This window comes from Acinetobacter sp. V89_4 (assembly GCF_029967875.1).
Lineage (GTDB): Bacteria > Pseudomonadota > Gammaproteobacteria > Pseudomonadales > Moraxellaceae > Acinetobacter > Acinetobacter oleivorans.
Map to the genome: position 1 here is coordinate 1 of NZ_JASCAI010000001.1, position 115,343 is coordinate 115,343.

Genomic DNA, 115,343 nt, shown 5'->3' on the forward strand with positions numbered 1-115,343 from the left:
CTGACGTAACTGGCGCAATCCAATTACAAGACGGCGTTGAAATGGTTATGCCAGGCGACAACGTTGAAATGTCAGTAGAATTAATCCACCCAATCGCAATGGACCCAGGTCTACGTTTTGCGATCCGTGAAGGTGGTCGTACTGTAGGTGCTGGTGTTGTTGCGAAAGTAACTGCATAATCACTTTCAGTGAAAAAAAAAGCGCTCTTTTTAGAGCGCTTTTTTTATATTTAATTGTCTAACAATCACTATTAAAGCTGGCCTTAACTGATATTTCAATGTCCTTATTTACCCTTAATCCTTTTTATGAAATTTGTATGATAAGAATCAAGAAAACGAACAATAAAGTTTGAGTAATTTGGATTACTTAATAAGGAGCTTTGGGTATGAATGCTAAAGTGAATATTACGAATCGCGCAGGGGCGAGCTTTCCTGTACGTCGTATGAACTTTGACTTTAATGATGTACCAGAATATTGGATGAATGGTTCTGCTGGACTCACACACTTTATGACAGCATTGTCGGCCTTGTTCCCGGCAGGTGAAAAATTCTTCATAGATAGTGTACGTGCTGTACGTTATCACCCATCTATTAAAGATGATGAAGCATTACAAAAAGAGATTAGTGCCTTTATTGGGCAAGAAGCAATGCATACTCAAGAGCATGTAAATTTTAATGCTTCTGCTCAAAAGTTTGGCCACGATGTAGAAACATTAGAGAAGTTTACTGACACGGCGATTCAAACAGCAATTAAAGCTTTTGTAAAAATTGTTAAACCTTTCGGTATGACTAAAGAAATGGTTGACCTGACAGCTACAACAGCACTTGAACATTTTACCGCTACTATAGCTTCACAGTTATTAGTTAATAAGCACATTCAAGAGTTGATGACAGACGAAACAATGTCAACCATGTGGTATTGGCATGCTATTGAAGAAAATGAGCATAAAGCCGTAGCTTTTGACGTGTACGAGGGTGTATTTGGTAAAGGTGTAAAAGCTTATGCTTTACGTACGAGTTCACTAGTATTTGCGATGACTTTAATTTTTTTGATTCAATCATCTTTTGTACTTCGTTTATTAAAACAAGACAATAAGTTGAATTTAAATGAACTATCAGTAATTTATAAATATGGATATAGCCCATCTAAAGGCATTATTACTGGTATGGCTAAAGAAATGTTAGCTTACTTTAAGCCTGGTTTTCATCCAAATGATTTGGATACAGTTGGTCTATTGAAAACATGGAAAGCAAAATTAGGTTTGTAATTTAAATCTATGTTGATCTGAAAGGGCTCATGAGTAGCCCTTTTTTCTTTTTAAGTATTATTTGCTAACCATAACTATAAGTAAGTCTATGCCCTTTTATGGGGTTATTAATGACCTCATCTGATAATTCTCTGTCCTCATCTGCACTTAATTGGTACATCGAAAGACGTATGATTATAAATATTAAGAAAATAAATAAAGTTATATGTGAATTAGCTATTCACTTAAAAGGAGTCTGAGATGAATGCTAAGGTAAATATTTCTAATCGTGCTGGTGCTAGTTTCCCTGTGCGTCGTATGGACTTTGAATTTACTCAGGTCCCACGCTATTGGGCGAATTATGATGCGGCATTAACACATTTTATGACAGCATTATCGGCCCTTTTCCCAGAAGGTGAGCAGTTCTTTGTAAATAGTACTCGTGCTGTTCGAAATGATCTAAAGCTTGCTGATCCAGATCTTCAAAAAGAAATCAGTGCTTTTATTGGTCAAGAAGCGATGCATTCGAAAGAGCATTTAGCATTTAATGCTTCAGCGCAGGCTTATGGCTATGATGTCCGCCATATGGAAAAGCAAACAGGAAAAGTCATTAAAATGGGTACGGCTGTTGTAACCAAATTAATGAAACCTTTTGGCTATACTAAAGAAATGATTGATTTGACGGGAACATGTGCGCTAGAACATTTTACGTCTACCATTGCAGCTGAACTTTTACAAAACCCTGAAATTCAGGCGATGTTCCAAGATGACACGATGTATCATTTATGGATGTGGCATGCAGTTGAAGAAAATGAACATAAAGCTGTGGCATTTGATGTGTACACAAGCATGTATGGGCAAGGTCCGAAAGCTTATTTTATGCGCTCAGCAGCTTTGATTATTGCAATGGCATTAATCTTTGCAACTCAATCTTATTTTACTGCCAAGTTACTCAAGACTGATGATAAATTAACTTGGAAAGATACGAAGTACATGCTTAAGTTTATGTATGGTCGTAAAGGTTTTATGACACGTCAAATTCCAGAGTTACTTGATTTCTTAAGACCAAAATTTCATCCAAATGATTCTGACACTACAGCGCTGTTAGCAACTTGGCGTGAAAAACTAGGTCTCTAAAAAAGATGATGAAAAAAGGGCAATTTAATTGTCCTTTTTTTTACTCGTTTTTTCTTGTGAAGTTTTTATAATACGCATTACTTTAGAACTTTGATTGTGCTGAACCCCATGATTCGTATTATGCAAAACACTGATGTTGATATTGTTGTACAAATCGAAAAATCAGTACAAACACATCCATGGTCAAGACAGCAATTTGTAGAATCTTTGAATTCTTATCAATGCACTGTCATTGAGTCGCAAAATAGAGTCGTTGGGTTTTGTATTTTACAACCAGTATTAGATGAAGCAAATTTATTGCTCATGGCCGTTGATCCTAAAATGCAAGGTCAGGGCTTAGGATATGAATTATTAAATGCATCAATTGATCAATTAAAAAATCAACCAGTACAAATATTTCTAGAAGTTCGTGAAAGTAATAAAGCTGCTATCGGTTTATATGAAAAAACAGGTTTTCACCAAATTGACCTGCGTCGCAATTATTATCCTACCCCAGAAGGGGGGCGGGAACATGCAGTCATTATGGTAAAAACCTGTACAGATGATTTTGCTTCTTTATTCTAAATTTTGATCTGAGTGCTTTTCATAAGAAAGTCAGATCAAAATTATTTAATAATTAAATTATTCCATTCAGAAGGTAATGTTGTCATAAGCGACGTACCTAACTGTTGAATTTCGTCGGGTGATAAGGATCTGTTTAAGCGGCGCCATTGCCCATCTAGTAAAAGTTCTAAAGGGGTATATTGCGACTTATAATTCATTTTAGCTGAATGTGGCACCCAGTAACCTAAATAAAGATATTCTAAACCAAGTGATTTCACGTATTCGATTTGGTTCAAAATAGAGTACACACCAAGTGATCTACGATGTTCATCTGGATCAAAGAAAGTATAAACAGCCGACAGTCCATCATCCATTAGATCGCATGTAGACACACTGATTAAACGGTTATCTTTCCAAAGCTCTAAAAAGAAACTATCTGTACAACTATGTACTAAAAATTTTTCAAACTGATCTAAGCTAGGTGGAAACATATCGCCATCAGCATGGCGTTCATTAATATAGCGCTCATATAAATCATAATGAATTTGAGCAGCTTGCTGAGTTGGCAAAACAGTCATGGTCAGATCTTGATTTCTTTTCCACGCTTTTTTCTGCATGCTGTTCATTTGGAAATCGGCAACTGGAACACGGCAAGATAAACATTGTCTGCATAAATGGCATTCAGGACGATAAACGAAGTCACCGCTACGGCGAAATCCTAAACGAGAAAGTTCTGAAAGAGTGACCACATCAATCCGATGAATAGGGTCTAAAAACACCATGCGCGCCGATTTATTTTCTAGGTAGCTGCAATCATGAGGTGGAGTAATATAATACTGCAGATCATTTAAAAGGGACTTCGGGTGATATGATTTCATGATTGGTCCCTCCTGTTATCATTCCATTAATTTTGCATCTAACGCTATTGTTTTACTTGAAAATACACGTTCTTGATACTTTTTCCAATTGATAGAGGGGTGAATAATTACATCTTGTAACGATTTTAAGTAGTCTTGACGAGAAAGTGTACAGGCTCCCAAGCTAATTAAGTGACTATTTACAAGCTGGCAGTCTACCCAAGGGAGCTGATTTTCTTGTCCAATCAGCATTAATGTATAAAAAGCCATTTTTGAAACATCAGTTTCATTACTAAACATTGACTCACCGAAGCATCCTTTGCCAATCGTAATGCCGTATAGCCCTCCGACAAGTTCGTTTTGATCCCAGACTTCCACACTATATCCATAGCCAGCATTAAACATCTCACAATAGCCCTGAATAATATCTTCGCTAATCCAAGTTTCATCTGCATAACTTCTTGGTAAAGAACATGAGCGAATAACTTCTTCGAAGGCATGATTAACCGTAATTGTATAATCATGTTTTTTCATGTTTCTAAGGAGTGACTTGCTTGGCTTGTAATTTTGAGGATAAATCACACACCGAGGCTCAGGGCTCCACCAACAAATGGGTTCATCTTCATTGAACCACGGAAATAATCCGTGGGTGTATGCTTCATATAGAGTAGAAGGGGAGAGATCAGCTCCAATACAAATTAAACCATGACCATCCGGATCGGCTTCAATCGGGTCAGGAAAAATGAATTGAGAAAGTGGAAGTGTATTCATAAAAATAAAATAAGATCAGCTTTAAGGTTATGCTATAAAAATTAATATATGTCAGCTAGTCATTATTCTAAAAAAACAGCCGTTATAAGAACGGCTGTTTTTTAAACTCTAGAAATCTATTAATTAAAGATTATCTAGATATTTTTCAGCATCTAGAGCAGCCATACAGCCTGACCCAGCAGAAGTAATCGCTTGACGATAAATGCTGTCAGCGACGTCACCAGCAGCAAAAACACCAGCTACAGAAGTTGCTGTTGCATTACCAGAAGTACCGCTTTGTACTTGGATATAGCCATCACGTAAGTTTAATTGACCATCAAACATTCCAGTATTTGGTTTGTGGCCAATTGCAACGAATAGACCATGAACCTCTACGTCTTGCTTAGAGTCATCTTGAGTTGATTTAAGGCGAACACTTGTTACACCAGTATTGTCACCCAATACTTCTTCAACTTCGTGATTCCAGATAATGCTGATTTTGCCTTCTTTTTCTTTGGCAAATAAATGATCTTGCAAAATCTTTTCAGAACGTAAGCTATCACGGCGGTGTACTAGCGTTACATGTGAAGCAATATTTGATAAATAAAGCGCTTCTTCAACAGCAGTGTTACCACCACCTACAACCATTACTTTTTGGTTTTTGTAGAAGAAACCATCACATGTTGCACATGCGCTTACGCCTTGACCCATAAAGTTTTGTTCAGACTCTAGGCCAAGATATTGAGCTGTAGCACCAGTTGCAATAATCAAAGCATCACATGTGTACTCTTCCATATCACCTTTTAGAACAAAAGGACGTACGTTTAAGTCCACTTCGTTAATATGGTCATAGACGAGTTCTGTACCAAAGCGTTCAGCATGTGCTTGCATACGATCCATTAATGCAGGACCTGTTAAACCTTCAGGATCGCCCGGCCAGTTGTCAACTTCGGTTGTTGTTGTAAGTTGCCCACCTAGTTGTAAACCTGCAATCAAAGTAGGTTTAAGGTTTGCACGTGCTGCATAGACAGCTGCACTATAGCCCGCAGGGCCAGAACCGAGAATAATTAACCGAGAATGACGAGCACTCATTGAGGGTATCCTTCTTTATTTCGAGAATTTTGAAAATTATACGTGAATTTGCCGATCAATAGCGTTAAATCAATGTGGATAATATTGATCAGGTCAATCGAATTAAGTTATATAACAATATAGAAGTGCCTCATGTTAACAACAACTGTAAAGAATCATGCACCTTTTTTGTAAGAACAGGTGCATAATATAAAGTTCATTCGTTGAAGATCTAGAATGTAGTTCTTCACATCTCTAAACCAATAATTAAATGGGTTACAGGACAGTATATGACTGCGGTGTCGAGTGTTTATGCACAGCGCTTATTGATGACATTATTCTTGGTTTCTTTTGGGATTTATATGTTTCTGGCAACAGTAACATATACACCATTTGATCCGGGCTGGATGCATATTTCCAGTGATACTCAGCAAGTATCCAATGCAAGTGGTATTGCTGGCGCATGGATTGCAGATTTGCTGTTTGGTTTTTTAGGATGGGCAAGTTTGCTTATTCCAATTTTCCTTTTTATTGAAGCAATACAGGTGTGGTGGCCACGTAGTTTTTTAAACCGCCCATTTCGTTATGCTGCACAATTCTTTTTAATTTTGGTTGTGTCTAGCCTGCTTTATTTACATTGGAATGTGCCGGCAGATACTTTAGATAATGCGGCTGGGGGAATTATTGGTTACGAGTTAGGTCAAAGCCTATCTCAATTGCTAACAATTTACGGCGCGACTTTATTCTTACTCGTTTTCGGAGTGGTTTTGTTTACTCTTGCATTTGGGGTGCAATGGAGCAAAACATGGGTTACGCTCAAAGCGACACCAAGCTATTTACAAGATTTATTTTATAAAAACGTATCACCAAACGAATCGGATTATGACTTAACAACTCAGCCTGCTAACAAAGCAGCGGCAGTTAAAGTTGCACAAAACACTGAGGCCAATGCTTCAGATGAAAAAGAAGTGCCAGTTCAATCTGAAACTACTCAATCACAACCTACAGCAACACGACATGATGCGGTTGCTGAAAGGTTATTTGCAGATGTATTAGCGAAAGAGCAGAGCCGACCTGAACCTGTAGCAGTTGAGCCAGTTGCAAATGCTCAAAACTTTGAACATACGCTTGAGCAAGCCCATAAGCTTGAAAAAGATAGCCAACGTTTAGTGGCCACGGGTGAAGTATGGCGTGCTTTACAACGTGATGATGCGAGTCATAAGCAAGAAATTGATGCACTTTTAAGAGCAGCTGATGATTCAACAGAACAAGCTCCTGCTCATGATCAATTCCAGCAAACTCTTTCACAAGTTCATCAAACTCAACCTACAGCTAAACAAGACCTACATGGTCTTGACTGGAATGATGATGAAATTTTTGATGAGTTGCTTGCTGCGGTTCCAAACAGTAAAACTGCAACAGATGTGCATACACCATTTGTTCAAGATCAACATGTAGAAGCAGAACTAACTTCGCAATCTGTGAATATTGCGAATGAAACATCTTCACCTTTATCAAATGTAAATCAGTCACCTAAAAATTTAGCAAATGAACAAGTTTTTGAAGACTTTGATGATTTATTAATAGATGAAGATATTGCGCCCGCTGAACCTGTCAGAGCAAGTAGTTATGCGCAATCTTCAGCATTTGTAAAAGCTCCTATTCAAACGACTATTCAAGCCGATAAACTTTCAAAAGAAGAGTTTATTGAGGCATGGCAGGAAACTGCTGGGAAACCTCAAGAAAATCTTGATATTGATGAAGATGATTTCGATTTAGATGCGCCATTAACAGATGCAGCTGGTCGACCAATGTCTCGTGCAATGCAGGTTGCCAAGAAACGTTTGGATTTACCAACTTTGCCAGGTCTTGATCTACTTGATAAGGTTGATCCAAATAAGAAAGTTAACTTCACTGAAGAGCAGCTTTCACGTTTATCTGAATTACTTGAAATTAAGTTACAAGAATTTAATGTTAAGGCTCAGGTGGTTGAAGCTCAACCAGGGCCAGTAGTTACCCGTTTTGAATTAGATTTAGCACCAGGTGTTAAAGCATCTAAGGTAACCAATATTTCACGTGACTTAGCCCGTTCAATGTCGATGGCCTCTGTTCGTGTAGTGGAAGTAATTCCCGGTAAACCATATATTGGTATTGAAGTACCAAACAGTGCCCGTGAAATGGTGCGTTTGATTGAACTTTTGGAAACACCAACATATCGCGATCCAAGCGCATTAATCAGTATGGCGATGGGTAAAGACATTTCAGGTAATCCAGTATTAACTGATTTAGCGAAAGCCCCACACATGCTAGTTGCGGGTACAACGGGTTCTGGTAAATCGGTTGCGGTAAACTCGATGATTTTATCGATGTTGCTTAAATATACACCTGACCAGTTGCGTTTGATTTTAATCGATCCAAAACAGCTTGAACTTGCAAACTATAATGATATTCCACATTTATTAACTCCTGTTGTTACTGACATGAAAGATGCAGTAAGTGCGTTGAACTGGTGTGTGAATGAAATGGAGCGTCGTTATAAGCTGATGTCATTCTTAAAGATTCGTAAATTAAGTGACTACAACCGTAAAGTTGAAGAAGCAATTGCGAATGGGGAAGATCTAATTGACCCAACTTGGAAACCAAGTGATTCGGCGACACAAGAACGCGCACCTCGTTTAACACCATTACCATCTATTGTGATTGTTGCGGATGAGTTTGCCGACATGATTATGCAGGTGGGTAAAAAAGCAGAAGAAATGATTACGCGTTTAGCGCAAAAATCTCGTGCTGCTGGTATTCACCTATTGCTTGCAACTCAACGTCCATCTGTTGATGTCATTACCGGTTTGATTAAAGCCAATATTCCAACGCGTGTCGCATTGCGTGTAAACAGTAAAATTGACTCGCGTACTATTTTGGATGCAGGTGGTGCCGAAGACTTGTTAGGTCATGGTGATATGCTGTTCTTAGGGCCTGGTAAAATCGAACCAGAGCGTGTGCATGGTGCATTCATTAGCGATGATGAAGTCAACCGCATTTGTGATGCGTGGCGTGAACGTGGTGAGCCAGATTATGTCGACGAAATCTTGACTCCATTTGACGAAGAACCGACTTCACGTGGTTTTGAAGAGGGTGAGGGGGGGGCTGACCGTGATGCACTTTATGATCAATGTGTGTCATTTGTTTTAGAAACTCGCAAAGCTTCTACATCGTCACTACAGCGTAAATTTAGCCTTGGTTATAACCGTGCTGCCCGTATCATTGACCAAATGGAAGAGAACGGCATTGTGAGCGCAATGGGGCCTAATGGTAAGCGAGATATTTTAGTTTAAGAACTTATCTTTATAAAAAAAGCCTCTCTGGAGGCTTTTTTTATAATTTAAATAAACTGAATCTATTTATAAAATGACTTAGAGATTTTAACGTATAGTAAAAAATGCTAATGTATTTTTCCTAAATAACAACGAATTCAATCTGGAGGAAAACATGTTAGTTGCGTTAATTACGTTAGCTTTTATCCATTTTTGTGCACTTATTACTCCAGGACCTGATTTTTTTCTTGTATCTCAAACAGCGATTAGTCGATCACGTAAAGATGCTATGTTAGTGGTTGCAGGGATAACAGCAGGGGTTATGTTTTGGGCTTGTTTGGCACTGATGGGATTAAATCTTATTTTTGAAAAAATGGCTTGGTTAAAGCAAGGTTTACTCATCGCTGGTGGCTTATATTTATGTTGGTTAGGCTATCAGATGTTGCGTTCAGCATTTTCAAAAAATCAGCAAGAAGATAATGTTGCTGTAGAGCTACCAAAAGCACCTTACTTATTTTTTATTAAAGGCCTGATAACCAATCTATCAAATCCTAAAGCTGTTATTTATTTTGGTAGTGTTTTCTCTTTATTTTTAGCCAATCCTCAACTTGATCAAGTTCATTGGCTGCTCTTTATTATTGTCACAGTCGAAACAATTTTATGGTTCTGCTTTGTGACTTTTATTTTTTCATTACCAAGTTTTAGATCAGCTTATCGTAATTTTTCAAAATGGATTGATGGTATTTCAGGTGGTATTTTTACCGTATTTGGTATTTTCCTCATTGGAAATCGATAAATTGAGATAAGAAAAAAGCCTCTTGAAGAGGCTTTTTAAATTACTAAATTTTAATATTTTTAAAATATTAATAAGTTAAATTTTAGATCACTTAGGTAGGATTCATATAATAAAACTGATAAGAATCAGCAGCCACATGATAGAACCTATAATAATTAAAATGATTTGAGGTGTATTGAATTTTTCTTGCTCAATCGTTGTTTCTATTTGTTTTTGTGTATAGTTCAACGCTTTAAAGGCTGGGATTAAAAATATAATGCTGCAGAGAGAGATAAGCCAGTAAGGATCAGGTAGGCGAACCAGTAAAGATGTAATGAGATATCCTAGATACATCCAACCTGAAGAGAAGTCATGAGGATATTCTTGTTCTTTTGAATAGGTTTTTATTCGATTAAATAGTGAATATAAAAATAATATAGAAAAAATTGCACGAGCAGCGGGCATAATATTTAACTTATCTTTGATTAGAAAAAATCGCCATGCTTTAAACATCCACCAAATTTGGTATAGACCAAAAGAAATGAAGGATAGAAAGATAAACTTATTAAGGCTAATAACTTTTAAATTTTCTATATGGTTTGATTGGATAGATTGTGTTTGATTTAAATTAATAGGTTCTGGATTCATGAATTTATATTTAGAATGAAATAATGCTGATGACTTTAAGATTATTTTTTATAAAAGTAAATAATTTAGATATTTGAATGAACCACATAATCTATCTACTAAATTTTACTAAGATAGATTATGCAGTCTTATTCAAATAAAAAAAGCTTAAGCAAACTTTGCTAGAACTTCTAAAAATGGTGCTGATTGACGTGGAAACTTAGCAATCACATCATGGATGCGTTGGCCTTCAGGGTCTTTGGCATTAATATCGCGTCCGTCCGCAATAAATTGAGTCAAAAGACGTTCATAGTCTGTTGGACGCATATGTTTGAATGCATGGTAGAGCACATGAAAATCTGCGTTCACACCCGCTGGCGGAAGTTGGTTGAGGTAGGCAAAAACACGCTCATCGGACCATTCTTCATTGAAAGTTGCTGGCTGTGATAATGCCATGACAATCTCCTCAGTTTTAAAAAAGGCAAAATAACTTGCGTTATTTTGCCTTGATTCTGTTTTATTGAATAGTCAGAAATAGAATTATCGTTCTTCAGGTAAATTGATATTCATTTCTAACATTTCGATATTAGCTTCAGAGCGAACCTGCATTTGGATATGCTGTTCGCCTACACCGCTGACATAACGACTAACCACTTGCATGATTTCTTTCTTCATCTGATCAATCTTGTCTTGGCTTAAACGACGGCCTAAACCTTGTTCAGAAGCAACAATAACTTTCAAACGATCTTTGGCAGTTTGAGCACTTGATGGTTTTTCTTCACTGCTAAATAATTTACTCCAGAATCCTGCCATATCTACGCTCCAAATAGTCGTGCTAACCAGCCTTTAGGTTGAGCTGTGATGTGTCTATAAGGACGATCTTCACCAAGAAAGCGAGCAACCAAATCATCATACCCCTGACCAGCTTTAGTTTCTGAATACAGAATTACTGGCTTACCTTCGTTTGATGCTTGTAATACACTTGGACATTCTGGAATAACACCTAATGTCGGTACGCGTAAGATATCTTTAGAAATATCATCAATGGTCAGCATTTCCTGACGGTCTGCGCGTTCAGGGTTGAAGCGTGTAATACATAAATGTTTACGTATACGTCCTTCGTTTTGTTCAACCTTTTTGGTTTTGCTATCTAACATACCAATAATACGGTCAGAGTCACGTACTGAAGAGATTTCAGGGTTTGTTACAATGATTGCTTCATCTGCATGATACATGGCTAAAATTGCACCACGTTCAATACCAGCAGGTGAGTCACAAATGATGTAATCAAATTCTTGAGATAGCTCATCAATAACACGAGCAACACCATCGTCGCTCAACGCATCTTTATCACGTGTTTGTGAAGCTGGTAAAATATAAAGGTTTTCGATATCTTTATCGCGAATAAGGGCTTGCTGCAGACGTGCTTCGTTGTTAATTACATTGACAAAATCATAAACAACACGACGCTCACAACCCATAATTAAATCAAGGTTACGTAAGCCTACATCAAAATCAATCACAACAGTTTTATGACCACGAAGGGCTAAACCTGTTGCAAAAGATGCGCTCGTTGTAGTTTTACCTACACCACCTTTGCCTGATGTTACGACAACAATTTTGGCCACCGAATCCACTCCTATTATGGTCATTCACCCTTAAAAGGGCTGTTTTTTGGTGATTTGCTTAATAAACTAAAGTTCAATCGCTTCAAATTCAAGCTCTTGCTTTTCATTTAAATAAATATGTACTGGTTTTTTTACCACATGTTTAGGGATATCATCTGCGACACAATACGTTCCGGCAATGGAAACGAGCTCAGCCTCTAAAGATTGGCAAAAAATACGTGCAGCTGCGTGCCCGCCCGCACCAGCAATGACTCTACCACGAACTGTGCCATAAATATGTATATTTCCTGATGCAATCACTTCAGAACCACTATTCATGCCAGCTTTTAAAATAATATCGCCGTTATCTTGTACGAGGGATTGGCCTGTACGTAAAATTTCATCATGATAAGAGGTAATATGAGCAACCGCTATCTTGTTTAGTGGTTTTTTTGTTTCTGCTGAAGATGATGCAGTAGCGGTAGCAGGTTTTTCTACAATTGCGACTTGTTCTGTTGTGGCTTTAATACGCTGTAATGGTTGATCTGCCGGTAAAACAGGGAATTGAATAGCGCGAGCTTCATCTCCTAAAATACCGTCGATTACCGCCATAGGCTGTAGACCCAAGCTCACCAGAAGTTGAATTAATGCAATTAATTCTTGCTCAACTGTACTATCAATAATTACCAAAGTTCCTTGATAGGAACCTTCATTTAATATATTTGATAATTGCTGGCGGATCACATCATGATCATTGGTATCGAAGGTTATCCTGCTAAAGTTAACCATTCTGCCGGTAATCCGGATATCAGCCATAAGTCTTCCTTCAAGGCGTTAAAACGAGCTGTAATATCGTTAAGTTTATTGTAAATAGAGCAAATGCTAGAACAAATCGTGCCAATTCTCTAGCGTGTTTAATAAAAAATTAAGTAAATGCTTATTCTTTGATTCGATCATACTCCGCAAGCGTTTGTTGCCATTGTTTGACCTTGACCTGTTTTCGTACAGATTCCAGTGTCTCGAACACGACAGATTCAACCAATTGCTCAAGCTGACGATTATTAATATTTATTTCACTCACTTTTTGAGAAATTAACTGATAAGTAGAATTCGGACTGTTTGGTGATCCCTCAATTAAAGGTTCAATTAAACCTGCACTAATATTTTCACCTAATCTTTGGCCAATACTCTGAATTTGCTGTTCAATACGACCACCCACTAAAGGAATTAAGCGTAATAATTGGGTTAGCTCAGGTGTGTCTGCTATGGCCTGATCTACAATTTTCCCAACGCCTTTTGTAATTGCCGGTTTTTGTTCTTTTAAAGCAGTCGCTAAAGACTCTTGTAATAATGCTGTTAGGGTAGCAGTAAATTGCTCACGATGATGATTAACTAAGTCGTGAATAATCTGTTTATGGCTAGAACTGGTTTGAAGTTCATATCTAATGCCATCAATCACTGTAATAACAACACGATCGGAAAGTTCTTCCATGACAACACGATAGTAAAATAATCCAGTCTTTCGCCAGCTTTCTGGAATAACTCGATAGCCCATTTCGTGTAAACGATAAGCAATAATCCCAGCTCGGAACAAACGTAGAAAACGAAGCTGAGGAATAATGGCTAAAATTTCATACCAGTGAATAAAAGGGAAAAAGAACCAACGTTTATGGTGTTTATTGATGATTGCAATGCTCCAGCGCACAAGCAGCTCAACAATTAAAAAACCAATAAACCAAGCTTCTGATGTGATCACCCACGGGTGTAATGAATTACGGTAAAAGCTCAATATCTGGGGCAAATGAATGTGTTCAAAGAACCATGCCCCAATACTGCTCATTAAAAAGAAATTTGTAGCAAGACAGAACAGGTTAAAAATAATAATAAACACCATAAAGATGTCATAGATCAAAAACAGCTTAAACGAAAGGCTGTTTGGATCTACATGATGATATTTCGTTTTTTTCCCAGCGCTGTTTTGCATAATAACGGATGCTTTCTTAAATATTTGTAGAGGTATATTGAGATTTCATTTGCTCAATAAGTTGATCTTTTTCGGTCCAGATTTCATGCACCCATTGTTGGAAACGTTCACGGTAAACCGCATCGTCTTCATAGTTGCCGCCAAGAACCCAGTCTGGAATTTCAATTTTACGCAAATTTACTGCAATTCTTGAAACATCACCGAGCCAGAAATCGCTATATCCAGGGACACCATTTGGATAGACAATTGTCATATCAACTAAGGCATCAATTTTGTCACCCAAAATATTCAAGGCAAGTGCCAAGCCACCTGCTTTTGGTTTAAGCAAATGCTTATATGGCGATTTTTGCTGGTCATGTTTTTCTTGAGTAAAACGAGTACCTTCTAAATAATTCAATAATGTGAAGGGCTGACTTAAAAGCTGCTCGCAGGCTTTACGTGCTTCCATCATGTCACGGTCTTTGAGCTCAGGATTCTTTGCAACCTGTTCTTTAGTGTGACGTTTCATCATCGGGAAACCTAGAATTTTAAAAGCTTGCCCAACGAAAGGAATAAAGATGAGTTCCCATTTGGTAAAAAAACGGGTGAGTGGCATACGGGTTAAACCAAAATATTGATTCACCGTTGTATCAACCCAACTTTGGTGGTTACATGTCATGAGGTAACGACCTTGCATATTTAGGTCAAGTCCATCATCAATCGTGATATCCCATTTTAGATTTGGTAAAACATGGTCAATTAACCAATTATTTACCCCTAACCAGCTGTTTGTAATTTGAATATTAGTTTCATCTATTTTAGATGATTTTTTTAAAAGCTTAGTCAGACCTAGTGCAAGAACAGGTGGACCATGGAAAAACGTACTTCCTGTAATGACTGTACCTACAGTGAGTCCACGTGTAATTTTTTTTAGCGCAGATTGCTTATTGGGTGCAGTTGACATATGAATGACCCCGAATGTCTAAAATCCATAGAAAAGTTGTTCAACTATAACTGTCATAATATGAAATACAACGATATCTTAGACAACAATGAAGAAATTGTGATGAGGTAGCATCTTAAAGTGCATCAAAATATTACAAAAACATAACTAAACTGTTTATTATTAACAAAATATCAATGTTTTATACTTCCTTTTTGTTTCATTATTCACTCAACAACAAAACACTCAAAGTGAGGAGGCATGCAATGCGTGCATTAGTTATTTCAACAGTGGTAGGGGCAGCAGTAGTACTTTCTGGTTGTCAAACAACAGGTAACAACCTTGGTGGCGTTGAATACGATAAAGCCGCATTAGGTACATTAATCGGCGCAGCAGCTGGTTACGGTATTTCTAAATCAAGTGCAAACTCTAGCCGTCAAAACAACCGTGCTGCAGCAATTGGTGCAGTTCTTGGTGGTGCTAGTGGTTTATACCTTGACCAAAAAGAGAAAAAATTACGTCAACAAATGGCTGGTACTGGCGTAGACGTTGGCCGTAATCCAGATGGTTCTGTTCAATTAATTATGCCTGGTAGCATTACTTTTGATACAAACAAATCAAACATCAAGCCAAACTTCTACTCAACTTTGAACAAAGTTGCTCAAACTTTGGCTGAAGATAACAAGAGTGCAATTCTTGTAACAGGTTATACTGATAACACTGGTAATGATTCAATTAACATTCCATTATCACAAGCACGCGCTCAATCAGTACGTAGTTATTTAGCTAGCCAAGGCGTATCTGCTAGCCGTATCGACGCGCAAGGTTTTGGTTCATCTAACCCAATCGCAGATAACTCAACTGCATCTGGCCGTGAACAAAACCGTCGTGTAGAAATCAGCATTTATGCTAAACAATAAGATTTAGTTTATTGTTTCAAAAACCACCTTCGGGTGGTTTTTTTATGGGTGCAGTATAGGAAATAATCACGACATTCTGCGGCGCATAAATTGCATTATTAGACATCATTTATACATATCCATAGATTTACTATTGGGATTCTAAAACAGAGATGACTATAATCATGCTCGAAAAATTAAGAGGTAATACACGATGTCATCTGCCAGTCAATTGAACAACAAGCAAGAAGAAGCCATGAAATATACTCAGGGCCCTTTATTGGTGCTTGCTGGTGCTGGTTCAGGTAAAACATCGGTAATTACGCGTAAAATTGCCTATTTGGTGCAGCATTGCCGTATTCCAGCGCATCGTATCACTGCGATGACCTTCACAAACAAAGCTGCCCGTGAAATGAAAGAGCGTGTGACCAAGCTCTTGTCACGTGAAGAATCAAAAGGTTTATCAGTCTCGACTTTCCATACTTTTGGTTTAAACCTTTTACGTTTAGAACTTAAAAATTTACCTTTAAAAGCTAATTTTTCGATTTTAGATGCAGATGACTGTAAGCGCATTTTGATGGATTTGATGCATCGCGACAATTTGTCAGGTGCAGAAAGCAAAGAATTAATTGCTAAGGCAATGAAGAAAATTTCAGACTGGAAAAATGATCTGATCGTGCCAGAGCAAGCACATTCAACTTGTGAAACACCTGAAGATGTACAGTTTGCCCATCTTTACCAGCTTTATGAACGTAATTTACGTGCCTACAATGCGGTCGATTTTGATGACTTGATTGTTATGCCAACACGTTTACTGCAAGAGAATGCAGAAGTACGAGATAAATGGCAAAACCGTGTTCGCTATTTATTGGTCGATGAATATCAAGATACCAACACCGCTCAGTATATTTTGGTGAAACTTTTAGTTGGGGTAATGGGGCAGTTCACCGCGGTAGGTGACGATGACCAGTCAATCTATGCGTGGCGTGGTGCTAAGCCTGAAAATATGGCTTTGCTTAAGCAGGATTTCCCAAATTTACAAATTATTAAACTTGAGCAGAACTATCGTTCAACGAGCCGTATTTTAAAAGCAGCGAACTGTGTGATTCAAAATAACCCGCATATTTTTGATAAGAAATTGTGGAGTGATAAAGGCCATGGTGAAGTCATCAGAATTATTACCTGTCGTAATGATGACGATGAAGCAGAGCGCGTGGTCAAAGACCTACTTACTCATAAGCTCATGAACGGTAAAAACTGGAAAGATTATGCCGTTTTATATCGTGGTAACTTTCAGGCGCGTGTATTAGAAACACAGCTTCGCCAAATGCAAATCCCGTATAAATTATCTGGTGGTACTTCGTTCTTCGCTCGTGCAGAAATTAAAGACGTGATGAGTTATTTACGTCTCATTATTAACCCAGAAGATGACAGTGCTTTCTTGCGTATTATTAATACACCTAAACGTGCGATTGGCCCAGTTACTCTTGAGAAGTTAGGTTTATTCTCACAAGAAAATAATTTGTCTTTACTTGGTGCTTCTGCTGATCAACGTTTAAGCATGGTGCTTCCTAAAAAGGCAGAAACTCAGCTTCATGAATTTGCTGACTTTATCGCGACATTTACGCGTGAATTGTTGGAAGACGATGAACCTGTGCCTAAAGTTCGTCAAATGATGAACGAAGCGGGTTATATGGATTACGTTCGTGAACAGTCTGCAACACCTGCACAAGAGAAAAGTAAGCTCGATAACATTGAGAATTTATTCACCAGTATTCAAAATCTCATTAACCGTGCAGAAGACGTTGATGAAAAGAATATTGAAAGTGTCATTCGAAAACTGGTTCTGCTTGACCTTTTAGAACAGCAGCAGGAAGAAGAAGATACGGACAAAGTTAACTTACTGACTCTACATGCTGCAAAAGGTTTGGAATTCCCATATGTGTACATTATGGGACTCGAAGAAGAACTATTGCCGCATAAAAACTCGATTGCAGCAGAAACCATTGAGGAAGAACGCCGTCTCATGTACGTGGGAATTACCCGTGCACGCCAAGGTTTAACGTTAACACTGGCAGAACAGCGTAAAAATGGCGGACAGATGAAACAGATGACACCTAGCCGTTTCCTTGATGAACTTCCGCAAGATGAGCTGGAGTGGTTAGGGCGTAAAAAGAAAATTGCGGCTAATGTTGACCCTAAAGAACAGGCTCAACAATATCTGGCAAATTTAAAAGCTTTATTAAAGCGTTAATTTTTTAATTTTTAGGAAATCCCATGAAAGTTCAAGTGAAATTGCTCGATCCGCGTTTAGGTAAAGAATGGCCTTTACCTTCATATGCAACAGCAGGTTCAGCGGGTTTAGATTTACGTGCCTGCGTCGATGAAGCAATTGATATTGAACCAGGACAAACTGTTTTAGTTAAAACAGGTATGGCAATTTATATTCATGATGTAAATTTTGCTGGTTTAATTTTACCGCGTTCAGGTTTAGGTCATAAACACGGTATCGTGCTTGGTAACTTAGTTGGTTTGATCGATTCAGATTACCAAGGTGAATTGATGGTTTCGGTTTGGAACCGTGGTCAAACAACATTCCGTTTAGAACCAGGTGAGCGCTTGGCACAATATGTTTTAGTGCCAGTCGTACAAGCTGAATTTGAGCAAGTAGAAGAATTTGAAGAAACTTTACGTGGCGCTGGTGGCTTTGGTCACACAGGTAAACAATAAGTTTTTCTAAAATATTAACGAAAATCAAACGCCTGTTGAACAGGCGTTTCTTTTTATATCTTGAATGTTACAATGGATTATATTACAACACGCTTTACTCATATTCTTTTAACTTTTTTAGCAAACAAACCTTTCAAAAATTTTGAATAATCTATGTTTTTGCGATAGATCGGATTGATCTTTAAATAGAAGATACGCTATGAATGTAAGACACTCATTTCCAAAAAATATTTTTCGTGCTTACGATATTAGAGGCAAACTTTCTTACTTAACCGCGGACGTTGTTCGTTCGATTGCCTACGGATTGGCACAACAATACAAACAAGCAGAACAAACTCAATTAGTGATTGGCTATGATGCCCGTCTCACAAGTCCAGCCTATGCACAATTAATTGAAGAGATTTTAGTAGAACAAGGTTTAAACGTTACCAACATTGGCTGTTGTTCATCACCAATGATGTATTACATTGCGAGAGATTTTGGTGGCAATGGCATTATGGTGACTGCAAGCCATAATCCAAAATCGGATAATGGTATTAAGTGGATTTTAAAAGGTGAACCTCCATCTCCGGAAATGATTCAGCAGGTGGGTGACGAAGCTCAAAATTATGTACCAGCTCATTCCATTTCTGTACTTGAGTTAACATTACCTCAATTTAAAGCTGAATTTTGCCAGAAATACCAGCAAGCCATTTTTAAAGATATTCAATTAAAACGTCCTTTAAAAGTTATTTTAGATGGTTTACATGGCTCTGCTGGGCACTGCTCAAAATTAATATTGGAAAAAATGGGCTGTGAAGTCATTGCTTTACGAACCCATCCGAATGGGGAGTTTCCAGATCATGCACCAGACCCTTCGCATGCAGCTCATTTAACTCATTTACGTAAAGCAGTGGTTGAGCAGCAAGCAGATATTGGTATTGCTCTGGATGGTGATGGAGACCGTGTCGTTTTAGTCGATGAAAAAGCCCAGATATTGACAGCAGACCGTTTGTTATCACTTTTTGCGCAAATGTGCTTAGAACAACACCCCGAGCAAGAAATTGTTTTTGACGTGAAATGTTCACGCATGGTTCAAAAAACGGTCGAACAACTCGGCGGAAAAGCAAAAATGATTCGCACGGGAAGTAGCTTCTTAAGAGCTTATTTATCTCAGTCAAATGGACGCGCCATTTTTGGTGGAGAATATGCAGGCCACTACGTATTTAATGATGGGCGTGGTTTCGGATACGACGATGGTCTATATGCTGCATTACGTGTAATGGAATATTTTACTCAATCGAGTGCGACAACAATTTCTGAATTGTTTGCTCCTTATCCAGAAAGATGTTGTACAGAAGATACCTATATTGGTACGTATCAGTCTGATCCAAAGTATGTATTACAAGATATTGAAATTTTAAGTCATCGTTTAGGTGCTCGCATCAGTAAAATCGATGGCGTACGTCTTGATTTTGATGATGGTTTTGGCATTATTCGAGCATCAAATACTGGTGAATATTTTACAGTAAGATTTGATGCAGATAATCCTTTACGATTAAAGGAAATCCAGCAAAAATTTGTAGATATGTTGCAAGAGCACTATCCGCAAATTGCACAAGAACTTTCAGAGGCCTAAGTAAGGAGAGGCGTAATGCCCCAACATCAGCATATCGGTGTCGACAAAGCAAAAATCTTGATTGAAGCTTTGCCGTATATTCAACGTTTTACTGGTAAAACGCTGGTGGTGAAATACGGTGGCAACGCGATGACTGATCCGGAGCTCGAAAGTTCATTTGCCCGAGACATCGTTTTACTTAAAACTGTCGGGTTAAATCCGATTGTTGTTCACGGTGGTGGACCACAAGTAGACTCATTTTTAAAGCAGTTAGGCCGCGAGTCTGACCGTATTGACGGTATGCGTGTAACTGATGCTGCAACCATGGAAGTGGTTGAAATGGTATTAGGTGGTAGCGTAAATAAATCAATTGTTAACCTGATTAATAAACATGGTGGCCGTGCAATTGGTTTAACAGGTAAAGATGGTAATTTACTTCGTGCCCGTAAATTACTTATGGAAAAGCAAGAAGAAGACGGTTCTATCAAACATATCGACTTGGGTATGGTTGGTGAAGTAACAGGCGTTAAAACCGATGTATTGGAAATGTTCACTCAAAGTGACTTTATTCCAGTGATTGCGCCATTAGGCGTAGATGAAGAAGGCAATACTTATAATATTAATGCTGATTTAGTTGCAGGTAAGGTTGCAGAAGCACTAGGCGCTGAAAAGTTAATTTTGCTTACCAATATTACTGGCGTGCTTGATGAAAATAAAAATCTATTAACTGGTCTTACTACGCAAGAAGTTGATCGCCTCATTGAAACAGGCGTGATCTATGGCGGTATGATTCCTAAAGTAGGCTGTGCACTTGATGCTGTTAAAGGTGGTGTTGTGAGCGCACATATTGTTGATGGTCGTGTACCACATGCAACATTGCTTGAAATCTTCACTGATCATGGGGTTGGAACACTCATTTCTAATCGCACTAAAACAGCTTAAGAAATCCGTTATTCTGAATAAAAAGATCACCCTAGGTGGTCTTTTTTTATACCATTTTAATTTGGTCATTTTTTTGTCATGAGCTTTGACTAGTGTAAGGGGTGTCACTAGGAGCGTTCATTATGCTGGAAAAATTTAATCAATATCGCCAAACCTGGACTTTACCTTTAAATCGTCATAAAGCAATAAATCAGACACAATTTCGTTTTGAATGGGTTGATAATTTAAAAGAATTACAAGATGTACAGCGGTTTCGTGCACAACAATTTAGCCAACAATTTGGAATTCATTTTGAAGATAACTTAGACCAAGACATTTATGATTTTGGTTGTGAGCATGCGGTCTTACGTGAAAAGTGGACTGGAGAGATTGTCGCATATACCCGTCTAAAATTATTTCAAGGTCATGAGATTGCACAAAGTTACAGCGCACATGAGTTTGATATTGTTCCTCAGTTATCACATCTTCCTAATGTGTTGGAAATAGGGCGTACCTGTGTTCATCCTCGCTTTCGTAATGGTAAAGCATTATCGACACTGTGGTTGAACCTTGCACCGAAAGTGCTATGGTCAATGCGCGCTAAATATTTGATGGGCTGTGTCAGTATTCATCTACAAGATAATTTGGCTAGAGCGTACTACACGCATCGCCAGATTCAGCAATTACCTGAAAGTAAAACCATTGATATCCGTTCGAAAAAAATTTACGAACCTGAATATCCTGAGTTTAGCTTTCCACAAGATGAACGTATGCCGAAGTTGTTCCAAATGTATTTGAGTATGCAATCAAAACTATCGAAACAGTCTTATTTTGATGAAGAGTTTAACTGTCTAGATTATTTTGTATTTCTGGAAGTGAATAAAGTGGCGACTTCATTTGTCATGAATAAAATGGGTCAGCGTTAATCATATGTTCTATTTTCTAATAGCCAGCACATATTGAGATTTGCAAGCAATTTTACTCTCATGCACAATAGAGCAGATGGGGTAATTAGAAGTAGTTTAAAAGCGATATGTGCCAGCTATTAGGAATGAATTGTGCAACACCAACGGATATTACTTTTTCTTTCCGTGGTTTTTCACAGCGTGCAGGAATTACCTCAGACCATAGTGATGGATTTGGTATTGCATTTTTCGAAGATAAGGCTTGTCGTTTATTTGTCGATAACCAGTCGGCGGTTGAATCTCCAATTGCCGATCTTATCCGTAATTATCCTATTAAATCACGTAATGTGATCGCGCATATTCGTAAAGCGACTCAAGGTAAAATTACTTTAGAAAATTCTCATCCGTTTATTAGAGAATTGTGGGGGCGTCATTGGATTTTCGCCCATAATGGTGATTTACATGACTTTGATCCACCACTGAGTGGACGTTTTACGCCTGTGGGCAATACAGACAGTGAACGCGCATTTTGTTATTTGCTCGATCAACTCGTTGAAGCTTTTGGCTATGAAGAACCAAGCCTTGAACAGATATTTGAAGTATTAGAAAAAATTTCGCCACAAATTGCTGAGTACGGCACATTTAATTATTGCTTATCGAATGGCAAGGCATTATTTAGTTATGCGATTACTAAATTACATTGGTTGGTTCGAGAATATCCATTTAATCAGGCTCATTTAATTGATTTAGATGTTGAAGTCGATTTTAGTCAGGTAACAACCCCTGAAGATCGTGTGGCAGTAATAACAACTGAACCTTTAACACATAATGAAAACTGGACAGCTTATCAACCCGGTGAAATGATTTTATTTCAACATGGCGAACCAATTAAAAAAGCAATTACTTATGTAGAGAGATTAAAGCGTGAGCAGGAAAATCCTGAACTTAAACGTATTACTCGTGCAGATCAATATTAATATAAAGTATATTTAAAATATATAAATAGGAATATTTATATATATTAAACGCTTAATAATAAAGTATTTTGTTTAAAAAATACTTTATTATTTTAGTTGGTTAAAATTTTAAAAAATAAATAAAAACAATAATTTATGTTTAATATAATTTTTATATGATAAACCCGACAAAATAGCTTTGTTTTTATTTATATTCTTTAAATATATCATGAGGTTTATGCAACAGTCATTGAACATCATTGGGGAGATGTATGAAAATGAAATGGGCTTCAGAATATAATACGGGTATTGATGTTATTGATGAGCAACATAAACGAATACTTGATTATATTAATGAAATTGATGATGTAAAAGATGATGAAGATAGACGTCGAATTAAAGATGTTTTAGATAATATTATTGATTACACGCAATCACATTTTACTTTCGAAGAAAGTTTGCAAGAGGAAGCTGATTATAAATATCGTGTACCACATAAACGTGTACATGACTTGTTTATTAAAAAAATAGAGTTATATCGTGAGCGTTTTGAAATGGGACATACTGTTGAAAAAGAGCTACAAGAAATTTTAGCAAAATGGTTAATTAACCATATTCAACATGATGATGCTGATTATGTGGGGGCTGTAAAAGAAAATATGATGGGAATTATTAGAGAAAAAGAAAAGAAGAAAGGGAAAAACTGGTTTGCTCGGTTTTTCGCATAACTTAAATAACAAAACTTATAATTTTAGTTAGCGCAGCAAACTATCGTTTCGGTAGTTTGCTTTTTTTATTGAGCAAACTTTGATTTTCAGGCATGAGACGGGCAAAATATCTATAGTCTTTTTCAAGGAATGCATAATGCAGGACATACCTATGTCACGATGGTTATCGCCCCTGATGGCGTTTTGCTTGTCTTTCATCATTATGGCGACATTGGCACCCGCTATGGGCATCCAGATTGATCGTCAAATCGATTTCTGGTTATTGTGGTTGGGCACAATGCTGTTATTGGCTCTGCCAGTTTGTTATTTAGAAATTGCCTTAGCAAAACGGTCGAAGACTACTGCTTTAAATGCTTTATCAAGTTTAACTCGTGAAGCAGATAGTTCACCAAAATGGCGTTTGGCTGGTTGGCTTGCAGTTATTTTTATTCCATTTTTAGCCGGGAATGTACTGAGTACTGCTGGCAATTTACTGACAGTACAGCTCAATAACAGTGTTTCTGGGCAAATTGTTTTTGCTGGTCTTGCAGTTGCGGCTTTAATTTTATCTTTTATTCCGCGTCAGATTTTAATTGTGTTAATGACAGTCGGTGTAATCGCTTCTCTTGTGCTAGCTAATACAGTGGGAACGACTTTACAGCCTTGGCATTGGACAAATGTTGAGTTTAAAGAGTGGGGTAATGCAACTGTACTTGCTCTTGTTGCGAGTGGTTTAGGCTTAGGACTTTACTGGCAAAATAGTTTATCTGTAATTCATTCTCAAGAAGGCGCTACCCGAACTGTACTTCCAATCTGGTTAGCTCAGTTAATTGCTGTCGTTGCGTTTGGTTTCTTTTCTCTTCAAGCACAGCTTCCTGTTTTTACCTGGATTTTTACGGCGCTAATGACAACAGCTCTGTTTATTCAACTTGCTAAAGAACAGCTCGCTCAACGTCAACTGATGTACGTTTTACAGTGGGTAATTATTGTTATAGCAATTGCTGTTTGGGCTGTGCCTGAACTTCACGGCATCTTTACGCTAATTTTGATGCTTTGGGGATTACTCATTTGCCTAATCTATGCAATTTTTGCTGGCTGGATTATGAAAATTAGCCACTTGCGTAAATCAATGAATTTTAGCAATGAGTTGTTCTATAACTTGTGGCGTATTGCGGTACGTATTGTTTTACCGCTTTCAATTATAATTGCCATGATTGCGGTAGTTGGACAAATTATCTGATGGAAAAAGCTCAGCAAGTGTGGGTTGCTTTTGCAGCCCCAGAGCAACAGTTTCTAGTTGCTATTCCATTTGAAGCTGGAATGACAGCATTACAAGCAGTTGAAGCGAGTGGGTTGCGAACACAGATAAGTTTGCCGGAGCCATTACAACTTGGCATATTTGGTGCAAAAGTAGAAGCTGATGCAGTACTACAAACAGGTGATCGGGTAGAGGTCTATCGGCCTTTAACGATTAATCCTAAGGATATACGTCGTAAACGCGCCGAGAAAAATCCTGTGGGGCGATATGTTAAAAGTAATCGCTTAAAGCAATAAGCCCCATAAATAAAACCCCTCGAAGTATTTCACTTGAGGGGTTTATTTTTATTAGAAAAAACGATTATAGTGGTGGGGCAGTTAAAATCGCTTCTTTAGAAGCAGGTAAACCTGGTTGCGATTCTGGAATAGTTTCTAAACCTTCAATTTTAGTTACTGTGCCAGTGCCATCAAAGTAAATTTTTAAATGCTGACCATGTGCTGCGGGGATTTTTGCCTTTTTAGCATAAGTTCCCGGGATATAGTTGTAAATGTAGTCCCAACGCTGAGGATTGAGTGGATCAGTCACAGTTGGACTACCAAGCAAAAAACGCACTTGCTGGAAATTCATGCCGACTTGTACTTGAGAGGCCTGAGCTTTGGTCAAAGGAGTCCCTTGAGGAATATCAACCTTATATACACCAAAGATTGAACAACCAGCAAGGAGTGAAGTGACTAATAACGTCAGCACGAGTTTTTGCATTTTGCTACACTATCCCAATAAATTATGATGCATTTGATCAAAGGATAGATCATACTTCATCTAAATTCTATTGCCTATTCCAACTTGAGATTTGTTGAGAGACCTTTTTTCATGCCTATTTCCAATCAAGATTTGCGCAAAGCTGGACTTAAAGTTACCCTTCCACGAATTAAGATTTTGGAATTATTAGAAAATTCAAAGCAACATCATCTTAGTGCTGAAGATATTTACAAGACTTTGTTAGAACAAGGGGAAGATGTCGGTCTTGCGACAGTTTACCGTGTGTTAACACAATTTGAAGCTGCAGGTATCATTCAGCGTCATCATTTCGAAAATAATCATTCTGTTTTCGAAATTATGCAAGAAGATCATCACGATCATTTGGTTTGCCATAATTGCAACAAAGTTATTGAATTTACTAATGATGTTATCGAGAAGGAACAGCATGCTGTAGCAGACCAACATGGGTTTACCTTAACGGGGCACTCATTAAACCTCTACGGTTACTGTAACGAACCTGAATGTCAGGAAGTTCTGCGCAAGAAATAATCGTTTTCACACAAAGAAAACAAATAAAAAAGGAAGGTTACGTTTAACCTTCCTTTTTTTATGAAGAAATTACTGTCGATCGAAGGTTAAATGCTGATTTGTGCCTGCAATTTGATCAGGTCCTTCTTCAGCAAGCTTAATCGTCAAACGTAAATCATTTGGTGAATCGGCATGTTTTAATGCATCTTTGTAGGTAATTTGGCCTGCTTTATAGAGATCAAACAATGCTTGGTCGAAGGTTTGCATACCGAGTTCACGTGATCGTTTCATTAAATCTTTAATTTCATGAATTTCACCTTTACGAATGTAATCTGAAATTAATGGTGAGTTAATTAAAATTTCAATTGCGGCGCGGCGCGATTTGCCATCAGGTGTTGGAATAAGTTGCTGAGCAATCATGGCCTTTAAGTTAAGAGATAAGTCCATGTAGAGCTGACTGTGGCGGTCACTTTCAAAGAAGTGAATAATACGGTCAAGTGCTTGGTTAGCGTTGTTGGCGTGCATTGTGGCTAATACAAGGTGACCTGTTTCAGCAAAGCCAATCGCGTAGTCCATTACTTCACGAGATCGAATCTCACCAATCAAGATGACATCTGGTGCTTGTCGCAAAGTATTTTTTAAGGCAATTTCAAATGAGTCCGTATCGATTCCGACTTCACGTTGGGTAATGATGCAGCCCGCGTGTTCGTGAATAAACTCGATTGGATCTTCAATGGTAATGATATGACCTTTAGTATTGTGGTTACGATAGCTAATCATTGAAGCCAAAGACGTTGATTTACCTGTACCTGTCGCACCAACAAAAATAATGATGCCGCGTTTGGTCATGGATAAATCTTTAAGAACGGGCGGTAACTGCAAGTCATCAATTGAAGGAATTTTAGTTTCAATTCGACGTAGTACCATGCCTGGCATGTCACGCTGCTGAAAAGCGCTCACACGAAAGCGGGCCGTTTTATCACGGTTCATAATGGCAAAGTTACATTCACGAGTGTCTGCAAATTCTTTGCGCTGTTTTTCGCTCATGATGGAATGTAAGAGTTGACCAATAACGTCCCCAGAAAGACTATTTTTTGAAATTGGAACAATTTGCCCGTTAATTTTCATAGATGGCGCAACACCATCTGTAATAAAAAGATCGGATGATTTTTTTTCAACCATGAGGTTGAGTAGGTCATTAAAATCCATATTTATTCTCTAATTATTTTTATAGGAATGATTCGGGCTGTTTTGCAGCAGTACGTGCAGTTTGTGGGCTAATCACACCACGAGATACCAAACCTTTTAAGCTTTGGTCGAGTGTCGTCATGCCATGATTTGCACCAGTCTGAATTGATGAATACATTTGTGCGACTTTATTTTCACGAATTAAGTTACGAATGGCAGGAATACCAATCATGATTTCATGTGCTGCCACACGCCCACCGCCGTTCTTTTTAAGTAGAGTTTGAGAAATAACAGCCTGTAAAGATTCAGATAACATGGCACGAACCATGTCTTTTTCTTCGGCAGGGAATACGTCAATCACACGGTCAATGGTTTTTGCAGCAGAAGTCGTATGGAGCGTACCAAATACCAAGTGACCCGTTTCGGCAGCAGTAAGTGCTAAACGGATGGTTTCAAGGTCACGCATCTCGCCGACCAAAATAATATCGGGGTCTTCACGCAGTGCCGAACGAAGTGCTTCGTTAAAGCCATGTGTATCACGATGTACTTCACGTTGGTTAATCAAACATTTCTTCGATTGGTGTACAAATTCGATAGGGTCTTCAACCGTTAAAATATGGTCATAACGATTTTCGTTAATATAGTCCATCATCGCTGCAAGTGTCGTAGATTTACCCGAACCTGTTGGACCTGTAACCAGTACAATCCCACGTGGATAGTCGCAAATATCTTTAAAGATTTGACCTAAGCCTAAATCTTCCATGGTCAGTACTTTAGATGGAATGGTACGGAATACTGCACCAGCACCGCGGTTTTGGTTAAATGCGTTAACACGGAAACGAGCAACATTTGGCACTTCAAAAGAAAAGTCGGTTTCAAGTTTTTCTTCATAGTCTCGACGTTGTTTATCATTCATGATGTCATAGACTAGACGGTGAACATCTTTATGATCTAGAGCCGGTAAGTTAATGCGACGGACTTCACCATCAACGCGAATCATTGGTGGCATGCCAGCAGATAAATGTAAATCGGACGCGCCATTTTTCACAGAGAAGGCGAGTAGCTCTGTAATATCCATAATTTCCCCAAGTAAATCAAAATATGTCATTATTTTGTAGAATAATATACGGCTTTCACCGAGGCTTACCAACACCTCGCTTTAGGTGAAAAGCAAAAAAGTTTTTTGAAAATGAGAACCTTGTCAATGAATTACCTGCAAGATGCGCGGCAGCACGTATTACAGCAAATCAGAGTTGCTTGTGAACATGCTCAGCGTGCGCCTGAAACTGTGCAACTTTTAGCCGTATCAAAAACACATCCGAGTGAAAGTTTGCGTGAAATGTATGCAGCAGGGCAAAGAGCATTTGGTGAAAACTATTTACAGGAAGCTTTAGACAAAATCGAAGCTTTACAAGATTTAGAAATTGAATGGCATTTTATTGGTCATGTTCAGCGCAACAAGACTAAACATTTGGCTGAAAAGTTTGATTGGGTGCATGGTGTAGATCGTTTGATTATTGCTGAGCGATTATCTAATCAAAGACTTCAAGATCAATCTGACTTGAATATTTGTTTGCAAGTGAATATTGATGGGCAAGACAGTAAAGATGGTTGTGCACCAGATGAGGTTGCCGAGTTAGTTGCTCAAATTAGCCAATTAGCAAAAATCAAACTACGTGGTTTGATGGTAATTCCAGCACCAGACAATACAGCTGCTTTTGCAGATGCTAAAGCCTTATTTGATGCTGTGAAAGAAAAACATGCCCACCCAGAACAATGGGACACATTAAGCATGGGAATGTCAGGAGATTTAGACGCTGCAATTGCCGCAGGTTCAACCATGGTACGTGTAGGAACGGCTTTATTTGGAAAGCGCGATACAGTTGAGAAAAAATGACTTTTACAATTTAGATAAACGTTTTGTCGGGTAACTGTAATTTGTTAATTTAAATTTAATTTTCCTGGCTTATAACCCAAATATTTTAATATTTGAGTGTGTAATGTATGGATTTATTGCATGTTTTCATTCTGGCAATCATTCAGGGATTCGCTGAGTTATTGCCAGTTTCTAGTTCCGCACACGTTATTTTAGCTGAAAAGTTAATGGGGTATGATCCATCTGCACCTGATATGACCTTCTTACTTGTTATGTTACATACAGGTACGATGTTTGCAGTGATCGTTTATTTTTGGAAATCTTGGAAAAAAACCTATTTTTCTTCATGGGAAAGTTTTAAGAAACAAGCCTTCTATATTATTTTAGCAACGCTTATTACAGGCGTGCTTGGTTTAGCGCTTCAATCTTTGATTAAACATGTGTTTTTTGGCGGCGCTAGCAGTTTCGAAATTGAGCATTTATTTAGTAACTCAAAACTCATGGCAGCCGCGCTAATTTCGGCAGGTGTTCTTATTATTTTATCTTCACGTTTAGATCGTGGTCAGCAGGGTGAAATTAGTTTGCGTAGTGCTTCTATTATTGGGGCGGTGCAGGCTTTATGTTTGCCTTTCCGTGGCTTTTCACGTTCTGGTGCAACCATCTCTACAGGTCTATTTTTAGGGGTATCACGTCAAAAGGCTGAAGAGTTCAGTTTTGCGTTGGCTGTGGTACTAACACCAGCAGTAATCTTAAAAGAGTTATATCGGTTAGTTCACGCTCAAGGCTTACAAACAGTGGCTCATGGACAAATATTCCATTCGATGGTTCCAAGCTTGTTGGGTATGTGCTTTAGCTTTGGTGCTGGTCTTTTAGCGCTAAAATGGTTGTCTTCATGGTTAGAACATGGCCGTTGGCATTTGTTCGGTCTGTACTGTATCGGTTTTGCAGTTGTCGTACTCTGCGTGAATTAATTTTTTGATGTTTTAAAATAAAAAATTAGTAAAAGACCATACAAGAAAAAGGGGCGTAAATGAAACGCCCCTTTGTTCTATAAGATTCATTAAATTCCAGATAGGAAATCTTGGTAAGTTAACCCACGACCTCAATTGTACTTGCACCCGCGCCGAGTGGTTTCACCTGAATTTGTACTGGAATACGCTCATGCATTTCTTGAATGTGTGAAATGAGAATGACCTGACGACCCTGATTTTGCAATTGGTCTAAAGCATTCATGACCATGTGCAAAGAAGAAGCATCCAAAGTACCAAACCCTTCATCAATAAATAGAGATTCAATTTTCATTGAACCTGAGGCCATATTGGCAATGGCTAAAGACAAGGCAAGGGCAGTTAAGAATGATTCACCGCCAGATAAAGATGCAACAGAGCGGGTTTCTCCATCCATATCATGGTCAATAATCGCAAGACTTAACGATTGCTCTAGACGTTTAAGCGTATAACGCTGAGACAGCATCGCCAGTTGCTGGTTAGCATGTTCAACTAAAATATCTAGGTGATATTGCTGGGCATAGTCACGGAACTCTTTACCTTTGGCATCACCAATTAGACCTGAAATTTTGCTCCAGCGATGTTCTTCTTGCTGAATGTTTCGAATTTGCTCGGCGTATTGCTGCTGTTTGGCAAGGTTTTGCTGGTGCACTTCGAGCTTAAGCTTCAGTCGATCACGTACTTCAAGCTGTGCTTTAAGCTCTGCAATATTGTTTTGAATAAGGTGAACAAGCTTTTCATGTTCAATATCTGGCTGAGTTTGCAAATGCTCGCTCAATTGCTCTTGCATGGTTTTAAGGGCAGATGAGGCTTCACTTAATAGACGCTCGGCATGATTAAGTCGGTTACGAATGTCTTGCTCTTGGGTTGAATTAATCTGCATGAGCGCCGTAAGAGCAGATGCTTGAAAATCAGCGTGAGCCTTTAACCAGTTTTGAATTTGTTCATCAACCTGCTGCTGATGTTGCGAGGTGTGTTGATGTTGATGCTTGAGCTGATCAAGTGCCTGTTTTTGTTGTTCAAAGTGCTGTCTGGTTTGTTCGAAACGTTGTTTAGCTTCGTGGTACGCCGTTTGTTGCTGCTGACGTTTAGCATCGTGCTCAATTAACCATTCGTGCGGTTTAATGTCAGCGCGGCCAGTCATTTGTTGAATGAGCGACACCGCTTTTTCATTATTCTGTTGGCCTTTAAGCGTAATCTCTTGGAGATTTTGATCGATCTCATCAATTTGCTTGGTCATTTGCTCAAGATTGGCAGCTAACATTTTCAGTTCTTGTTGCTGCTGTTCGAAACGTTGTGAAAGCTGTTCTTGTTGTTCAAGTTGCTTGGCGCGTGCATCAAGAATAGTCCAAGTTTGTTTAGCCGTTTGGCTACTTGCTTGCTGCCATGCCTGTTGTTCAGTTTCCGATAAACACTCAACAATATGTTGAACCTGTTGTTGCCATTGCTGTGCCGTATTGAGCAAGCTTTCATTACGCTGAATAGATTGAACGAGCTGATTGTGTTGTTTAATGGCTTGGGTTAAACGCACGTTTTCTGAGTCAAATGAACTGATAGCAGTTTGCGCGGCTTGTCTGAGTTCGTTCAGCTTTAGCAAGATTTGTTCAGGAGACTGATTAAGCTCAATGTGTAACTGATTGAGGCTAAACTGCTGCTCAAGTTCTTGCTGCAAGCTTGATTGTTTGGCTTTAAGTTGAGTTAAGTATTTCTGAACTTGCTCAAGCTCAGCAAGACACTGGGTAAGCGCATGTTGTTGGTTTTGCCATGCATTAAATTTAGTTTGTTCTAGCGCTACTGCCTGTTGCTCTTGTTGTTGCTGCAAATCGAACAAGGCCTTGGAAACTGCACTGTCATCAACACGATAGGGATGATGTGTGCTGCCACACACTAGGCAAGCTTCGCCGTCTTTAAGATTGGCCCGTAACTGCTCAATATTTTCGGTGTGTAATAAACGCTGCTGTTGCAGGATGTGCTGTAACTTTTCACGTTCAGTTTTTGCTGTTTGGTACTCTTGCTCAGCTAACTGACAAATGGTTTTAAGCTGCTGCTCTTGGGCTGAGGTCTGTGTCTGTTTTTCGGTGAATTGCTGAAGCTCAGCATATAGCTCATGATAAATTTTTATTTTCTGTTGAATCAGATCTAACTGAGTGATTTGAGCAAGTTTTTGATCTTTATCTTTACGCTGTTGTTCAAGCTTTAACTCAATCTGTTCAACTGTGCCTACAGAAACAGTGATCTGTTCGAGTTCACTTTTAGCTTCTGATAGCTTCTGGCGAGCAAGGGTAGGGTTGCCGAGCTGCTGTTCAATTGCTTGGTAATTTTGAATAAATTGCCCAAGTTGATTTAAATGGGCTGAAAGGCCTTTATCCAACACAGCATATTGCTGAGTTTGGGTAAGCTGTTGTTGCAGATGAATTTGGTTCTGCTCAAGCTGTGCAATGTGCTGTTGCACAGTGTTTTGCTGTTGGTGCAGTGGACTGAGTTTCTGCTCAAGAGTATGTCTTTTTTCTTTGCACTTTTTATATTCATCGGCAATAAAAGCACGTTCCTGAATGGACTGTCGAACTTGATTTAAGGCTTGTTGATGTTGTTGCTCAAAATCGAGCGTCTGTTTGAGTTCTTGTTCTGCAAGTTGATATTGTTTTTGGCCCGTTTCAAAAATTTGCACCAACTCATTAAACTTGGTTTGCGCTTGCTGAATTTGCGGCTCAAGTTGTTGTAGGGTTTGTAAATTTTGAGATTGCTGAAAAACTTGTGGGCGTATTTCAGAGAAAACTTCGAGTCGTTTTAATTGCTCACGCTCACCAGCCAATTGTTGATGATGATTTTGTTGAGTTTGAAACTGTTGCTGTTTAGCTTGAACTTCTTGCTCAAGTTTCGCCTTACGCTCAAACCATTGTTGCTGTTTATCTAAGACATTTTTTTGTTGTTCTAACTGTTGATGGTTTTGTTCGGCTTGCTGATATTGTTCGGTAAATGCAGCAATCTCTTCATCAGACAAAATTTCGATATGGCCTAAGAACTCTTCAAGCTGTTTACGCTGCTTTGCAATATCTGCTGTTTTACGAAAAGCCAGCTCACCAATTTTGGCGAATATGCTGGAGTTGGTCAGGTACTCGAGTAATTCACCGCGTTCGCTGTCTCGTGCTTTTAAAAATGCGGTCACTTCTGACTGGGCAAGTAATACCGCACGAGTAAACTGTTCAAAAGAAAGCTGGGTAATTTGTTTGATTTTTTCATCAACTGCTTTGGCTTTGTCGGCAAGCACGACGCCATCGGTCAGGCATTTTAAATGCCGTTGTACGCTTTGTAATTTACCATTTGGGTTTTCACGCGCACGTTTAATTTCCCAACGTGCCAAATAGCGTTTTTGATCTTGTGCGATAAAGCAAAGTTCCGCAAAACCATGTCCTGTACCACGGCGTAATACAGTCAAAGGTGAGTTAGTGAGTAACTCTGAACCATCGACATCTTTTAATTTGCCGTCGCTGTCTTTAAGGCGAGGAACCCGATTAAACAAAGCCAGACACATCGCATCTAAAATGGTCGACTTGCCTGCACCCGTTTTTCCCACAATCGCAATAAGACCAGCATGGGCGAGGGGCGCACTTTCAAAATCAATAAAGTGTTCATCAGAAAGAGATGCCAGATTTTTTATTCGAATGGATAAAATTTTCATGACATATCCTTAGGGAGTTGCATCATTTTCAAGATTTTTTTGTGCTTCTTGTACTAGACTCAGAAAATCTTTTAAAACCGCATCATCGGCGCTGTAACCTTGTTTTTCCCAAATATTCTGAAAGAGTTTTTCTGGGGTTGGCGGTTCAAGAGCGATTTGCTGAGTGGTATTTGAATCGGTAGTGTCTTTATTCACATATTGACGTGAAATACGCACTAAACGGTAGCGGTCAGGTGGTAGGGCCGCTTCAAACTGCTGACGTAAATTCGGCTGTGGCGGCGTTAAACTATAATATTCAATATCGACATATTCACGGTGGTCAATATTTTCAATCACGCCGTGAGGTAAGGCTTTGAGTTGTTGTAGCACTTCATTTAACTCACCACGGATACGGTGTAATTGTATGCAACGTGGAATTTCTACAGCTTCAAATTGCAAACGGCTGTCTGCCTCTTGAGCTGGGTCAATTTTGACCTCAACCACTTGGTGCTTATAGTTAATTTCACTAAAAGAAAGTGGGATTGGTGAGCCACTATAACGAATGTGTGGCTGACCTACTTTTTGTGGTTTATGTAGATGACCTAACGCGACATAGTCGACAGCATCTTCAAATAAAGTCGTTGAAAGTGCTTCTTCATTACCAATAATAATTGGGCGTTCAGAGTCAGATGTTTCCCCACCTTGCATGTGTGCATGCGACATCAAAATAAGCGCTTGGTCTGGCGTTTTACGACGTTTGGCTTCGGCAATGAGTTGCTGGTGCAAATAGGCAATCGCGTTTTTGCTATTGGTGGTATGTTCGTTAAAGCCCGTAATTTCGGCTGAACGTAAAAAAGGCAGGGCAAGGCACCACGCTACAATATCTTGATTTTGATTATAAATGGGTAAAAGTAGTCGATCGAGATCTAGGGTTTTATCTTCATTCCAGCGAACCACGCCCACGGTTTTTGCATTGTATTTTTCTAAAAGTGGTTCGACTTGTTCAATACGGTAGCCTGAGTCATGGTTACCCGCAATCATGAGCGTTTGCATGTGTGGTGCAATGCGATGTGCATCTGCTAAAAATTGGTAGAGTTGTTTTTGTGCTTGAGAACCGGGGTTAATGACATCAAAAATATCACCCGCAATGAGCAGAGCATGCGGTTGTTTTTCTTGAATTTGAGTAAGTAACCAGCTTAAAAATTGTTGGTGTTCGTAGTGCCGTGAGTGGTTATAAAAAAACTGCCCCAAATGCCAGTCAGAAGTATGTAGAAAATGTACGGACATAGAAACAGACATCAAGCCAAAATAAACACAGATACGTTAGCATAAATTGACAGGAGATTTTATCAAGACATTTTAAAGTGCTCGTTATTTAAGCCTACAGTAAAACTTGAATTAATTTTTTTACTTTAAACGCTGCTTTGTTACTATCGACTTAAACCATGAACTTTGAGAACAAAATGACCATTCATGAATACGAAGTAAAAATACAGTGGGAAGGGAATACGGGTACAGGCACTTCTTCTTATCGTTCATATAAAAGAGACTTTAGTATTCAACATCCGCAAAAAACCACGATTCAAGGTTCATCAGACCCCGCCTATTTAGGTGATGTGACCAGATGGAACCCAGAAGATTTATTGGTTGCATCAGCTTCAGCTTGTCATAAGCTTTGGTATTTGCACCTATGTGCAGTCAATCATATTCATGTGCTGAGTTATGTCGATCATGCACTTGGCTTTATGGAAGATGCAGATCCAGTTAAACGTGGTCACTTTACCCAAATTATTTTAAGACCAGAGATTGTTTTGGAAAAAGGTGCTGACCCAGAGCTTGCTGCAAAATTGCATGAAGAAGCGCATCATGAATGCATGATTGCCAATTCGGTGAATTTTCCAATTACATGTGAGGCCAGCTTTAGCTTTGCTGAATAATTAATATGAAATAGCCACCGATAACAAGGCGGTGGCTATACAGTAAAAAATAAAAGAGTCGTTGAATAAAATCTTTAAGCTGCATTCTCATCGACTTGGAAAATACCAAAAACGTTGTGGTCTAAATCGACAAAGTAGCCATGCCAAGCACGACCGGGAATGGCGAATTTATCCATCGCGACAATGCCACCTTGCGCTAAAATTTTTGCAGCTACCTCATCGAAGTTTTCGACCTGAACCGAACAGGTAAATGCATTGGTACCATATTCCATTGGCGGCGTTTGGGCTGGGCGTTTTAATAGTCCACCCATAATTGAAGGCGTTTCGATACGGTAATATTCAATCGGTAAGTTTTCATCGAGTTTAAATTGCCAGCCAAACACAGCTTGGTAAAACTGCGCATCGCGGGCAGGGTTTGAAGACTGGATTTCAAAATAGGCAATATTGTTCATATTATTTAAAACATATTTTTATGGTGCAAAAAGTATACGCATAGCCTTTATAGCCACGAAAGGACTATTGTGTATGCTGAGCGTAAAATAAATGAAAGTGCTAGAAAATAAAAACCGACGATTCGAGTGATGAGAGAATCGTCGGTCAAAAACTTCATCAAGGGTTTCGGCTGCTAACAAAACCTAATCCGAAGGAAGGAAAGAGTCGTAATGAAAGGTCACCGAAACAATTTTGCGGATGCCGTGCAAAGGAAGTATTCGGTTGCTGCGACCTTATTACCCTATATAACGTCAAGAGATTCGAATTGGTTGACAGAAAAATGAAAAAAAATCGAAAAAAATTTATAATTATTTTTTGAACCCATAAATTAGGCAAAAATATGACCAAATTACGTTCTTACTTTCTCTGGTTTTTTTGTTTATGCATCGTACTTACCTTAATTGTAGGTGTGGTTGCAGCACTATTACCAGCGAGTGTAGGCGGTATTTTAACAGCCGTTCCATATTTAGGCGCAATGATTTTTGTCTTATTTAAATTTTTAAAGAAAGAACGCCGTGCACCGACTGTACAAGAAAAAAAGAAATTTACTTTAGGTTTTACCCTGATTTTTTGGGGCTATAACTTATGTGGTGTTTTATTTGGTCTGTTTTTATTTGCTAGAAAAGACCCAGAGATTTTGCAGAACTTTATGCTTTACCTCAAACAACCTCAGTTCTTGAGCATTATGGTGATCATGCTTTTAATGTTAGCTATTCCACTTTATTTAATTACCTACTGGTTTTATGGTAAACAGGCACAGCGCATGGCTGACAAAATGTTGAATGTGCAATAGATCACTACAAAAACAGCTACGATTAAATATAAATGAGTTTTATATAATGGAATAAAACAGTTGTCCTCAGCTTAGGAGGAAATATGAATAAGAATGTATTAATCACGGGTGCTAGTGGTTTTATCGGAACGCACTTAATTAAGTTCCTACTACAAAAAAATTATAATGTGATTGCTGTAACACGGCAGGCTGGGAAGACATCTGACCATCCTGCCTTACAGTGGGTACAAAAGTTTGAAGATATTACGACCCGTCAAATTGACTATGTGGTGAATTTGGCTGGTGCAAATATTGGCGAGAAACGCTGGACCGAGTCACGTAAAAAACAACTCATCGAAAGCCGTGTCAATACGACCCGAAAATTGTATGCATGGCTCAAACAATCTGAAATTTTTCCTGAAGCAATTGTTTCTGGCTCGGCCATTGGCTACTACGGTATAGACGATCAAGAAAAGTGGGCAGAGGCGTGCACTGAACAAAGCTTACCACAGCCTGTTTTTATGTCTCGACTTTGCCAAGAATGGGAACAAGCAGCTTTAGCAGATGCTCAGCAAAATACTAAAATTATTCGCTTAGGCGTAGTGTTTGGGCAGGGCGGTGGCATTTTGCCTAAAATGTTATTTCCGATTCGACTCAATTTAGTGGGGCAAATTGGTCATGGGCGTCAGCCTGTGGTTTGGGTACATATTGAAGATGTGTTAAATGCCATCGAGTTTATATTTAAGCATCCTCAATCTACTCAAATTCATAATGTGGTGGCACCAGAAAACGTGACTCAAAAGGTATTTGTTGAACAAGCAGCAGAGGTTTTAAATAAGAAACCACTGTTGCCAGCACCAAGCACGGTTTTTCGCTGTTTGTTAGGGGAGCAATCGCAATTGATCTTAAATGGGCAATACGTCAAACCCGTAGCCTTACAAGCTGAAGGATTTGAGTTTGCTTATCCGCAATTAAAAATGGCTTTAGAGAATGTACTCGCGTCAGGCTAAGATTTTATTTTGCAAACGCTCTGGTGAATATGCTTTGGCATCAACTAAAGTCGGTTGACCTAGCATAAGTTGACGGAGTAATTGCGCAGAGCCTGCGCCCATACATAACCCATTTCTAAAGTGCCCAAAGTTTGCCCAGAGGTTGTCCATTTCAGGCATTTTGCCAATGTACGGAACGCCATTTGGTGAACTTGGTCTGAGGCCTGCCCAGCGCTGTACGATCGGGAAATCGGCCAGTCCAGGCACCATTTCTAAACATGCTTCTAAAATATTGTACTGGGTGGTTTCATCGGTAGAGGTGTCAAAACCTCGATGTGCCATGCTAGAGCCACACACAATATGACCGTCCATACGAGGAATCAAATACATCACTCGATTCATGCACATGGTCGGTAGCCAGTGAGCAGGGGTTTTAAATAACAGCATTTGACCTTGAACAGGTTCGACTGGAATTTCGAGTTGTAATTGTGAGTTCCAGTAATGGCTCCAAGCTCCCGAAGTTATTACAAAATGGTCTGCTGTATGTTTACGTCCATCTTCGGTTTGGAGCGCTTGTATCACATCGCCTTGTTGAATCAGTTTTTTAACAGGAGTGTGTTCAAAAAACTCAACATTTGGATGTTGCTTTAAATAGCTAATCAGGGACTGCAATACACGCGGATTACGAATATTAGACAGTTCGGGGAAATAAATCGCTTCTTGGAAGTGATCTGAAATATGTGGATTAACTTGTTCTAAGGCATCTCTTTGTAAATATTCACAGCGCTGCATCGGTTCTTGATGCTGCTCGGCGTAGGAAAGCCCGATGTCAAAATCTTCTTCATCAAAAATTAGCATGCCTGTGTCATGAATTTCAAAATCAATCCCTGTAACAGGGTAGAGCTTTTGGTTCCATGCTTGATAAGAGGCTTTACCAAATTGAGCAAGTTGGTTCACTGCATGCACATAGCGCCACGGGTACATCGGAGAGAGAATGCCTCCGCCAGCCCAAGAGGCTGCTTGTCCCGCTTGTTGTTGATCAAAAATACTGACGGTACAGCCTTGTTCAACCAACTCCAGCGCAGACATTAATCCACTTATGCCCGCGCCAATAATTGCAATATGCATGCAGTGTTATCCTTTCTCTGCGAACTTAGTTCATTTCCTTGAGTTTTTCAGCAGCGGTTTCTGCAAAGTAAGTCCAGATTCCGTCTGCACCAGCGCGGCGGCAGCACATGAGTGATTCTAAAATGACTGAGTCTGATAACCAGCCATTTTGAATTGCACCCGCTAACATTGCGTATTCGCCACTCACTTGATAAATGAATGTCGGAACACCAAAGGTATCTTTCACTTCACGTACCACATCCAGATATGGCATGCCCGGTTTTACAATCACCATGTCGGCGCCTTCTTGAATATCAAGCGCGATTTCATGTAACGCTTCGGCACGGTTGGCAAAGTCCATCTGGTAGTTATATTTATTACCACCTTTTAGGTTGGATGCAGAGCCAACGGCATCACGGAACGGACCATAGAAGCTAGATGCATATTTCGCAGAGTAGGCCATAATGTTGGTATAGATGTGACCATTGGCTTCTAAAGCCTGACGAATCGCGCCAATACGGCCATCCATCATGTCACTTGGTGCAATCACTTCGGCACCTGCTTCTGCGTGACTTAACGCTTGTTTAATCAAGCACTCTACAGTCTCGTCATTTAGCACATAGCCTGTTTCATCAATAATGCCGTCTTGACCATGAGTTGTGTATGGGTCGAGCGCACCATCAGTAATTAACACCATTTCTGGTAATTCTTTTTTAAGCAAACGGCAAGTGGTTTGTACTAAACCATCTTCACGCCATGCAGCTTCTGCAGTGAGGCTTTTATCTTCTTGCGGGGTAACTGGAAAAAGAGCCAGTTTTGATACGCCCAATTCCAGAAGTCTTTCAGCTTTTTTCAGTAACAAATCTGCCGACAAACGCTGAATGTTTGGCATACTTGGAATATCTTGGGTCTGATTTTGTCCCGGTAATACAAATACTGGATAAATCAAGTGATTGGTAGTGAGCTGTGTTTCGCTGACCATCGCACGCAACTGGTCATTTTTACGGATACGGCGCATGCGAGTGGCTGGAAATGCAGGACGATTGAACGTATAAGTCATAACAATCTCGATGTTCGGTATTACACTAGGATAGGTTGGCGGATATTCCATTACTGTCAACCGACTGCTGTATTGTAGCCCCATAATGCTGGATTTGTACAAAATTATGGGTGTTTATCATGCTTTTAAATTTAGGCAATGTATGAGTGATGAAAAGAAAAATTGGACTGGGAACATCCATTTAGGTGCTAAAACTGACCTAACTGTGGTTCTCAACCAGTTATGTAAGGCGTTTAATAGCTCTCCTTTTTTTAAGCATAGTGGAATGATTATGCGTGTGGTGGACGGGCAGATTGAAGGCTATATCGAGATGCAACCTGACCTCATTGGTAATCTGGCATTTCAGATTTTGCATGGTGGAGTTGCTGCAACCTTGCTCGATAGCATTGGCGGTATTGTGGCAATGGAACACTTATATCGCCGTTCAACGCCGGAAACTTTAACCGAGACCATTAAGCAAGTATCGCGTTTGGCAACTGTCGACATGCGTGTCGATTATTTAGCGCCGGGGCGTGGTAAATACTTTATTGCACGTGCCGAAGTTCTGCGTTTAGGTCGCAAGGGCTGTACCATGCGCATGACCATGGTCAATGATGAAGGCAAAGCAATTGCTGCGGGTATTGCTTCATACGCCTATTAAATTGCTCATTTAAGTAGTTAAAAAGCGCCAAGTGCGCTTTTTTTAGTGTTTGAAAAGCGGGAATTTTCACAAAAACTTTGAGATAAACATTAATTTAATTAGAACGAACGCATTAGTTATAATTTTTTATTCTCATATCATGAGGTTTTAGCGTTAAAATTAGCTCCTTTGACAATGCGGTATGTCTTGTTTATAGAAAAATAAAAACTCTATAACAAGGTGTAGTGCGAGATTGATGGCAAAGCCAACCCATCTTTAGGAACATACCATGACTGATGCACAAAGCAATGTACAAGAAACAGTGCCAACAACATCTGCCTCGGATGACAACAATCAAAACAAGCGCAAAAAATTTCTTGGTTTTTTTGCGCTGATTTTATTGATCGCCGCTATTTTATATGCAATCTGGGCATTATTTTTAAATCATTCCGTGAGTACGGATAATGCCTATGTCGGTGCAGAAACGGCTCAAATCACTTCAATGGTAAGCGGGCAGGTCGCTCAGGTTGTGGTAAAAGATACCCAAACAGTACATCGTGGTGACGTGCTGGTTCGTATTGATGATCGTGATGCCAAAATTGCACTGGCTCAAGCCGAGGCAGAACTCGCCAAAGCAAAACGCCAATACAAACAAACTGCGGCAAACAGTAGCTCTTTAAACTCTCAAGTTGTGGTGCGTGCCGACGAAATTACCAGTGCCAAAGCACAAGTTGCTCAAGCACAGGCCGACTACGACAAAGCTGGGTTAGAACTCAACCGCCGTGCACAACTTGCCGCGTCTGGTGCAGTGTCTAAAGAAGAACTCACTAAGGCACAAAGTGCTGTTGAAACAGCCAAAGCAGGGCTAGAGCTTGCCAAAGCAGGTTTAGCGCAAGCATCTTCAAGCCGTAAAGCTGCCGAAAGCACTTTTGCAGCAAACGAAGCTTTAATTCAGGGTGTAAGCGAGACTTCAACACCCGATGTACAAGTTGCACAAGCACATGTTGAACAAGCTCAGCTTGATTTGGAACGTACCGTAATACGTGCACCAGTCGATGGTGTGGTGACGCGTCGCAATATTCAAGTCGGTCAACGTGTTGCACCGGGCACCAGCATGATGATGATTGTGCCGCTGAATGATTTATATGTAGATGCGAACTTTAAAGAAAGTCAGTTGAAAAAAGTCCGTCCGGGTCAAATCGTTACGCTTACTTCAGATTTATATGGCGACGACGTTGAATATCACGGCAAAGTGATGGGCTTCTCTGGTGGTACAGGCTCTGCCTTTGCCTTAATTCCGGCTCAAAATGCAACAGGTAACTGGATTAAAGTAGTTCAACGCTTACCAGTTCGTATTGCACTTGACCCGAAAGAACTTGCTGAACACCCACTGCGTGTTGGCTTGTCGATGGAAGCAAAAGTCGACTTATCTGCGAAGTAAACGCTTATGAAAACGCAAACACCTTTTGCCGAACTAAGCGGTGGCCGTTTATTACTGGCAGCGTTTGTTATTGCCTTGTCGAACTTTATGGTCGTGCTCGATACGACCATTGCCAACGTATCTGTACCGCACATTACCGGTAACCTTGCTGTTTCAAGTACACAAGGCACATGGGTTGTTACGTCGTATGCAGTTGCAGAAGCGATTTGTGTACCTTTAACGGGTTGGCTAGCAGGGCGATTTGGAACTGTTCGGGTTTTTATTTTTGGCCTGATTGGTTTTACCATTTTTTCGTTTTTGTGCGGTCTAGCAAACTCGTTAGGCATGCTGGTGTTTTTCCGTATTGGACAAGGTCTATGCGGTGGCCCGCTCATGCCACTCAGCCAAACTTTGCTGATGCGTATTTTCCCTCAAGAAAAGCATGCACAGGCGATGGGCCTATGGGCAATGACGACCGTCGTTGGGCCAATTTTAGGGCCAATTTTGGGTGGTCTGATTAGTGATAATCTGTCTTGGCACTGGATTTTCTTTATTAACATTCCGGTCGGCATTGTTTGTGTTTTAGCGGCAATTCGTTTGCTTAAACCAGCCGAAACAGAAACGATTTCTTTAAGAATCGATACCGTCGGTTTAGGTCTGTTAATTTTGTGGATTGGTGCACTACAGCTCATGCTCGATTTAGGGCATGAACGAGACTGGTTTAATAGCACCAGCATTGTGGTGTTAGGCTTAACTGCCGCCATTGGCTTTGTGGTGTTCCTCATATGGGAGCTGACCGATAAACACCCCGTCGTGGACGTCAAAGTCTTTAGGCATAGGGGCTTTGCAATTTCGGTACTGGCCTTATCGCTTGGCTTTGGCGCGTTCTTTGGCAGTATTGTACTGATTCCACAGTGGCTGCAAATGAACCTTTCCTACACTGCCACATGGGCCGGCTATTTAACCGCAACCATGGGCTTTGGTAGTTTGACCATGTCACCGATTGTGGCAAAGCTTTCGACCAAACATGACCCAAGAGCACTAGCGAGTTTCGGTTTAATTTTGCTGGGTGGTGTGACCTTAATGCGGGCATTCTGGACCACAGATGCCGACTTTATGGCACTGGCTTGGCCGCAAATCTTGCAAGGTTTTGCTGTACCATTCTTCTTTATTCCACTGTCGAATATTGCACTCGGTTCGGTACTCCAGCAAGAGATTGCATCTGCGGCGGGCTTAATGAACTTTTTAAGAACCATGGCAGGGGCGATTGGTGCCTCAATTGCAGTGACCGTGTGGGACGACCACGCCAAAGTTGCACGCAGTGAAATGGTGTCAAACCTAAATACTGCCGAAGTTCAAAATAACCTTGCACAAAATGGTTTTTCGGCTGACTCGACCTTAGGCATTATTTCAAACCTCGTTGATAAAGAAGCGATTACCATGTCGGCAAACCATGTATTTTTGCTGTTTGCAATGGTGTTTGTCTTTGCTGGGCTGGTCATTTGGCTGTGTCCGAAACCCAAAGGGGATGTTAGCGGAATGCCATCTCACTAAACACAAAAAAGCATCTCCTCGGAGGTGCTTTTTTTAGCTCTATTAAAAAATAGAGCGAGTCTATAAATGGTAGATTTTGCCTGTATTTCACTAAATAAAGCATGCCAGAATCGGGCGGATCAAATATAAAAGCGTGTAATATCAAGCAAGGAGGCTTAATACAGGGCACAGGATAAAACGCCCTTAAACATTCAATATTATAAAACCTTATTTTTATCAAAGATTAAAAAAACTTAATACCTGAAAACAAAGAAGCTTGCATGGCAATTGCATGGATAGGCAGGCGTATATATTGGAGTTATCACGTGAATAAAAGATATTCATTTTTGTTCAGTAGTTTATTAGCAGTCGGTTTATTACAAGGATGTGGAGATGACTCCTCGTCAGATCAGCCCAAGGATGATTCAAATACAACCCCGCCCAATTTAATTGTTGATAATGACCCGACCAGTTGTAGCAAACTGGCACAAGACGGTTCAAGTGTGGTGGTCGGTTCAAACCAAAATGGTGACCCAGCAGCGCCTGAGGGGGCATCGGGTTATAGACTCGGTAACACGGTCAAATACGCAGATAAATATATGGTGGTGGCAAATACGCCACTTGCGGTAAAAGCGGGTTGTGATGTTTTAAGAGCAGGCGGTAGCGCAGTCGATGCAGCCGTTGCGGTACAAGCGGTGTTGGGTTTAGTCGAGCCACAATCGAGCACCATTGCTGGTAGTGGTTTTATGATGTATTACGATGCTAAAACCAAAAAAGTTACTGCTTACGATGGCCGTGAAACTGCACCTGCCGCAGCCAACGAATTTTATTTAATTCGCCAAGATATATATGACCCAAATTCACCTGCACCTGTACCAAGTGCGCGCCGTAGCGGTCGCTCGATTGGTGTGCCGGGTGTGATGCGTTTACTTGAAGAAGCGCAAAAAGAACATGGCAAGCTCAAATGGAACCAGCTTTTTGGTGAAGCGATTGGTTTGGCTGACAATGGTTTCCGCATTCCGGGGCGTTTGGCAGATGCAATTGCAAGCAATGCAAACAATTTAGCTCTCGATGCAAATGCAATGGCAACCTATTTCTATCCAGATGGATCACCACGTAAAGTCGGCGAGACCATGACCAATAAAGCCTATGCCAGAACACTTGAAGCACTCGCTTCACAAGGAGCAAACGCACTGCACACTGGTCCAATTGCGCAAGCCATTGTGGCAAAAGCAGGGCAAACCGTGGGTGATGACCCAGCAAAAACTCCAATTACCCCAAGCTTAATGACCTTGCAGGATTTATCGAACTATCAGGTTAAAAAACGCGACCCGATTTGTACGACGTATCGTGATCGTTATTATGTATGTACCATGCCACCTCCATCTTCGGGAGGGATTGCGGTTGCACAGACGCTAGGTATTTTAGAAAACTTTGATATGTCGCTGTATCCACCTAAAAACCCTGAAAATGAAGGTGGTGTGCCGGATGTGATGGGTGTGCATTTAGTGTCTGAAGCGGAGCGTTTGGCCTATGCTGACCGTGATAAATATGTGGCAGACACTGACTTTGTTGCTTTACCAGCACAGGGCATCCCAAGCTTTATTGATAAAAATTACTTGAAGCAACGTGCAGCACTGATTAACCCGAACCAAAGTATGGGTGTTGCGCCAGCGGGTAATTTCAACCCAGCTTCGGGTGTCGACACCACTGTTGAACATGGTACGACTCAGTTCACGATTGTAGATGCCTATGGCAATGTGGTTTCAATGACATCGACTGTTGAATCGAGCATGGGTTCATTCCACATGGTAGATGGTTTCTTGCTGTCGAACCAGTTGACTGACTTTAGCGCCAACCCGTTAGACAGCACGGGAGCACTGGTTGCCAACCGTGTAGAAGGGGGCAAACGCCCAAGAAGTACCATGGCGCCAACTTTAGTGTTTAAAGGCACTACGCCAGATGAGTTTTATATGGCAACAGGTTCACCAGGTGGCGGTACGATCATTCAATATGTGGTTAAAACGTTGGTGGGTGCGCTGGACTGGAACTTAAATGCACAGCAGGCGACCTCGCTTGTTAACTTTGGTGCGACCAATAGCAAAAACACCAATTTGGATAGCTCGAATGTGCAGCTTTCTTTGCTTGATTTGATTGAAGGCTTAAAGGCAAAAGGGCATGGCGTTGTCAACACTGCGCAAACCAGCGGTATTTCAACGATTATGAAAGTAAATATTAATAATCAGAGTAAATACGCAGGTGGGGTAGACCCACGCCGTGAAGGTATTGTTTTAGGCAATGGTGCTTTATAGACCCAACTTAAAAAAAAGCTGTCAGTTTTGGCAGCTTTTTTATGTGGCCCTTGAAAAAAACAAAAGACACTCAATTATGTAAATATGTTCATCAGTAGCAGACTGTTGATAAAATGCACAGTATTTTATTTTAGTTATGCTATGATGTTCAGACATTCATGGGGATGTTATTGGCTTCGACGCTGGTGATGAAACTCATAGATGCATGCCGAGAGCGCATTTTCTCTCGTAAATCAAATTTGCATATTTTAGTCGCAAACGACGAAACTTACGCTCTAGCTGCCTAAGGGCAGTTTGTCCGCTTCCTAGAATACTTGTGGTTTAGGAACCCGACCGTAGCGCACGCACACAAGTCCGTATAGAGTCAAGCCTCGGGGCTTTATACCAAACTTAGAGGATCGCAACTTGTACCCTGTTCGTCGGGTCACTTGGTGTTAAAACAATAGACGATATCTAAGCATGTAGTATTCTCGAGCGTAATGCTGGCGGACGCGGGTTCAACTCCCGCCATCTCCACCAAATACTAAGATCAAAGTTAATCACATATGATTAGAGTTGATCAAAAAGCCTTAAATCTTAATGATTTAGGGCTTTTTTAATGCCTTCGATTTAATCATTCTTGATTCAGCTTAATCATTGATAATCAAACTTTATCACTATAAGCTGTTATACAATTGTTATACGGTATAACACTATGCTTTCGGATGCCCAAGTAAAGTCATTAAAACCTAAAGAATCTAGATACTCAGTTGCAGATGGGGAAGGGTTAAATATTTCTGTCTTTCCCAACGGGAAAAAGAAATGGGTTCTGTCATACCGTCAAAATGGAAAGCAAAATCAAAAGATGCTTGGTGAATATCCCGTTATGGGATGTAAGGAAGCACGTCTACAAGCAAGACAATTAAAATTAGAATATCAGGGCAAAGTAGCCAACTCTCCACCAGTCCATAAAGTAGTTGAGGAGTGGTTGAGTATTATGAAATCACAGTGGACCAGCAAAAAATACTATGACACAGTCGAATATCGACTTGCATATCTAACAGAAGACTTTAAAAATCTTCCAATTAATGAAGTTGAAAGAAAGCACATATCAAAGAAAATTAAAGAAATTGTTGCAAAGGGCACTTTAGAAACAGCAAGCCGTGCATTAAGACTTGGTAAGCAGGTTTTTGATTTTGCAATTGCCTCAGATTATTCAGATCGTAATCCATGTACATTGGTGGAAGATGTAATTCCTGAATATGAATCTGACAGCCATCCTTGTTTACCAGCAAGTGAAATGCCTGAATTTTTTAGACGTATGCAAGCGAGCCATTCAAGTTCCATAGTTAAAATGGCAATGCTTCTAGTTTGTTATACAGGAACGCGTATAACAGAATTATTAAAAGCCAGATGGGATTCTGGCGAATTAGATTTTGAAAATAAGGTTTGGATTATTCCAGCTGATCGAATGAAAAGAAGAAAGGAATTAATGGTTCCATTAGTGCCGCAGATTTATACACTATTTAAGGAACTTGAAAGCGTAAAAACTGATGATGGTTATATTTTTAAAAAACGTGGAAAGCCTTATGAATATATGACGTCTGAGTCGGTACTTACCATGATAAAAAGAATGGGTTACGAAGATAAAATGGTTACCCACGGTTTTCGTTCACTTTTTTCGACTCATGCAAATGAAAGTAAATTATTCCGTGGTGAAGTGATCGATTATCAAATTGCCCATGTGAATAAATCTACAAAAGCAGATAAGACAAGTAAAATTTATAACCGTGCAGAGTATTGGGATGAACGGGTAGAATTAATGACTTGGTATGCAAATGAGGTGGAGAAATGGTTAAATGATTCCAAAAAATAAAATAAAAGAGTTTAAAAAATATTTAAAAGGTGATTTTGAGAATAATCTATTAGATTCAGCTATCTTGAATTTAGAAACCTATAACAGTCTAACATTTAATAATTTTGCTTATGCAATGAGAGAAATGCTAAGAATAGTTTTTCATAGACTTTCTCCCGCTGAAGAAATTGTTAAATGTTCATGGTATCCAAGTTTAAGAGAACCTGACGATAAAATTACTCGAAGACAAAGATATAAATATGCTATTCAGGGCGGGATTGGTGAATTTCTTTTAAAGCAGTTTCGATTAGATAAATCAATTGAAAAGGCTTGTACTTCTCTATTAGATCAAATAGAAGTTTTAAATAGCTTTACCCACATTCAAGAGCATACATATAATTTATCAATTGAAGACACAAGACAACGAGCAATACAATGTTTTGATGATGTTTTGAAAGTAGTTAGGCTTATTAAGAGAGTTCGAAATAAGCTTTTCAAACATATAATCAAATATCTTGATGAGGAGCTGTTCAATTCATCAGTAATGGATTATGTGGAAAATATTGATCAGATTGCTGATATTGCATCTGTAAATCATATTAGTGCAAATAAATTTATAAATATGGAAATAGATTCTTCTAATGTGAGTTTTACCGTCTCTGGAGATGTATTTTGCTTATTAGAATACGGTAATAAAAGTGATGTAGAAAGAGGGGATGGTTGGTCATGTTATATGGATTTTGAATTTGAAGCACCTGTGGAAATAAAAATTAAGAAACCCTTTGGAAGTCATATGAAAATTGTAAAGATTGTTGTGAATATTGATAAATTTTTTCAATAAAGGCGCTTACTTAGCGCCTTGAATTGCAGTTTTGATTTTTGCTACTGATTGTGAAGTCCATCCCTTATAAGTTTTGGATTCACGATCAGGTGGGAACTCCTCCAAATAATATTTTTTAAATGTATTTGGAGCCATACCGAGTTCTTTAGCTAGTTGCCTTAAAGAATACCAAGACATTTAAACACTCCCCTTGTTTTCTAAATTAATGAAGTTTTGAGATCTTTGAAGACGTCTTACCAAATTGCTAAGTAAAATTTTTACGTTAGTATCAAATTGATTAATGTTTGTTGATTCAGAATAAAGAGAGAGGCTTAATCTCATTACATCATAAGCAAATATGCTGAATGCTTGAGGATCCTTCTTTCTGAGCTCATCCGCTTTAGGACAAATAATGTCTGTGAAAATAGTTGTAGAAATATCTATAGGTGAATCCTCTATAGGTTTTGACTCAATAATTTCCACGCCATCACCAGGTGTAATTTGTCTTTTGATGAGCATGTAAACATCGCCGTTTTTCTCTACATCAAGTTCGGCCAATATCTGCTTTATAGTTTTTGCACTTAGCTTGCATACAGTCGCCAATTGAGAAACTGTTAAACCGTAAGTATCATTTGCCAGAGCTTCAAAAACTTTAGCTTTGTATTTTTTGAAATTAGTTATTTCATTGGCCTTTTTAAGTTCAGCTGCTGTACTCATTTTCACTTTCTCCATGTGGCTTCTTTAAACTTTACATTTACTAAGCAAGCATCGATTTCTGAAGGGTTAACATTGTCGAACTGGTGGTTCATGTGAGCGCCTATCACGAGAAGAATGCGCGTCATTGTTGAGTAGTGATATTTCATTGGCTTATCTCCAATGGTGCACCCGGTAATTGAGCTTCGCGGTTTTTATAGGCTGTCATCGCGTCATACTTTAGAGTTCCATTTTCAAGTAAACGGATCTCAGCGAATAAGGTGCGTAGAACATCAATATTCTGTGCAGCATGTATACGCTCAATTAAAGGTCTGTTTTGAAGTTGTCTAAGACGGTGATGTGATGCCTCTAATAAGGGCTTGCGCTGAGCTTCTGACCATTTACGTGTGCGGTCAAAGATTGCATTAACTTCTTCAGCATTCCTAGCCATATCCATTTCAACAACTAAACTGTCTACAAGATCTTTGGTGTATGTGAATCCAGGATAGGCAGGTTCAGGGTCTATTAAATCAAGCTGTGAAAGTTGTTCTTTTCGTTGCTCATAATGAATTTTTAAATCTCGTAAATCCTCAGTTGAAAGATTATTTTTGCTTGCCAGGATTGTGTCATTAGCTTTGGCTAATTCTTCAGTTGTACTAGCACGATCAATTAGACCCTTAAGTATTTCTTTTGGGGCAGATTCTTTTTTGTCGCTGAAAGTTGTCTCTTGAATAACTTTCATTAAATTGTCGCGTTCTAGTTCTTCTAGATGGCCATTTGCGCCAATTTTCCGCTTAACCGCTTGTAGTTCTTCAGCTGAGGTGCAACGTTCAATTTCACTAATAAATGAATCATGTAAAACAGAAAATACTTGCTCACTAGCTGTATCAGCTTCATCCATTTCAATAAAATCGAGCTCAGTTAATCGAGCTTGTTTAGCAATCTCAATTTCATCCAATTGCTCTTGCGTAAATCCTTCTTTTTTAAGACCTGAACAAACGTTTTCTACTTCTTGCTCTGTATTTGCAATTTTCAAAGCATCTAGTAAAACTTGGTATTGAACATAGTTTGAATCTTCAGATGTTGTGGTTTTATCAGTCGAAGAGGGTTCCACAACTTCTAAATGAGATGGATCCTCAGCTTTAACCTCCTCAACTTGTTTAGGAGTAGCAGCCTTTGAAGATTTTTTCTTAGCACCTTTTTGCTTGTCTGCACCACCTATAGGCACGACAAGTGCTTCGCTTGTATCAACATCACGGCCAACGGCTGCACAAAATGCTTTTAACTGGAGTCGAGCATTTTCTATGTCTGCTTGAGCAAATCCATTTGAAATTGCTGTTTTTAGGGCTGAAGTTTCATTGTACTTGTACCAATAAATACTACCCGTATACTCAACAAGATAAATGTCTTGTTCTGGCTTAACATCATCAAGGGTGAGGGGTTGAGTAAATATAATCCCAGCCAATTCAATCTTTGGCAGTTGGATACAATATTCATAGCCTGGCAAAGAAAATACTGTAGCTGGGAACTGATCCAAAGTATCAAACTCACCATCGATGTGGCGGCAAAGAATAACTTTGCCGGACATCAAAGCATTAAAGGCTTCTTGGTTTGAAATTAAATTAGTCATGTTTATTTCCTGCCTTTAATTAATGGTGGAGGGGTTGAGTTTGGTTTTGTTGCTGGCTGAGGCTAGGGTTTGTTTTCCAGCCCATTTGATCTGCACGTGCGCGACATGCTCTTTTAATGCCTGTCTCATAGGTTGTGCCTTTAAATCGATTTGCAGCAGCTTTAAGGATTGTCGTGTCGGGAGCATCTTTAATAGCTTTTAGTGCATCTTGATAAAGTTGATCTTGTGAGCGTTTTGGCGGAGTATTCGGCTTAGTATTATTTTGAGTTGCGGGTACTGAAGTATTTTGTTCAAGATAAGCATAGTCGTAGTTATATAAATATTTGCTGCCATCAAAATTACCTAGGTAAACATCAGCTGCTACACCAACTGCTTTAAAAGCTACACCAAGTGCATCCGTAACCGCCTTTTTATAACCTTCATCAATAGCAACTAATTTACCTTTTTGAATTTCAACAATAGCCGATCCGCCATTACCAAAAAATTCCTCGCCCCAAACACCATCAATCTTTGTTTTAACCGCCACCTCAGCAAAGGCCATCAAGGTTCCATCTGGAGCTGTTTCAGACCATAAGCGCACATGTCTATATGTCCATCCGTGACCAACTGGACCGAAAGCCTGAGTCATAGCCATTAATCGCCATTGAGGATTAATATCTGACTTTCCTTTTAAGTAGCCAAACTCAATTTTTTTAAGAAAATTAGTAGGTGTTTGCTTAACAGCATTCCAGATATGTAAATTGTCTTTTAAGTTTTCAGTAGTCATGATGCCACCCAATTAATAACGAGAGTTTTTATAAGCGATACGTTGCTCTGCGCTGTATCGTTGGGGTTGAGTACGGTTCTTTTGCTCAATAGCACGGTGATAATTAACACCGCCCTTAAATTCAGGCTTGAACCATTTTTGTGATAATTCATCCGTAGTAATTGGACGCGGCTCACTTTCTTGTGAATCCTTAACAAGTACGTTGTACCAGTTGAATGGCTGAGCTCTTTTGCCACCAGTAAACTCTTTATCAAAGTCTGGCGTAAAATCTAGAGTCAGCTTGGCCAAATAGATTTTTGGACCAAGACGTACATGGTAGAAACCTTCCTGGTCTTTAAAAAGAAACTTACGAAAAGGTGTGGTGAAGGTCTTTTTCATTACTTATTCCTCCACCAGGCGATTTTTTTCGATGAAGCCTTTAAGAAGGGCATTGATATTGCGGTGATCGTTGTAATCAGTGAAATCGTTGTATGACTTACCGTTTACATCGGTAATTTCATTGATTGTGAGCTGGGTAACATCAACAGCAGTAAATTCCGAACCTGGTACGCCGTAGCTATCCGGATGAGCCTCAAAGTCAAAGCTTACGTTTACTCGGAAGCCATCAAGTTTGACCACTGCAATACCTGATGTCTTACCTGTGATCTGGGCCGTTTGAACACCGTATGAACTTGGTTGAGTTTGCGGTGTAAAGGTCTGGGTTTTTGTTGCTAAACTAGATTGAGCTGTCTTGTATTCACAGGAAGCTAAACCAGCAATCAAAACAAGAGCGGTAACACCAGTTACTTTGATATGGTTGAATGGAATTGCATTTACATTCATAATCGTTTTACTCACTGAGTATTAAGCAGCTAGGACCTTCGAACTTCATAGCTGCTTTTTTATTGTTAAAACAAAATGTGTTATTAGAATATAAAACATAATGTTTTATTTGGTCAAGAATTTTTAAAACAAAATGTGTTATTTTTATTAGGCACAAAAAAACCGCCCTAAGGCGGTATTTGGTTTTTTCTTAATTAATCGTAATGAATATCCTGCAATGGAATTGTTGGATATTCTTGTACGTGTCTACTAGGTGGAACAATATCTGTTACTGCAACAATTGCATCTACTTCATCCATATCAAAAGTAGTTCGTTTCTCGCCATTCACTGCAAGAAGATGCAAAACATCATTCACGATACCGATAAATTCTTTGATTGTTCTTCGTCCATCTTTTAGTTGAACTTCAACAAATTCGGTTGGTGTTGGAGTGGCATCAGGATCGCAAACAACATACCATCCATTTCGTATGGCAGGGTACATAGAGTCGCCAGTACCTTTAACAGCATAAGCATGAATTCCAGCTGTAAGTGAGGGTACGTAACCATCTCCTCCATTTCCGCCGTAACCCATTTCAGTGTAGAAACCGTCATAACCCATCTTTGAGTAGGACTTCACTGGAATCCATCCTCCAATTCTTGGAGATACATTTAATGTCTTCTCATTATAAAGTTTTTCAATATTTGGTTTGCCTGCACCTGTAAGAATCCAAGCGTAATCTAGTTTCAATTTTTGTGAAACTTGTAAACCACCTTGCTTGGAAATCCCACGCTTATCCCAGTTATAGACCTTTTGTGAATCTACATCTAAAAGCGAAGCTAATGAATTGGCGTTTAAGCCAGTTTCATTATAAATACGCTGCATTGTTGGGTGTATCTCTTTATCACTCATAACAAAACAACCTAAAACAATTATTAGAATTTTCTCAAAATTAAAACAATCTGTGTGAAACAAAGTGATTGACCAAATAAAACAAAATGTTTTAGTATTCATGAAACATTTTGTTTTAGGACATTGTTTATGACAACGCTTCAAGAAGATAAAAAACTCATTGCAGATAATGGCGGTGCTTCTGAATTAGCCCGCAAATTGAACTATCGCTCTCATCGTGTTCAGAACTGGACCGTTCGCGGTATTCCGCCAAAAGAAAAACTGAAATTTCCAGAAATCTTTTTAACCCCCAAGACTGAAGATAACAAAGCTTCAGTAGTTTAGAGACAAGCTTATGAGCCTTGAAAAAAAATCTATCCATATACGCATTGATCAAGACATGCACAGCCGTTTGGTCGTACTTGCTGAATTGGAAGGTAATGAAATTGCTGCACAAGGAAGCGTTCTCCTAGAAAAAATGATTATGGGTGAATGGCATACGGTAACTGTAGCAGCGGAGAAGATGAATCGCTTGGGATTAACAGGGAATTTAGGGCAGGGCATTGGAAGCATGGTCAAGCTTCGGGAAGTCGAGGATTTCTCAGTAATTGGAAATAAAAAAGCCTGATGGTCGAGATCAGGCTTCTTAATTCATCAATTTGGGATCAATGAATATGCAAACTAATTTATCAAATCAATCAACCAAAGACAAACTTTTAGAACAAAAGCGTCAGCAAAGTTATCAATCGTGGCATGAACCAGCTTTGAGAACTCTCTCTGGTTTACTTGATGGACGTAAGAAAAATTTAGCTCGTCAAAACCGTGATGTAAACAACGCTGCCGTAACACGTGATGAGTTTATGCAAGCCTTGGTGGATCAACATGGAAAGCATGGTCTTTATCTGCTCCATGCAGGTCAAATCATTTCAAGTTTATATCGGGCTAAACGGATCCGCTATTTGGGCAGCACTTTCATTCAAATCATTGAGGAAGGTGAGCAGAAGTGAGTAACTCAAAAGGTATTAAAGTCATGAGGTACTTACATCATGAGTAAATTTACGCCCAATTCCTTTATGGTGGCCAACGCATTTGTTGACGAAGCCATGAATAAAATTAGTGATGCTTCAGTGAAGATCTATCTGTTAATTATTCGCAAAACACGTGGCTGGACAAAGGAGAGTGATGCGCTCTCTTTGCGCCAATTAGAAAGTTTATCTTTGAAGAGCAGACCCACAGTAATTAAATGTTTAACTGAATTAGAAAATGTTGGGTTAATAAAAAAACACCATCAATCTAAGTACGGTAATGTTTATTCACCAGTTGATGCTTACTATTTAGGAAATCTAATTAAATTTCCTAATAAAAAGATCTTGGTTAAAACCTTTATTTTATTCGATAAACAGGTGGTTAAAAATTTTAACCACTTTGGTTATGGTCTTAAAATAGATCGCAAAGTAAACGGCTTTTACTTAAAAACTAATCACGAAACAGCTTTACTGGTTAAAAATTTTTACCACCTTCATGTTGTGGGTAGTGGTGTGGATAACTCGCCAAGGTGGTTAAATTTTTTTACCACTACAAATGGCAAGTGGTTAAATATTTTTACCGCAAGTGGTAAAGAATTTTTACCTCAAGTGGTTAAAATTTTTAACCTACAAAATACAACTATCAAAAGACATTATCAAAATAAAAAAAATACGTGGTTTGTTTTGGAAAATTTGAAATCTGAAATTTGTTCTATCAATCCATCAATTGATACCAACGAGATTTTTAAAGCTTCATGGTTTGAGAGAGAGTTAAAAGCGTTTGAAGGCTTTAACCAGGATCGCAATCACTCCGATGATTTCATGGTTAAGTTTTTTGCAGAGTGGATGCTTAAAGCACGTGCTAAATACGCAAAGATGAAAACACCGGCACCACGCTCTTTTGAAAACAAAAACTCAAGTGGCCAACAATCCAATTCTGAAAACACATTGCCGGAGGTAATAACTTTTGCCTCTGACAAACAGCTTTTTATGTTTGCTCGTCTACTTGTAAACCATCCTGATTTCAAAGATTCATTTTGTCATACCGGGGAGTCTTGGATGGATGCTGGTAAGCGTATGGCACAAAAGCTGGTAGATCCTGAGCAACAAAAACCATTTATTCCGTATTTGATTGAGATGGGTTTTAAAACTCCATCCAAAGGGGTGGCAGCATGAATAAATTCGAGATTTTGGGATGGGGGCTACTCATTTCGTTTGTGACAGCAGTACTTTGCGGTGCGGTTGTTTTGTGGTGGTTAGCGCGTAAAGAACATGAGACTAAGCAAAAGGGGGGAGATGAATCAGAAAAACTTTTTAAACCATGTACATGTGGTTCTAAATATTTTGTCGATCAAGATGGGTTCCTCGGTCGGATCTGTTACAGATGCGGCGGTGAAAAATCATTTGATGAGTTTAAGCAATCCCTCAAGGGTGTTAAGAAATGAGCAAAGTTTTAATAGGGATTGATACTGGTGTGAATACTGGTTTTGCAGTGGCCATTGATCAGGGGAATGGGGGACAACTTCAGGATGTTGGCTCACTCACGATTACCCAGGCAATGAGCAAGGTGTTAGAGCTAGTCGAAATCCACAGCAAACAAAACATGAAATTATTTATTGAGGATGCACGTAAACGCACTTGGTTCGGCAACGCGGATGCACGACAAGCCAAAAGTGGAGCTGGTACGCGTGAGGGTGTTGGATCTGTTAAGCGTGATGCACAGATTTGGGAGGATTGGTGCAAGGAGCAGGGTTTGAATTATTCGATGATTCACCCAGCAGCAAATAAAACCAAAACTGACGCTAAGTATTTTTTAAAGCTTACAGGATGGGCAAAACGTACAAATGAACATGCACGAGATGCGGCAATGCTTGTTTTCGGGCGATATGCAAAGTTTTGATGTGAATAAAGGTTTTAACAAGTTGTTTTTTAATAATGGTAAAGGGTAAATAGGAAGGCGATTATGTTGATTGAAAAGTTTGATTTTATTGAGTTACTTCGCCTTGCTATTGCTCAAAGCGAAGGTAAGGGGAAAATCACAAAATCCGTTGTCTTAGGGGAGATTGCTTTATTGCCTACCGGGGCAAAAAAATGGGCTGAACTGCTCATTGAGCGAGTTGATTTTGAACGCATTACAGAAGTTACAGAAGCAAAAAAAATTTATGAGACCAGGATAATTGATGGAAAGGAAGTTAAGAAGCGTATTGATGAAGTACCTGGCAAAGTTGAAATCAAAAAAGGTGATATTAATTCTACTGATTTTTTCCGTGTTAGAAACGTTTTGGCTAGTAAGATCCATAAGGAAATGATCAAGAAGAACTTTAAGCCAAATAATTGTCAGGGCGACTTAACTAACGTGGCCAAGGGTTTAGCGGAAGTTGTTTTACGTGGGCGGCTATTTACTAAGGCTATGTGTAGCCATTGCCAGGGATTGGGTAAGCTGGAATTGTTTAATGATAAAGGGTATCCAGATGGTTCAAAATTTTGTGAAAAATGTTCTAGTACAGGAAAGCGTCCATATACATTGCATGAGAAAATTACGATCGCAAAATTAAAAGTTTCTAAATCTGGCTATTCTGAGCGATATGAGCCATACGAATTAATTGCGGAAGCATGTATCGAAAATTGGGAAAATTGTATTAGAAATGGTCTTGCAAGATCGTTTCATTTTGAGCCAGATGAAATTTCCTTAGCTTGACATAGACAGAACGGTTAAGTATAAGTATTTCTAAAATGGGCGCTTTATACATAGATCGCCCGACAAAGTTTTTAAAAGCTCGCCAATTGGTGGGCTTTTTGCTTATCTGGAGCAAAGAAAATGGGCAATACCTGGCATGCTGACCAAGAAAAAACAGAATTACAGCCAGATGAAAAATCTTTGAATTGCCCGTTTTGTGGATCTGATTCAATTTGTACTGATTCATCGCATTATGGAAAGCCGGATGAAGATGGCTCGATTGCTTGGGATGCTTTCACCTGGTGTCATGATTGTGGTTCAAAAGGTCCTAGTGCCTGGGCGATGATTGCTTGGGATGAAAATTTTCATTACGACACTATTTATGAAGAAAGATCAGTTGTTAATTATGCTATTCGCCAGTGGAATACACGCAAATAAGTTTTTTAATCTCGTGAGAGGTGTTTTATAAGCACGCCTCTCTTTTAGCCGAATGGATTACGGCGCAAATGGCCCCGCTAAATATCGATTATTGGCGGGGCTTTTTCTTTTTTTGGAGCATTTATGACTGAATTTCAAAAAATCACTTATGAGATTGGACAGCTCCAAAGAGAGCTAAATCACACAGGCAGTTGCACCACGAAAGGCTTAACCCAAGAAGAGATCGCTCAATTAGATGAGCGATTTTTTTTGGCCATAGCAAAGCAAAACAAATTAATTGCACGGCTTAACAATAAACCTGAGGGGTTCTTATAAATATAGGTGGTGCGATGGATCCTAAAAAGTATTTTATGCTCACCAGGAAAAAAGAAAGAAAACCCAAGCCAAAGAGCACACCATTACCAAAAGCCAAGCAAAACTATTTAGAAGCTGAAGCAACTCTAAAAGAAGAATTAACGGATTTGGCCATTGGCTTTGAAAGTAAGTTTCAACCCATCAATACAAAACATTGGCGCTTTGATTTCCATATTGTGAAATTACGCTTGTTGATTGAGATTGAGGGTGGTCCTTGGTCTGGTGGACGTGGCGGCAAGTTGGCTAATAAAGCTTGGAGCCTTGATAGATACGATCAAGCTGAAGAGCTGGGATATAAGATTGAGCGCTTCCATCCCGATGCAGTTTTATCGGGCTACGTAACTAACTTGATCAAAAATAAATTAGAGGCAATCGAAAATGGAACAAGTAAGACCGTTTCCACCGACTGATTTTATTGATCAGGCTGATGATGAAGAAGCTACACGCTTAACACCGGCACCAGATCTCATGGATTGGGTAATTGAAAATTATCTAACCATAGGTGGTGTGCTTTATAACCCTGACCATAACCATATAGCTGAGTTGATACATGAAAATGAGGGATTTCTTGCATTTGCATGGGCATCACAAGCTTGCACCGTAAAAAAACAAATGGTTTCAGGCCAGTGCGAAAAAGTCATGTTTAATGTGGGCGGCTGGCGTAAAGCTCGTCAAGAGCAACAGATGCGTGATTGGTTTGGTTATGTGCCTGTTTATCTCATCACTATTGATGCTAGTTTTTGCGAACAAGCAACGGACCGAGATTTTTGTGCGCTTATAGAACATGAGCTTTATCACATCGGCGTTGAGCGTGATGAAGACGGTGAGCCTATTCTTGGTGAAATGTCTGGGCTACCAAAACATTATTTGGCTGGCCATGATGTTGAAGAGTTTGTGGGCGTAGTTAAACGATGGGGAGCAGACGAGAACGTGAAGCGACTTATTGAAGTGGCGAAGCAAGCGCCGTTTGTATCAGATGTAAATATTTCCAAGTGCTGTGGAACTTGCCTAATTAGTTGAGCCTTTTGGCTCATTTTTTTTGCCTTGTTTCCTTGATGAGCCTTGATGGATTTTGAATTATGGCGAAGCTAAAAAAAGCCGAGCAACTCTTTATAGTTCGGTCACTTGCGCAATTCATGACACCCACAGAAGTTGTTAAGGCCGTCAAAGAAACTTTCAACATTGATGTGTCAGCGCAGCAAGTAGAAGCGTATGACCCTAATAAAGTTGCAGGGCGTGACTTAAGGAAGGAATACAAGGAAGTTTTTGAAGCAACGAGAAAGGAATATCTCAAACAGCCAATACACAACATTAGCGGGGCTAATGACATTGTTCAGTTAAAGATTTTGAGTGATCTACTTTTCACCAAGAAAAATAACGTGACCATGACAATTAAGATCGTGGACCAAATGCAAAAGATCATGAAAGGTTTTTACGAGAAGCGGGTCGAAATTACTGGAGCTGGTGGTGGGGCAATAAAAACAGAAAATACTCAGATTCCACCACCGCCGACATATACACCTGAAGAGCTTGCAAAACTTACTCCGCAAGAGCTTGCTCGTTTGGCTATTAATGGAAAGTTATGACATATGCATTGGAAGAGATTGCACCGTTAATTAAAGAATGGACGGTTAAAACTCGCTTGCCTGATGTTATCGCTGAGATGACACGGCGCTACTACTACAAAGCTGTAATTGAGCAAAATGAATTAAGCATCCAGGCAGAAATATACAAATGCAGCAAGGATCCAGTGCATTGGTTTAACCACTGGATCTGGACATACGATCCGCGTGGTATGTCGTTTGGCTTACCTGCAAATATTCCTTTTGTATTGCGTCCTAAACAGGTTGAACTTGTAGGGTGGTTGCTGGAGCGTGAAAGCACTCAGACACATGGTCTAATTGAAAAATCCCGTGATGAGGGTATGAGCTACGTTGTACTGGGTTTTTTCTTGCATCGTTGGTTATTCGTTGAAGGCTTTGCGGGTGGTGTTGGTAGTCGTAAAGAGGAATTGGTAGATAAGAAGGGCGACCCTAAAACCCTTTTTCATAAATTCCGCGACATGTTCAGCAAAATGCCTGGTTGGATGAAACCTAAGGGCTTTGTCGAAAAAGTGCATGATAACTACATGCGCATCATTAACCCAGATAACGGCGCAACCATCACAGGTGAGGCGGGCGACAATATCGGCCGTGGTGGACGTACCACGATGTATTTTTTGGATGAATGGGCATTCGTAGAACGGCAAGAAGCTGTAGATGCTGCAATCTCGCAAAACACAAACGTTCATATTAAAGGATCTACACCTAACGGTATTGGTGATCGTTTTCACCAGGATCGTTTTAGTGGTCGCTATTCAGTATTTACAATGCCTTGGCGAGATAACCCGGATAAGAACTGGACCGTTACATATAACGGCAAAGTTATTTACCCATGGTATGAAAAGCAGCTAGCCACACTTGATGATGTGGTACTTGCTCAAGAGGTCGATATTAATTATGCCGCATCTGTTGAAGGTGTCTTGATTCCTTCAGCTTGGGTTCAGGCTGCAATCGATGCTCATAAAAAGCTTCAGTTAGAGCCGACAGGTGATCGTATTGGTGGCTTAGATGTAGCCGATGAAGGTAAGGATAAAAACTCATTTACAGGTCGACATGGCGTTGTCATGAATTACTTGTCTACATGGTCAGGTAAAGGAGATGACATTTTCGGAACAACTCAAAAAGCGATGGATCTCTGCTTTGAGAAATCCATCGATACGTTGTTCTACGATGCCGATGGTCTTGGAGCTGGGTGCCGTGGTGATGCTAGGGTGATTAATGAAAAACGCCGTGAGTTAGGATTATCCGAAATAAATGTAGAGTCTTTCCGGGGATCTGGTTCAGTTCACAATCCTGAAGGCGAAATGGTCGAAAAGCGTCTCAATAAAGACTTTTTCGCAAATCTCAAAGCTCAGTCTTGGTGGTCATTACGTTTGCGTTTCCAGGAAACTTTTAGAGCTCTTGAGGGGCGTGATTATGATCCGGATATGATCATTTCACTCTCTACTGAAGATATCGATGCTAAGGAATTGGCATTACTCACTACAGAGCTATCACAACCTACCTACACAAAAAATGGTGTTGGAAAAATCCTAGTCAATAAACAGCCTGATGGTACTGCCTCACCTAACCGGGCGGATAGCGTCATGATTTGTTTTAACCCACAAATTGCTGAGCTCAACGTTTGGGGCAAGCTGTAAAAGAGAAAGTTATGGGCTTAATTAAATTTACTAAAGATTCATTCCAGAACTTTGCCGCTCGCGTTGGGTTAGGTACTGGAAATCAGCATGATCAGTCTGTTTATGGCTTTAATTTTTTAAGTCGTGACAGATTAAAGCTTGAAGCGATGTATCGATCATCTTGGGTAGTTGGCCAAGTCGTTGATGTTGTTGCTGACGATATGACACGTAAGGGTGTCAAATTGAATGGCCTATCAGATCCTAAAGAATCGGAAAAGATAGATCAGGAGATGGATCGCTTACAAGTATGGGGGCGGCTTAATAAAACAATTAAGTGGTCACGTCTTTACGGTGGTGCCATTGCTGTCATGATGATTGATGGTCAAAACGTATCAACACCTTTAAATGTCAACACTATTGGTAAAGATCAGTTTAAAGGTTTATTGGTTCTTGATCGATGGATGGTTCAACCAACATTACAAGATTTGGTCACAGAGTTAGGCCCTGATTATGGTACTCCTCGCTATTACGACGTGATTACCGATTCAGTAGGCTTGTGTAATCAAAAAGTCCACTATTCGCGCGTCATCCGTATGGATGGCGTAGAGCTGCCATACAACCAATCAATTACTGAAAACCTTTGGGGGCAATCAGTTATTGAGCGATTGGAGGATCGGCTAACGATTTTTGATAGCGCTACTTTAGGTGCTGGCCAGTTGGTTTATAAAGCTCATCTACGGACTTATAAAGTTAAAGGGTTGCGTAGTCTTATTGCTGCTGGTGGCCAACTTTATGAGGCTCTTGTAAAACAGATCAATCAGATCCGACAGTGGCAGTCTAATGAAGGCTTAACGCTAATGGATGCTGATGATACCTATGAAGCACATCAGTACAACTTTTCGGGTTTAGATAATATTCTGCTGCAATTTGGGCAACAGATTTCAGGTGCTACAGGCATACCACTTGTACGTTTATTTGGTCAGTCACCAGCGGGTTTAAATGCTACAGGTGAGTCTGATCTAGCCAACTATTACGACAATATTAACCAGCAACAAGAAGGACGTTTACGAACGCCGTTGCAGATCCTCTACGCAGTGTTGCATGTGTCTGTACTTGGTAAGCCTTTACCTGATTCATTTAGTTTTAAATTCGCATCATTGTGGCAATTGGATGATGAGAAAAAAGCAAATGTAGCTAAAGGTGTAACAGAAGCAGTGATTTCCGCTGAAGAAGGTGGACTCATTAAACGATCAACGGCATTAAAAGAATTGCGCCAATCAAGTGAAGTTACGGGTGTTTTCTCTCACATCACTGATGAGGAAATTAAAGACGCTGATGATGAAGATCCACCGCCACCGGGTGAAGGTAAAGATGATGAAGAGACAAATAAATCGTATAACACCTCACCTAGCGAGAAAGACCGAGATACGATACAGCCAGCAGCTTAGAAAGATTGCTGGTTATGTCGATACAATCGTTAAGGGCTTTGATGTAAATGACCCTGCCACTTATCCATTAATGGCTGCTTCATTAAATGAGTATGCAAATACTCTCCACCATTGGGCACAAAATGCAGCTGGTCGAATCATTGCCGATGTTGCATTGCGTGATGAGAAAACTTGGCTCATCTATGCAGAAGATCTTTCCCGTGGTGTGCGTGAACAGATCCGGAATACCGAAGTTGGTGCCGTATATCAGCAGCTTCTAAATGACCAGGTAAGGCTTATTAAGTCATTGCCATTAGATGCAGCTCAGCGTATTCATGACCTTTCTACACGTTCGTTAATTGAGGGCAACCGTTCAAGTGAGATTGCTGGCTTGATTATGGCAACTGGCCGCGTCACAAGATCAAGAGCAATCACAATTGCACGTACTGAGGTTAGCCGAGCATCATGCGTATTTACTCAAGCTAGAGCCGAGAATCTAGGCTCAGAGGGTTACATCTGGCGCACAAGTGAAGATGGTGATGTACGGCCAAGTCATAAGGCTATGAATGGGAAATTTGTTGCTTGGGACAAACCGCCAACTTTGGACAATTTAAAAGGACATGCTGGGTGTCTGCCTAATTGTCGTTGTTATGCCGAACCAGTTATTCCAGAGGATATTTAAATGCAAATTTTCTTTACCATTTTTGGTGGTCCACATGATGGTTATAAGTTTTCACTAGGTATGCCAATGGATTGCATTCAACTTATTGAACATTCTCCAGTAGTTGCTGTAAGGGGCCACAGAGAGCCAACTTATCGAGAGCGAGTAAAAACCGTTCGGTACGAAAAACGAAGAATGTTCGTTAAAAAATATGGAAAGGTATTTTTTAAAGATGTTTATGCTTTTGATGAATATGATTTCAGAGAAGCATTAAAAGAGTTTCGGCATTCATTCAATCCAGTTTACAAACACAGCCACCTTCGGGTGGTTTTTTAATGCCTGAAAAAGGTGAACCATGTTTAAAAGCAAAAAAGATAAGGGCAATAAAACAGTAGATCGGTCCAACATTTTTACCTCAGGACAGATTGGCCGTACCCGTGAAATTACGCCAGAAGGTTATTTACTTTGCCGTGATGTTCGATTGGCCAGAACTGGAATTTTAATCTATGGCCATGGTGAGGTGCCAATCGAGCCTGATAACACCGGATTGATTCAAGTTTACCGTGGAGATGATGTTTTATTTTCACCCACGACCATTGCTAGCACAGAAGGTAAACCCGTTACCGATGATCATCCTGAGGATTGGGTAAATCCTAAAAATTGGCAATTACTATCAAAAGGATCTAGTCACAACGTTCACCAAGGTGAAGGTGAAGATGCAGAGTATTTAATGGCTGACTTGTTAGTTATGGATGAGTCGACCATTGAAGCTGTGCAAAAAGGCAAGGTAGAAATTTCTCTTGGTTACGATGCTGAATATACACAAGTCAGCCCGGGCAAAGGGGTTCAGAGCAATATTGTAGTTAACCATATTGCATTAGTTGATAAAGGGCGATGCGGTTCTCGCTGCTCGATTGGAGATAGTTTTATGACGACCAAGGTCAAAAAGAAAAAAATCAGTTTTGCTGACCGTATTCGTAACTTGGTGAAAACTGGTGATGCAGATGAAGCAGAAAAAATTGCCAAGGCTGTAGAAGATGAGGATCTGGATCTTCCTACAGAAGACGAAGAGCCAGAAGATGACGATAAGGGCAAAACTAGTGATGCTGCTATGAATCGTGAAATCCTCAAAATGCTCAAAACTATGGATTCTCGTTTGGTTAAGTTAGAAAAGAAAACCAAAGATGGTGATGATCCTGAAAAGAAAACCGAAGATGATGACGACGATCCGGAAAATAAAACAAAGGATGACGGTGATTTAACTGAGCCAGAACCAGCTAAAAAACTTGATGAATCTGGTACGCAAACTTATACCGGTGACTCATTAAAAGAAGTCATTTCACGTGCCGAAATTCTTTCGCCTGGTTATCGCATGCCTACCTTCGACAGCGCGAATAATGGAAAAGCTGTTTTAAATACTAAACGCGCAGTTCTTAAAACCGCATTTGCTACTGAAGACGGCCAGAAAGCTATCACTCCATTTGTTGGTCAAAATCCTGATTTTGATATTTTGCCAAGCCACACCATTGATGCTGCATTTGCTGGGGCATCGGAACTCATCAAACAACAGAACAATGCAAAGGGCATTCGTTCTGGAATTAAAACCACTGATTTTGGCCGAGCTGCTCCAACGCCAGCTGAAATTAATAAACGCAACCGTGAATTCTGGAACAAGCAAGGATAAGAATTATGTCTAATGCATTTTTATATCGCATGCCGAGTGGCATTCCTGGTGATGTCTCTCGCAAAAGCCAATCAACTATCGAATCACATCCAGTAGGGGCGCAATTCTCTGCATTTGGTTTGTTCGGGAAGATTGATACTGCTACAGGTAAATTTGTTCTCTTAGCTGGAACAGATACAGCAGCAAGTATCTATGGTTTGTTGGTACGTGCATATCCAACTCAATCTGCACAAAACGAACTTGGTAAAGCAACGCCTCTACCTAACGGCATTCAAGATGTTTTACGCCGTGGCTATATGACGGTGAAATGTAATGCAGGCACTGCAAAGAAAGCGGGCACGGTTTATGTACGTATCGCTGCAGGCACTGAGGCTAAACCAATTGGAGGTGTTGAAGCCGCAGCAGATGGAGCAAACAGTATTATCTTACCGAATGCATTCTTTATGCATGATGCTGATGCGCAAGGCAACGTAGAAATCTCATTTAACATTTAAAAATTATTGAACAGCACGGCCACCGATTAGGTGGTTTTTTTGTGCCTGGAGAAAAGACAATATGAGTAAGCTATTAATTGCGAACACTATGGCTCAAGCTTTGGCCATGGGAACAGCAACACCAGTACGAGCACGTACTCGTGACCATATGATGACCTTTGATTCTCGAACTATCGATAGTACCGGCGCTTTCATGGTGGGTGAATTAGAGCGTCTTGATCAAACAATGCATGAGCCTTTGGTAGATGTTACCTGGGGGCGTGATGTTGACTTACGTTCTGATGTATCTATTGCAGATGAGATTTCGAGTTTTTCAAATGCATCATTTGCAGCAGCTGGAGGCGCTTCACCTCAAGGTAAATCCTGGGTAGGTAAAAATGCAGATGCTATCCAAGGTATTGCGTTAGATATTGGTAAAACAGCACAGCCATTAACTCTATGGGCTAACCAGATTGGCTGGACCATTCCGGAATTAGAATCTGCTCGTCAAGCTGGTCGTCCAGTTGATGCCTTAAAACACAGTGGTTTAATCCTTAAACACAATATGGATACCGATGAGCAAGTTTATATCGGTGATGAAGTTATCGGTGTTCAAGGTCTTTTGAACTCTGACAAGGTAGGCGCTACCAACGTTAATAAGAGCTGGAAGTTGGCAACAGCAGACGAAATGCTGGCCGATGTGAATATGATTTTATATAACGCATGGATTGCTTCAGGCTTTGCAGTTTGCCCTTCTAAATTGTTATTGCCACCGGAACAATTTGGTTTAGCAGTAACACGTAAAGTTTCTGAAGCTGGCAATATTTCAGTTTTGGAATATATCAAAGTCAATTGTATTTCCTATGCTAAAAACGGTAAGCCATTAGACATCCAGCCTTCCAAGTGGTGTATAGAGCGAGGTACGGCGGGTACTGACCGTATGATGTGTTATACGCAAAGTGAAAACCGTGTTCGCTTCCCAATGGTTCCTTTACAACGCACTCCAGTTGAATATCGAGATCTACGTCAATTAACTACCTACTATGGTCGTTTAGGTGCAATTGAATGGATTTATCCGGAAACAGCATTCTATGCAGATGGTCTATAAGGGGAATTAAGACATGAGCAAACAAGTACAAATTCTTCTTTCTCGTCCATTGACGGTAAATCTTGGAACAGACGAAAACGGGCAACCGAAATCTCTTAAATTACCTATGGGGCTACAACATGTAGAGGAAGAGGTCGCCAAAAACTGGTTTGTTAAAGCTCACTGCCAAGAGATTTCTAATAATGATATCCAGACAAGTGAGTTGCAAAAGCAACTAGAAATAGTGAATGAAGAATTAAGCATTCTTCAAACTCAGTCTGATGAAGCTACAAAGAAAATCGGACAACTCGAAGGGATTGTAAAAGATCGTGATACCGAAATCTCTAATCTTAAAATCCAGGCCGCTAAAGATCTTCAAACCCAAGCGAGTGAATCAAAGGATGCTCTAGATCAAGCTCAAAAGGTGATTAAGGATCGTGATGCTGAAATCACAAAATTAAAAGCTGATTTGGCCAAGGCTACTTCAGTTAAAGAACCAAGCAAAGAAAAAGACACCCCAAAGGAAACTTAATTAATGATCAGTGAATCCTCTTTTCGTGAAGAAATGCCGGTGTTTGCTGATATTGCGCAATATCCGTCATTTCAGTTTAATTTCTATTTAAACCTTGGGAAAAAGTTACTTCGTGAGGAACGTTGGGGGGATACGCTTGATTATGGTTTGACACTGTTTATTGCTCACTATCTCACGCTTTATAAGCGTGCGATGGGTGCTGCAAGCATTGGTGGTGATGCTGGAAAGATTGTTGGAAATGAAACATCTAAATCAGTTGATGGTGTTTCAAAGTCCATGGATGTTTCGGGTGTGCTTATTGCCGATGCTGGCCACTGGAACCAGACAACATGGGGAGTTCAGTTTTATCAGTTATTGCTGATGGCTGGTGCAGGAGGCATCCAACTATGAGCAGTGGCGTTAAATCAAGTGGTAAAGGCTTAGCTGACATTTTCCAAGCAATGGCTGAATTATCCCAAATGGATGTGCTAGTCGGTATTCCTCATGGCGAAGCACGTACTGATGGCGATGGTTTAACCAATGCCCAAATTGGCTACCTTATGGAAAGTGGCTCACCTTCTCAAAACATTCCTGAGCGACCTTTTCTGGTGCCGGGTGTTGAAGAAGTTCAAGAACCGGTAGGCGATAAGCTCGTTAAAGCGGTTGATGCTGCTTTAGCTGGTAATAGCCAAAGAATGATGATGTTGCTTGAATCCGCTGGGATGATTGCTATGAATTCAGTTCGAGCCTATTTCGTTAATGGTGAATTTGCCCCTCTATCTTTGGCCACAATCCGTGCTCGAGCACGGCGTGGACGTAAAGGCGCAAAACAGTATCTTAAGCAGCTTGAAACTGGTTCAGCTGAGTCTGGCTTAGTTCGGCCGTTGATTGATACCGGTGAGCTGAGAAAGTCGGTTACTTACGTAATTATGAAAAAGGATAAGGAGGTAAAGCGTGGCTAATCTTGATGTTTCTGACGTTTTACTAGATCCCGACTTTATGGAGACGGGCATTATTTGCAAGCGTACTGAGGTCATCGTGGGAAACAACGGACGATCGCAAGAGACGATTACAAATACTTCTTTTTCTGGTGTTGTTACTACAAATAACGGTATCAAAATGGACCGCCGTGCCGATGGTACTTTGATCAAGGGTGCGATCAACATTCACACGCAATTTGCTTTGATTCAGGGTGATGCAAATAACAAAGCTGATGAGATTACTTGGAAGGGTAAAACCTACATTGTGACTCAAGTCTTAGATAACTTGCATTATGGCCAAGGTTTTATAAAAGCTATTTGCGAGCTTAAACCACTGGGGTAAATCATGGGTGACTCTGCTTCAGGGGGATATATCACCCCTAGCGGCGGATCTGCTTATGACCAAGACCTAGAGGACATCTTTCAAGCCTTCATTGTCGGGATTACATCTTTACCAGGTGATATGGTTCGGCCACGTTTTCAAACTGAGCCTCCACCATTTCCCGCCGTTGGTGAGGATTGGTGTGCATTTGCCGTAAAGTCAATAACTCCCGACGATGGGCCATACTTCGACCAGAAAGACGAAACAATGGATTCAATTCGACATGAAGAGTTGATGCTGTTTTTATCGTTCTATGGCGACCACGGCCAAACGATCGCAAACGTCCTCAAAGATGGTCTAGGCATTCCGCAAAATATCGCGCAACTCAAAGCGCAAAAAATCAAATTTATCAAGGTGGGTGAAATCATCACCGCGCCTGACTTTCTCAATAATCAGTATGTACATAGATATGACCTAACCGCTGTCTTTAAGCGGCAAACATTACGTACGTTTGCAGTTAAATCTTTTGTAGATGCTGGACCTATAGAATTTCCGAGGAGTAATCCATGACATTGTCCACCTCTGATGTTGTTAATGTCTCCATTAGTTTGGCGGCTTTAGCAGCGGGGCCGCGTAGCTTTGGCTCTTTGCTTGTATTGGGGGCTACCGATGGCGTAGTAGATCCACTTGAACGTTTGCGTGAATATTCAGACCCTACGCCAGTAGCATTAGACTTCGGTACTGATGCGCCAGAATACAAAGCCGCTCAAAAGTACTTTGGCCAAGTACCTAAACCACGAGTTTTGTATATTGGACGCTGGGTTAAATCTGCAAGTTCGGCCGTTTTAAAAGGTGCGGTTTTATCTTCAGCTCAACGTGATATTGCGAACTTCACAGCTATTGCAGATGGTTCGATGAAAATCACCATTAATGGCGTTGAGAAAGTAGTAACTGCCTTAAACCTTTCAGCAGTAACTAACCTCAATGGTGTAGCGTCAGCATTAACGACAAAGCTTGGTACCGCTTCAGTAACTTGGAACGATGTATATAACCGTTTTGAAATTACATCATTAACCACTGGTGCCACATCAACCATTTCATATGCTATTGCCAATGCAACTGGCACAGACGTTTCATCATTAATGGGTTTAACAGTCGGTCATGCTTCGGTACCAGTCAATGGTTATGCAGCGGAACCTTTAATGGATGCGATTACTCACTTAGCTGATAAATCCCTTAAATGGTATGGGTTAGATATCGCTGAGCCAATCTCGGACGCTGATGTTGAGGCAGTAGGAGATTTTATTCTTGCTGCAAATCCACCACGTATTTATGGCCAGACAATTACAAACGCATTAGCTTTGGATGGTACCAGCACAACTGATCTGGCTTATAAGCTCAGCAAAGCCAACAATGGTCGAGTATTCACAATCTTTTCTGGTGATACCCCACATGCAGCAGCTTCGGTTTTTGGACGAGCATTTAGCGTCAACTTTAATGGCACAAATACAACCATTACATTGAAGTTTAAGCAGCTACCAGGTGTAGAAGCTGAAGACTTGCAAGTCTCACAAGCAAAAGCGCTTAAAGATAAAAACTGTAATGTCTTTGCCGGCTACAACAACGACACAGCAATTCTTCAAGAAGGTGTAATGTGTGACGGCTCATTCATTGATGAGCGTCACGGTCTTGATTGGTTGCAAAACCATTTAGAGACAGCATTGTGGAATCTTTTCTACACCACACCAACCAAAGTTCCACAACTGGAAAGTGGCGTAAATCGTCAATGTACGGTACTTGAGCGAGCATTAGAGCAGGCAGTAACTAACGGTCTTATTGGTCCCGGTCAGTGGAATGGTGATTCTTTTGGGGCCTTAGAAACTGGTGACTATCTTCCAAAAGGATATTACGTCTTTGCCAATAGTTTAGATGATCAAGCTCAATCTGAACGTGAGGCGCGTAAATCTCCAGTATTCCAAATCGCAATCAAATTGGCTGGTGCAACACATTTCTCTGATGTGCTTGTCTCAGTAAATCGCTAATAAGGACAAGAAAATATGTCTACATATTCATTTATGGATACTCAATGCACACTCGCCAGTGATGATGGGGTAATTGACCTTGGTTACGGTGCGGGCGTTGCAGATGAAGGTATTACCATTGCAATGGCTGCTGATGCTAACCAAATGACTATTGGCGCTGACGGTGAAGGGATGCATTCCTTAAGTGCTAATAAGTCTGGTACTGTGACTGTACGATTATTAAAAACATCGCCAGTTAATGCCAAGCTTTCCAATCTTTACCACATCCAGCGTTCAAGCACGAAAAAGTGGGGCAAGAACACAATCACGTTGAACCATACCGGATCTGGTGACAATGCGACCGCCACGAAATGTGCTTTTAAGAAGCATGCTGATCTAGCGTATAAGACAGTCGGTGACTTTAACGAGTGGGCTTTTGATGCAATCAAGATCGATCAGAAGTTAGGAGCATATGACTAATGCTAATTGGTAATCATAATTACGAAATTGGCCGCTTAGATGCTTTTGATCAATTTCACGTATCCCGAAAAATTGCACCTATTGTTCCTACGATTGTTCCCTTCATGACTGAGATCCTGAAAAGCAATGTAATGGATCTCTTAGATAAGTTTGGGGATGATCCCGATAATCCTGATCTAAGCGCTTTAGAGGATTTTGACCTAAATAGTTTTGGTGCGGCGATTCAGCCATTTATCGATGCAATTGCTGAGATGCCCGAAGAAGATGCTAACTACGTTATGAAAAAGTGCTTATCTGTCGTTACACGCGATGGTGCACGATTAGTAGTTAAAGATGCCTTGATGTTTGACGACTTGGGTATCGAGCACATCCTTCCGCTAACAATTGCAGCGATTCGTATTAACTTGGGAAATTTTATTCGAGGGTTGCTTACTCAGGCATTGAGCAAGAAGCAGCCCACATAAAATATATGCATTTACCAGACCACGAAGATTGGCTTTTACGGCCGGTGATTCGTGGTCTTTGTCGTTTTGAGTCTTTAAAAGATGGAACTGTAGATCTAGCTGATATTGCATTGATGAACGATGCATTAGATGTGCAGGCAGATAACCAGCTTTTAATTGAAAGATTTAACGATCAGAAGAAAGGTTGAGATAAACATGAGCGATACAGTTATTCGTGATTTCTTTGTGTCCTTGGGTTTTTCTACGGATAACGAAGGCGCTAGAAAGATGGGTGATGCCCTTAAAGGGGTAGATCTCAAAGCAACATTACTGCATAAAACACTTTTGCTTTTGGCAACTGGTGCCGTTGTTGCTGTTGCTAAGACAGCAAGTGAACTCGATAAGCTGTATTACTCATCTCAACGTATTGGCGCATCTGCTTCAAATATTAGAGCCTACGGTGATGCAATCTCACAGATGGGTGGTAATGCGCAAAATGCATTACAGTCACTTGAGAATGTGGCCCAAAAGATGCGTAACTCCCCCGGTTATGAAGGCATGCTAACAGGCATGGGTGTTGCTACCCGTGATGGTAACGGCCAGTTACGTGACCGTGTGGAAGTAATGAAAGACCTTTCAAAGACTATGAAAGGCATGGATTACTACCAAGCCAATGCATACGCTAGTTCATTGGGTATTGATGAAAATACTCTTATGGCCATGCGTGATGATAAGTTCATCGGCAACATGGAGAAATACCAGAAATTACGGCAGGACGTTGGTTTAACTGATGAGCTAACTAAATCTGGTACAGAGTTCATGGTCCAGTTCCGTGATATCACCATGACAACTAAGGCCATTACGGAAGTTGTTGTAATGACTGCTGGACAGGCACTTATCCCCATCCTCAAGATGATTAATAACTTCTTGCGAAGTGCTATTGCTTGGTTCGCTGAACTAGATCCAAGGTTTAAAGCAATTCTGGCCACTGGATTAAAGTTTGCCTTACTCGCCGTCATCTTTGGTGGTTTTATTGGAACGATTGCCAAATTGGCCTCAGTACTGCCAATGTTGAAAGGGCTTCTTTTCCTGATCAAGTCGTTACGTTTAGCCTTCTTAGCTTCCCCGATCGGTATTGTATTAGCACTTGCAGCTGCTATTGCTGCGTTGTGGGATGACTACCAAACTTGGAAAAATGGTGGTGAGAGCTTAATTGATTGGTCTAAATGGGAAGGGGGTATTGAAACGGCGATTGCACGTATAAAAGAATTGGCCGAGTTAATCAAAAACCTAAAAGATAAGACTGTAGAGTTTGTTACCAAGGCAATTGATGATCCAGCAGGAACCGCAAAAGAAACTGTTGCAGCAGTAACTGAAGCTGCTAAAACTGGTGCAGCTGCTGTGGTTAGTGCAACTCAGACAACAATAAGTAATGTTAAGAGCACAGTTTCTACAGCAAAAAGCGGAAGAGTTTTACAACTTTCTGAACAGGATATTGTTGATATTATGAAAGTTGCATCTACTGAGGTAGTAGGTTCTTTGAAGGGCAAGGACTTTGAGAATCAAGCTGCTGGAGTAGTTGACACAATTTTGAATCGGGTCGCTTCTGGAAAGTTTGGTGAGGGTGTCAAAGGAGTTGTTAATCAACGCTGGGCATTCTCAGACATTAATGCACCTAGAAAAAGCGCTTATGGAAGTGTTGATAAAGTTCCAATGTCTAGGGTGTCTAAGCGTATGGAAAAGTTTGTTCGCGAATATGTTGCCAAACGAGCAGCTGGGCAAGAGTCTATAGTTGGCGAAAATATCTCTTATGCAAATCCTTATTATTTAAGTGAGGCAAGTAGTACAACTAAGAAATGGGTTAGAGAGGTGCAGAAACAAGCTAAAGAAACTGGACAGGTTTTTGGATCAGGTAAAGCTGTACATGTGCATGGTACACCTTCTGCTGACAAGCATAAAATGCCTAAACCTTTTGCCATTTCTTTAGGTGTAAATAATGCTTTGGGAACTAATAACCTTTCGAATCTCAGTATTAAAAATATTGGGGCGCCAAATTCAAGTAATCCTTATAAAGATCAGTTGAATTCGGCAAATTCTAACTCAAAAAATATTACTATTTACCAAACCCATAAAACTGACATGGTTATTAATGAGGCGAATAATCCTAAGGAAACTGCTAGTTTGGTTAAACGTAACAATGAAAATACAATGGTTCAGATGGCTAGAAATGCAAAAGGGCTTATTGGTTAAATAATTCCTTTAAAAATGCAATGCGTTGTTTATAAAGAATAGATTGGCAAGTTAAATCATATTCAACTGTTGCTGGGCTTCCTTGAGTATCCGCTACAACAAAATCACCGCATTGTTTTTCTTTGAAACTTAACCATTGTTTTTGTGCATTATCTAACTCTTCTTTGGCTGAAGTTGTCTCATACGCTTTTTTATAAGTTGCATTAAGTTGAGTTTTTAAGGCTTTAACTTCTTGGTTTAAACACTTTTGTGCTTCAAATGAAGTTTTAGTGTTTGAGCAATCAGCATAAGCACTAATACTTATAAATAAAGAAGTTGAAATTAAAAGTATTTTTTTCATGGAAATGGTCGTTCTATTGGCATTAAGTAAATCTTAGTTAATAAGAGAATTAATTTCCATAATTTATATTAAGTCTACCCACCTTCTAGGTGGGTTTTTTAATGCCCGGAGAAAAGCATGGCTATCACTGAAACAGTTGGCTCCCTCTTACTGGGTGGTCATCGTTCAATAATGGGTTTATTTGCTGATGTAGTTATTGAAGAAAACCTTTCTGATGAGCTTGTTATTACAGAGCATCCAGTAGAAAAGGGTTCACCGATTTCTGACCATTGTTATAAAGCACCACCAGAAGTAACAATGAAAATAGGATGGTCTGAAAGTGCTGGCAGGATGAATGGACTTATTGGGAATACGTTCATTGGTTCTGATTTATCTCTACTAGGGATCTACCAAGGATTACAGGCTTTACAAGGCCAGCGTCTCGTTATCTCTACGGGCAAACGCCTTTATACAGATATGCTCATTAAATCTTTAAAGAACGTCACAGAGGAGACTTCAGAAAATGCATTAATGATCGATATTGTTTTTAAGAAAGTTTTTATTTCAACCACTAAAGAAACATTAGTTTCTATTGCTGATCAGAAGAATCCAGAAGTTACCTCTGATGTGGTTGACTCGGGATCTAAACAGACTAAACAAGTTGAACAGTCTATGTTGTCTCAAATCACTGGTTTAGGGCAGGTTGGTGGTGCTTATACGGTAGGGCTTTAAAATGGCTTTGTATGAAATCCCTTTGCTCGATCGCAACCAAAAGTTTTTTATCAAACTGAACAAGGTGAATTACCAGCTCAAACTTGTTTATCGAAAACGATGGTATCTAGATATTTTTCAAACTAATTCTGAACCTGTTGCTTTAGGTATTCCCTTAATCTCAGGTATCGATATTTTAAGCCCTTTTAGTCATGTAATTACCGGCTCTATGTACGTTCAAAACCTCAATGAAGATGAGAGCCAATCATTTAGTGATTTAGGTACCAACATAAAGCTTTTTTGGCAGGATCCTTAAATGAGTGAACAATGGAAGCGAAATTGCCGGCTAACCGTTCAGCTTAAATATGGTGAGCCCGAGGCATTAGATTTATCAGAAATGCGGATTGTATTTCGTATTAATCAGCCTACAGCTGAAACACCCAAAGCAGCTGAGTTTTATATCTATAACTTATCAGTCGATACCATGAATCGACTTGCTGGCGAGGATAATTCAAACGTGGGGGCAATGGTGACTTTTGAAGCTGGTTACGGTGAAGAGTTGGCCACAATTTTTAAAGGTTCAACATTCCAATATCGCCGTGGACGAGAAAGCCCGACTGATACCTTTTTATGCATTCTGGCTCAGTCAGGTGATAAAGCTAAAAACTATGCGCTGGTTAATAAAACCATTGCAGCTGGTACCTCAGTCGATCAAGTCAAGAATGAGCTCGCAAAAGAGTATCAAGCGAATGGGGTGGAAACTGGTGAGCTGCCACAGCTTAGTGATCAAAAATATATTCGCGGCAAAGTAATGTTCGGGTCATTAGACGACCAGATCAGACAGTTTTGCAAAGACACAAACACCGAGTACTTCATTGACGATGAATACTTATACATGGTGGGTATCAGTAGCTATTTACTTGATTCAGTTTTTGAAATGGATGCCAGCTCGGGCATGATTGGAATGCCGCAGCTTACAACCGAAGGGCTAATGGTGAATTGCTTGCTTAATCCTCAGTTACGGCGTGGTGGTCGAATTCATGTTGATACTACAAGCATCCAAACTCAGGCATTTGATATCGACTACCAGACTCAAGGACAAGACCAGGCACAAAAGGACCTTAAAACAGCTGGTGGCATTAATGGCATTTACATCATTAAAGCAGTCGAGCATTACGGCGATACACGCGGCGATGATTGGTATACAAGCACAGTTTCAGTTGGTCAGGGTGCTGTAGTTCCTAAATCGGGTATTACAATTACGGCGGTGGATTGATATGGCTTTAAGTAATAACGAAAGAGCGCCACATTTACTCAACATCATTAATGATGCGATTAAATCAGCCTTAGCGGTGCTATGGACCAATCTTCCTTGTATTGTTGAATCTTATGATCCAGATAAACAAACAGTATCTGTTACCCCAGCTATTCAAATACCGGTTATGCGTGAAGATGGTTCAATGGATTTAGTGGATCTGCCATTAATACCAGATGTGCCAGTGTGCTGGCCTAAAGCTGGAGGTTTTGCTTTAACATTTCCAGTTAAGCGGGGTGATGAGTGTCTAGTACATTTCTCATCTAGATGTATTGATTTGTGGTGGCAAAACGGTGGTATTCAGCCACCGTTTGAAAACCGTAAACATGATCTATCTGATGGCTTCGCTACATTTGCGCCGCAATCTCAACCAAAACGTCTAAAGAGTGTGGCCACAGACGCCGTTGAATTAAGAAATGATGCCGGTAATGCCAAGATCCGGATTAATGATGCTGGCGAATTAGAGTTTTTCGGTACCAAGGCATTTTTTAATTGCCCAGTTGAAATGAAAGATGGATTGGGTGTCTTAGGCTCGCTGACAAACAATGATATCAATGTAGGTTCAGACCATAACCATTCTGGAGTTCAACCCGGTAGTGGTGATTCTGGTCCACCTAAACCATAAATAAATGAGGGGTCGCCGAAAGGCGGCTTTTTTTATGCGCTATAGAAAGTTAGATGATGATGGGGATTATAGCTTTGGTCAAGGTCAAAACAATTTCCATATAAATACACCTGAGGGTGTAGCGCAGGCGGTAATGACTCGCCTTAAATTTTGGGTAGGTGAATGGTTTGCTGATACTTCAGACGGCACAGGATGGAGCACTGATGTTTTAGGGAAATTCACCGACCATTTGTTTGAGCTCATGATTCGACAGCGCATTTTAAGCACTCAGGGTGTTTTAAGAGTCGATTCGTTTGATAGTCAATTTGATGGTGAGACACGAAAGCTATCGATTCAATCAACCATTACAACGATTTACGGTTCAGCCAGTTTACAAGGGGAGATTTAAAGATGGCATTAACTAGCATAGCCCCTGTAATTAATCAGTATGGTGCTACAGCTGCAACTTATAGTGAAATTGTCGAGTACCTAAAGGATAAGTACCGAGGAATTTACGGCCAAGATGTTTACTTGGAAAACGATAGTCAAGATGGTCAGTGGATTGGTGTTATCGCACGTGCAATTGCTGACTGTAATGCTGAAGTTATAAATGCTTATAACTCTATGTCGCCGAGTACTGCCGATACTGATGCTTTATCGCGTAATGTAAAGATTAATGGTATTCGCCGTGCAGTGGCTACACAATCAAGTGTTTCGGTGGTATTGGTTGGTGTTGCAGGGACAATCATTAATAACGGTATTGTGAGCGACAAAAATAATAATCGTTGGTTATTGCCGGCACAGATTCTTATCCCAGCAGAAGGGGAAATTGTAGTAACTGCAATAGCTGAAAAAGCTGGAGCAATTCTAGCGCTGCCCAATGCTATTACTACTATTTCAACACCTACACGTGGCTGGCAATCCGTAAACAATCCGCAGGCATCCACCTTAGGTGCTCCGGTCGAAAGCAATACTAAATTACGTCAACGCCAAGCCTTATCAACGGCCATTCCTTCGCGTTCTTATACAGAGGGGATTTTAGGAGCACTATTTAGTCTTGATGGTGTTAGCCGTTGTAAGGTTTATGAAAATCAGAAATCTTTTAATGATCCGCTAGGCTTGCCGCCAAACTCTTTGGCCGTTGTCGTAGCGGGTGGAGATGATCAATTGATTGCTGAGACGATTCGAGTAAAGAAGGCACCCGGTTGTGATCTGTACGGAAATACAACTGTGATTCGTCCAACAGTATACGGTGATCCTGTATCAATCGAATATTGGCGACCTATTCAGAAGTCTATTGGCATCCGTTTTGAATTAACGACTAATTCAGATTACACGGTAGACATTGGGGAGCAAATAAAGAGCGCTTCAGCTGATTACATTAACCAGCTCGATATCGGTGACCGTATCGCAATTAATAAGCTGTATGTACCAGCAGGCTTATACGGCGCATTAGATGCAAGATCTTATGAAATTGAAAGCCTTCAATTAACTGTAGATGGTGTACCGGTAGAAGGTGATTACACATTAGCTTTTAATGCCGTAGCCTATTGTGATTCAGACAATATCGAGATCAGTGTTGCTGGAGGTGGTTAATGCAAACAGATGATTACTTGAATCTGATCATTAATGAACACCGATCTAAACCAAACTTTAATGAGACGGTCAAAGTATCGATCGAGCCGATTATTGATTGCATGAACGTGCTGCAAAGCATGAATGAAAAGTTTGATTTAGATACAGCAAGTGGGGATCAATTAAATATTTTGGCCGAATGGGTAGGAGCTCCAACTGTTGTACCTGACATTGTGCCACTTCCATTCTTTGGCTTTGAGGGGCAACCAGAGTCACTAACATTTGGTGAGACGGATGATCCTGATATTGGCGGCTTTTGGCGTGAATCCGGTGTTAGCAGTTATCGTGGCCAAAGTATCCCACCTCAAAAATTACCCTCTGTAGTGAAAGCGAAGATTTTGCTTAATAACTGCGATTGCACACTCGATGAAGCATTTGAAATCTGCAAGTTATTGACTGATGTGCCTTTCAAATTAAAGGACAACAGAGATATGACTGTTATGTTTGAATTTCTTGCCGAGTTTCAACCCATAGATAAAGAACTAGTTCGCTTGTTGTTTCCATTACCAAGCGGAGTTGAGCTAATTTTTTCGGATGAAGTAGATGGATAAGTTAGAAGAATTTAGCCTTAATGGGCCAAAAAATACCGATGGGTTAACTTTATTGAGCGGCTTCCCATCAAATAAAAAGCCAGCTCGTCAATGGTTCAATTGGTTATTCAATTCACTAACCAAAAAAATCAATGAAATTATTGATGGCAAGCTAGATGCAAATGCTAATGCTGTTTCAGCTGACAAATTAAAAACAGGTCGGAAAATTAACTTTACTGGTGTAGTAAAAGGATCGGGAACTTTCGATGGTTCGCAAGATATTACGATCGATACCATTAATGGCGGTACGTTAGGTGAAAAAGCCATAGCGGTAATACGCTTAACTGGCTCTACCTATGAATTAATTAAGAGCCGTGGCTTTGCCTCTGTCACCAATGAAGGTGGTGGCCAAATTGAATTTACTCTAAGTGAAGCAGCTCCTGATACTGATTATGGAGTTATTTGTACTGGGACGAGCAATCGAAGCGATGCAGTCAGCTTGCAAGAGCGTGAAGATTTTGCCCGTACATCTACAAAATTCCGTTTGATGGGTGCATTTGGTGGCGATAATGCACCAGGTGCATATACTCCGAAAATTTGTACAGTAGTCGTCTATTACTAATCTTATTAAATTATTTATCTAACCGCCTTCTGGCGGTTTTTTGTTGCATGGAGATTTAAAGATGGCAACAAACTGGAACGCGGTTTTAGCAAATATTAATAATGCTTCCGATATCTTGGCAATCCTCCGAAAAGTATTAGGCTTGCTCGATGGTAAAGTTGATTTAACCAAAATCGATGAAATTATTAACGACATCGGCAACATGCAAACAGATGTTGATACTGCATTAACAAATGTTGGTAATGCTTTATCTGAATTCGACACTGAAGCCCAAGAGGCTATTCAACAAGTTATTGCTGCTGGGCTTATGGAAGGGTTTGCAACAGAAGCAGAGTTATTAGCTACTAGACCCTTAGAGGCAAAAAAGTATGCAAAAGCCGAAGACACTGATGTTATTTGGTTTTGGAATAAACCTACTGGTTCACTTGACGGCAACTATTGGACTAGCACCGGTTTAAGTGAATATAACCGGGCAATTAACTTTGTAAATGCTAATCCACTATTTAAGCCAATTAAGATTGTTGCCGGTGACGATTTTAATAACTTTACTAAGCAAGGTATTTACTACCACTGGGGAGCAAATCTATCAAGTACTCAAGTAGTAAACGGCCCTTTGTATGTGGGCGGGAACTTAGCACAAGGTGTTCTTATAGTTTATAACCCCGACTCAGCAGGTGCTAAAAGTTCAGGGCTTACTCATATATTTTATCCCTATACAGATGGATATGCTCCATTTTTCCGTAAGGTATTGCAGTCTACTGGCAACTTTCCAGCAACTTGGGATAGCTTGGTAACTCGGTCAACACAATTTACAACCATGACTGACCTTACAACTGGTCAAGATGTACTACAACTACCAGCAGGTCGGTATTCTATCCCGACAATACCTATTGGCGATTCTCTCCTAAACATGCCTAGCATGCCCTATAAGTTTGGGCGTATCGACGTAGGGTATACAGCTAATAGTGCATACAAAGAAGTTCGCATTACACCTTATGGAAGAGACAAATTTTTATACGTAAATAAAAGTTACGAATCTGGCGTATGGTCTGGTTGGGTTATATTCAAAGATTCAGCAACTTATAAAGCAGAATATGATTTAGCCTATACCGCTAAATCAGAGTTGGCTTTTGCTATCTCAGCTGCATTAAACAATATTACGCAGGATAAGTATTTCGGCAAGCAGTTCACAGTTAGCGAGCTGACGGGCTCAGCTCTTTGGAACACTTCCCCTTATGTGGGCTATAACAATAATAGTGGAGCTGGTGGCGTAAACTTTAACTACATAAAAGCTAACATGTGGTGTACTACAGCCGAGCCTATACAGTATCGAGTATATTATGGAGCTAAAGTTCAAACAGACTTCCGCGGTGGATCAGTACTACAGGCTAATGTAAATAGTCCTGACTACTCAGGCATATGCAAGACCTTTCCAGTTGCTGATTTAGGTGCAGCACAAGAGATACAGCTAGATCAAGTAATTTCTATACCGCCAAATACGCCGTTTGTTATTGTGTTTAGATCAGAGACAATCAAGATTATCAATCTCAGATACTTCGGTACTGCGACTGGCAACTTAGAATCTCGCGGCTTCAACATATCATCAAGTACAGCTGATTGGGGTGGAGCTGGCATTTCAGTTACGTCAATACCTAATCCACCGACTACACCAACAGCGTACGTCAGCGCTGGCTTTCAGTTGCTTCTTAAACTGTCTAATAGCGGCGGCGGAACACCACAACCCACTTTTACGCCCAAGCTTGTACTACCGCCTAAAATCTACGCATTAGAAGGCTTGCAAGCTAATATTTTCTTGCCTCATACAATAGGTATTGATCATACGCTTTATGACTATGACTTTACATGTACCAAAGGCGCTCATCAGGTTAGTGGCTGGCGCTGGACACCTGCTAGTACTGATGCTGCTGGGACATATGCGTTGACGCTAGCGTGTCTTGATAAGCGAACAGGTGACGTTCTAGCAACTGCCTCTACGCAAGTAATTCTTGTTGCCAAAACAGCTAACGCAGGCAACACCAAGAAGATACAAGTAATTGGCGATTCACTTGTTGCGGCTGGATCTATTACACAGGGTATCCTAAACAATGCTAGCGCTGACTCTATGGCGGTAACGTTGATAGGAACTCGTGGAACTGGGCTAAATAAACATGAAGGTCGCGGCGGATGGACAATTAACGACTATACAACAGCGGGTAGAACGTACTACTTATTTACAGTTAGTGGCATTACTACAGCGCCAGCTATTAACGCCACTATATATACGTATAACGGCGGTGAGTTCACTATTCAAGAATCAAATTTGTCTGGCGGTTCGGGTACATTGTTATGTAGCTATACTGGTACAGCGCCTGTTAATGGCTCTACTGGTACTTTGACTAAAAAAGATGCCTCTGCGGTAGGTGATGCCTCTATTTCATTTAGTAATGTGCAATCGCAATCAGGAAATCCCTTCTGGAACGGCTCAGCCATTGACTATCAAAACTATTTGACTGTTTATGGCCTAACTGCTCCTGACGTTGTAATTATTCAACTAGGCATCAATGACACTTTTGGCCTAACGTCAGATCAGGCAGTAACTGATTTTTGTGCTACTGCTTTTCCAAAGTTGGATTTATTGATTAACTCAATACTTGCTGTAAATGCAAATATTAAAGTGGCTGTATGTGCTCCGCCAAGTTACGCGAGCCAAGATGCATTTGGCAACAACTATCTTAATGGCCAAACGTCACGCCGTGCCTGTAAGAATATTACAGCATTCAATGACGCTCTTTTTGCATACTACAAGCCAAAAGAAGCTAATAGAATTTACACTCTAAGCGGAGGTATTAACGTAGATTCAGCAAATAACTTCCCAGAAGCTTCTGTAGCTGTAAATTCACGTAATACTAAGACTGTAATTAAACAAACGAACGGTGTGCATCCTGATACTGGTGGTTATTACGAAGAAGCGGATGCTATTACACCATTCATTAAGCTAATTGCATAAGTTAAAAACTTTGATACCCCTTAATAGGGGCTTTTTTTTGCCTACGATCTGGAGGAAGGCATGCATGAACGATCAAACAAATAGTGTAGTAGAAGCAGCTGCAAGTACAGCAGCCGCGACTGCAACTAAATTTTCATATGGCTATATGGTAGGTGGGGGATTGATCGGAATATTTGGAAAAATTGACTGGGCCGTTGTCTTTTCAATCTTAATCGGTATAGCAACCTTTCTAACTAATCTTTATTTCAAAAAGCGAGACGAAAAGCGTAAAGACGAGATTCATAAGCTTCAAACAAAGCAATACGAGCTGACTAAAAAACGTTTAGAAGGGGACAGTGATGAACAGCGAAAAGACTAGAGCTTATCTGGCATTTTCACTTGTTGCGTTAATGTTTGTGTTGGTTGTTGCATTATTTTTCAAAGATATGCCTCGTGAAAATAGTAACTTGATTAACACAGCATTGGGCTTCATTGCGGGGGCAATGACAACAGCATGTGGATTCTATTTCGGAAGCTCAGATCAAGAAAAGAAAAACCGAGCTGAAGATTCAAATCAACAGTAACTATTCAACTTTAAATGCCGCCTTCGGGCGGTTTTTTTACATCTAAAGGAAACTGAAATGAACATTGAGCAATATCTTGATGATTTGATTAAGCGTGAAGGCGGCTATGTTAATAATCCAGCAGATCGAGGAGGGGCAACAAAGTACGGCATTACCGAAGCAGTAGCTCGAACAAACGGCTTTAAGGGCAACATGAAAGATTTACCCCTTGATGTGGCCAAATCAATTTATAAGAAACAATATTGGACAGCTCCACGATTTGACCAAGTAAATGCGATTTCTTCTGCAGTGGCTGAAGAGCTTTTAGATACTGGTGTGAATTGCGGTACCGGATTTGCAAAGCCACTTTTACAACGTGCTTTGAACTTGCTGAATAATCAAGGCAAAGGGGGGTGGCCAGATCTTACAGTAGATGGAATTTATGGCCCAGCTACCCTAAATGCTTTAAAAATCTATTTGGCCAAGCGCGGGAAAGAAGGTGAAAAAGTACTGGTGCGAGTACTTAATATCATGCAAGGCCAGCGTTACATTGAAATCTGTGAACGTAATCCAAGCCAAGAACAATTTTTCTATGGTTGGATTAACAATCGAGTGGTGATGTAAATGACTCAAGCAGAAACAGTAACTGAGCTCACACCATATTTAGAATATTGGAGCAGCGGCATCTATATGTTTAAGTGTCCCGGATGTAAGTATTTACATCCTTTTCATGTAAAAGTGGGCGCACATCATAATGGTAGTATCTGGAACTTTAATGGTGATGTTGAAAAGCCAACATTTACACCTTCATTACTTGTTAATGATCATTACCCAGCAAGCCGGTGCCATTTATTTATGATTGATGGAAAGATTCAATTCTTAGCAGATTGTCATCACGAGCTAGCAGGGCAAACGGTAGACATGGTGCCGATCGATGTTTAGGGCTTTATTGCTGTGTATTCTGCTTTCAGGATGCTCAGCTCATACGATCAATAGTAATGTGAATGTAGGTATCTGTGTGAAAGCCCTCCCCTGAGGGCTTTATATTGACTTTAGTTGTTGTTTTATAAATAATTAAAAAAAATGATTAATTTAGAATATGATTGATAAATCAAAATTACCATTCGGGTTAAATGTTTTAGAACTAGTAAGCTTAATGGGCTTTTTGTCCCTTGGGTATTCTTTGCTTTATAAGCTTTCTTTTTATAACGTTTTTGGTATTCCTTGGTATATTAACAACTTTACTCCGCAAACATTGTTTTTTTCTTCTATAAAGTTAATCTTTATAGCTTTTCCTGCTGCATTATTTGGGTGGTATTTAGGTGGAATTTTAAAAGATAGACTTATAATTCTTATAATTTTAAATCTACTAGTATCTGGATTGGTTAGTTACTATTATTTTTATGTTGATATAAATTTAATTCCTATTAATGCTTTAATATATTTAATGATATTTTTTTATATGCTTAATGCTAGGTCTAGTTATTTTAAACCCAAAACTTTAGACAATTTTCCTTCAAAAAATAGACAAAAAACATTTACACGAAAATTGTATATTCTTTGGGCTTCTATAAGAGCTTTCCATATTTTAATACAATTTATTATGAAAAAGTTTCTTATTTACTTTATGTTTTTTGCATGTTTTATTTTAGCACCTTGTATGGTTGGTGCTTTTGAGGCGAAATCATTGTTGAGAGAAAAGGAGAATTTATTAAATGAAGTTTTCTTAAATAATGAAAAAGGGAAGTGGTATATTTTAGATATTTCTTCTGATAAGTGTTTGTTAATTAATAACTATAATGATTTTAAAATTGTTAATATTAATGATATCAAACAATTTAAAATGCCAAAAAAAACTAGGATTTTATAGTTAAAAGTTCATCCCACCGAAATGGATTTCTAGTCAATTTATCCCTCGACATTGACCAATTACGATTTGGTATAAAGCACGGTCCGACACTAATTTTTTTCTTTCCAAACTTACTATGGATACCATCCATAGCTTTCATCAAACATTCCTTTTTCTCTATGTTCTTAAAGTCGGTTAAGAGGTCATAAGTGTGCCCTGATTTTGGCTCAAGACCCGTCAGTACAACACCGCATTTCTTGTATTTAATTCCTTCTTTGTATATATCGTTCAACATCTTTGTTGCTGCTTTAACAAAATCTACTGCACAATCGGTGGGCTCAGAAAACGAACCTGTGATTGATTGGTTGTAGAACGGCACATTAGGATCGAAAGGATTTGACTGAACGAAAGCAATCATACATCCGCATAATAGCTCTTCATCACGTAGTCTTTTACATGCATCTTGAGCATACATCGAGATAGCTTCTTTTAGGTCTGTTAGTTCAGTTACGCGACCACCAAAAGATCGGCTTGCAACAATTTGTTTTTTTGATGGGGGAGTATGTTCGATCTCAATGCATGAGATGCCCTGTAATTCGTAAATAGTTCGAGCCATAACAATCGAAAATTTTTTTTGCATCTCTCGAGGTTCAGCACAAGCTAGATCAAGCACCGTATTAATACCCATGCTTTGCAATTTTTTTGAATGCTTACGGCCAACTCCCCAAACTTCAGATACTTCAATTAACGAGAAATAATATTCTTTGTTGCAAGGATCCATGTTTACGAGATCGCAAACACCATTAAAGCCTTGATTTTTCTTAGCTATATGGTTAGATATCTTCGCCTCCGTCTTGCTGCGACCAATTCCTACGCACACGGGCAAACCAATCCATTTCCATATCTTCGCTCGCATATCGTGACCAACTTTCTCCAAATCAAAGTTCTTCTCATACGCGGTGAAATCAACAAAGCATTCATCTATTGAGTAAGGCTCAACTTCTTCAGGAGTTACGTACGAGCTCAGAATCTTGTGAAAACGTCTCGACATTTCTGCGTACATTGCATAGTTGCTTGAAAGTACGATTACATTATGTTTTTGAACTATGTCTTTAATTTGGAATAACGGCACCCCCATTTTTATATTTAAGGATTTCGACTCATTGCTGCGCGCAACGGCGCACCCATCATTATTGCTGAGAACTATGACAGGTTTATCGTTCAAACTTGGGTCAAAGACTCTCTCACATGAGACATACATATTATTTACATCTATGAGAAAAAAGACTTTATTCTCATGTTTCATGATCTTTTTCTTGTCATTTTAATGATATGAGTGACAACGCCCCAGATAATTAGTTCCTGACCATCTACCAGATAAATATTTTTATACTCAGGGTTTTCTGCTTTAAGCCACTGACCCGATTCATCAATCATCAGACGCTTAACAGTAAAATCATTATCGATTAGTGCCACGACAATATCGCCGTGTTTGGCATCTAAGCTACGATCGACAATTAATTCGTCATCAATTTCGATTCCTGCATTCAACATGGATAATGAGGCAACTTTGACAATGAAAGTTGCAGTTTCATTTTTTATTAAGTGCTCATTCATGTCGAGCGCTTTATCTACATAATCTTGTGCAGGGCTGGGGAAGCCTGCGGATATCTTCTCAAGCGCATAAGGGATAAGCATGTGAGTTGAAGGGACAACCTGCTTGATAGATAAGGCCTCACATAAAAAAATACCATGTGTGAGATACGGTTTTATGTGGATAATGGAAGGTGCAATTTCGCTCATAGAATATCCCCTAGCTTGAATTTGTAACGTATTCAAGATGATATGCTAGAGCACAGTTGAAATTCAAATTTAAAAAGTTGTGGATAAATAACAACTAGTCATTACTTGTCGCGCTAGTTGGTGCATTTGGTCGGAATTTCTTCAATTCTGATCTAGGTTGTGCTACGAACTCATCTAAGGGCATATCTAAGAAAAACTCCTTAGCTTCTTCATGCTTACAGTGTAGCCAGTCATCTCTTAGTTCTGGTGGGATAACAATAATAGAGCGCTTTTCATCATTAGGGGCGTGGAATTGCTTCATGAAAGGGTGGTGATCAGAATTAATGGTGAGCATACTCATGGATCTTATTTCTTCGCCGTCGACTATTGCATATTCATAAATGCCTGCAATTGTAAAAGGCATTTCATCCTTGCGATAAATTCCCCACCATTCTGGCTTATTGTTAATATACTTTGGTTCAAAAATTACATCGGCAGGAATTAAACAGAATTGGTTTTTCTTCCATGCATTTCGGAAGCTGGGCTTTTCATGAACTGTCTCAGTTCTTGCGTTGTAAGTGTTGTGTACCTTTTTAAGTTCCTTAACCCATGGAGCGACTAAACCAAACCTAGCCAATCGCCATTCCATTTGTTCTTTTTTTGAGAATAAAAGGGGAGCTTCATAGTTAGGGTATATGTGAGATTTATATTCAAATGTTGGCTCGAACAGATCCAACAAGTGAATTCTATCTTTTGCGATTGGTTCGTAGTTCGAGCACATTATTTATTATTCCTTTTTGATCTTATTTGAAATTAAACATGATATAGATAAATAAAATATAAACTTTAATAGGAAAGATTATGGATACAGAGTTACTAAATAAAATACTTGCTATTCTTACTATAACAGGTTGGGTTGTAGGTATTGTATCTTTCTACTATGCCTATAGATCTGGAAAAAAATATGAAGAATTAATGTCAATGCTTTTTAATAAGCTTGCTTCACAACCTTTTGAATTGATTGGCATGCTTGGAATAGATGCTCAAAATACCGTAAAGCATCTTTATGATTTTCAGGAGCATGTACATTCACCTTATACAGTTACAAAACTAGATATTGATCAAGATGGTGAGGAAGAACTTCTCATTCAATCTGGATGTGGACCTTATAGTTGTAAGTTAGAGATATATAAATTTAACAGGGCTGATGATGAGCCAACTTTAACCTTAATAGATTCAACAGTAGTGAGCACAATGGCTGGTTATGTATTTAATGATATTGATGGGGATGGCAAGATCGAAATAATAACTGAAGATAACTCACAAAAGGCTGAAAAACCGTATGTAATGGGATTAAGAGATAGAGTTATTTATAGATTTGAAAACAAAAAAATAAAAGAAATCTCACGTATTGAACTATATAGCGATGAAGATCTCAAAGAAGTAATACAACATTTTAAGTCTTACCATAGTTAAACAATAGTTTTAATTAAAAATTAAATAATTATTGAGGATATATATGCAAATAGCTTTAGTAAATAATGAACGAGTAGAAGCATTTGAAGGTGGGAGAGGAATTTGTCCTATTTGTGGGGCTGTGACAATTGCTAAATGTGGGCCGAAAATTATCAATCATTGGGCACATTTTAGATTAAGAGATTGTGATCCATGGTGGGAGAATGAAACTCAATGGCATAGAGATTGGAAGAATAATTTTCCATTGGATTGTCGAGAAGTTAGTCATATTGCTCCGGATGGGGAAATACATAGAGCTGATGTTAAAACACCAACTGGAATAATCGTTGAATTGCAGCATTCACCTATGTCTGATAAAGAAAGGATATCGCGGGAGGAATTTTATAAAAATCTAGTCTGGATAATCGATGGTCGGGAATTTAAAAATAATTTTGATATATACCATGCATTACCAAATCCAGAATCTGAATTAGCTAAAGATTTAATATGGAACAAAGCCAAGAGGCATTATGATGGCTCAAACAGAGGTATTTTTTTGAAGCTAAAAGAGGTACAAGCTGAAAACCCTGGTACAACCAAGGCTAACTTTGGTGAGAGAAGAGTTGGGGGGTGGATGCATTTTATGTATGAAATTGAGGATGAATTAAATAAAAATTACAATGGTTATCATCAGTTTGATTGGGTAAAACCTAGAAGCACTTGGCTGGAGGCCCAATGTCCAGTCTATATAGATTTTGGAGAGTCGCATCTTGTCAAATTAGAAACTTACGATGAAACTGGTTTGAAGTGCATTAGATATATTTCAAAGAGCAAGTTTATGTATGATGTAATGCATGAGGAGAAGGTAGAAAATATTGCAAAGAAGTGGTTTAACATAACCGAATGGGTTGATGCCCAAAATTTTAATTTTGATAAATATGGATAAAATAGGGCCTAAGTTCAACTCCTAAAGTCGGACTTAAACAAAAAAGAAACTGTTGTTAATCATACTTAATCAAAATTAAATGTTATACATGAGTTATACCAGCATGTTATACATTAAAAAACTAACTATAAAATCAATAATTTAAAATATCTGTTCAACTCCCGCCATCTCCACCAAAATTCGTGAAAAGCCCTGAAACGTAAGTTTCGGGGTTTTTTATTATCTAAGTTATAAGTATTTAAAATTAATATTAAATAATAGAAAAATTAATAAATTTTATAAGTTCTTATAATTAAATATACACGTCACGATATGACGCTCTGACTATTTTGATCTGCTGATTAGATAGTAGCTTTCAAGCATACTAAAGTTTATAAATAGTTTTTCTTAATCATAGATACTCTACTGCAATAAATTATATTGACACATCAAAAAATAAAGACTAATCTCTATTTAAGAATTAATCGTAGATTACCTACTGTAATAAATTGTGATTATTCGGAATAGGATTTGGCGACAGGCTGCAACCTGTCGCCATGTTCTCAACTTATTAACGACGTGAACCATTAAGGAGTCGAACAATGAAAGTATATCAGATCAATTATGACCTGCGTAAACAACGTAATTATGATGCGCTTTATCAGAAAATTAAGTCGTATGGGACTTGGAGTCATCCATTAAAGTCTTGCTGGATTTTAGTTTCGGAACAATCTGCTGAACAAATTCGTAATAATCTATTTTCAGTCATGGATAATGACGATGGAATATTAGTGACAAGATTATATCCAGAGGCTGCTTGGAAAAATCTTGATTCAGATAAAGACAAGTCCATGACAGATTGGCTTAAGAAATATATTGGTGCTGCATCATAAGTATTTTGAGCCAAGGATGGCTCAATCCCTTTAAGAGTAATATTTATGTCTAATTTAAAGAAAGTAGTCAAATTAAGTGATATTGCAGAAATTCGCACTGGCTTTACTTTTAGGGAAAAAGTTGAAGAACTACAAACTGGTAATGCATATATAGTGCAGATTAAAGATGCTCGCAGTCTTCGTGATCAAACATACTCACAATCTTTATATTCTGATGATTTACCTAGAATTAATATGCCTGCAAAGATAAATGCACCACTTAATATTGGTAGTGTATTACTGCCTTCGAGAGGTGAATACTATAGAGCATTTTATTTTTTAGGGAGAAGGGATAAATCTTTAGATTTACCTGTAATTGCTAGTAGTCAATTTTTAATCTTATTTCCTAAAACAAAGGAACTATTACCTGAATATTTATGTTGGTATTTAAACCAACCTACGAAACAGCATGAATTAAGCAATAAAAGTCAAGGCTCAAACATCCCCATGCTAACGGTCGCTAAAGTTAGTTCGTTAGAGATAGAGCTTCCGAGCTTGGAAAAGCAAAAGCAAATTATCCAGCTCAACAATATTTGGGAAGAAGAACAAGTTCTTTCTCAAAAGTTATTAAAAAATCGTGAAATGATGATGCAGGGCATGTTCCAACAACTGCTCAAAGGAAGTAAATAATGGTTACTCAAGTCAATCAAAATACAGTCAATAAAGCCCTTTGGTCTGCATGTGATGTATTCCGTGGCACAATTAGCGCTGACACATATAAAGACTTTATTTTGACAATGCTGTTCTTAAAGTACATTTCTGATGTATGGCAAGACCACTATGATAACTATAAGAAAGAACATGGTGATGAGCCAGAGCTAATTGAAGAACTGATGAAAAGCGAGCGTTTTGTACTACCTCGTGAATCTAGTTTTTATAGTTTATACGAGCATCGCTATGAACCAGGTAATGGTGAGCGCATAGATATGGCTTTACATGCACTTGAAGAGGCGAATGGTACAAAACTAAAAGATGCAGGCAAAAGTGTATTCCAAGATATCTCATTTAATACAGATAAATTAGGTGAAGAAAAGCAAAAGAATACGATTCTGAAAGACTTACTTGAAGTTTTTGCATCTGATGCTTTGGATTTAAAACCTAGCCATGTCGGATCGCTTGATGTGATTGGTAACGGCTATGAATTTTTGATCAAAAACTTTGCTGCAAGTGGTGGTCAAAAGGCCGGTGAATTCTATACGCCACCTGAAGTATCCGATTTAATTGCTGAATTACTTGATCCACAGAAAGGTGACAGTATTTGTGACCCTGCATGTGGTTCTGGTTCGTTGTTAATGAAGTGTGGCCGTAAAGTCGTGTCTAACCACAACAGCAAGCAATATGCTCTTTATGGTCAGGAAGCCATTGGTTCGACTTGGTCGCTTGCCAAAATGAATATGTTCTTGCATGGTGAAGATAACCATAAAATTGAATGGGGAGATACCATTCGTAATCCAAAACTTTTGGATCAGAATGGCGATTTGATGCTATTTGATATTGTGACAGCAAACCCCCCATTTTCATTAGACAAATGGGGGTATGATGTAGCTGAGAATGATAAGTTTGACCGCTTCCGTCGTGGCGTGCCACCAAAAACCAAAGGAGATTATGCGTTTATCTCTCACATGATTGAGACTTTAAAGCCAACTACTGGGCGTATGGGGGTTGTGGTTCCGCATGGTGTGTTATTCCGTGGTTCATCTGAAGGCAAGATTCGTGAGAAGTTGATTAACGAAAACTTATTAGATGCGGTGATTGGTTTACCCGAAAAGCTATTCTACGGTACGGGTATTCCTGCTGCGATCTTAATTTTCAAAAAACAAAAATCTGATGATTCTGTTTTGTTTATTGATGCAAGCCGTGAGTTTAAGTCAGGTAAAAACCAAAACAACTTAACAGAAGACAATATTGCCAAGATTGTTGAAATCTATCGTGCGCGTGAAAGTGTAGATAAGTATGCGTATTTAGCAACCTTGCAAGAAGTGAAGAACAACGATTACAACCTGAATATTCCTCGCTATGTGGATACGTTTGAAGAAGAAGCCGAGATTGATTTGGTTGCTGTACGTGCTGAGCGGGAGCAGTTAAAAACTCAACTTGCTGAACTTGAGGTTCAGATGGCGAAGTATTTAGAGGAGTTGGGTTATGGTGCATAAATATTCAGAGCTTGATTTAATGCAAGCTCGAATAAAAGAAGTTCCTAAGGGCTGGAGCTTCTTACCAATTGTCAAAGCATTTAAGATTCGAAATGAACTAAGAAAACCAATTAGTGATGAAATTCGTTGCACCCAACAAGGCATATATCCTTATTATGGACCAACAAAGATTCAAGACTACATTGATACATACGAGCAAGATGGTAGTTTTGCGTTAATTGGTGAAGATGGTGATCATTTTTTAAAGTACAAATCACAATCAATGACGCAGTTGGTTGATGGTAAATGTACGGTAAATAATCATGCACATATTATTGAAGGTACTAAGACGGCTTCAAGAGAATGGTTTTGTTACTATTTTATGCATCGTGATATTTTTAGTTATTTATCTCGTCAAGGTGCAGGACGGTATAAGCTAAACAAGGCATCTCTTGAAAAGATTTATTTATTGATTCCTCCTAGTGAGGAGCAGGATAAAATTGTCAAAATTTTGGCTACTTGGGATCAAGCGATTTCAACTACTGAAAAACTGCTTAAAAATAGTCAACAGCAGAAGAAAGCATTGATGCAACGATTGTTGACGGGTGAGAAGCGTTTGCTTGATGAGAATGGAAAAGTTTTTAATTCAGAATGGCTAATTTTTTCGGTAAATCAGATTGGACGTGTGGTTACTGGATCAACGCCTCCCAAAGAGCAAGTGGAAAATTATGGGAATTGTTTTAATTGGGCAACAGCGGAAGACTTTCAAGGAAAATATATCGATGATACTAAGCTACAACTTAGTGAAATTGGTGTACGTAAAGCACGCATATTATCTAAGGGGGCAGTCTTAGTAACCTGTATAGCCTCAATTGGCAAAAATGCTATTGCCAATAAAGAGATGGCAACAAATCAACAAATTAATGCTGTAGAAGTGAATGAATTTAATTCTAATGAGTTTTTCTACTATTTAATTGAATTTAATGTAAAAAAGCTGCGTGCTTTAGCAGGTACTACAGCTGTAGCTATTTTGAATAAAAGTACTTTTGAAAAAATTAAATTTAACATGCCATCGTTGCAAGAGCAGAGAAAAATTGCACAAGTAATTTCTGTCGCGGATCAAGAAATTGAAATATTGCAGAAAAAACTGGATTGCTTCAAAGAAGAGAAAAAGGCACTAATGCAACAGCTTTTGACAGGTAAAAAACGTGTCAAGGAGGCTGCCTAATGATGCAAGCAATACCTAGTTATTACCGTATTATGGCTGGTGCTAAATCTGTATTTGCACAAGACTTTTTAAAAGAAGGCTTTATTGCCGCCAACTGGAACATTGATCAAGACTTAACACCTGATTTGCCTGATGACTGGCGTGAGTTTAACCATTGCTTTATACCTGTTTATCTTAAAGCATTACCTGAAAAAAGTAAGATTTCAGCAGGCTTGGCGTGTGGCATGCTACATACCATCTGCAAAGGGATTAAGCAGGGAGATATTATTCTAACGCCTCGTGGAGACGGTAACTACTTAGTAGGTAAAGTGATTTCAGACTACTACTATGTGCCTTCAGGTGAATTAAGCCATCGTAGGAAAGTCGAATGGTTTGAACACACCTTGCCTAGAGAATTGATGTCTCAAGAGTTAAAAAACTCGTCGGGATCAGTCGGTACTGTGAGTAATATCACTAAGTATGCCGAAGAGCTGAAAATTCTTATACAAGGCAAAGAACCTATTGAAGGTTTAGAGCGTGATGAAAATGTAGAAGACCCAACGGCATTTGCTTTGGAAAAGCATCTTGAGCACTTTCTAGTTGAAAACTGGTCTAAAACTGAGTTGGGGGTGACTTATGACATCTATACTGAAGATGGTCAGTTAGTTGGTCAGCAGTATCCTTCAGATACAGGTCCAATCGATATTTTAGCAATCAGTAAGGATAAAAAGACCTTACTTGTGGTTGAGCTTAAACGTGGTCGTGCAAGTGATCGTGTTCTTGGGCAAATTCAACGCTATATGGGTTATGTGAAGGATGAATTGGCTGAAGCTGATCAGCAAGTCAAAGGTGTGATCATTGCTTTGGAAGATGACTTGAGAATGCGTCGTGCTTTAAGTGTTGCTCAAAATATCGAGTTTTATCGTTATCAGTTGAGTTTTAAATTACTTAAAAGCAGTCCGTGATTATATTATTTAATTTTGATATAAAAGTTTTGAAGACTACTTAATATTTTGATTCTAAGGGGTAAATAGTGTTAAATTCTGGTCATATAAAAAAAGCTTATCTATACTTAAAAAGTTATGCTTATCATGAAAATATAAATTTATTCCTAAAACAGCGTATTGCTGATTTCGAGATAAATAATAAAAATATTGAAACAATCTTCGACGATGTATTAAGTATCATTAATTGTCAAGATTTTGATAAAGATGATGATTTTAATAAACTTTTAAATAGAATTGACTATCACTTATTGCCTAAAAAAATTGAACGACAAGAAGAAAAAATTCAAAAGAAGTATAATAATAGTGGAAAAGGGCTTTTTATAAGCAATGTTCGAGCATCGGATCAATATCAAGTTTCTAAAGTAAATTATTTTATATGTGCACCAATTGAAATTCATATTTTAGAAATAATTTGGTGCCTTTTTGCAGGCCCTGCACTTGAAGCAGTTATAAGTAAAGATAATTATGGCAATCGAATGCATCCATCAGCTTTAAAGTACGGAAATAATCCTGAGGGAGTAACTGGACAGGAGCTTTTTAAACGTTATATTGAACAGTACAATGCTTGGCGTGATCAAGCAATTCAGGAAGCGACTGAAACTGCTCATAGTGATGATGATGTTGCATTATTTTCAATGGACTTAAAGTCTTATTTTTATGAAATTGATCTAAACTTTGAGAAAATTAGAGGAGTAATTAAAAATTATTATAGTGATAATATCGAACAATTAAATATAGCTCTGAAATTAAATTTTCTACTTGAGAAAATATATTTGGCATACCAAGAAAGAATAAATGATCAGATTAAAAGAACACATGTAAGTTGCAAAAATAAACACATAATACCAATTGGATTTGCATCCTCTGCGATTATAGCCAATTGGTATTTATTGGAGTTTGATAATTATATAGAAGAAAGCGTTAGGCCACTATATTATGGTCGATATGTTGATGATATTTTAATGGTATTTAAAAGGCCTAATATAGATTTAGAGAGTCCTATAGAATCATTTATTGAAAATTACTTTAGTGGATTAATTTATCAATGCGATGATAAATTAAATTATGAAATTAGAATCGATAATAATAAATTACCAATACAAAAAGATAAGTTAATACTTCAATTCTTTGATAAAAAACATAGTAGAGCAGGGCTTTATCTATTTAAACAAGAATTAGATGAGCGCAGTAGTGCTTTTAAGTTTTTACCGAATGATCATATAGATAAAGACCTAGATAAATTTGCATATGATATTCTTTACAATGGACCTGCTAATACATTGCGTAGTGTTATTGGTCTAGCTGAAAACGAAACAGAACTTTCTAAATATTTATCAAGTCATATTACTGCTCATAGGTTATGCCATATTAATAAAAAAGATAATGTATTACCACAACTCAAGCAGTTTTTTAGGGGGCAGAATGCACTACAGTTTTTCCGGTTATGGGAGAAATTATATCAATATGGTGTTATTACAAATCAATCTAATTCTTTAAAATTATTTAAAGAATATATTGATTCAGAAATTATAAAAATTGAAGGAGTAATGCCCAAGTCAAAGAGGATATCTTTGAATTTTACAAAAAAAATCCATAAAGATCTAAAAATATTTAGTGAATTATCCTTATCAATAACTTTAGGTCTGCTAGATTTAAGAGAGTACCCAGAAAGTCTATGGGATTTAAGTGGAGGTCAGTCAGCATTTTTTAATAAAAAAATACATATTAATGGTTTAATAGATTATGGATCAAATTTACATAAATATGCTTGGCAATTCCGTCAATCTAATTTGATACGCCATCATTTAGTTGCATGGCCGTTAGCTAATTTTTGTAATTATGATGGAGATTTAACTTGTGAAACTAAATTTCTGAACTTTGAAAATCCTAAATTAGATGAAAAAAAATTAGCTTTTTCTCCTCGCTTTATTCATTTTGATGAGTGGCAACTTTTTCATTTAGGAGAGGAGTTGACTAAAACCCCAAATTTGAATACCTGGATGGAAAGTTGTATTGATGAATATAAAAGTAGAAATTTTGGTCAAGATTTTTCAATAAAACTTCTTGTTGAAAATAATGAAAATACAAATATCATTAAATCTAAGTTAAAAGTTGATGGTTATGATAAAAAAGAAATACTTACTCTTGCTATTGCAAACCTGAAGATATCAGAAAATGATATAGCGTCTGCGATAAGAAAGGATTGTAAACCAAATCTAAGTTTTGATCGACAACAAAAACTATTCGATATTTTAAATTCTGCATTAAGGGAACATGCTGATTTACTAATTATGCCTGAAGTAGCTATTCCTGTTAGTTGGCTTCCATTTATGGTTGCTTTTGTACGGAGACATCAAATAGGTTTAGTTTTTGGTTTGGAGCATTGGGTTGTGAATGATACTGCATATAATCTGATAATTGAGGCCTTGCCGTTTAAAGTATCAGGTGAATATAAATCTTGTGTAGTAACTGCTCGAATTAAAAACCATTATGCTCCATCAGAACTTGAAATGCTTCAAACTTTAAGACTAAAACCAGGACATTTAGAAATTAAGCCAAATATTTATTATCATAAGGTATCTTGGCGGGGGATTTCTTTTGCAACTTATAATTGTTTTGAACTATCTGATATTACTCATAGAGTTTTATTTAAATCTGAAATTGATCTATTAATAGCTTGCGTTTGGAATAGAGATACGAACTATTATCACCATATTCTTGAGTCTGCGGTAAGAGATTTGCACTGTTATACTGTGCAAGCAAATACTTCTCACTATGGGGGGTCTTGTGTATTACGGCCTATGAAGACAGATAGTAAAACTATGCTATATGTTAAAGGTGGAGAAAACTCATGTGTACTTACAACAAGATTATCAATTAAAGCATTGAGAGATTTTCAATTTAAATCTATACCTAATTCAAGTGATTCATTTAAGCATTTACCTCCTGGTTATGATTGTGAGGCTGTTCTTGACCGTTAATTTTTACAATTCTGTATTCTTAAATTGTTAAAGAGATTATTAATGACACAATTTATTCCAAAAATCCAAGAAGAATACAGTGCTAAGATCCCAGCATTAACATTGTTATGTAATTTGGGGTGGTCATTTTTATCCCCATCACAGGCACTAGTTGCTCGTGATGGAAAGCAAGATCAAGTTGTATTACGTCAAATTCTGCGTAATGAATTATCAAAACGGACTTTTATATTTGCTGGTCAAGAATATCCACTTTCTGCAAAATCAGTAGATAATTTGATATCAGAAATTTGTAGTCCAGCATTGAATGAAGGATTACTTACAGCCAATGAAAAAATCTATAACCATTTGCTTTATGGTATTTCAGTCACTGAGTTTGTGAATGGTAAGAAGATCAGCCCAACCATCCCAATCATTGATTGGCATGATGTTCACAATAATGATTTTTCTTATACTGAAGAATTCTGTGTAACTCGCTCAGGTGGGATAGATAATCGAAGACCTGATATCGTTTGCTTTGTAAATGGTATTCCTTTGGTGGTGATCGAATCAAAACGACCAGATAGCCAAGCAAAGAAAGGTCCAACCATCAACGAAGGGATCTCCCAATCTTTACGCAATCAGCGTCCAGATGAAATTCCGCATCTTTTTACTTATAGCCAACTACTTCTTTCAATTAATGGGCATGAAGGGCGTTATGGTACATGTAATACGCCTGCGAAATTTTGGGCTGCATGGCGTGAAGAGGATATTTCTGATGCAGAAATGTATGCATTTAAAAATAAGAAACTGAGTACTACACAAAAAGATAGCCTATTCGCATACCGTCCAGCAGATGATTTGAAATGGTATGAGAACCTCATTGCTGGTGGAGAATTAGCTGTAACAGGTCAAGATCAATTACTCATCAGTTTATTAATGCCTGAACGGTTATTAGAGATTGTTCGCCTATATACACTCTTTGATAAAAAAGCAGGGAAGATTGTCGCTCGCTATCAGCAAATCTTTGGCATCAAACGACTCATCGAGCGAATTAGCACTAAAAATTTAAGCGGTGGTCGTGAAGGTGGCGTGATTTGGCACACTACGGGTTCGGGTAAGTCCTTTACGATGGTTTTTTTGAGTAAAGCTTTAATCTTGCATGAAGCTTTAAAACAATGTCGCATTGTGGTCGTCACTGACCGTGTTGATTTGGAGGATCAACTCAGTAAAACCTTTGCTTCGGGTGGTGAGTTAGCGGGTAGAAAAGACAAGCAAAATGCCATGGCAACTTCAGGTAAGCGTTTAGCTGAGCAAATTGGCAAGGGTACAGAGCGAATTGTTTTTTCTTTGATCCAGAAGTTTAATTCAGCTACGAAACTACCTGAATGTGAAAATAAGAGCTCAGATATCATTGTTTTAATTGATGAAGGTCATCGAAGTCAAGGCGGTGAAAATCATGTAAGAATGAAGCTTGCTCTTCCAAATGCAGCATTTGTGGCATTTACAGGTACGCCATTGCTCAAAGATGAAAAAACGGTAAATAAGTTTGGTCCTATTGTGCATGCATATACCATGCAAAGAGCAGTGGAGGATAAAACCGTAACACCTTTGCTGTATGAAGAGCGTATCCCTGACTTAGATGTAAACGAGCGAGCAATTGATACGTGGTTTGAGCGTATTACAGAAGGGCTAACAGATCAGCAAAAAGCAGATTTAAAGCGTAAATTTGCGAGAAAAGGTCAACTTTATACTGCGGATGACCGTATTCGGTTGATTGCTTTAGATATTGCGAACCATTTTGTTAAAAATATCGATGATGGTTTAAAGGGCCAACTTGCTTGTGATAGCAAGGCTTCAGCGATTAAGTATAAAAAGTACTTGGATGAAACAGGTTTATTTGAGTCAGCAGTAGTCATGAGTCCTCCAGATACCCGTGAAGGAAATACAGAAGTTGATGAGTCAACCACACCTGAAGTGACACAATGGTGGAAAGACAATGTTGGGAATCAGGATGAACAAGCTTATACAAAACATGTGATTGAACGATTTGAAAAAGATGATTCGCTCAAGTTGTTAATTGTAGTTGATAAACTTTTAACAGGATTTGATGAACCCCAAAATACTGTTCTTTACATTGATAAAAATTTGAAAGAACACAATCTAATTCAAGCGATTGCACGTGTGAATCGACTTCATCCTAAGAAGAAATTCGGCTTGTTGATTGATTATCGGGGCATTTTAAAAGAATTAGATACGACGATTCTTAAATATCAGAACTTGGCTACTCATATCCAAGGTGGTTACGACATCAATGATATTGCTGGCTTATATACTCAAATGAGTACTGAATATAAGCGTTTGCCTCGTTTATACAAAGCACTTTGGGCAATTTTTGAGAATGTAAAAAATAAAAATGATATTGAGCAGTTACGCCAAGTTTTAGTACCTCATATTGAGGAAAGAAATGGTGAATTAGTAGATGTACATCTGAAAGTACGTGATGATTTTTATGAGGCATTAACTGAATTTGCGAGCTGTTTGAAAGTTGCATTACAGTCAGCTACATTTTTTGAAGATAAAAGTTTTACAGATGCTGATCGTCAACATTACAAAGAAACCGTTAAGTTGTTTTCAAGTCTACGTCAGTTGGCTAAGCGCGATGCTGGTGAAACAGTAGATTATGATCAATATGCTGATCAAGTTAAAAAGCTTCTTGATAAACATGTGGTGGGTGTTGAGGTAAAAGAGCCTAATGGTGTCTATGAAGTAGGCAAAATGGGTAAAGTTGTACAGCCTGAAGATTGGAGTGAAGAGAAGACCCGTAATGAAACGGATATCATCAAAACGCGTGTAACCAAGATGATTGAACAAGAGCTAAGAGATGATCCTTATGCTCAGGAAGCTTTTTCTAAACTTTTACGTCAAGCAATTGAAGATGCTGAAAAGGAGTTCGATCATCCTTTGAAACAATACATGCTTTTTAGAGAATTTGAAGAACAAGTTGAGTCTCGACGTTTAGCTGAAATTCCTGATGTATTTGGTACTAATAAACATGCACAAGCTTATTACGGTGTGTTTAAGAAAATATTGCCTGAAGCTTTTGCAATAACTGACCAGCAGAATCAAGATAAATGGACTCAGCTCGCTTTTGAGGTTGATAGTTCTGTAATAAATTCAGTTGCAGAAAATTCTATTAATCCACAAAACATTGAAGCTGACATACGTAAAAAGTTACTACCGATGATGTTTAAAGAATGTAAATCAATTGGTAGTGGGATGGATCATGCGAAGAAAATTGTAGAGATGATTGTACAAATTACGCGGGTAGGACTGAACGGTGGGTAAAGATGCTATCGGAACTCAATCATTTAGCTTCATTTATGGGGATGAAACAATTACTTATGAAAGAGTACCGCGTTCTGGAGAAGTGAATAAAATATTAATCAAAGTACATTCTGATTGTAGAGTCGTTGTCCATGCTCCTGAAATCGCGGCTGATCATGATGTGTTAAAAGCGATACAGAAACGTAGCCGATGGGTTTATCAGCAACTACGTGACTTTCGCCAACAGAAAGAGTTAATTCTTCCACGTCGATATATCAGTGGTGAAAGCCACTACTATTTGGGCAAACAGTATCTATTAAAAGTTATAGAGAATAATGACGTTCCGAGTGTAAAACTATTGCGTGGCAAATTTGAAGTTTATGTAAGCCGAAAGGATGCTGGTCATATTAAAGAAGTGCTAGATAATTGGTATAAGGCAAAGGCGAAGAGTGTATTTTTAAAACGTTTAGATCATGTCTTGGATCGAGCTCTATGGGTTACCGAAAAGCCAAAGTTTCGAATTATTAAGATGCAGACACAGTGGGGAAGCTGTTCACCACAAGGGACACTTGTTTTAAATCCTTATCTGGTTAAAGCACCAACTCAATGTATTGACTATGTGATATTGCACGAACTCTGTCATTTGGCGGAACATAATCATAGTGATAGGTTTTATCAGCTTATGAACCAAGTTATGCCAGATTGGGAATTGAGAAAAGAGCAATTAGATAATATGGCAATGAAGTTTTTTGCTTAAGTGGTTTATTAATAGTGTTAAATATATCTAAAAAATGAATGATTGTTTTTGTTCTAATAATATATCAATTTAATAAGAACAAGAAAAATTGAACCTCAGGCCCCCATGCCACAACAGAACTTTAATTTTTTGCGCTGATTTAAAGCTATCCACCATTGCGACACAGAGATAAGGGAGCTAAGCCAAACGCTTAGCCCATGTCTTCTTTATCGCACCGCCGCATCACACTAAAAAAAGTAGGGGCAAAGTCCTGTGGGAGAGCAGGACTTTGCAAACTGACATGTTCTAGACGTTGCATAAGCTTATGCGAATACACTTGTTCAAGCCGTTGGTAAATACAGTCGCAACTGGCTTGGGTGTGCCCACCAGACAGGCAAATTTCTTCAAAATCCTGCTGAGTGTGAATGTCGCAACCAGAAACACCGTAATCGCCTATTAAAAGGCTTAAAGCCAAAATAGGTTTATAAAGTTTCATATTATTCTCGTGATAATTTTCACTAAGTTATTAATAAAAAATAAGCCGCATATATTTAAAGTATTAAAATCATTTAAAAAGGGAATAGTTAACCCACCTGTAATACAGGAAAATAAAATGATTAAAATTTTAAAATAAAATTATTTATAAATTTAAAATATTTTAGGTGAGAGAAAGCCTAAATTTTAAATAAATAAAATTACGAGAGAGGATAGGGGATTAATATAAAAAATGTCATGGTCAACTCCTAGAATTTATGGAGCTCTACCACCAAAGATCACCGTCAATTGATTATGGTGGTAGAACGGAAGAGGGTTGACAGACTGGGTATACAAACCAGCACGCGCAAGCGCGTCCCCCTCCCGTCCTACCGCAACGGTAAGGGGGAGGTGCAAGTTGCGCACAAGTCTCATACTCAGGGAGTATTTACCTGATACGCTGTATACTCGGTCTGTCAAAACCGACTGGCAATGTAGGCCAGCGAGACCATAATAATCATAAGTTTTTAACAGGTCAATTCAATTTAAATAAAATATTATAAAAAATTAAAATATAAATTTATATTTTAATTAAACTCAAAAGTTTATCGATTTAAATCGGTGAATTAATAAATATAATAAAGTTAAACTAAACTTTTAGCCTGTTCTTAAAATGTATAAAGATAATTAATAAATACTCGATGCTGATCTTAGCCTTTAAGAGGCTTACCATGTATTTTTTCTATAAAAATGAGTATTCTATTTCGAAATTAAAGGACTTGATGATATGAAAAGATTGCTTTTATGTGGAGTAATAGCGTTTTGTACTACATTACATGCTAAAAATTTAACTTCAATTAATGACATCTATAAATTAAAAGATAAACAATTTCAAGAATGTGAGGTTAATGGTTTTAGTTTGCTTAAGTTAGATAAGGATTTAACAATTGGCCTTATTGCAAGGTTACATCCCTTTGGCGTTTTAAAACCTGGGGATTTTGATATGAGCGCTTGTTTAACAAAGAGAAATTTACAGGAAAATGTTATAACGACCTATTTTTGGCAAAAGAATCAAAATTTTGTAGGACAAAATCTTAAAAGTTATGTTGCCTATGACAGTTCTAATAAAAATATCTTAGTTATTTTATTAGATAATGATTTAAACACTTATATCTTAGGTAACCGCGACCAATATCTTATCGATGCATTAAAGAACAGTAGAGACCCAAGTGATGTAGCTTTTAGTCGTATTAACTGGAGTTCTACTAGATCTTTTAGAGATCTTGGACCAAACAATGTAATTCCTACTAAAGATGATCTACTTCAAATGCAGGAAGAAAAATACCAGATCGAAAAAAAAGATTTATTGTGTAAAGCTGGTTTTGAGATGGCTGAAAATATTATGAAAGCACGTCAAGCTGGAGTGAGTAAAACAATGCAGTTAGACTCAAATGAGCAGAATCTTTATAGATATCCTGAGTACTCAAAATATAAAATGGATTTAATAAATAAGGCCTATGATGAACCCATTCATGAAAACTTTATAGATAAATATGCTGTTAGTAAGGGATTTGCCTATAAATCATTTTTTGAATGCAAAAAAAGAGTATAGAGCTTAACTCCATAAGCTGAAAGGCTGTTTTTAAAGCTAAGCGTTGAGCTTAGCTTGAACTTAAAACGTATAACGGTAATTAATAAATACTCGTTGCTGGTCCCAATCTTTACGGGTCATACCATTTATTTTTTCACCGAGGTTTGCATTTTCAAACTTTGACTCATAATGCAAAAATGAATAACGCACATCTAAGTTTTTCACCCACGGCAAGGCATAACTCACCGTAAAGTCAAAGTAAAGCTCTTTACCTTCAATATCACTGTTGATGTTACTTTGGTGAGCGCCAAAGCCATAAATATACTTCGCTTCGGTTTTTAAACCTTTCACGTAGTCTTTCCAGTTATATTTCAAGCGAAGGGCAATGGCGGTTTCATCATTATTGGTAAAATCAGGGCCAATGGTCGCGGAGGTCGGAAATGGGTTGGTGCCGTGGTCTTGCGTTAAAACCGAGTTGCGGTCGGAGTGCACGGCAAAGTTATCTTCAATCCAAAAACCATCAAACTTTGAAACGGCAATGCCGCCTTCAATATTATTCTTGGCTACATTTACATCGACAAAATAACCATTGCCACGATTGTTAATGTCTTGGCCTTTGATACAGTCCAGCTCGGTTTCGGCACCGCATTTAAACAGCTTGCCATCATCGCGCGAGAAAAAAGCGCCTGTGTTAAATGTCCACACCAAGCCATGCATCGGCAATTTATATTGCGCAATCGCCCCGTACTTTTTCAAATAATCTTTGCTGTTTAAATATTCGGCATTCACGCTCCAGTTTTTGTACTGATACTTGGCACCAAGTAAACCGACATAATCAATGCGTTCGTCATTCTCAGTCACAAACTTTTCAAAACTATCCATGCTGCGCGGTTTCCAGCGGTCATAGTAGGCTATGTAAGTCTGTAGCTGATCATTTAGTTGAAACTGCCCACTCGCACCCGAAAAGGTGTCGGGCACAGCGCGGTTATTGGTGCTTTTAAGTAAAAGCGAGTCTTGCAACTGGCGACCTAATTTAATTTCACCTTTGTCACCCAGTTTTGCTTTGATGTAGAGCTGCCCTAAAGTCGCAAAATTTTGGTCGAGCTTGCCGTTATTTTCGACCTCTAAAAGCTGAGCGCTAGGCTTGCCAGAGTCAAACAACTTGGTGACTGCATAGAGTGAACCATCTACCCCAAGCCAGTCCCACAAGTAAGGTGACTGATAATTTAGCTCAAGACCTAACGCGCTTTGTTCATATTCACTCGCCGAAGGCGAAGGGTTGGCAAGCGTGGGGTGGGCAGTGCCTTCATCGTTCCAGTAACGGGTGTTGAGTTTTAATTCTAACTTGCCAAATTCTTGAGGAAGCTCTGCATAAGCGTTGCTCACACTGCCTAGACCAATACAGCCCCATAGCAAATATTTATTCATTTTAAATTCCTTTTTTAAGCATGAATAAGCCCTTTGCCTAACGCTGAGGTTAGGCAAGCTTTTTATGAAATGGATGAATTAAGGAGAGAGTTTTTCGAGCACTTGGCCTTTGGTTTCAATGGCAAACAAGAAGGTGACTAGACCACCAATAAGCGCCACAACGGCAAGCACACTAAACACATATTGAATGCCATAGCCACCAACAACGAGACCCACCATAACAGGCCCAATTGCAGAGCCAGCACGTAACCAAGCGGTACTAAAACCAATGCCCATCGCGCGTAGGCGAGTTGGGTAAAGTTCGGCAGCGTAAAGGTATAAAGAGAATGAAATGGTCTGCAAAATCGCATAGCTAATCGTTGCGAAAATTACAACTTCCATCGCCGATTTTGCGCCCAAAACTGAGAGGCTCATGAGAGGAATGATCGCTAAGAAAAACGCTGCACTGTACCAAGGGCGACGGCCGACTTTATCAATCATTAACGCACAGATAATAGAGGCAATTACACCTACACCCGATGTAATCCAGCCATAACCTAAACTGGTTTGCAGCGACAGGCCAAAGTGTTGTTTGTAAAGAGATGGCAGCCAAGTCACCATGGCATTGTTCACCATATACACGCAAAACCACATGCCCCACAGGGTAAAGGTACGTTTGCGGTAAATGCCACGGAACAGCTCACGCCAGTCGGTTTTTGCCATGCCTTGTGGGTTAATCTCTTTAACCACAGGTTCAGGCAAAGGTTTACCGCTTTTAATGGCACCATCTTCAAAGCTTTTGACGACTTTATCTGCTTCTTTAAAACGACCTTTTGAAGCCAACCAGCGTGGTGACTCAGGCAAGAAAAACCGTAAAGGAATGACCAGTAAAGATGGAATTAGGCCCACAATAAACATGACTTTCCAGCCGTAAATTGGCATCAGGAAAAATGCGGCCATGCCTGCAAACATAAGACCGAGTGGGAACAAAACTTCATAGAGCAAGAAAAACTTACCGCGCTTTTCTGCACCAATAAACTCATTAATATAGGCACTCGCAACAGGCACTTCGCCACCTGTTCCAACACCTTGTAAGAAACGGAAAATTAACAGCGACATTCCGCTCCACGCAAACAGACAAGAAATGTCCATTGCCACAAACAGCAAAATGGTAAAAGACAATACTTTTAAACGACCAACTTTTTCGGCAAGAGAACCAAAAAAGATCGCACCGACCAGTTGCCCGACATAGCCCGCGGCAATGATCGCACCGACATAGGCAGGGGTAAGATGCCATTCGGTAATGAGTTGGGGTAAAGCAAAGGCAATCGCTAGAACAGTATACGCGTCAAAAAAGGTCGCTATACCAATGGTAATACGCATAAATTGCAATCGACCAGTGACGGGTAGCCGTTCAAGTCTTGCAATAATTTCCGCATTTTTTTGATGATGACTAATTTGTTCTACATCCGCTAGATTTGTCATCTTCTATCTCCTTATTACTACATTCCTCGTAGTTTTTTTGTTCTATTTCGCACTACCTGTTCACCACAGTTTGCATGCTTTTTATTATTGTTTTTAAGAGACATGCCCGATGTTTGGCCTCAGGCAGCGTACAGGAAAAAAAGGCTAGCGTACATGCTAGCCCGAATAGAATTTAAGCAACGGCTTGGGTTAAATCGACCTTGCCAATTCCGGCTTGACGCATCGCATCATGAATTTCTTGCTCAGCACCATCTGCCAGTGGAAGCAGAGGTGAACGTACAGTGGCATGGTCCAAAATTCCGCGAGCAACCAATGCATGTTTAAGCGCGACCGTACCTTCCATGTGTGAACCGCGGTGATAAACATTGCGAGTCACTGGTAATAACTGGTCGTGAATCGCACGAGCTTTAGCGTAATCTTTGGCTTTACCTGCTTTAATCATTTCAATTAACAGTTCAGGGGCAATGTTGCCATAGCCAACCAAAGCGCCGTCTACATCAAACATGGTGTGAAGCAAATATTCATCGTGGCACGTCAACACCTGTAAGTCTGGACGTTCACGGCGAATAATCGGAATTTCAACATCCCAGCGGCGCATGTTACGCACACCATTTTTCATGGCAAACACACCTGGCTGTGCAGAAATATCGAGTAGAGTGTCTAGGTCGTAAGTGGCCTTCGTTGCATCTGGATATTGGAATAAAATAGATGGCAAACCACTTTCTTCATAAATCGCTTTATAGCGGTCTTGTGGTGCGCCTTTTTGATAGCCAAAACGCAACCAGCCATGTGAAGGGTAGATTAAGCCTGCCGAAGCACCGGCGCTCACTGCACGTTTTGCTTCTTCTGCTGCAACCGAAGTACCTTCGAGTGTAATCCCTGCAATTACCGGAATTTTGTCATCTACCGATTTAACAAAGCTTTCGATGACTTGCATTTGTTCTTTTTGTGACAAGAATGTTCCTTCACCTGCATGCCCAAGAACAACCAAGCCTTTCACACCATCAATACTGCCTAACCATGAACCTAAACGTTGAATTGAATTATGGTCTACTTGTCCGTCACGGGTAAAAGGAGTCACAGGTGCTGGGGTTAATCCACGTAAATCTAAACTCATAATCGTACTTCCTATACAGTGTAATTAAATATTCTCTGGTTCTTAATCTGACTTAAATCGTGTTGTAGAGAACATGATTGGAGTATAGAAATAGGTGAGCTATGTAGGAATTACCAATTCTTGAATTTCAGTTATACTGAAAATGTATGGCTCAAAATGCTGCTTATTTACGATTTAGGAAGAATCGATGAATTATGAATTATGGAAAATATTTTTAGACGCGGTGGAACTCGGTAGTTTAAGCAAAGTTGCGATGCTGCATAACACCAACCAACCGCAAATCAGTCGGCAAATGAACGAGCTTGAAGCCCAATGTGGTGGCCGTTTATTTAACCGAACTGGACGTGGCGTCGAACTCACCGATTTAGGTCAGCATTTACTTCCTAAAATTCGTTCATGGCTAAACGTAACCGATCAACTCAATAATGAAATTTTGCACTCGACCGATACACCTATTGGTACGGTTCGTATTGCCAGTTTACCCTCTACTGCACATCCGTTGTTATCGACTCTCTATAAAGTCCTTCAAGAGAAATATCCCTTAATTAAACTGTCGGTGCGTGAAGGGCAAGGCGTGCATTTAGAAAAATGGCTTGAAGATGGCAGCGTCGATTTAGCCATACTTTATCGGTTTAACCCAACGCCTAAACAGGGCGATGTTTACCTTACCGAAGCCGATACCTATTTGGTCGGCTGTGAAGGAGATGCACTCACTCAGGGCAATGAAGTCGACTTTAAAGAAGTAAGTCAGTTACCGCTGGTCACGTTTTGCAGGCCAAGTAACTGGCGCAATTTTTTAGACCACATGGCTTATGAAAATGGGGTAGAGCTGAATATTGTTTTTGAAGCCGACTCGATTAGTTTACAAACCCATTTGGTTTCCGAATCTCGCATGTATACCATGCTGGGGCCGCAAGCTTTAAAAAAGGCCAGCCAATACACCTCAATTCAAGCCGCAAAAATTATTAACCCCGCACTCAAGCGCTATATTTCTTTGTCTATTTCTAAACATGGCTATTTAACGCCTGCGTGTAAGGCGGTGATGGAAGAAATTAGAAATCTTGCCGATTTGCTTTAAGAGAAGTGCAGCAAAGCGAGCGGGCAATTAATTCAATTTATTAAACAGTGATTTAAGTTTTACTTGAATTATTGCTTGACTTGTTTAAATGATAATTATTATCATTTATAGGTTCCTTGTTTTGAGTCCAATTGCTGTGAACAAAACTTCTTTGCTTGTAGATCAGTTATATAGAAGTCACCAAAGCTGGCTTCACCAATGGTTGAGACAAAAATTAGGTAATACTGATCAGGCCGCAGATCTGGTTCAGGACACATTTATTAAACTGCTACAAACGCGTGATGAGTTATTCGGCATTAAGGAACCGCGTGCCTATTTAACGTCGATTGCTAAAAACCTGCTCATTGACCAAGTTCGCCGTAAACGCATTGAACAGGCCTATTTAGATGGCTTGAGTCAAATGGAATATATGCTTGACGCAGTGGCTTCACCCGAAGACCAAATGCAAATTATTCAAGCAATTAATCAGCTTTGCAAAGCACTCGAAGGGGTTTCTGAAAAAGCACAGCAAGCTTTTATTTTGCATTATCTCGAAGGCTATACCCATAAAGAAATTGCAGAGCGTTTAAATGTATCGACCAAAATGATTCAAAAATATTTGGCGAGCTGTTTAATTCAGTGTTACCAAAACCGACAAGACATGGACGCTTGCATTTAAATGGCCATGGACAAAAGCAAACATCACCAACTGGTTGAAGAAGCCGCGCATTGGATTGTTCAACTGAGTTCGGATGATGAAAGCTCACGAAAAACCGCCAAGCAAAAATTTGAAGAGTGGAAAAAAACCAGTGAGCAACACCGCCAAGTGGCTGCCGACATTGAACAGTGTATTGGTTCAATTCAAAAACTTTCTCAAACTAGCGGACATAAAAAAGTTACCAAGGTTGCCCTTAAAGCTGGCCTAAGCTCAGGAAAAGCTTATAAACATTTACGTGCAGGAACAGCTTTTGCCGTTGTGTTTGTTGCCATGAGTGGGGCGTTATTTTATTTAACTGACACCACTGTGGCCTATGTCACAGCCGACATTCAAGGGCAATCGGGGCAGTGGACTACGCAAACCTTGCCAGATGGTTCACGTTTAATTTTACGTGGTAAAAGTGCAGTTAATCTTGATTTTAAAACTAACCAGCGAATGGTTGAGTTGGTGCAAGGTCAAATTTATGTCGATGTTGCCAAAGATAAAACTAGACCGTTTTTGGTCAAAACCAGTCATGGACAAATTCAGGCACTCGGCACAGCTTTTAGCGTCAGTTATGACCCTTCGGCAACTGAACTCAACATGTTGCACTCAAAGGTAAAAGTAGAAGCCACGCAAGTTAAAACCACCCAATTGCATGCGACTCGTCAGGCTATTGTTGAAGCAGGGCAAGCCATTAAAATGGACAAAAATGGCGTGCAAAAACTGCCTGCACTCAATATTTATAACGAACAACAAAAATGGCAAAAGCATCAGCTTATGGTAGAAAACCTGCCGCTGAATCAAGTGCTACAAGAGCTAGACCGCAACTACAAAGGCAAAATTATTTTTAATGATGCGGCGTTGCAACATGTACGGGTCAATGCGGTATTGCCTTTAGACCAAACAACAGAATCACTTAAGCTTTTGGCTACGGTTTTTCCAGACCTGAAAATTAAGCAAATCACGCCGTTTGTGGTCATGGTTTCTTTAAAATAATAAAAAATTTAAATTTATTTTCGATTTTAGGTTCCACTTTTTTGAAAGTCGTTCGTCATAGTAAGTAGAAGCAATAAATATGGATCATTTTAATTTGTTGTATTGAATGATTCTTATTACGATTTGCTGGGGCGGGCAAATGAAAAAAGCGGGAACGGGGCAAAAGCGGAATCGATCGATTTTTCGATTCTCAACACTGGCGTTTGCCATACATGCTGTGTCGATGGGTGGGTTAGTTACACTCTCTTTGCAGCAGGCCTATGCAGAAACAGCTGGAGTTAAAAGCTATAACATTCCTGCCGGCCGTCTTGCTAACGTACTGAATCAGTTTGCCGAACAATCGGGTACTTCAATTGCAATGGATGCTCAGCAACTCCAAGGGTTGCATAGCCTAGGCTTAAAAGGCAATTTTGCTGTCGAGCAAGGTTTTGAGCAGCTTTTAAAATCAACCGAATTTAATGCTGTAAAAGTTGGGCAGGGCTACACACTCAGCAAAAAATCTACACCACGGGTAAGTTCATCTAAGATTCAGGCCGCTAGCCTCCCGCCAAGTAGTGCCGTAATTGAAGAAGACGCATCGGTACGACTCACGCCAATTGTGGTGTACGGCAAAGAAGACCGTGACACAGAAGGCTATAACAAAGTTTATGACGCAAACCGTTCTTCGGTTTATGCGGGCAAAGACTATGTCGAACGCTTTAAAGGAACCAACCCAGCCGATGTTTTACAAGGCATGGTGGGAGTCTATAGCGGCGATGCCCGCAACAGTGGCGCACTCGACCCAAGTGTACGTGGTGTGCAGGGTGTTGGTCGTGTGCCTTTAACCATTGATGGCACCGAACAGTCGATTGCCGTATGGCGTGGTTACAACGGGGTAAACAACCGAAACTATATCGACCCCAATCTCATTGCGGGCATTGAAGTCATTAAAGGCCCATCTTTAGAGCGCAATACCACAACTTCTGTTGGCGGCGGTGTAGTCGTTAAAACGCTAGAGGCCGATGACATTGTTCGTCCGGGTAAGTCTTTTGGTGCCGAGTTAAAAGTAGAAGGCTCAACCAACTCAATTGATCCGTCTTTGCCAGACATGAGCAAAGTAGGCCAAAACTACGATGACACAACGCCTTGGATCGACATGAACGGGGCAAAATACGACCCCGATATTTATAAAAAGAACCGTACCAGAAGTGATAACTCTCATTTTTCGGGCGATGACTTAGCGGGTCGACTGGCAATTGCCACCAAGCAAGATAAATTCGATTTACTGGCAGTTTATGCAGTACGTGAGCGCGGCAATTATTTTTCAGGGACACATGGCGCGGGCTACTATAAACGAGCGACACCGGACAGTAGTCTCGATTTTATTCCTTACTTTGCCTATGCCTATCAACCGGGTGATGAAGTTCCCAACACTTCAAGTCATATGGAGTCATGGTTATTAAAAGGGACCTATCGCCCAACTGATAGCCAGACTCTTAAACTGACTTACCGAGATACCAAAAATATTTTTGGTGAAATTATGCCGTCCCGTATTGTTTGGGGTATTACGCCTGACTTGGGTGTTCCGCAGTGGCCTTTAAGCAATATTCACTCTAAAGCCTATAGCCTCGAATATAAGTTTAAGTCTGAGAATAATCGCTGGGTTGATTTCTATGCCAACATTTGGCAAACCGACACCGAAAGCCAGACCTACACACGTGGCGGGTGGCCAACCACAATCGATTTTCGAGATAACACCATTATTAACACGGCAATAAGCCATTCTGACAATACACGTAAAGGCATTACGGTCAGTAATAAAACCCGTTTATTAGACCAGCTTGATTTGACGCTCGGTGGAAGTTTCTTAAAAGAAAAACTAACGTCTGACGATATATATGGCGAATTTGGCCCAAGTTATTCGCTCTATCAGGCACTGCCACGAGCAGGGCGCCGTGAGGAAAAAACGTTCGACTTTAATTTTAATTATCGACCCCTGTCCTGGTTAAGTTTTGATGCGGGCATGCGTTATCGTTCGTATTGGGCTATTGATGACTTTTTAAATAAGTCTCTGCAGAGCGAGATTGACCCGAGTTTAAATCCGCTGTTTACCAAAAAAAGTAGGCTTAAAGAATATACCTTTGAATATCAGACCATGCCTGAGAGTTATACCTCGACTCAGCAGCGTTTAATCAATGTTTTAAAACAACGCTATGCCACAAAAAATCCTGAGTGGGATGGGCAGCTCGATACTGTACCTGCATCAGAGAGCACTTTGTATAACATGATCTGGTCACAGAAAAATACGCTGAGCTGGAAAGCAGATGCAAATGGGCAATTGTCGCTTGCCGATAATCCTTTAAATCAGCTCAATGCCTCTGGACAAAAGTACGTCGTAACTGGCGGGAACTTTATGTCGGTGGTAGACCAAGTTCCGGTTGAGTCGGCCGACAAAGTTAAAGATAGCGGCTGGGCACCGCAGTTAGGTGCCTCAATTCACCTCACGCCAAACAGCAGAATCTATGCACGCTATGCAGAGGAATATCGCTTACCAAGTTTGTTTGAAAGCACTGTCGGTTTTTCTGCGATGTTGCCATATCAAGCAATCAAACCTGAACACGCTTTTAACTACGAAGTGGGTTATGTCTATGACATGCGTGATTGGTTCAGCACAGCGCGCAATGCTGACATTAAGCTCGCCTATTACTACAACAAAACCAAAAATGTGATTGAGCGTGACCAGAACCTTATTTTTACCAATATGGATGAGCAAAAGCTGTCAGGTCTAGAATTACAAAGCCGTTTTGATAATGGCGGTTTTTTCACAGATTTGAGCGTGGCTTATAACTTAAAAAATGAAGTGTGTGACACCAATAGCGCCATTAACAAAATGATTTTAGGCGGTACGGTTCAAACCGAGCAGGGCCTTGAGTTCCGTGAACCGTATCAGCGCTGTGTCGATGATGGTTTCCCAAATGGCTACTTAGTAACAATGGCTACACCTGAACTGAGTTTCCACGGTTTGCTTGGCGCACGCTTGTTCGATGAAAAGTTAGAGCTCGGTGCACGCGCAACATTCTATAAAGCTTATGAAAGCCCGCTACGAAAAAACAATGATGCTAGCGTCAATAAAGGCTATTACCTCAATGTGCCTTTGGCTTGGGATGACACGTGGATTTTTGATGCTTATGCGCGTTATCAGGTCGATGACTACAACACGGTTGAGTTTGTCGGCAGTAATCTTTCTAACCAGTTTTATATCGATCCTTTAACTCGTAGTGCCATGGCCGCACCCGGCCGAACGATGAAAATTAGTTGGACCACTAAATTTTAAACAGAATTTGATTCCCTCTACACATACATAAAAGGGGAGTCAGGTAACGGTAAATAATAAGATTGAATGATTATTATTTACAGAAAAACGAGTAGGTTTGCAGCTGGGCCTACTCAATAAACTAAAAATAGCGAAATCGTTATTTTAAATTAAACAATAACTTAGTTTTAAAAAAGATGGAGTAACAACAAATGAAAATCTCTCAATTGTTCTTGGGTCTCGTTGCTTGTTCAACTGCATTTGCTTATGCAGGTATTGATGGTATTTCGAGTAATGAAAGTAACATCAAAATCGGTGCTGCTGCCAATGCAAGCCATCCGGGTGGTGTAGCAGCGGTGTCGGTTCAAGCTGCGGGTGCACCATATAACGCTTTTACAGGTTTTAGTTCATTAAAAGGTTTGGCTCAGGCTTTTGCTGCTCAGGGAACGAGTAATACCAATGTAACGGTTGGCAGCAAAACCTTTAATATTTCGCATATTCCAGTGTCTGCAATGCCACCTTCACACAGTGCATTAGGTAATTTTAACTTTGGTCAGGTGGGCACACAGGAAGTCTATTTTGGTGAATGGTGGAAAGCGGGCGACACGCCAGCAAGCGCGAGCCATACCGTTTACTACGCGGGTGATAACACCAATACCACGGTTCCAACTGCGGGTACTGCAACCTATACCGTTGCAGGGATTAACGGTTCTGGAAGCAATCTGTTAAGTGGTACGTTCACGGCAAATTATGGTGCGGGTACACTTGAAGGAACGCTTACCGGAACAGGTACGGCTGTTTCATCATTAAGCCTAGATGGTGTGGCATTTAACCCGGGTACTGCTGCCTTTGCAGGTTTGGCAACGGCTAACGGTACGGCTGGTGTCGACAACTCTGGTGTGGTTCAAGGTCAATTCTTCGGTGCAAATGCTTCGGCTTTAGCGGGTATTGCCCAGTTTGATAACGTGTCTTACAACACTGCTTTTGGCGGTGCTAAAAATTAATGAATACAAAAGGAATCTACATACGTAGGTTCCTTTTGTTTTTTGGGCTTTTGCTTGGTTGCTTCAGGTTTATTGTTTTATGAAACGAACGCTTTTGTGCTGTCTGACATTGTTGAGTTGTCCATTTTTATATGCCGACGAAGACACACAGCTTCGTCTCAATCAAAGCTTGGACCAAACACTTTTACAAGAACAGCGACAGTTTCACGAGCAGGGAACCATTCGTAGTACCGAGCAATTACCTAAACTTCAAATTAATGGACAAGAATACAGTGTTGAGCAAAATCCGAATGATCTTGCCAAGGCGTTATATTTGGCAGTCATGCAAAAACAGTGGCTCAAAGCCACGGTTTATTTAGAACATTATAAAAAATATGTTGGCTATGATCGGGCTTTAACCGACTTTGCCGAAGGGGCAGTTGCACGTTCTCAGGGTCAACTGAAATTGGCTGAACAAAAATTTCAAAGCAGCCTAAAACAACAACCTCATAATTTAATTTGTGAACTTGAGTTAGCGCGCGTGCTGTTTGAACAACAGAAGAATAAGGAAGCAGCACGCCTTTTTATTTCCATTCAAGACAAACTGAAACAAAGTGACCCTGCGGTAATCCCGTCTGGTGTTTTAACCACAGTGAATACCTTTGTTCAGGCACTAAAAAAACGAGACTCTTGGCAAGGCTCTGTTTCAGCGGGTTATACCTATGTCAGTAATTTAAATAGTTCGTCTGAACAGAGCAAAACATGGATGAGTTATCAGACAGATAAGGACGGTAAGATTATTGGGTCTCAGAAAGTTACTCGTGATAGTCCTAAAGCTGTGTCAGCAACGGGCTTAGACTACGAAGCCAGTCTGATTAAACGCTATGCGATTAAAGGGCATCATGGCGTGGCTTTACGTGCGCTGGCGTTTGGACAGTCCTATAACGACCATGCGGCATTTAATGAATCTACCATTAACATTAATGCAGGCTATAGCTACTTTGACTTAAAAAATCAAATTGGGGTGAGTCCGCTTTTTGAACATAAACGTTATGGCAACGATGGTCTTTATAATACGTGGGGGGCGCGTGCCGAGTGGA

General features: G+C 39.4%; 119 protein-coding genes, 1 other RNA gene and 2 pseudogenes (1 of these 122 running past the window's edge). 89 read left to right on the forward strand and 33 right to left on the reverse strand.

The features are described from left to right. The 4 genes and pseudogenes from QLG01_RS00005 to rimI all read left to right on the forward strand — a co-directional run. Positions 1 to 179, forward strand: a pseudogene (locus QLG01_RS00005) (elongation factor Tu); the annotation flags it as partial. A gap of 206 nt (positions 180 to 385) precedes the next feature. Continuing rightward, positions 386 to 1,267 carry a metal-dependent hydrolase gene (locus tag QLG01_RS00010; RefSeq protein ID WP_192455576.1) on the forward strand — a complete coding sequence of 294 codons (882 nt, stop codon included), beginning with the start codon at positions 386 to 388 and terminating at the stop codon, positions 1,265 to 1,267. A 240-nt stretch (positions 1,268 to 1,507) separates the two neighbouring features. Continuing rightward, positions 1,508 to 2,383, forward strand: coding sequence for a metal-dependent hydrolase (locus QLG01_RS00015; RefSeq protein WP_282495531.1), 876 nt, complete (start codon positions 1,508 to 1,510; stop codon positions 2,381 to 2,383). 108 nt (positions 2,384 to 2,491) lie between these two features. Further along, positions 2,492 to 2,947 carry a ribosomal protein S18-alanine N-acetyltransferase gene (gene rimI / locus QLG01_RS00020; RefSeq protein WP_013198774.1) on the forward strand — a complete coding sequence of 152 codons (456 nt, stop codon included), beginning with the start codon at positions 2,492 to 2,494 and terminating at the stop codon, positions 2,945 to 2,947. Between the two features lie 41 nt (positions 2,948 to 2,988). On the opposite strand, the gene QLG01_RS00025 is transcribed toward rimI, so the two are convergent. From QLG01_RS00025 to trxB, 3 genes are all read right to left on the reverse strand, one after another. Continuing rightward, positions 2,989 to 3,804, reverse strand: a complete 816-nt coding sequence (locus QLG01_RS00025; RefSeq protein ID WP_005303129.1) for an arginyltransferase — start codon at positions 3,802 to 3,804, stop codon at positions 2,989 to 2,991. An 18-nt stretch (positions 3,805 to 3,822) separates the two neighbouring features. Next, positions 3,823 to 4,554: a leucyl/phenylalanyl-tRNA--protein transferase gene (aat, locus tag QLG01_RS00030; RefSeq protein ID WP_013198772.1), complete on the reverse strand. Its 732-nt coding sequence runs from the start codon at positions 4,552 to 4,554 to the stop codon at positions 3,823 to 3,825. 123 nt (positions 4,555 to 4,677) lie between these two features. Beyond that, positions 4,678 to 5,625, reverse strand: a complete 948-nt coding sequence (gene trxB, locus QLG01_RS00035; protein WP_004794149.1) for a thioredoxin-disulfide reductase — start codon at positions 5,623 to 5,625, stop codon at positions 4,678 to 4,680. Positions 5,626 to 5,894: 269 nt separating this feature from the next. Here trxB and QLG01_RS00040 point away from each other — a divergent pair, with 269 nt between their 5' ends. Then, on the forward strand, positions 5,895 to 8,936 hold the full coding sequence (locus QLG01_RS00040; RefSeq protein WP_192455574.1) for a DNA translocase FtsK: 3,042 nt from the start codon (positions 5,895 to 5,897) through the stop codon (positions 8,934 to 8,936). Between the two features lie 154 nt (positions 8,937 to 9,090). Next, entirely contained in the window at positions 9,091 to 9,711 is a 621-nt protein-coding gene (gene rhtC, locus QLG01_RS00045) for a threonine export protein RhtC (protein WP_174740725.1), read from the forward strand. A gap of 102 nt (positions 9,712 to 9,813) precedes the next feature. On the opposite strand, the gene QLG01_RS00050 is transcribed toward rhtC, so the two are convergent. From QLG01_RS00050 to QLG01_RS00080, 7 genes are all read right to left on the reverse strand, one after another. Further along, positions 9,814 to 10,338: a hypothetical protein gene (locus QLG01_RS00050; RefSeq protein ID WP_192455573.1), complete on the reverse strand. Its 525-nt coding sequence runs from the start codon at positions 10,336 to 10,338 to the stop codon at positions 9,814 to 9,816. Between the two features lie 147 nt (positions 10,339 to 10,485). After that, a complete protein-coding gene (locus tag QLG01_RS00055) occupies positions 10,486 to 10,773 on the reverse strand; it encodes a PA4642 family protein (RefSeq protein WP_003653274.1) in 288 nt (95 codons plus the stop codon). Positions 10,774 to 10,857: 84 nt separating this feature from the next. After that, complete coding sequence (gene minE / locus QLG01_RS00060) at positions 10,858 to 11,130, reverse strand: cell division topological specificity factor MinE (protein ID WP_000896934.1); 273 nt, start codon at positions 11,128 to 11,130, stop codon at positions 10,858 to 10,860. A gap of 2 nt (positions 11,131 to 11,132) precedes the next feature. Continuing rightward, positions 11,133 to 11,945 carry a septum site-determining protein MinD gene (minD, locus tag QLG01_RS00065; protein ID WP_004794144.1) on the reverse strand — a complete coding sequence of 271 codons (813 nt, stop codon included), beginning with the start codon at positions 11,943 to 11,945 and terminating at the stop codon, positions 11,133 to 11,135. A gap of 66 nt (positions 11,946 to 12,011) precedes the next feature. Further along, on the reverse strand, positions 12,012 to 12,740 hold the full coding sequence (minC, locus tag QLG01_RS00070) for a septum site-determining protein MinC (protein WP_192455572.1): 729 nt from the start codon (positions 12,738 to 12,740) through the stop codon (positions 12,012 to 12,014). 121 nt (positions 12,741 to 12,861) lie between these two features. Next, positions 12,862 to 13,908, reverse strand: coding sequence for a preprotein translocase subunit SecA (locus QLG01_RS00075; RefSeq protein WP_192455571.1), 1,047 nt, complete (start codon positions 13,906 to 13,908; stop codon positions 12,862 to 12,864). Between the two features lie 16 nt (positions 13,909 to 13,924). Beyond that, entirely contained in the window at positions 13,925 to 14,851 is a 927-nt protein-coding gene (locus tag QLG01_RS00080; RefSeq protein WP_004794139.1) for an acyltransferase, read from the reverse strand. A gap of 245 nt (positions 14,852 to 15,096) precedes the next feature. On the opposite strand from QLG01_RS00080, the gene QLG01_RS00085 reads away from it, so the two are divergent. The 10 genes from QLG01_RS00085 to QLG01_RS00130 all read left to right on the forward strand — a co-directional run bounded on the left by QLG01_RS00085 (position 15,097) and on the right by QLG01_RS00130 (position 25,099). Further along, complete coding sequence (locus tag QLG01_RS00085; protein ID WP_151767738.1) at positions 15,097 to 15,750, forward strand: OmpA family protein; 654 nt, start codon at positions 15,097 to 15,099, stop codon at positions 15,748 to 15,750. Between the two features lie 193 nt (positions 15,751 to 15,943). After that, the gene (locus QLG01_RS00090) at positions 15,944 to 17,983 is read left to right on the forward strand and encodes a UvrD-helicase domain-containing protein (protein ID WP_004794135.1); all 2,040 of its coding nucleotides are present in this window, start codon (positions 15,944 to 15,946) and stop codon (positions 17,981 to 17,983) included. Positions 17,984 to 18,006: 23 nt separating this feature from the next. After that, a complete protein-coding gene (gene dut, locus QLG01_RS00095; RefSeq protein ID WP_003653255.1) occupies positions 18,007 to 18,459 on the forward strand; it encodes a dUTP diphosphatase in 453 nt (150 codons plus the stop codon). A 199-nt stretch (positions 18,460 to 18,658) separates the two neighbouring features. Continuing rightward, positions 18,659 to 20,077 carry a phosphomannomutase/phosphoglucomutase gene (locus tag QLG01_RS00100; RefSeq protein WP_282495532.1) on the forward strand — a complete coding sequence of 473 codons (1,419 nt, stop codon included), beginning with the start codon at positions 18,659 to 18,661 and terminating at the stop codon, positions 20,075 to 20,077. A gap of 15 nt (positions 20,078 to 20,092) precedes the next feature. Next, complete coding sequence (gene argB / locus QLG01_RS00105; RefSeq protein ID WP_004794131.1) at positions 20,093 to 20,998, forward strand: acetylglutamate kinase; 906 nt, start codon at positions 20,093 to 20,095, stop codon at positions 20,996 to 20,998. 122 nt (positions 20,999 to 21,120) lie between these two features. Continuing rightward, positions 21,121 to 21,903, forward strand: coding sequence for a GNAT family N-acetyltransferase (locus QLG01_RS00110; RefSeq protein WP_199942626.1), 783 nt, complete (start codon positions 21,121 to 21,123; stop codon positions 21,901 to 21,903). A gap of 107 nt (positions 21,904 to 22,010) precedes the next feature. Beyond that, the gene (locus QLG01_RS00115; RefSeq protein WP_151821698.1) at positions 22,011 to 22,859 is read left to right on the forward strand and encodes a class II glutamine amidotransferase; all 849 of its coding nucleotides are present in this window, start codon (positions 22,011 to 22,013) and stop codon (positions 22,857 to 22,859) included. 251 nt (positions 22,860 to 23,110) lie between these two features. Next, the gene (locus QLG01_RS00120) at positions 23,111 to 23,566 is read left to right on the forward strand and encodes a bacteriohemerythrin (protein ID WP_013198763.1); all 456 of its coding nucleotides are present in this window, start codon (positions 23,111 to 23,113) and stop codon (positions 23,564 to 23,566) included. Positions 23,567 to 23,717: 151 nt separating this feature from the next. Beyond that, positions 23,718 to 24,785, forward strand: a complete 1,068-nt coding sequence (locus tag QLG01_RS00125) for a hypothetical protein (protein ID WP_282495533.1) — start codon at positions 23,718 to 23,720, stop codon at positions 24,783 to 24,785. After that, positions 24,785 to 25,099 carry an RnfH family protein gene (locus QLG01_RS00130; RefSeq protein WP_282495534.1) on the forward strand — a complete coding sequence of 105 codons (315 nt, stop codon included), beginning with the start codon at positions 24,785 to 24,787 and terminating at the stop codon, positions 25,097 to 25,099. Before QLG01_RS00125 ends, QLG01_RS00130 begins: the two co-directional genes overlap by 1 nt. A gap of 64 nt (positions 25,100 to 25,163) precedes the next feature. Here the strand turns inward: QLG01_RS00130 and bamE are convergent, their stop codons facing one another. After that, the gene (gene bamE / locus QLG01_RS00135) at positions 25,164 to 25,562 is read right to left on the reverse strand and encodes an outer membrane protein assembly factor BamE (RefSeq protein WP_003653245.1); all 399 of its coding nucleotides are present in this window, start codon (positions 25,560 to 25,562) and stop codon (positions 25,164 to 25,166) included. Positions 25,563 to 25,673: 111 nt separating this feature from the next. Between bamE and fur the strand changes: the two genes are divergently transcribed. Further along, positions 25,674 to 26,111 (forward strand): ferric iron uptake transcriptional regulator, encoded by a 438-nt coding sequence (fur, locus tag QLG01_RS00140; RefSeq protein ID WP_004794120.1) that lies wholly within the window; start codon positions 25,674 to 25,676, stop codon positions 26,109 to 26,111. Positions 26,112 to 26,180: 69 nt separating this feature from the next. Here the strand turns inward: fur and QLG01_RS00145 are convergent, their stop codons facing one another. Together QLG01_RS00145 and QLG01_RS00150 are read right to left on the reverse strand one after the other, a co-directional pair. Continuing rightward, a complete protein-coding gene (locus tag QLG01_RS00145) occupies positions 26,181 to 27,299 on the reverse strand; it encodes a PilT/PilU family type 4a pilus ATPase (RefSeq protein ID WP_004794117.1) in 1,119 nt (372 codons plus the stop codon). Between the two features lie 19 nt (positions 27,300 to 27,318). Continuing rightward, on the reverse strand, positions 27,319 to 28,356 hold the full coding sequence (locus tag QLG01_RS00150; protein WP_003653239.1) for a type IV pilus twitching motility protein PilT: 1,038 nt from the start codon (positions 28,354 to 28,356) through the stop codon (positions 27,319 to 27,321). Between the two features lie 126 nt (positions 28,357 to 28,482). Here QLG01_RS00150 and QLG01_RS00155 point away from each other — a divergent pair, with 126 nt between their 5' ends. Continuing rightward, the gene (locus QLG01_RS00155) at positions 28,483 to 29,175 is read left to right on the forward strand and encodes a YggS family pyridoxal phosphate-dependent enzyme (protein ID WP_282495535.1); all 693 of its coding nucleotides are present in this window, start codon (positions 28,483 to 28,485) and stop codon (positions 29,173 to 29,175) included. 107 nt (positions 29,176 to 29,282) lie between these two features. Next, positions 29,283 to 30,125 carry an undecaprenyl-diphosphate phosphatase gene (locus QLG01_RS00160; RefSeq protein ID WP_282495536.1) on the forward strand — a complete coding sequence of 281 codons (843 nt, stop codon included), beginning with the start codon at positions 29,283 to 29,285 and terminating at the stop codon, positions 30,123 to 30,125. Between the two features lie 118 nt (positions 30,126 to 30,243). On the opposite strand, the gene QLG01_RS00165 is transcribed toward QLG01_RS00160, so the two are convergent. Next, positions 30,244 to 33,840 carry an AAA family ATPase gene (locus QLG01_RS00165; protein ID WP_282495537.1) on the reverse strand — a complete coding sequence of 1,199 codons (3,597 nt, stop codon included), beginning with the start codon at positions 33,838 to 33,840 and terminating at the stop codon, positions 30,244 to 30,246. Positions 33,841 to 33,849: 9 nt separating this feature from the next. After that, positions 33,850 to 35,118 (reverse strand): exonuclease SbcCD subunit D, encoded by a 1,269-nt coding sequence (locus QLG01_RS00170; RefSeq protein ID WP_282495538.1) that lies wholly within the window; start codon positions 35,116 to 35,118, stop codon positions 33,850 to 33,852. Positions 35,119 to 35,282: 164 nt separating this feature from the next. Here QLG01_RS00170 and QLG01_RS00175 point away from each other — a divergent pair, with 164 nt between their 5' ends. Next, positions 35,283 to 35,756: an OsmC family protein gene (locus QLG01_RS00175; RefSeq protein WP_282495539.1), complete on the forward strand. Its 474-nt coding sequence runs from the start codon at positions 35,283 to 35,285 to the stop codon at positions 35,754 to 35,756. Between the two features lie 74 nt (positions 35,757 to 35,830). Here the strand turns inward: QLG01_RS00175 and QLG01_RS00180 are convergent, their stop codons facing one another. After that, entirely contained in the window at positions 35,831 to 36,208 is a 378-nt protein-coding gene (locus QLG01_RS00180) for a VOC family protein (protein ID WP_005303175.1), read from the reverse strand. A gap of 380 nt (positions 36,209 to 36,588) precedes the next feature. Here QLG01_RS00180 and QLG01_RS00185 point away from each other — a divergent pair, with 380 nt between their 5' ends. Together QLG01_RS00185 and QLG01_RS00190 are read left to right on the forward strand one after the other, a co-directional pair. Then, positions 36,589 to 37,041 carry an ABZJ_00895 family protein gene (locus tag QLG01_RS00185; protein WP_282495540.1) on the forward strand — a complete coding sequence of 151 codons (453 nt, stop codon included), beginning with the start codon at positions 36,589 to 36,591 and terminating at the stop codon, positions 37,039 to 37,041. Between the two features lie 83 nt (positions 37,042 to 37,124). After that, positions 37,125 to 38,030 (forward strand): TIGR01777 family oxidoreductase, encoded by a 906-nt coding sequence (locus tag QLG01_RS00190; protein WP_282495541.1) that lies wholly within the window; start codon positions 37,125 to 37,127, stop codon positions 38,028 to 38,030. Here QLG01_RS00190 and QLG01_RS00195 read toward each other — a convergent pair. Both QLG01_RS00195 and hemB read right to left on the reverse strand, forming a co-directional pair. Beyond that, positions 38,022 to 39,137, reverse strand: coding sequence for an FAD-dependent oxidoreductase (locus QLG01_RS00195; protein WP_282495542.1), 1,116 nt, complete (start codon positions 39,135 to 39,137; stop codon positions 38,022 to 38,024). The two genes, QLG01_RS00190 and QLG01_RS00195, sit on opposite strands and share 9 nt — an antisense overlap. A 25-nt stretch (positions 39,138 to 39,162) precedes the next feature. Further along, positions 39,163 to 40,176 carry a porphobilinogen synthase gene (hemB, locus tag QLG01_RS00200; RefSeq protein WP_004748084.1) on the reverse strand — a complete coding sequence of 338 codons (1,014 nt, stop codon included), beginning with the start codon at positions 40,174 to 40,176 and terminating at the stop codon, positions 39,163 to 39,165. A 142-nt stretch (positions 40,177 to 40,318) separates the two neighbouring features. Between hemB and QLG01_RS00205 the strand changes: the two genes are divergently transcribed. The 7 genes from QLG01_RS00205 (at position 40,319) to QLG01_RS00235 (ending at position 48,735) form a co-directional block, all read left to right on the forward strand. Continuing rightward, positions 40,319 to 40,816 carry a thioesterase family protein gene (locus QLG01_RS00205; RefSeq protein WP_282495543.1) on the forward strand — a complete coding sequence of 166 codons (498 nt, stop codon included), beginning with the start codon at positions 40,319 to 40,321 and terminating at the stop codon, positions 40,814 to 40,816. A 268-nt stretch (positions 40,817 to 41,084) separates the two neighbouring features. Then, the gene (locus QLG01_RS00210; RefSeq protein ID WP_282495544.1) at positions 41,085 to 42,236 is read left to right on the forward strand and encodes an EmrA/EmrK family multidrug efflux transporter periplasmic adaptor subunit; all 1,152 of its coding nucleotides are present in this window, start codon (positions 41,085 to 41,087) and stop codon (positions 42,234 to 42,236) included. 6 nt (positions 42,237 to 42,242) lie between these two features. After that, a complete protein-coding gene (locus tag QLG01_RS00215) occupies positions 42,243 to 43,769 on the forward strand; it encodes a DHA2 family efflux MFS transporter permease subunit (protein WP_013198748.1) in 1,527 nt (508 codons plus the stop codon). Positions 43,770 to 44,074: 305 nt separating this feature from the next. Continuing rightward, positions 44,075 to 46,060, forward strand: a complete 1,986-nt coding sequence (gene ggt, locus QLG01_RS00220; protein WP_282495545.1) for a gamma-glutamyltransferase — start codon at positions 44,075 to 44,077, stop codon at positions 46,058 to 46,060. 160 nt (positions 46,061 to 46,220) lie between these two features. Continuing rightward, positions 46,221 to 46,579: a transfer-messenger RNA gene (ssrA, locus tag QLG01_RS00225) on the forward strand. 175 nt (positions 46,580 to 46,754) lie between these two features. Continuing rightward, positions 46,755 to 47,915 carry a tyrosine-type recombinase/integrase gene (locus QLG01_RS00230; protein ID WP_282495546.1) on the forward strand — a complete coding sequence of 387 codons (1,161 nt, stop codon included), beginning with the start codon at positions 46,755 to 46,757 and terminating at the stop codon, positions 47,913 to 47,915. After that, positions 47,899 to 48,735 carry a hypothetical protein gene (locus QLG01_RS00235; RefSeq protein WP_151821683.1) on the forward strand — a complete coding sequence of 279 codons (837 nt, stop codon included), beginning with the start codon at positions 47,899 to 47,901 and terminating at the stop codon, positions 48,733 to 48,735. The genes QLG01_RS00230 and QLG01_RS00235 overlap by 17 nt, the downstream gene beginning before the upstream one ends. Before the next feature lie 6 nt (positions 48,736 to 48,741). On the opposite strand, the gene QLG01_RS00240 is transcribed toward QLG01_RS00235, so the two are convergent. The 7 genes from QLG01_RS00240 to QLG01_RS00270 form a co-directional block, all read right to left on the reverse strand. Then, on the reverse strand, positions 48,742 to 48,912 hold the full coding sequence (locus tag QLG01_RS00240; protein WP_005042582.1) for a hypothetical protein: 171 nt from the start codon (positions 48,910 to 48,912) through the stop codon (positions 48,742 to 48,744). Beyond that, entirely contained in the window at positions 48,913 to 49,431 is a 519-nt protein-coding gene (locus tag QLG01_RS00245; RefSeq protein ID WP_282495547.1) for a hypothetical protein, read from the reverse strand. A gap of 142 nt (positions 49,432 to 49,573) precedes the next feature. Continuing rightward, on the reverse strand, positions 49,574 to 51,037 hold the full coding sequence (locus tag QLG01_RS00250) for a hypothetical protein (protein ID WP_282495548.1): 1,464 nt from the start codon (positions 51,035 to 51,037) through the stop codon (positions 49,574 to 49,576). Positions 51,038 to 51,056: 19 nt separating this feature from the next. Beyond that, a complete protein-coding gene (locus QLG01_RS00255) occupies positions 51,057 to 51,803 on the reverse strand; it encodes a hypothetical protein (RefSeq protein WP_282495549.1) in 747 nt (248 codons plus the stop codon). 12 nt (positions 51,804 to 51,815) lie between these two features. Then, a complete protein-coding gene (locus QLG01_RS00260) occupies positions 51,816 to 52,181 on the reverse strand; it encodes a hypothetical protein (RefSeq protein WP_282495550.1) in 366 nt (121 codons plus the stop codon). A gap of 3 nt (positions 52,182 to 52,184) precedes the next feature. Next, positions 52,185 to 52,625: a hypothetical protein gene (locus tag QLG01_RS00265; protein ID WP_282495551.1), complete on the reverse strand. Its 441-nt coding sequence runs from the start codon at positions 52,623 to 52,625 to the stop codon at positions 52,185 to 52,187. 194 nt (positions 52,626 to 52,819) lie between these two features. Continuing rightward, positions 52,820 to 53,515 carry a LexA family transcriptional regulator gene (locus tag QLG01_RS00270; RefSeq protein ID WP_282495552.1) on the reverse strand — a complete coding sequence of 232 codons (696 nt, stop codon included), beginning with the start codon at positions 53,513 to 53,515 and terminating at the stop codon, positions 52,820 to 52,822. Positions 53,516 to 53,644: 129 nt separating this feature from the next. On the opposite strand from QLG01_RS00270, the gene QLG01_RS00275 reads away from it, so the two are divergent. From QLG01_RS00275 to QLG01_RS00415, 29 genes and pseudogenes are all read left to right on the forward strand, one after another. Then, positions 53,645 to 53,839, forward strand: coding sequence for a hypothetical protein (locus tag QLG01_RS00275; protein ID WP_282495553.1), 195 nt, complete (start codon positions 53,645 to 53,647; stop codon positions 53,837 to 53,839). A 10-nt stretch (positions 53,840 to 53,849) separates the two neighbouring features. Further along, the gene (locus tag QLG01_RS00280) at positions 53,850 to 54,122 is read left to right on the forward strand and encodes a hypothetical protein (RefSeq protein WP_282495554.1); all 273 of its coding nucleotides are present in this window, start codon (positions 53,850 to 53,852) and stop codon (positions 54,120 to 54,122) included. 46 nt (positions 54,123 to 54,168) lie between these two features. Continuing rightward, positions 54,169 to 54,501, forward strand: coding sequence for a hypothetical protein (locus QLG01_RS00285; RefSeq protein WP_282495555.1), 333 nt, complete (start codon positions 54,169 to 54,171; stop codon positions 54,499 to 54,501). Between the two features lie 39 nt (positions 54,502 to 54,540). Further along, positions 54,541 to 55,695, forward strand: a complete 1,155-nt coding sequence (locus QLG01_RS00290) for a hypothetical protein (protein WP_282495556.1) — start codon at positions 54,541 to 54,543, stop codon at positions 55,693 to 55,695. Then, a pseudogene (locus QLG01_RS00295) lies at positions 55,692 to 55,802 on the forward strand (putative phage replication protein); the annotation flags it as partial. The gene QLG01_RS00290 and the pseudogene QLG01_RS00295, both read left to right, overlap by 4 nt. Before the next feature lie 158 nt (positions 55,803 to 55,960). Further along, positions 55,961 to 56,419: a hypothetical protein gene (locus QLG01_RS00300; RefSeq protein WP_282495557.1), complete on the forward strand. Its 459-nt coding sequence runs from the start codon at positions 55,961 to 55,963 to the stop codon at positions 56,417 to 56,419. 63 nt (positions 56,420 to 56,482) lie between these two features. Then, positions 56,483 to 57,217: a hypothetical protein gene (locus QLG01_RS00305; protein WP_282495558.1), complete on the forward strand. Its 735-nt coding sequence runs from the start codon at positions 56,483 to 56,485 to the stop codon at positions 57,215 to 57,217. 120 nt (positions 57,218 to 57,337) lie between these two features. Then, entirely contained in the window at positions 57,338 to 57,634 is a 297-nt protein-coding gene (locus QLG01_RS00310; protein WP_282495559.1) for a Lar family restriction alleviation protein, read from the forward strand. A gap of 123 nt (positions 57,635 to 57,757) precedes the next feature. Further along, positions 57,758 to 57,949: a hypothetical protein gene (locus tag QLG01_RS00315; RefSeq protein ID WP_282495560.1), complete on the forward strand. Its 192-nt coding sequence runs from the start codon at positions 57,758 to 57,760 to the stop codon at positions 57,947 to 57,949. Positions 57,950 to 57,963: 14 nt separating this feature from the next. Then, positions 57,964 to 58,398, forward strand: coding sequence for a hypothetical protein (locus tag QLG01_RS00320; RefSeq protein ID WP_282495561.1), 435 nt, complete (start codon positions 57,964 to 57,966; stop codon positions 58,396 to 58,398). Further along, entirely contained in the window at positions 58,367 to 59,008 is a 642-nt protein-coding gene (locus QLG01_RS00325; protein ID WP_282495562.1) for a putative metallopeptidase, read from the forward strand. The genes QLG01_RS00320 and QLG01_RS00325 overlap by 32 nt, the downstream gene beginning before the upstream one ends. 59 nt (positions 59,009 to 59,067) lie before the next feature. Next, the gene (locus tag QLG01_RS00330; protein WP_282495563.1) at positions 59,068 to 59,574 is read left to right on the forward strand and encodes a DUF2280 domain-containing protein; all 507 of its coding nucleotides are present in this window, start codon (positions 59,068 to 59,070) and stop codon (positions 59,572 to 59,574) included. Further along, positions 59,571 to 61,229: a terminase gene (locus QLG01_RS00335; protein WP_282495564.1), complete on the forward strand. Its 1,659-nt coding sequence runs from the start codon at positions 59,571 to 59,573 to the stop codon at positions 61,227 to 61,229. The genes QLG01_RS00330 and QLG01_RS00335 overlap by 4 nt, the downstream gene beginning before the upstream one ends. An 11-nt stretch (positions 61,230 to 61,240) precedes the next feature. Continuing rightward, positions 61,241 to 62,656, forward strand: coding sequence for a DUF1073 domain-containing protein (locus QLG01_RS00340; RefSeq protein ID WP_282495565.1), 1,416 nt, complete (start codon positions 61,241 to 61,243; stop codon positions 62,654 to 62,656). Positions 62,657 to 62,726: 70 nt separating this feature from the next. Next, positions 62,727 to 63,317: a phage minor head protein gene (locus tag QLG01_RS00345; RefSeq protein WP_282495705.1), complete on the forward strand. Its 591-nt coding sequence runs from the start codon at positions 62,727 to 62,729 to the stop codon at positions 63,315 to 63,317. Beyond that, entirely contained in the window at positions 63,318 to 63,632 is a 315-nt protein-coding gene (locus tag QLG01_RS00350; protein ID WP_282495566.1) for a hypothetical protein, read from the forward strand. Positions 63,633 to 63,651: 19 nt separating this feature from the next. Continuing rightward, complete coding sequence (locus QLG01_RS00355; protein ID WP_282495567.1) at positions 63,652 to 64,980, forward strand: DUF2213 domain-containing protein; 1,329 nt, start codon at positions 63,652 to 63,654, stop codon at positions 64,978 to 64,980. A gap of 5 nt (positions 64,981 to 64,985) precedes the next feature. Continuing rightward, entirely contained in the window at positions 64,986 to 65,474 is a 489-nt protein-coding gene (locus QLG01_RS00360) for a hypothetical protein (protein WP_282495568.1), read from the forward strand. A 61-nt stretch (positions 65,475 to 65,535) separates the two neighbouring features. Then, positions 65,536 to 66,561 carry a DUF2184 domain-containing protein gene (locus QLG01_RS00365; RefSeq protein WP_282495569.1) on the forward strand — a complete coding sequence of 342 codons (1,026 nt, stop codon included), beginning with the start codon at positions 65,536 to 65,538 and terminating at the stop codon, positions 66,559 to 66,561. A 13-nt stretch (positions 66,562 to 66,574) separates the two neighbouring features. Then, complete coding sequence (locus QLG01_RS00370; protein WP_282495570.1) at positions 66,575 to 67,072, forward strand: hypothetical protein; 498 nt, start codon at positions 66,575 to 66,577, stop codon at positions 67,070 to 67,072. Between the two features lie 3 nt (positions 67,073 to 67,075). Then, complete coding sequence (locus tag QLG01_RS00375; protein ID WP_282495571.1) at positions 67,076 to 67,462, forward strand: DUF4054 domain-containing protein; 387 nt, start codon at positions 67,076 to 67,078, stop codon at positions 67,460 to 67,462. Then, the gene (locus QLG01_RS00380) at positions 67,459 to 68,013 is read left to right on the forward strand and encodes a hypothetical protein (protein WP_282495706.1); all 555 of its coding nucleotides are present in this window, start codon (positions 67,459 to 67,461) and stop codon (positions 68,011 to 68,013) included. Before QLG01_RS00375 ends, QLG01_RS00380 begins: the two co-directional genes overlap by 4 nt. Continuing rightward, the gene (locus QLG01_RS00385) at positions 68,006 to 68,374 is read left to right on the forward strand and encodes a hypothetical protein (protein ID WP_016802836.1); all 369 of its coding nucleotides are present in this window, start codon (positions 68,006 to 68,008) and stop codon (positions 68,372 to 68,374) included. The genes QLG01_RS00380 and QLG01_RS00385 overlap by 8 nt, the downstream gene beginning before the upstream one ends. Positions 68,375 to 68,377: 3 nt before the next feature. Beyond that, complete coding sequence (locus QLG01_RS00390) at positions 68,378 to 68,923, forward strand: hypothetical protein (protein ID WP_282495572.1); 546 nt, start codon at positions 68,378 to 68,380, stop codon at positions 68,921 to 68,923. Further along, complete coding sequence (locus QLG01_RS00395; RefSeq protein ID WP_068525220.1) at positions 68,920 to 70,395, forward strand: DUF3383 domain-containing protein; 1,476 nt, start codon at positions 68,920 to 68,922, stop codon at positions 70,393 to 70,395. Before QLG01_RS00390 ends, QLG01_RS00395 begins: the two co-directional genes overlap by 4 nt. A 15-nt stretch (positions 70,396 to 70,410) precedes the next feature. Next, positions 70,411 to 70,854, forward strand: coding sequence for a phage protein (locus QLG01_RS00400; protein WP_133481763.1), 444 nt, complete (start codon positions 70,411 to 70,413; stop codon positions 70,852 to 70,854). Continuing rightward, positions 70,854 to 71,318 (forward strand): phage tail assembly chaperone, encoded by a 465-nt coding sequence (locus QLG01_RS00405; protein WP_282495573.1) that lies wholly within the window; start codon positions 70,854 to 70,856, stop codon positions 71,316 to 71,318. The genes QLG01_RS00400 and QLG01_RS00405 overlap by 1 nt, the downstream gene beginning before the upstream one ends. Before the next feature lie 5 nt (positions 71,319 to 71,323). Beyond that, positions 71,324 to 71,506 (forward strand): hypothetical protein, encoded by a 183-nt coding sequence (locus QLG01_RS00410; RefSeq protein WP_133481767.1) that lies wholly within the window; start codon positions 71,324 to 71,326, stop codon positions 71,504 to 71,506. A 7-nt stretch (positions 71,507 to 71,513) separates the two neighbouring features. Continuing rightward, complete coding sequence (locus tag QLG01_RS00415) at positions 71,514 to 73,547, forward strand: cell wall hydrolase (protein WP_282495574.1); 2,034 nt, start codon at positions 71,514 to 71,516, stop codon at positions 73,545 to 73,547. Here the strand turns inward: QLG01_RS00415 and QLG01_RS00420 are convergent. Beyond that, positions 73,537 to 73,887 (reverse strand): lysozyme inhibitor LprI family protein, encoded by a 351-nt coding sequence (locus tag QLG01_RS00420; protein ID WP_151822197.1) that lies wholly within the window; start codon positions 73,885 to 73,887, stop codon positions 73,537 to 73,539. The genes QLG01_RS00415 and QLG01_RS00420 overlap by 11 nt on opposite strands. A gap of 117 nt (positions 73,888 to 74,004) precedes the next feature. Here QLG01_RS00420 and QLG01_RS00425 point away from each other — a divergent pair, with 117 nt between their 5' ends. The 14 genes from QLG01_RS00425 (at position 74,005) to QLG01_RS00490 (ending at position 84,702) form a co-directional block, all read left to right on the forward strand. Next, complete coding sequence (locus QLG01_RS00425; protein ID WP_282495575.1) at positions 74,005 to 74,598, forward strand: phage baseplate protein; 594 nt, start codon at positions 74,005 to 74,007, stop codon at positions 74,596 to 74,598. A 1-nt stretch (position 74,599) separates the two neighbouring features. Then, on the forward strand, positions 74,600 to 74,893 hold the full coding sequence (locus QLG01_RS00430; protein WP_282495576.1) for a hypothetical protein: 294 nt from the start codon (positions 74,600 to 74,602) through the stop codon (positions 74,891 to 74,893). Further along, positions 74,894 to 75,853, forward strand: coding sequence for a hypothetical protein (locus QLG01_RS00435; protein WP_282495577.1), 960 nt, complete (start codon positions 74,894 to 74,896; stop codon positions 75,851 to 75,853). It begins immediately after the preceding gene. A gap of 1 nt (position 75,854) precedes the next feature. Further along, positions 75,855 to 76,517 carry a Gp138 family membrane-puncturing spike protein gene (locus QLG01_RS00440; RefSeq protein WP_282495578.1) on the forward strand — a complete coding sequence of 221 codons (663 nt, stop codon included), beginning with the start codon at positions 75,855 to 75,857 and terminating at the stop codon, positions 76,515 to 76,517. Positions 76,518 to 76,551: 34 nt separating this feature from the next. Then, positions 76,552 to 76,905, forward strand: coding sequence for a hypothetical protein (locus QLG01_RS00445; RefSeq protein ID WP_202745195.1), 354 nt, complete (start codon positions 76,552 to 76,554; stop codon positions 76,903 to 76,905). 2 nt (positions 76,906 to 76,907) lie between these two features. Next, positions 76,908 to 78,092, forward strand: a complete 1,185-nt coding sequence (locus QLG01_RS00450; protein ID WP_282495579.1) for a baseplate J/gp47 family protein — start codon at positions 76,908 to 76,910, stop codon at positions 78,090 to 78,092. Beyond that, positions 78,092 to 78,682, forward strand: coding sequence for a DUF2612 domain-containing protein (locus QLG01_RS00455; protein WP_133481783.1), 591 nt, complete (start codon positions 78,092 to 78,094; stop codon positions 78,680 to 78,682). The genes QLG01_RS00450 and QLG01_RS00455 overlap by 1 nt, the downstream gene beginning before the upstream one ends. Beyond that, the gene (locus QLG01_RS00460) at positions 78,675 to 79,283 is read left to right on the forward strand and encodes a hypothetical protein (RefSeq protein ID WP_282495580.1); all 609 of its coding nucleotides are present in this window, start codon (positions 78,675 to 78,677) and stop codon (positions 79,281 to 79,283) included. Before QLG01_RS00455 ends, QLG01_RS00460 begins: the two co-directional genes overlap by 8 nt. Before the next feature lie 61 nt (positions 79,284 to 79,344). Next, positions 79,345 to 82,290, forward strand: coding sequence for a hypothetical protein (locus QLG01_RS00465; protein ID WP_282495581.1), 2,946 nt, complete (start codon positions 79,345 to 79,347; stop codon positions 82,288 to 82,290). Positions 82,291 to 82,354: 64 nt separating this feature from the next. Then, entirely contained in the window at positions 82,355 to 82,648 is a 294-nt protein-coding gene (locus QLG01_RS00470) for a phage holin (RefSeq protein ID WP_282495582.1), read from the forward strand. Beyond that, positions 82,629 to 82,853, forward strand: a complete 225-nt coding sequence (locus QLG01_RS00475) for a hypothetical protein (protein ID WP_086375982.1) — start codon at positions 82,629 to 82,631, stop codon at positions 82,851 to 82,853. The genes QLG01_RS00470 and QLG01_RS00475 overlap by 20 nt, the downstream gene beginning before the upstream one ends. 57 nt (positions 82,854 to 82,910) lie before the next feature. Then, entirely contained in the window at positions 82,911 to 83,456 is a 546-nt protein-coding gene (locus QLG01_RS00480; protein WP_282495583.1) for an N-acetylmuramidase, read from the forward strand. Beyond that, complete coding sequence (locus QLG01_RS00485; RefSeq protein ID WP_282495584.1) at positions 83,457 to 83,774, forward strand: DUF6527 family protein; 318 nt, start codon at positions 83,457 to 83,459, stop codon at positions 83,772 to 83,774. 157 nt (positions 83,775 to 83,931) lie between these two features. Then, positions 83,932 to 84,702 (forward strand): hypothetical protein, encoded by a 771-nt coding sequence (locus QLG01_RS00490; RefSeq protein WP_282495585.1) that lies wholly within the window; start codon positions 83,932 to 83,934, stop codon positions 84,700 to 84,702. On the opposite strand, the gene QLG01_RS00495 is transcribed toward QLG01_RS00490, so the two are convergent. The 3 genes from QLG01_RS00495 to QLG01_RS00505 all read right to left on the reverse strand — a co-directional run bounded on the left by QLG01_RS00495 (position 84,689) and on the right by QLG01_RS00505 (position 87,244). Further along, positions 84,689 to 85,987 (reverse strand): Y-family DNA polymerase, encoded by a 1,299-nt coding sequence (locus tag QLG01_RS00495; RefSeq protein ID WP_282495586.1) that lies wholly within the window; start codon positions 85,985 to 85,987, stop codon positions 84,689 to 84,691. The two genes, QLG01_RS00490 and QLG01_RS00495, sit on opposite strands and share 14 nt — an antisense overlap. After that, a complete protein-coding gene (gene umuD, locus QLG01_RS00500; RefSeq protein ID WP_282495587.1) occupies positions 85,984 to 86,484 on the reverse strand; it encodes a translesion error-prone DNA polymerase V autoproteolytic subunit in 501 nt (166 codons plus the stop codon). The genes QLG01_RS00495 and umuD overlap by 4 nt, the downstream gene beginning before the upstream one ends. A gap of 94 nt (positions 86,485 to 86,578) precedes the next feature. Then, positions 86,579 to 87,244, reverse strand: coding sequence for an SOS response-associated peptidase family protein (locus tag QLG01_RS00505; protein ID WP_282495588.1), 666 nt, complete (start codon positions 87,242 to 87,244; stop codon positions 86,579 to 86,581). Positions 87,245 to 87,324: 80 nt separating this feature from the next. Between QLG01_RS00505 and QLG01_RS00510 the strand changes: the two genes are divergently transcribed. The 10 genes from QLG01_RS00510 to QLG01_RS00555 all read left to right on the forward strand — a co-directional run bounded on the left by QLG01_RS00510 (position 87,325) and on the right by QLG01_RS00555 (position 101,162). Further along, positions 87,325 to 87,939 carry a VCBS repeat-containing protein gene (locus tag QLG01_RS00510; RefSeq protein ID WP_282495589.1) on the forward strand — a complete coding sequence of 205 codons (615 nt, stop codon included), beginning with the start codon at positions 87,325 to 87,327 and terminating at the stop codon, positions 87,937 to 87,939. Between the two features lie 43 nt (positions 87,940 to 87,982). Further along, positions 87,983 to 88,864, forward strand: a complete 882-nt coding sequence (locus tag QLG01_RS00515) for a CoiA-like domain protein (RefSeq protein WP_282495590.1) — start codon at positions 87,983 to 87,985, stop codon at positions 88,862 to 88,864. A gap of 581 nt (positions 88,865 to 89,445) precedes the next feature. Then, positions 89,446 to 89,736: a hypothetical protein gene (locus QLG01_RS00520; RefSeq protein WP_282495591.1), complete on the forward strand. Its 291-nt coding sequence runs from the start codon at positions 89,446 to 89,448 to the stop codon at positions 89,734 to 89,736. Positions 89,737 to 89,781: 45 nt separating this feature from the next. Beyond that, positions 89,782 to 90,405: a restriction endonuclease subunit S gene (locus QLG01_RS00525; RefSeq protein WP_282495592.1), complete on the forward strand. Its 624-nt coding sequence runs from the start codon at positions 89,782 to 89,784 to the stop codon at positions 90,403 to 90,405. Then, the gene (locus QLG01_RS00530; RefSeq protein ID WP_282495593.1) at positions 90,405 to 91,928 is read left to right on the forward strand and encodes a type I restriction-modification system subunit M; all 1,524 of its coding nucleotides are present in this window, start codon (positions 90,405 to 90,407) and stop codon (positions 91,926 to 91,928) included. The genes QLG01_RS00525 and QLG01_RS00530 overlap by 1 nt, the downstream gene beginning before the upstream one ends. Continuing rightward, positions 91,918 to 93,135: a restriction endonuclease subunit S gene (locus QLG01_RS00535; RefSeq protein ID WP_282495594.1), complete on the forward strand. Its 1,218-nt coding sequence runs from the start codon at positions 91,918 to 91,920 to the stop codon at positions 93,133 to 93,135. Before QLG01_RS00530 ends, QLG01_RS00535 begins: the two co-directional genes overlap by 11 nt. Then, positions 93,135 to 94,079: an endonuclease NucS domain-containing protein gene (locus QLG01_RS00540; protein WP_282495595.1), complete on the forward strand. Its 945-nt coding sequence runs from the start codon at positions 93,135 to 93,137 to the stop codon at positions 94,077 to 94,079. Before QLG01_RS00535 ends, QLG01_RS00540 begins: the two co-directional genes overlap by 1 nt. 68 nt (positions 94,080 to 94,147) lie before the next feature. After that, positions 94,148 to 97,102 (forward strand): hypothetical protein, encoded by a 2,955-nt coding sequence (locus QLG01_RS00545; protein ID WP_282495596.1) that lies wholly within the window; start codon positions 94,148 to 94,150, stop codon positions 97,100 to 97,102. A 42-nt stretch (positions 97,103 to 97,144) separates the two neighbouring features. After that, positions 97,145 to 100,426, forward strand: a complete 3,282-nt coding sequence (locus tag QLG01_RS00550) for a type I restriction endonuclease subunit R (RefSeq protein ID WP_282495597.1) — start codon at positions 97,145 to 97,147, stop codon at positions 100,424 to 100,426. Beyond that, on the forward strand, positions 100,419 to 101,162 hold the full coding sequence (locus tag QLG01_RS00555; protein ID WP_282495598.1) for a SprT family zinc-dependent metalloprotease: 744 nt from the start codon (positions 100,419 to 100,421) through the stop codon (positions 101,160 to 101,162). Before QLG01_RS00550 ends, QLG01_RS00555 begins: the two co-directional genes overlap by 8 nt. Before the next feature lie 190 nt (positions 101,163 to 101,352). Here the strand turns inward: QLG01_RS00555 and QLG01_RS00560 are convergent, their stop codons facing one another. Further along, positions 101,353 to 101,637 carry a hypothetical protein gene (locus QLG01_RS00560; RefSeq protein WP_004794079.1) on the reverse strand — a complete coding sequence of 95 codons (285 nt, stop codon included), beginning with the start codon at positions 101,635 to 101,637 and terminating at the stop codon, positions 101,353 to 101,355. A gap of 765 nt (positions 101,638 to 102,402) precedes the next feature. On the opposite strand from QLG01_RS00560, the gene QLG01_RS00565 reads away from it, so the two are divergent. Then, a complete protein-coding gene (locus QLG01_RS00565) occupies positions 102,403 to 103,227 on the forward strand; it encodes a hypothetical protein (protein WP_282495599.1) in 825 nt (274 codons plus the stop codon). Positions 103,228 to 103,287: 60 nt separating this feature from the next. On the opposite strand, the gene QLG01_RS00570 is transcribed toward QLG01_RS00565, so the two are convergent. From QLG01_RS00570 to QLG01_RS00580, 3 genes are all read right to left on the reverse strand, one after another. Continuing rightward, positions 103,288 to 104,634 (reverse strand): OprD family outer membrane porin, encoded by a 1,347-nt coding sequence (locus tag QLG01_RS00570; protein ID WP_282495707.1) that lies wholly within the window; start codon positions 104,632 to 104,634, stop codon positions 103,288 to 103,290. Between the two features lie 78 nt (positions 104,635 to 104,712). Then, the gene (locus tag QLG01_RS00575; protein WP_282495600.1) at positions 104,713 to 106,098 is read right to left on the reverse strand and encodes an MFS transporter; all 1,386 of its coding nucleotides are present in this window, start codon (positions 106,096 to 106,098) and stop codon (positions 104,713 to 104,715) included. 172 nt (positions 106,099 to 106,270) lie between these two features. Beyond that, positions 106,271 to 107,215: a dihydrodipicolinate synthase family protein gene (locus QLG01_RS00580; RefSeq protein WP_282495601.1), complete on the reverse strand. Its 945-nt coding sequence runs from the start codon at positions 107,213 to 107,215 to the stop codon at positions 106,271 to 106,273. Positions 107,216 to 107,402: 187 nt separating this feature from the next. On the opposite strand from QLG01_RS00580, the gene QLG01_RS00585 reads away from it, so the two are divergent. From QLG01_RS00585 to QLG01_RS00610, 6 genes are all read left to right on the forward strand, one after another. Next, entirely contained in the window at positions 107,403 to 108,293 is an 891-nt protein-coding gene (locus QLG01_RS00585; RefSeq protein WP_282495602.1) for a LysR family transcriptional regulator, read from the forward strand. A 136-nt stretch (positions 108,294 to 108,429) separates the two neighbouring features. Next, entirely contained in the window at positions 108,430 to 108,951 is a 522-nt protein-coding gene (locus QLG01_RS00590) for a sigma-70 family RNA polymerase sigma factor (RefSeq protein WP_003653184.1), read from the forward strand. Further along, positions 108,952 to 109,968 (forward strand): FecR domain-containing protein, encoded by a 1,017-nt coding sequence (locus QLG01_RS00595; protein WP_282495603.1) that lies wholly within the window; start codon positions 108,952 to 108,954, stop codon positions 109,966 to 109,968. A 139-nt stretch (positions 109,969 to 110,107) separates the two neighbouring features. Continuing rightward, complete coding sequence (locus QLG01_RS00600; RefSeq protein ID WP_282495604.1) at positions 110,108 to 113,281, forward strand: TonB-dependent receptor; 3,174 nt, start codon at positions 110,108 to 110,110, stop codon at positions 113,279 to 113,281. Positions 113,282 to 113,472: 191 nt separating this feature from the next. Further along, positions 113,473 to 114,264 carry a Slam-dependent surface lipoprotein gene (locus QLG01_RS00605; protein WP_002041986.1) on the forward strand — a complete coding sequence of 264 codons (792 nt, stop codon included), beginning with the start codon at positions 113,473 to 113,475 and terminating at the stop codon, positions 114,262 to 114,264. Positions 114,265 to 114,367: 103 nt separating this feature from the next. After that, on the forward strand, positions 114,368 to 115,343 hold the 5' portion of the coding sequence (locus QLG01_RS00610; protein WP_282495708.1) for a porin family protein. It continues 491 nt past the right edge of the window; the window shows 976 of its 1,467 coding nt (coding positions 1-976); its start codon is at positions 114,368 to 114,370; its stop codon lies off the right edge, out of view.

Bases quoted from the DNA above. Each gene is read 5' to 3' on its own strand.
- hemB (WP_004748084.1), bottom strand. From the start codon at position 40,176: ATGACTTATACGTTCAATCGTCCTGCATTTCCAGCCACTCGCATGCGC.
- QLG01_RS00025 (WP_005303129.1), bottom strand. From the start codon at position 3,804: ATGAAATCATATCACCCGAAGTCCCTTTTAAATGATCTGCAGTATTAT.
- QLG01_RS00205 (WP_282495543.1), top strand. From the start codon at position 40,319: ATGAGTGATGAAAAGAAAAATTGGACTGGGAACATCCATTTAGGTGCT.
- QLG01_RS00570 (WP_282495707.1), bottom strand. From the start codon at position 104,634: ATGAATAAATATTTGCTATGGGGCTGTATTGGTCTAGGCAGTGTGAGC.
- QLG01_RS00345 (WP_282495705.1), top strand. From the start codon at position 62,727: ATGGCTGCTTCATTAAATGAGTATGCAAATACTCTCCACCATTGGGCA.
- QLG01_RS00010 (WP_192455576.1), top strand. From the start codon at position 386: ATGAATGCTAAAGTGAATATTACGAATCGCGCAGGGGCGAGCTTTCCT.
- QLG01_RS00365 (WP_282495569.1), top strand. From the start codon at position 65,536: ATGAGTAAGCTATTAATTGCGAACACTATGGCTCAAGCTTTGGCCATG.
- QLG01_RS00600 (WP_282495604.1), top strand. From the start codon at position 110,108: ATGAAAAAAGCGGGAACGGGGCAAAAGCGGAATCGATCGATTTTTCGA.
- QLG01_RS00470 (WP_282495582.1), top strand. From the start codon at position 82,355: ATGAACGATCAAACAAATAGTGTAGTAGAAGCAGCTGCAAGTACAGCA.
- QLG01_RS00395 (WP_068525220.1), top strand. From the start codon at position 68,920: ATGACATTGTCCACCTCTGATGTTGTTAATGTCTCCATTAGTTTGGCG.
- QLG01_RS00085 (WP_151767738.1), top strand. From the start codon at position 15,097: ATGCGTGCATTAGTTATTTCAACAGTGGTAGGGGCAGCAGTAGTACTT.
- bamE (WP_003653245.1), bottom strand. From the start codon at position 25,562: ATGCAAAAACTCGTGCTGACGTTATTAGTCACTTCACTCCTTGCTGGT.
- QLG01_RS00240 (WP_005042582.1), bottom strand. From the start codon at position 48,912: ATGTCTTGGTATTCTTTAAGGCAACTAGCTAAAGAACTCGGTATGGCT.
- QLG01_RS00390 (WP_282495572.1), top strand. From the start codon at position 68,378: ATGGGTGACTCTGCTTCAGGGGGATATATCACCCCTAGCGGCGGATCT.
- QLG01_RS00450 (WP_282495579.1), top strand. From the start codon at position 76,908: ATGGCATTAACTAGCATAGCCCCTGTAATTAATCAGTATGGTGCTACA.
- QLG01_RS00110 (WP_199942626.1), top strand. From the start codon at position 21,121: ATGCTGGAAAAATTTAATCAATATCGCCAAACCTGGACTTTACCTTTA.
- QLG01_RS00275 (WP_282495553.1), top strand. From the start codon at position 53,645: ATGACAACGCTTCAAGAAGATAAAAAACTCATTGCAGATAATGGCGGT.
- QLG01_RS00540 (WP_282495595.1), top strand. From the start codon at position 93,135: ATGATGCAAGCAATACCTAGTTATTACCGTATTATGGCTGGTGCTAAA.
- QLG01_RS00550 (WP_282495597.1), top strand. From the start codon at position 97,145: ATGACACAATTTATTCCAAAAATCCAAGAAGAATACAGTGCTAAGATC.
- QLG01_RS00405 (WP_282495573.1), top strand. From the start codon at position 70,854: ATGCTAATTGGTAATCATAATTACGAAATTGGCCGCTTAGATGCTTTT.
- QLG01_RS00585 (WP_282495602.1), top strand. From the start codon at position 107,403: ATGAATTATGAATTATGGAAAATATTTTTAGACGCGGTGGAACTCGGT.
- QLG01_RS00210 (WP_282495544.1), top strand. From the start codon at position 41,085: ATGACTGATGCACAAAGCAATGTACAAGAAACAGTGCCAACAACATCT.
- QLG01_RS00285 (WP_282495555.1), top strand. From the start codon at position 54,169: ATGCAAACTAATTTATCAAATCAATCAACCAAAGACAAACTTTTAGAA.
- QLG01_RS00430 (WP_282495576.1), top strand. From the start codon at position 74,600: ATGGCTTTGTATGAAATCCCTTTGCTCGATCGCAACCAAAAGTTTTTT.
- QLG01_RS00120 (WP_013198763.1), top strand. From the start codon at position 23,111: ATGAAAATGAAATGGGCTTCAGAATATAATACGGGTATTGATGTTATT.
- QLG01_RS00445 (WP_202745195.1), top strand. From the start codon at position 76,552: ATGCGCTATAGAAAGTTAGATGATGATGGGGATTATAGCTTTGGTCAA.
- QLG01_RS00175 (WP_282495539.1), top strand. From the start codon at position 35,283: ATGACCATTCATGAATACGAAGTAAAAATACAGTGGGAAGGGAATACG.
- QLG01_RS00180 (WP_005303175.1), bottom strand. From the start codon at position 36,208: ATGAACAATATTGCCTATTTTGAAATCCAGTCTTCAAACCCTGCCCGC.
- aat (WP_013198772.1), bottom strand. From the start codon at position 4,554: ATGAATACACTTCCACTTTCTCAATTCATTTTTCCTGACCCGATTGAA.
- QLG01_RS00130 (WP_282495534.1), top strand. From the start codon at position 24,785: ATGGAAAAAGCTCAGCAAGTGTGGGTTGCTTTTGCAGCCCCAGAGCAA.
- QLG01_RS00255 (WP_282495549.1), bottom strand. From the start codon at position 51,803: ATGACTACTGAAAACTTAAAAGACAATTTACATATCTGGAATGCTGTT.
- QLG01_RS00170 (WP_282495538.1), bottom strand. From the start codon at position 35,118: ATGTCTGTTTCTATGTCCGTACATTTTCTACATACTTCTGACTGGCAT.
- QLG01_RS00580 (WP_282495601.1), bottom strand. From the start codon at position 107,215: ATGAGTTTAGATTTACGTGGATTAACCCCAGCACCTGTGACTCCTTTT.
- QLG01_RS00315 (WP_282495560.1), top strand. From the start codon at position 57,758: ATGACTGAATTTCAAAAAATCACTTATGAGATTGGACAGCTCCAAAGA.
- QLG01_RS00355 (WP_282495567.1), top strand. From the start codon at position 63,652: ATGTTTAAAAGCAAAAAAGATAAGGGCAATAAAACAGTAGATCGGTCC.
- QLG01_RS00265 (WP_282495551.1), bottom strand. From the start codon at position 52,625: ATGAATGTAAATGCAATTCCATTCAACCATATCAAAGTAACTGGTGTT.
- QLG01_RS00460 (WP_282495580.1), top strand. From the start codon at position 78,675: ATGGATAAGTTAGAAGAATTTAGCCTTAATGGGCCAAAAAATACCGAT.
- trxB (WP_004794149.1), bottom strand. From the start codon at position 5,625: ATGAGTGCTCGTCATTCTCGGTTAATTATTCTCGGTTCTGGCCCTGCG.
- QLG01_RS00380 (WP_282495706.1), top strand. From the start codon at position 67,459: ATGAGCAGTGGCGTTAAATCAAGTGGTAAAGGCTTAGCTGACATTTTC.
- QLG01_RS00270 (WP_282495552.1), bottom strand. From the start codon at position 53,515: ATGAGTGATAAAGAGATACACCCAACAATGCAGCGTATTTATAATGAA.
- QLG01_RS00605 (WP_002041986.1), top strand. From the start codon at position 113,473: ATGAAAATCTCTCAATTGTTCTTGGGTCTCGTTGCTTGTTCAACTGCA.
- QLG01_RS00485 (WP_282495584.1), top strand. From the start codon at position 83,457: ATGACTCAAGCAGAAACAGTAACTGAGCTCACACCATATTTAGAATAT.
- QLG01_RS00370 (WP_282495570.1), top strand. From the start codon at position 66,575: ATGAGCAAACAAGTACAAATTCTTCTTTCTCGTCCATTGACGGTAAAT.
- QLG01_RS00400 (WP_133481763.1), top strand. From the start codon at position 70,411: ATGTCTACATATTCATTTATGGATACTCAATGCACACTCGCCAGTGAT.
- QLG01_RS00075 (WP_192455571.1), bottom strand. From the start codon at position 13,908: ATGCAAAACAGCGCTGGGAAAAAAACGAAATATCATCATGTAGATCCA.
- QLG01_RS00515 (WP_282495590.1), top strand. From the start codon at position 87,983: ATGCAAATAGCTTTAGTAAATAATGAACGAGTAGAAGCATTTGAAGGT.
- rhtC (WP_174740725.1), top strand. From the start codon at position 9,091: ATGTTAGTTGCGTTAATTACGTTAGCTTTTATCCATTTTTGTGCACTT.
- QLG01_RS00090 (WP_004794135.1), top strand. From the start codon at position 15,944: ATGTCATCTGCCAGTCAATTGAACAACAAGCAAGAAGAAGCCATGAAA.
- QLG01_RS00250 (WP_282495548.1), bottom strand. From the start codon at position 51,037: ATGACTAATTTAATTTCAAACCAAGAAGCCTTTAATGCTTTGATGTCC.
- QLG01_RS00375 (WP_282495571.1), top strand. From the start codon at position 67,076: ATGATCAGTGAATCCTCTTTTCGTGAAGAAATGCCGGTGTTTGCTGAT.
- QLG01_RS00350 (WP_282495566.1), top strand. From the start codon at position 63,318: ATGCAAATTTTCTTTACCATTTTTGGTGGTCCACATGATGGTTATAAG.
- minC (WP_192455572.1), bottom strand. From the start codon at position 12,740: ATGGCTGATATCCGGATTACCGGCAGAATGGTTAACTTTAGCAGGATA.
- QLG01_RS00530 (WP_282495593.1), top strand. From the start codon at position 90,405: ATGGTTACTCAAGTCAATCAAAATACAGTCAATAAAGCCCTTTGGTCT.
- dut (WP_003653255.1), top strand. From the start codon at position 18,007: ATGAAAGTTCAAGTGAAATTGCTCGATCCGCGTTTAGGTAAAGAATGG.
- QLG01_RS00440 (WP_282495578.1), top strand. From the start codon at position 75,855: ATGGCTTTAAGTAATAACGAAAGAGCGCCACATTTACTCAACATCATT.
- QLG01_RS00160 (WP_282495536.1), top strand. From the start codon at position 29,283: ATGGATTTATTGCATGTTTTCATTCTGGCAATCATTCAGGGATTCGCT.
- QLG01_RS00535 (WP_282495594.1), top strand. From the start codon at position 91,918: ATGGTGCATAAATATTCAGAGCTTGATTTAATGCAAGCTCGAATAAAA.
- QLG01_RS00520 (WP_282495591.1), top strand. From the start codon at position 89,446: ATGAAAGTATATCAGATCAATTATGACCTGCGTAAACAACGTAATTAT.
- minE (WP_000896934.1), bottom strand. From the start codon at position 11,130: ATGGCAGGATTCTGGAGTAAATTATTTAGCAGTGAAGAAAAACCATCA.
- QLG01_RS00330 (WP_282495563.1), top strand. From the start codon at position 59,068: ATGGCGAAGCTAAAAAAAGCCGAGCAACTCTTTATAGTTCGGTCACTT.
- QLG01_RS00340 (WP_282495565.1), top strand. From the start codon at position 61,241: ATGGGCTTAATTAAATTTACTAAAGATTCATTCCAGAACTTTGCCGCT.
- QLG01_RS00325 (WP_282495562.1), top strand. From the start codon at position 58,367: ATGGAACAAGTAAGACCGTTTCCACCGACTGATTTTATTGATCAGGCT.
- QLG01_RS00040 (WP_192455574.1), top strand. From the start codon at position 5,895: ATGACTGCGGTGTCGAGTGTTTATGCACAGCGCTTATTGATGACATTA.
- QLG01_RS00335 (WP_282495564.1), top strand. From the start codon at position 59,571: ATGACATATGCATTGGAAGAGATTGCACCGTTAATTAAAGAATGGACG.
- QLG01_RS00475 (WP_086375982.1), top strand. From the start codon at position 82,629: ATGAACAGCGAAAAGACTAGAGCTTATCTGGCATTTTCACTTGTTGCG.
- QLG01_RS00245 (WP_282495547.1), bottom strand. From the start codon at position 49,431: ATGAGTACAGCAGCTGAACTTAAAAAGGCCAATGAAATAACTAATTTC.
- QLG01_RS00215 (WP_013198748.1), top strand. From the start codon at position 42,243: ATGAAAACGCAAACACCTTTTGCCGAACTAAGCGGTGGCCGTTTATTA.
- QLG01_RS00115 (WP_151821698.1), top strand. From the start codon at position 22,011: ATGTGCCAGCTATTAGGAATGAATTGTGCAACACCAACGGATATTACT.
- QLG01_RS00150 (WP_003653239.1), bottom strand. From the start codon at position 28,356: ATGGATATTACAGAGCTACTCGCCTTCTCTGTGAAAAATGGCGCGTCC.
- QLG01_RS00420 (WP_151822197.1), bottom strand. From the start codon at position 73,887: ATGAAAAAAATACTTTTAATTTCAACTTCTTTATTTATAAGTATTAGT.
- QLG01_RS00415 (WP_282495574.1), top strand. From the start codon at position 71,514: ATGAGCGATACAGTTATTCGTGATTTCTTTGTGTCCTTGGGTTTTTCT.
- QLG01_RS00560 (WP_004794079.1), bottom strand. From the start codon at position 101,637: ATGAAACTTTATAAACCTATTTTGGCTTTAAGCCTTTTAATAGGCGAT.
- QLG01_RS00320 (WP_282495561.1), top strand. From the start codon at position 57,964: ATGGATCCTAAAAAGTATTTTATGCTCACCAGGAAAAAAGAAAGAAAA.
- QLG01_RS00260 (WP_282495550.1), bottom strand. From the start codon at position 52,181: ATGAAAAAGACCTTCACCACACCTTTTCGTAAGTTTCTTTTTAAAGAC.
- QLG01_RS00290 (WP_282495556.1), top strand. From the start codon at position 54,541: ATGAGTAAATTTACGCCCAATTCCTTTATGGTGGCCAACGCATTTGTT.
- QLG01_RS00165 (WP_282495537.1), bottom strand. From the start codon at position 33,840: ATGAAAATTTTATCCATTCGAATAAAAAATCTGGCATCTCTTTCTGAT.
- QLG01_RS00055 (WP_003653274.1), bottom strand. From the start codon at position 10,773: ATGGCATTATCACAGCCAGCAACTTTCAATGAAGAATGGTCCGATGAG.
- QLG01_RS00080 (WP_004794139.1), bottom strand. From the start codon at position 14,851: ATGTCAACTGCACCCAATAAGCAATCTGCGCTAAAAAAAATTACACGT.
- umuD (WP_282495587.1), bottom strand. From the start codon at position 86,484: ATGAGCGAAATTGCACCTTCCATTATCCACATAAAACCGTATCTCACA.
- QLG01_RS00425 (WP_282495575.1), top strand. From the start codon at position 74,005: ATGGCTATCACTGAAACAGTTGGCTCCCTCTTACTGGGTGGTCATCGT.
- argB (WP_004794131.1), top strand. From the start codon at position 20,093: ATGCCCCAACATCAGCATATCGGTGTCGACAAAGCAAAAATCTTGATT.
- QLG01_RS00155 (WP_282495535.1), top strand. From the start codon at position 28,483: ATGAATTACCTGCAAGATGCGCGGCAGCACGTATTACAGCAAATCAGA.
- QLG01_RS00125 (WP_282495533.1), top strand. From the start codon at position 23,718: ATGTCACGATGGTTATCGCCCCTGATGGCGTTTTGCTTGTCTTTCATC.
- QLG01_RS00525 (WP_282495592.1), top strand. From the start codon at position 89,782: ATGTCTAATTTAAAGAAAGTAGTCAAATTAAGTGATATTGCAGAAATT.
- QLG01_RS00235 (WP_151821683.1), top strand. From the start codon at position 47,899: ATGATTCCAAAAAATAAAATAAAAGAGTTTAAAAAATATTTAAAAGGT.
- QLG01_RS00305 (WP_282495558.1), top strand. From the start codon at position 56,483: ATGTTGATTGAAAAGTTTGATTTTATTGAGTTACTTCGCCTTGCTATT.
- QLG01_RS00465 (WP_282495581.1), top strand. From the start codon at position 79,345: ATGGCAACAAACTGGAACGCGGTTTTAGCAAATATTAATAATGCTTCC.
- QLG01_RS00310 (WP_282495559.1), top strand. From the start codon at position 57,338: ATGGGCAATACCTGGCATGCTGACCAAGAAAAAACAGAATTACAGCCA.
- QLG01_RS00435 (WP_282495577.1), top strand. From the start codon at position 74,894: ATGAGTGAACAATGGAAGCGAAATTGCCGGCTAACCGTTCAGCTTAAA.
- rimI (WP_013198774.1), top strand. From the start codon at position 2,492: ATGATTCGTATTATGCAAAACACTGATGTTGATATTGTTGTACAAATC.
- QLG01_RS00145 (WP_004794117.1), bottom strand. From the start codon at position 27,299: ATGGATTTTAATGACCTACTCAACCTCATGGTTGAAAAAAAATCATCC.
- QLG01_RS00190 (WP_282495541.1), top strand. From the start codon at position 37,125: ATGAATAAGAATGTATTAATCACGGGTGCTAGTGGTTTTATCGGAACG.
- QLG01_RS00455 (WP_133481783.1), top strand. From the start codon at position 78,092: ATGCAAACAGATGATTACTTGAATCTGATCATTAATGAACACCGATCT.
- QLG01_RS00015 (WP_282495531.1), top strand. From the start codon at position 1,508: ATGAATGCTAAGGTAAATATTTCTAATCGTGCTGGTGCTAGTTTCCCT.
- QLG01_RS00100 (WP_282495532.1), top strand. From the start codon at position 18,659: ATGAATGTAAGACACTCATTTCCAAAAAATATTTTTCGTGCTTACGAT.
- QLG01_RS00300 (WP_282495557.1), top strand. From the start codon at position 55,961: ATGAGCAAAGTTTTAATAGGGATTGATACTGGTGTGAATACTGGTTTT.
- QLG01_RS00505 (WP_282495588.1), bottom strand. From the start codon at position 87,244: ATGTGCTCGAACTACGAACCAATCGCAAAAGATAGAATTCACTTGTTG.
- QLG01_RS00595 (WP_282495603.1), top strand. From the start codon at position 108,952: ATGGCCATGGACAAAAGCAAACATCACCAACTGGTTGAAGAAGCCGCG.
- QLG01_RS00510 (WP_282495589.1), top strand. From the start codon at position 87,325: ATGGATACAGAGTTACTAAATAAAATACTTGCTATTCTTACTATAACA.
- QLG01_RS00280 (WP_282495554.1), top strand. From the start codon at position 53,850: ATGAGCCTTGAAAAAAAATCTATCCATATACGCATTGATCAAGACATG.
- QLG01_RS00195 (WP_282495542.1), bottom strand. From the start codon at position 39,137: ATGCATATTGCAATTATTGGCGCGGGCATAAGTGGATTAATGTCTGCG.
- fur (WP_004794120.1), top strand. From the start codon at position 25,674: ATGCCTATTTCCAATCAAGATTTGCGCAAAGCTGGACTTAAAGTTACC.
- QLG01_RS00565 (WP_282495599.1), top strand. From the start codon at position 102,403: ATGAAAAGATTGCTTTTATGTGGAGTAATAGCGTTTTGTACTACATTA.
- QLG01_RS00410 (WP_133481767.1), top strand. From the start codon at position 71,324: ATGCATTTACCAGACCACGAAGATTGGCTTTTACGGCCGGTGATTCGT.
- QLG01_RS00050 (WP_192455573.1), bottom strand. From the start codon at position 10,338: ATGAATCCAGAACCTATTAATTTAAATCAAACACAATCTATCCAATCA.
- QLG01_RS00360 (WP_282495568.1), top strand. From the start codon at position 64,986: ATGTCTAATGCATTTTTATATCGCATGCCGAGTGGCATTCCTGGTGAT.
- QLG01_RS00230 (WP_282495546.1), top strand. From the start codon at position 46,755: ATGCTTTCGGATGCCCAAGTAAAGTCATTAAAACCTAAAGAATCTAGA.
- QLG01_RS00575 (WP_282495600.1), bottom strand. From the start codon at position 106,098: ATGACAAATCTAGCGGATGTAGAACAAATTAGTCATCATCAAAAAAAT.
- QLG01_RS00480 (WP_282495583.1), top strand. From the start codon at position 82,911: ATGAACATTGAGCAATATCTTGATGATTTGATTAAGCGTGAAGGCGGC.
- QLG01_RS00495 (WP_282495586.1), bottom strand. From the start codon at position 85,987: ATGAAACATGAGAATAAAGTCTTTTTTCTCATAGATGTAAATAATATG.
- QLG01_RS00185 (WP_282495540.1), top strand. From the start codon at position 36,589: ATGACCAAATTACGTTCTTACTTTCTCTGGTTTTTTTGTTTATGCATC.
- QLG01_RS00490 (WP_282495585.1), top strand. From the start codon at position 83,932: ATGATTGATAAATCAAAATTACCATTCGGGTTAAATGTTTTAGAACTA.